The 115,343-nt window shown below is 57.7% G+C and carries 106 protein-coding genes, 3 tRNA genes and 1 riboswitch (1 of these 110 running past the window's edge); of the genes, 77 read left to right on the top strand and 32 right to left on the bottom strand.

Annotation, left to right across the window (positions count from 1 at the left end; genetic code table 11):
• A protein-coding gene (locus tag MHX53_RS04140) for an iron ABC transporter permease (RefSeq protein ID WP_239271367.1) crosses the window boundary here: on the top strand, nt 1-270 show its 3' end. It extends 1,413 nt beyond the left edge of the window; 270 of the gene's 1,683 nt are visible here — the last part of the coding sequence; its start codon lies beyond the left edge, outside the window; its stop codon occupies nt 268-270.
• Nucleotides 267-1,349 carry an ABC transporter ATP-binding protein gene (locus tag MHX53_RS04135; protein ID WP_102238542.1) on the top strand — a complete coding sequence of 361 codons (1,083 nt, stop codon included), beginning with the start codon at nt 267-269 and terminating at the stop codon, nt 1,347-1,349. Before MHX53_RS04140 ends, MHX53_RS04135 begins: the two co-directional genes overlap by 4 nt.
• A 17-nt stretch (nt 1,350-1,366) precedes the next feature.
• On the opposite strand, the gene MHX53_RS04130 is transcribed toward MHX53_RS04135, so the two are convergent.
• The gene (locus MHX53_RS04130; protein ID WP_239271366.1) at nt 1,367-4,426 is read right to left on the bottom strand and encodes a hypothetical protein; all 3,060 of its coding nucleotides are present in this window, start codon (nt 4,424-4,426) and stop codon (nt 1,367-1,369) included.
• Between the two features lie 15 nt (nt 4,427-4,441).
• Between MHX53_RS04130 and MHX53_RS04125 the strand changes: the two genes are divergently transcribed.
• The 3 genes from MHX53_RS04125 to MHX53_RS04115 all read left to right on the top strand — a co-directional run bounded on the left by MHX53_RS04125 (nt 4,442) and on the right by MHX53_RS04115 (nt 12,543).
• The gene (locus MHX53_RS04125) at nt 4,442-4,606 is read left to right on the top strand and encodes a hypothetical protein (protein WP_239271365.1); all 165 of its coding nucleotides are present in this window, start codon (nt 4,442-4,444) and stop codon (nt 4,604-4,606) included.
• Between the two features lie 536 nt (nt 4,607-5,142).
• Nucleotides 5,143-8,625: a DNA-directed RNA polymerase subunit beta gene (gene rpoB, locus MHX53_RS04120; RefSeq protein WP_102238548.1), complete on the top strand. Its 3,483-nt coding sequence runs from the start codon at nt 5,143-5,145 to the stop codon at nt 8,623-8,625.
• Between the two features lie 42 nt (nt 8,626-8,667).
• Nucleotides 8,668-12,543, top strand: a complete 3,876-nt coding sequence (locus MHX53_RS04115) for a DNA-directed RNA polymerase subunit beta' (protein WP_102238549.1) — start codon at nt 8,668-8,670, stop codon at nt 12,541-12,543.
• Nucleotides 12,544-12,674: 131 nt separating this feature from the next.
• Here MHX53_RS04115 and MHX53_RS04110 read toward each other — a convergent pair whose 3' ends face one another.
• Nucleotides 12,675-13,700, bottom strand: a complete 1,026-nt coding sequence (locus MHX53_RS04110; RefSeq protein WP_102238550.1) for a 6-phosphofructokinase — start codon at nt 13,698-13,700, stop codon at nt 12,675-12,677.
• Nucleotides 13,701-13,781: 81 nt separating this feature from the next.
• Nucleotides 13,782-14,546, bottom strand: a complete 765-nt coding sequence (locus tag MHX53_RS04105) for a DUF1707 domain-containing protein (RefSeq protein ID WP_102238551.1) — start codon at nt 14,544-14,546, stop codon at nt 13,782-13,784.
• Between the two features lie 403 nt (nt 14,547-14,949).
• On the opposite strand from MHX53_RS04105, the gene rpsL reads away from it, so the two are divergent.
• The 24 genes from rpsL to rplO all read left to right on the top strand — a co-directional run bounded on the left by rpsL (nt 14,950) and on the right by rplO (nt 29,094).
• The gene (gene rpsL, locus MHX53_RS04100; RefSeq protein WP_005881551.1) at nt 14,950-15,324 is read left to right on the top strand and encodes a 30S ribosomal protein S12; all 375 of its coding nucleotides are present in this window, start codon (nt 14,950-14,952) and stop codon (nt 15,322-15,324) included.
• The gene (rpsG, locus tag MHX53_RS04095) at nt 15,324-15,794 is read left to right on the top strand and encodes a 30S ribosomal protein S7 (RefSeq protein WP_005881550.1); all 471 of its coding nucleotides are present in this window, start codon (nt 15,324-15,326) and stop codon (nt 15,792-15,794) included. Before rpsL ends, rpsG begins: the two co-directional genes overlap by 1 nt.
• Before the next feature lie 73 nt (nt 15,795-15,867).
• Entirely contained in the window at nt 15,868-17,973 is a 2,106-nt protein-coding gene (gene fusA, locus MHX53_RS04090) for an elongation factor G (protein WP_102238552.1), read from the top strand.
• Nucleotides 17,974-18,070: 97 nt separating this feature from the next.
• A complete protein-coding gene (tuf, locus tag MHX53_RS04085) occupies nt 18,071-19,264 on the top strand; it encodes an elongation factor Tu (protein ID WP_102238553.1) in 1,194 nt (397 codons plus the stop codon).
• A 393-nt stretch (nt 19,265-19,657) separates the two neighbouring features.
• Nucleotides 19,658-19,966 carry a 30S ribosomal protein S10 gene (rpsJ, locus tag MHX53_RS04080; RefSeq protein WP_040347502.1) on the top strand — a complete coding sequence of 103 codons (309 nt, stop codon included), beginning with the start codon at nt 19,658-19,660 and terminating at the stop codon, nt 19,964-19,966.
• A 14-nt stretch (nt 19,967-19,980) separates the two neighbouring features.
• A complete protein-coding gene (gene rplC, locus MHX53_RS04075) occupies nt 19,981-20,655 on the top strand; it encodes a 50S ribosomal protein L3 (protein ID WP_005881539.1) in 675 nt (224 codons plus the stop codon).
• A gap of 6 nt (nt 20,656-20,661) precedes the next feature.
• On the top strand, nt 20,662-21,333 hold the full coding sequence (gene rplD / locus MHX53_RS04070; protein WP_102238554.1) for a 50S ribosomal protein L4: 672 nt from the start codon (nt 20,662-20,664) through the stop codon (nt 21,331-21,333).
• Nucleotides 21,330-21,629 carry a 50S ribosomal protein L23 gene (gene rplW, locus MHX53_RS04065; protein WP_102238555.1) on the top strand — a complete coding sequence of 100 codons (300 nt, stop codon included), beginning with the start codon at nt 21,330-21,332 and terminating at the stop codon, nt 21,627-21,629. Before rplD ends, rplW begins: the two co-directional genes overlap by 4 nt.
• 30 nt (nt 21,630-21,659) lie before the next feature.
• Nucleotides 21,660-22,496: a 50S ribosomal protein L2 gene (gene rplB, locus MHX53_RS04060; protein WP_102238556.1), complete on the top strand. Its 837-nt coding sequence runs from the start codon at nt 21,660-21,662 to the stop codon at nt 22,494-22,496.
• Between the two features lie 15 nt (nt 22,497-22,511).
• The gene (gene rpsS / locus MHX53_RS04055) at nt 22,512-22,793 is read left to right on the top strand and encodes a 30S ribosomal protein S19 (protein WP_005881532.1); all 282 of its coding nucleotides are present in this window, start codon (nt 22,512-22,514) and stop codon (nt 22,791-22,793) included.
• Between the two features lie 37 nt (nt 22,794-22,830).
• On the top strand, nt 22,831-23,205 hold the full coding sequence (gene rplV, locus MHX53_RS04050) for a 50S ribosomal protein L22 (RefSeq protein ID WP_005881530.1): 375 nt from the start codon (nt 22,831-22,833) through the stop codon (nt 23,203-23,205).
• A complete protein-coding gene (gene rpsC / locus MHX53_RS04045) occupies nt 23,205-24,011 on the top strand; it encodes a 30S ribosomal protein S3 (protein ID WP_102238557.1) in 807 nt (268 codons plus the stop codon). The genes rplV and rpsC overlap by 1 nt, the downstream gene beginning before the upstream one ends.
• 3 nt (nt 24,012-24,014) lie before the next feature.
• Entirely contained in the window at nt 24,015-24,431 is a 417-nt protein-coding gene (gene rplP / locus MHX53_RS04040) for a 50S ribosomal protein L16 (RefSeq protein WP_102238558.1), read from the top strand.
• A 2-nt stretch (nt 24,432-24,433) separates the two neighbouring features.
• Complete coding sequence (gene rpmC / locus MHX53_RS04035; RefSeq protein ID WP_005881525.1) at nt 24,434-24,685, top strand: 50S ribosomal protein L29; 252 nt, start codon at nt 24,434-24,436, stop codon at nt 24,683-24,685.
• Nucleotides 24,685-24,969 (top strand): 30S ribosomal protein S17, encoded by a 285-nt coding sequence (rpsQ, locus tag MHX53_RS04030; protein ID WP_102238559.1) that lies wholly within the window; start codon nt 24,685-24,687, stop codon nt 24,967-24,969. The genes rpmC and rpsQ overlap by 1 nt, the downstream gene beginning before the upstream one ends.
• Nucleotides 24,970-25,106: 137 nt before the next feature.
• Nucleotides 25,107-25,475 carry a 50S ribosomal protein L14 gene (rplN, locus tag MHX53_RS04025; protein WP_005881521.1) on the top strand — a complete coding sequence of 123 codons (369 nt, stop codon included), beginning with the start codon at nt 25,107-25,109 and terminating at the stop codon, nt 25,473-25,475.
• Nucleotides 25,476-25,477: 2 nt separating this feature from the next.
• On the top strand, nt 25,478-25,843 hold the full coding sequence (gene rplX / locus MHX53_RS04020) for a 50S ribosomal protein L24 (protein WP_102238560.1): 366 nt from the start codon (nt 25,478-25,480) through the stop codon (nt 25,841-25,843).
• On the top strand, nt 25,843-26,415 hold the full coding sequence (gene rplE, locus MHX53_RS04015) for a 50S ribosomal protein L5 (protein WP_102238561.1): 573 nt from the start codon (nt 25,843-25,845) through the stop codon (nt 26,413-26,415). The genes rplX and rplE overlap by 1 nt, the downstream gene beginning before the upstream one ends.
• 66 nt (nt 26,416-26,481) lie before the next feature.
• Nucleotides 26,482-26,880, top strand: coding sequence for a 30S ribosomal protein S8 (gene rpsH, locus MHX53_RS04010; protein ID WP_102238562.1), 399 nt, complete (start codon nt 26,482-26,484; stop codon nt 26,878-26,880).
• A 17-nt stretch (nt 26,881-26,897) separates the two neighbouring features.
• A complete protein-coding gene (rplF, locus tag MHX53_RS04005) occupies nt 26,898-27,434 on the top strand; it encodes a 50S ribosomal protein L6 (RefSeq protein WP_102238563.1) in 537 nt (178 codons plus the stop codon).
• Nucleotides 27,435-27,436: 2 nt separating this feature from the next.
• Entirely contained in the window at nt 27,437-27,817 is a 381-nt protein-coding gene (rplR, locus tag MHX53_RS04000; RefSeq protein WP_102238564.1) for a 50S ribosomal protein L18, read from the top strand.
• Nucleotides 27,814-28,458, top strand: a complete 645-nt coding sequence (gene rpsE / locus MHX53_RS03995) for a 30S ribosomal protein S5 (protein WP_102238565.1) — start codon at nt 27,814-27,816, stop codon at nt 28,456-28,458. Before rplR ends, rpsE begins: the two co-directional genes overlap by 4 nt.
• A complete protein-coding gene (gene rpmD, locus MHX53_RS03990; RefSeq protein WP_102238566.1) occupies nt 28,458-28,640 on the top strand; it encodes a 50S ribosomal protein L30 in 183 nt (60 codons plus the stop codon). The genes rpsE and rpmD overlap by 1 nt, the downstream gene beginning before the upstream one ends.
• A 1-nt stretch (nt 28,641) precedes the next feature.
• Nucleotides 28,642-29,094: a 50S ribosomal protein L15 gene (rplO, locus tag MHX53_RS03985; RefSeq protein ID WP_102238567.1), complete on the top strand. Its 453-nt coding sequence runs from the start codon at nt 28,642-28,644 to the stop codon at nt 29,092-29,094.
• A gap of 122 nt (nt 29,095-29,216) precedes the next feature.
• On the opposite strand, the gene MHX53_RS03980 is transcribed toward rplO, so the two are convergent.
• A complete protein-coding gene (locus tag MHX53_RS03980) occupies nt 29,217-29,441 on the bottom strand; it encodes a hypothetical protein (RefSeq protein ID WP_239271364.1) in 225 nt (74 codons plus the stop codon).
• A 182-nt stretch (nt 29,442-29,623) separates the two neighbouring features.
• Here MHX53_RS03980 and MHX53_RS03975 point away from each other — a divergent pair, with 182 nt between their 5' ends.
• The 7 genes from MHX53_RS03975 to MHX53_RS03945 all read left to right on the top strand — a co-directional run bounded on the left by MHX53_RS03975 (nt 29,624) and on the right by MHX53_RS03945 (nt 39,051).
• Nucleotides 29,624-30,376: a hypothetical protein gene (locus MHX53_RS03975; protein ID WP_239271363.1), complete on the top strand. Its 753-nt coding sequence runs from the start codon at nt 29,624-29,626 to the stop codon at nt 30,374-30,376.
• Between the two features lie 162 nt (nt 30,377-30,538).
• Entirely contained in the window at nt 30,539-31,840 is a 1,302-nt protein-coding gene (gene secY, locus MHX53_RS03970) for a preprotein translocase subunit SecY (RefSeq protein ID WP_102238570.1), read from the top strand.
• Nucleotides 31,841-31,860: 20 nt separating this feature from the next.
• Nucleotides 31,861-32,424 (top strand): adenylate kinase, encoded by a 564-nt coding sequence (locus tag MHX53_RS03965; RefSeq protein WP_180965321.1) that lies wholly within the window; start codon nt 31,861-31,863, stop codon nt 32,422-32,424.
• Entirely contained in the window at nt 32,424-33,248 is an 825-nt protein-coding gene (map, locus tag MHX53_RS03960) for a type I methionyl aminopeptidase (RefSeq protein ID WP_239271362.1), read from the top strand. The genes MHX53_RS03965 and map overlap by 1 nt, the downstream gene beginning before the upstream one ends.
• A 90-nt stretch (nt 33,249-33,338) precedes the next feature.
• Complete coding sequence (locus MHX53_RS03955; protein ID WP_239271361.1) at nt 33,339-36,176, top strand: alpha/beta hydrolase; 2,838 nt, start codon at nt 33,339-33,341, stop codon at nt 36,174-36,176.
• A 33-nt stretch (nt 36,177-36,209) separates the two neighbouring features.
• Nucleotides 36,210-36,668 carry an META domain-containing protein gene (locus MHX53_RS03950; RefSeq protein ID WP_204515551.1) on the top strand — a complete coding sequence of 153 codons (459 nt, stop codon included), beginning with the start codon at nt 36,210-36,212 and terminating at the stop codon, nt 36,666-36,668.
• A gap of 169 nt (nt 36,669-36,837) precedes the next feature.
• Nucleotides 36,838-39,051 (top strand): LPXTG cell wall anchor domain-containing protein, encoded by a 2,214-nt coding sequence (locus MHX53_RS03945; RefSeq protein ID WP_204515552.1) that lies wholly within the window; start codon nt 36,838-36,840, stop codon nt 39,049-39,051.
• 117 nt (nt 39,052-39,168) lie between these two features.
• Here the strand turns inward: MHX53_RS03945 and MHX53_RS03940 are convergent, their stop codons facing one another.
• The gene (locus tag MHX53_RS03940; RefSeq protein WP_239271360.1) at nt 39,169-40,143 is read right to left on the bottom strand and encodes a C2 family cysteine protease; all 975 of its coding nucleotides are present in this window, start codon (nt 40,141-40,143) and stop codon (nt 39,169-39,171) included.
• Nucleotides 40,144-40,330: 187 nt separating this feature from the next.
• Between MHX53_RS03940 and infA the strand changes: the two genes are divergently transcribed.
• The 6 genes from infA (at nt 40,331) to rplQ (ending at nt 43,403) form a co-directional block, all read left to right on the top strand.
• Nucleotides 40,331-40,552 carry a translation initiation factor IF-1 gene (infA, locus tag MHX53_RS03935; RefSeq protein ID WP_019159374.1) on the top strand — a complete coding sequence of 74 codons (222 nt, stop codon included), beginning with the start codon at nt 40,331-40,333 and terminating at the stop codon, nt 40,550-40,552.
• A gap of 65 nt (nt 40,553-40,617) precedes the next feature.
• Nucleotides 40,618-40,731 (top strand): 50S ribosomal protein L36, encoded by a 114-nt coding sequence (gene rpmJ, locus MHX53_RS03930; RefSeq protein WP_239271359.1) that lies wholly within the window; start codon nt 40,618-40,620, stop codon nt 40,729-40,731.
• Nucleotides 40,732-40,894: 163 nt separating this feature from the next.
• The gene (rpsM, locus tag MHX53_RS03925; RefSeq protein WP_102238576.1) at nt 40,895-41,263 is read left to right on the top strand and encodes a 30S ribosomal protein S13; all 369 of its coding nucleotides are present in this window, start codon (nt 40,895-40,897) and stop codon (nt 41,261-41,263) included.
• 27 nt (nt 41,264-41,290) lie between these two features.
• Nucleotides 41,291-41,692: a 30S ribosomal protein S11 gene (gene rpsK / locus MHX53_RS03920; protein WP_102238577.1), complete on the top strand. Its 402-nt coding sequence runs from the start codon at nt 41,291-41,293 to the stop codon at nt 41,690-41,692.
• Nucleotides 41,693-41,780: 88 nt separating this feature from the next.
• Nucleotides 41,781-42,779 (top strand): DNA-directed RNA polymerase subunit alpha, encoded by a 999-nt coding sequence (locus MHX53_RS03915; protein ID WP_204515554.1) that lies wholly within the window; start codon nt 41,781-41,783, stop codon nt 42,777-42,779.
• A gap of 21 nt (nt 42,780-42,800) precedes the next feature.
• Nucleotides 42,801-43,403 carry a 50S ribosomal protein L17 gene (gene rplQ / locus MHX53_RS03910; RefSeq protein ID WP_239271358.1) on the top strand — a complete coding sequence of 201 codons (603 nt, stop codon included), beginning with the start codon at nt 42,801-42,803 and terminating at the stop codon, nt 43,401-43,403.
• A gap of 69 nt (nt 43,404-43,472) precedes the next feature.
• Here rplQ and MHX53_RS03905 read toward each other — a convergent pair whose 3' ends face one another.
• Genes MHX53_RS03905 through MHX53_RS03890 form a run of 4 tightly spaced genes read right to left on the bottom strand, consistent with a single transcriptional unit; the run spans nt 43,473 to nt 47,874 of the window.
• The gene (locus MHX53_RS03905) at nt 43,473-44,558 is read right to left on the bottom strand and encodes a hypothetical protein (RefSeq protein WP_239271357.1); all 1,086 of its coding nucleotides are present in this window, start codon (nt 44,556-44,558) and stop codon (nt 43,473-43,475) included.
• Nucleotides 44,555-45,703 carry a hypothetical protein gene (locus MHX53_RS03900; RefSeq protein WP_239271356.1) on the bottom strand — a complete coding sequence of 383 codons (1,149 nt, stop codon included), beginning with the start codon at nt 45,701-45,703 and terminating at the stop codon, nt 44,555-44,557. The genes MHX53_RS03905 and MHX53_RS03900 overlap by 4 nt, the downstream gene beginning before the upstream one ends.
• Complete coding sequence (locus MHX53_RS03895; protein WP_239271355.1) at nt 45,700-46,218, bottom strand: hypothetical protein; 519 nt, start codon at nt 46,216-46,218, stop codon at nt 45,700-45,702. Before MHX53_RS03895 ends, MHX53_RS03900 begins: the two co-directional genes overlap by 4 nt.
• Before the next feature lie 51 nt (nt 46,219-46,269).
• Nucleotides 46,270-47,874: a phenylacetate--CoA ligase family protein gene (locus MHX53_RS03890; RefSeq protein ID WP_239271354.1), complete on the bottom strand. Its 1,605-nt coding sequence runs from the start codon at nt 47,872-47,874 to the stop codon at nt 46,270-46,272.
• Between the two features lie 98 nt (nt 47,875-47,972).
• Between MHX53_RS03890 and MHX53_RS03885 the strand changes: the two genes are divergently transcribed.
• The 3 genes from MHX53_RS03885 (at nt 47,973) to MHX53_RS03875 (ending at nt 51,757) form a co-directional block, all read left to right on the top strand.
• Entirely contained in the window at nt 47,973-49,124 is a 1,152-nt protein-coding gene (locus tag MHX53_RS03885; RefSeq protein ID WP_239271353.1) for an acyl-CoA dehydrogenase family protein, read from the top strand.
• 471 nt (nt 49,125-49,595) lie between these two features.
• The gene (gene glyA, locus MHX53_RS03880; protein WP_239271352.1) at nt 49,596-50,879 is read left to right on the top strand and encodes a serine hydroxymethyltransferase; all 1,284 of its coding nucleotides are present in this window, start codon (nt 49,596-49,598) and stop codon (nt 50,877-50,879) included.
• The gene (locus MHX53_RS03875) at nt 50,876-51,757 is read left to right on the top strand and encodes a bifunctional methylenetetrahydrofolate dehydrogenase/methenyltetrahydrofolate cyclohydrolase (protein ID WP_239271426.1); all 882 of its coding nucleotides are present in this window, start codon (nt 50,876-50,878) and stop codon (nt 51,755-51,757) included. The genes glyA and MHX53_RS03875 overlap by 4 nt, the downstream gene beginning before the upstream one ends.
• Before the next feature lie 142 nt (nt 51,758-51,899).
• Here MHX53_RS03875 and MHX53_RS03870 read toward each other — a convergent pair whose 3' ends face one another.
• On the bottom strand, nt 51,900-52,385 hold the full coding sequence (locus tag MHX53_RS03870; protein WP_239271351.1) for a GNAT family N-acetyltransferase: 486 nt from the start codon (nt 52,383-52,385) through the stop codon (nt 51,900-51,902).
• A gap of 105 nt (nt 52,386-52,490) precedes the next feature.
• On the opposite strand from MHX53_RS03870, the gene xth reads away from it, so the two are divergent.
• Nucleotides 52,491-53,309, top strand: a complete 819-nt coding sequence (gene xth / locus MHX53_RS03865) for an exodeoxyribonuclease III (protein ID WP_239271350.1) — start codon at nt 52,491-52,493, stop codon at nt 53,307-53,309.
• A 101-nt stretch (nt 53,310-53,410) separates the two neighbouring features.
• Here xth and MHX53_RS03860 read toward each other — a convergent pair whose 3' ends face one another.
• Together MHX53_RS03860 and MHX53_RS03855 are read right to left on the bottom strand one after the other, a co-directional pair.
• Complete coding sequence (locus MHX53_RS03860) at nt 53,411-53,614, bottom strand: YbdD/YjiX family protein (protein WP_204515563.1); 204 nt, start codon at nt 53,612-53,614, stop codon at nt 53,411-53,413.
• On the bottom strand, nt 53,607-55,844 hold the full coding sequence (locus MHX53_RS03855; protein ID WP_239271349.1) for a carbon starvation CstA family protein: 2,238 nt from the start codon (nt 55,842-55,844) through the stop codon (nt 53,607-53,609). Before MHX53_RS03855 ends, MHX53_RS03860 begins: the two co-directional genes overlap by 8 nt.
• Before the next feature lie 186 nt (nt 55,845-56,030).
• On the opposite strand from MHX53_RS03855, the gene trpS reads away from it, so the two are divergent.
• Nucleotides 56,031-57,044 (top strand): tryptophan--tRNA ligase, encoded by a 1,014-nt coding sequence (gene trpS, locus MHX53_RS03850; RefSeq protein WP_239271348.1) that lies wholly within the window; start codon nt 56,031-56,033, stop codon nt 57,042-57,044.
• A 36-nt stretch (nt 57,045-57,080) separates the two neighbouring features.
• Nucleotides 57,081-58,115 carry a phosphatase domain-containing protein gene (locus tag MHX53_RS03845; protein ID WP_239271347.1) on the top strand — a complete coding sequence of 345 codons (1,035 nt, stop codon included), beginning with the start codon at nt 57,081-57,083 and terminating at the stop codon, nt 58,113-58,115.
• A gap of 21 nt (nt 58,116-58,136) precedes the next feature.
• On the opposite strand, the gene MHX53_RS03840 is transcribed toward MHX53_RS03845, so the two are convergent.
• From MHX53_RS03840 to sdhC, 6 genes are read right to left on the bottom strand one after another with little or no spacing between them, the layout of a single operon-like run.
• On the bottom strand, nt 58,137-58,754 hold the full coding sequence (locus MHX53_RS03840; protein ID WP_239271346.1) for a molybdenum cofactor guanylyltransferase: 618 nt from the start codon (nt 58,752-58,754) through the stop codon (nt 58,137-58,139).
• Nucleotides 58,751-60,004, bottom strand: coding sequence for a serine hydrolase (locus MHX53_RS03835; RefSeq protein ID WP_239271345.1), 1,254 nt, complete (start codon nt 60,002-60,004; stop codon nt 58,751-58,753). The genes MHX53_RS03840 and MHX53_RS03835 overlap by 4 nt, the downstream gene beginning before the upstream one ends.
• A 1-nt stretch (nt 60,005) precedes the next feature.
• Nucleotides 60,006-60,800 (bottom strand): succinate dehydrogenase iron-sulfur subunit, encoded by a 795-nt coding sequence (locus MHX53_RS03830; protein ID WP_102238594.1) that lies wholly within the window; start codon nt 60,798-60,800, stop codon nt 60,006-60,008.
• Nucleotides 60,800-62,560 carry a succinate dehydrogenase flavoprotein subunit gene (sdhA, locus tag MHX53_RS03825; protein WP_239271344.1) on the bottom strand — a complete coding sequence of 587 codons (1,761 nt, stop codon included), beginning with the start codon at nt 62,558-62,560 and terminating at the stop codon, nt 60,800-60,802. Before sdhA ends, MHX53_RS03830 begins: the two co-directional genes overlap by 1 nt.
• 31 nt (nt 62,561-62,591) lie before the next feature.
• Entirely contained in the window at nt 62,592-63,041 is a 450-nt protein-coding gene (locus MHX53_RS03820; protein WP_239271343.1) for a succinate dehydrogenase hydrophobic membrane anchor subunit, read from the bottom strand.
• A gap of 5 nt (nt 63,042-63,046) precedes the next feature.
• Nucleotides 63,047-63,424: a succinate dehydrogenase, cytochrome b556 subunit gene (gene sdhC, locus MHX53_RS03815; protein ID WP_102238597.1), complete on the bottom strand. Its 378-nt coding sequence runs from the start codon at nt 63,422-63,424 to the stop codon at nt 63,047-63,049.
• 233 nt (nt 63,425-63,657) lie between these two features.
• Between sdhC and MHX53_RS03810 the strand changes: the two genes are divergently transcribed.
• From MHX53_RS03810 to MHX53_RS03795, 4 genes are all read left to right on the top strand, one after another.
• Nucleotides 63,658-64,764: a mannose-1-phosphate guanylyltransferase gene (locus tag MHX53_RS03810; RefSeq protein ID WP_239271342.1), complete on the top strand. Its 1,107-nt coding sequence runs from the start codon at nt 63,658-63,660 to the stop codon at nt 64,762-64,764.
• 116 nt (nt 64,765-64,880) lie between these two features.
• Nucleotides 64,881-66,047, top strand: coding sequence for an amidohydrolase (locus MHX53_RS03805; protein WP_239271341.1), 1,167 nt, complete (start codon nt 64,881-64,883; stop codon nt 66,045-66,047).
• A gap of 17 nt (nt 66,048-66,064) precedes the next feature.
• Complete coding sequence (locus tag MHX53_RS03800; RefSeq protein ID WP_239271340.1) at nt 66,065-67,171, top strand: adenosine deaminase; 1,107 nt, start codon at nt 66,065-66,067, stop codon at nt 67,169-67,171.
• Complete coding sequence (locus MHX53_RS03795; protein WP_239271339.1) at nt 67,168-67,629, top strand: hypothetical protein; 462 nt, start codon at nt 67,168-67,170, stop codon at nt 67,627-67,629. The genes MHX53_RS03800 and MHX53_RS03795 overlap by 4 nt, the downstream gene beginning before the upstream one ends.
• A 102-nt stretch (nt 67,630-67,731) precedes the next feature.
• Here MHX53_RS03795 and MHX53_RS03790 read toward each other — a convergent pair whose 3' ends face one another.
• From MHX53_RS03790 to MHX53_RS03780, 3 genes are all read right to left on the bottom strand, one after another.
• On the bottom strand, nt 67,732-69,243 hold the full coding sequence (locus tag MHX53_RS03790; RefSeq protein ID WP_239271338.1) for an AbgT family transporter: 1,512 nt from the start codon (nt 69,241-69,243) through the stop codon (nt 67,732-67,734).
• 502 nt (nt 69,244-69,745) lie between these two features.
• A complete protein-coding gene (locus MHX53_RS03785) occupies nt 69,746-70,462 on the bottom strand; it encodes a hypothetical protein (RefSeq protein ID WP_239271337.1) in 717 nt (238 codons plus the stop codon).
• An 82-nt stretch (nt 70,463-70,544) separates the two neighbouring features.
• Nucleotides 70,545-71,033, bottom strand: coding sequence for a MarR family transcriptional regulator (locus MHX53_RS03780; RefSeq protein ID WP_239271336.1), 489 nt, complete (start codon nt 71,031-71,033; stop codon nt 70,545-70,547).
• Nucleotides 71,034-71,371: 338 nt separating this feature from the next.
• Here MHX53_RS03780 and sucC point away from each other — a divergent pair, with 338 nt between their 5' ends.
• Together sucC and sucD are read left to right on the top strand one after the other, a co-directional pair.
• Complete coding sequence (sucC, locus tag MHX53_RS03775) at nt 71,372-72,538, top strand: ADP-forming succinate--CoA ligase subunit beta (protein WP_239271335.1); 1,167 nt, start codon at nt 71,372-71,374, stop codon at nt 72,536-72,538.
• A gap of 20 nt (nt 72,539-72,558) precedes the next feature.
• Nucleotides 72,559-73,458 carry a succinate--CoA ligase subunit alpha gene (gene sucD, locus MHX53_RS03770; protein ID WP_239271334.1) on the top strand — a complete coding sequence of 300 codons (900 nt, stop codon included), beginning with the start codon at nt 72,559-72,561 and terminating at the stop codon, nt 73,456-73,458.
• A 95-nt stretch (nt 73,459-73,553) separates the two neighbouring features.
• On the opposite strand, the gene MHX53_RS03765 is transcribed toward sucD, so the two are convergent.
• Nucleotides 73,554-73,955 (bottom strand): universal stress protein, encoded by a 402-nt coding sequence (locus MHX53_RS03765; RefSeq protein WP_239271333.1) that lies wholly within the window; start codon nt 73,953-73,955, stop codon nt 73,554-73,556.
• A 108-nt stretch (nt 73,956-74,063) separates the two neighbouring features.
• Here MHX53_RS03765 and MHX53_RS03760 point away from each other — a divergent pair, with 108 nt between their 5' ends.
• Nucleotides 74,064-74,504: an SDR family oxidoreductase gene (locus MHX53_RS03760; protein ID WP_239271332.1), complete on the top strand. Its 441-nt coding sequence runs from the start codon at nt 74,064-74,066 to the stop codon at nt 74,502-74,504.
• A gap of 75 nt (nt 74,505-74,579) precedes the next feature.
• On the opposite strand, the gene MHX53_RS03755 is transcribed toward MHX53_RS03760, so the two are convergent.
• The 3 genes from MHX53_RS03755 to MHX53_RS03745 form a co-directional block, all read right to left on the bottom strand.
• Nucleotides 74,580-74,652, bottom strand: a tRNA-Lys gene (locus MHX53_RS03755).
• A 154-nt stretch (nt 74,653-74,806) separates the two neighbouring features.
• The gene (locus MHX53_RS03750) at nt 74,807-75,151 is read right to left on the bottom strand and encodes a co-chaperone GroES (protein ID WP_239271331.1); all 345 of its coding nucleotides are present in this window, start codon (nt 75,149-75,151) and stop codon (nt 74,807-74,809) included.
• 4 nt (nt 75,152-75,155) lie between these two features.
• On the bottom strand, nt 75,156-75,434 hold the full coding sequence (locus tag MHX53_RS03745; protein ID WP_102238610.1) for a DUF3618 domain-containing protein: 279 nt from the start codon (nt 75,432-75,434) through the stop codon (nt 75,156-75,158).
• Between the two features lie 74 nt (nt 75,435-75,508).
• Here MHX53_RS03745 and bcp point away from each other — a divergent pair, with 74 nt between their 5' ends.
• The 6 genes from bcp (at nt 75,509) to MHX53_RS03715 (ending at nt 83,378) form a co-directional block, all read left to right on the top strand.
• Nucleotides 75,509-75,979 (top strand): thioredoxin-dependent thiol peroxidase, encoded by a 471-nt coding sequence (gene bcp, locus MHX53_RS03740; protein ID WP_239271330.1) that lies wholly within the window; start codon nt 75,509-75,511, stop codon nt 75,977-75,979.
• A 101-nt stretch (nt 75,980-76,080) separates the two neighbouring features.
• Nucleotides 76,081-76,162 (top strand) — tRNA-Leu (locus tag MHX53_RS03735).
• A 690-nt stretch (nt 76,163-76,852) separates the two neighbouring features.
• Nucleotides 76,853-78,331 carry a SpaH/EbpB family LPXTG-anchored major pilin gene (locus tag MHX53_RS03730; RefSeq protein ID WP_239271329.1) on the top strand — a complete coding sequence of 493 codons (1,479 nt, stop codon included), beginning with the start codon at nt 76,853-76,855 and terminating at the stop codon, nt 78,329-78,331.
• 115 nt (nt 78,332-78,446) lie between these two features.
• Nucleotides 78,447-79,451, top strand: a complete 1,005-nt coding sequence (locus MHX53_RS03725; protein WP_293849559.1) for a class C sortase — start codon at nt 78,447-78,449, stop codon at nt 79,449-79,451.
• 19 nt (nt 79,452-79,470) lie between these two features.
• Nucleotides 79,471-80,250, top strand: a complete 780-nt coding sequence (locus MHX53_RS03720; protein WP_239271328.1) for a hypothetical protein — start codon at nt 79,471-79,473, stop codon at nt 80,248-80,250.
• Complete coding sequence (locus MHX53_RS03715; protein ID WP_275433534.1) at nt 80,247-83,378, top strand: SpaA isopeptide-forming pilin-related protein; 3,132 nt, start codon at nt 80,247-80,249, stop codon at nt 83,376-83,378. The genes MHX53_RS03720 and MHX53_RS03715 overlap by 4 nt, the downstream gene beginning before the upstream one ends.
• Before the next feature lie 263 nt (nt 83,379-83,641).
• On the opposite strand, the gene MHX53_RS03710 is transcribed toward MHX53_RS03715, so the two are convergent.
• From MHX53_RS03710 to MHX53_RS03700, 3 genes are all read right to left on the bottom strand, one after another.
• Nucleotides 83,642-84,586 (bottom strand): class C sortase, encoded by a 945-nt coding sequence (locus tag MHX53_RS03710; RefSeq protein WP_275433533.1) that lies wholly within the window; start codon nt 84,584-84,586, stop codon nt 83,642-83,644.
• A 171-nt stretch (nt 84,587-84,757) separates the two neighbouring features.
• A complete protein-coding gene (locus MHX53_RS03705; RefSeq protein WP_239271327.1) occupies nt 84,758-86,461 on the bottom strand; it encodes a hypothetical protein in 1,704 nt (567 codons plus the stop codon).
• Nucleotides 86,462-86,532: 71 nt separating this feature from the next.
• Complete coding sequence (locus MHX53_RS03700) at nt 86,533-88,182, bottom strand: hypothetical protein (protein ID WP_239271326.1); 1,650 nt, start codon at nt 88,180-88,182, stop codon at nt 86,533-86,535.
• 187 nt (nt 88,183-88,369) lie between these two features.
• Between MHX53_RS03700 and MHX53_RS03695 the strand changes: the two genes are divergently transcribed.
• The 3 genes from MHX53_RS03695 (at nt 88,370) to MHX53_RS03685 (ending at nt 90,240) form a co-directional block, all read left to right on the top strand.
• A tRNA-His gene (locus tag MHX53_RS03695) sits at nt 88,370-88,445 on the top strand.
• 174 nt (nt 88,446-88,619) lie between these two features.
• A riboswitch (SAM riboswitch) is annotated at nt 88,620-88,732 on the top strand.
• A 43-nt stretch (nt 88,733-88,775) separates the two neighbouring features.
• Nucleotides 88,776-89,297: a hypothetical protein gene (locus MHX53_RS03690; protein WP_239271325.1), complete on the top strand. Its 522-nt coding sequence runs from the start codon at nt 88,776-88,778 to the stop codon at nt 89,295-89,297.
• 172 nt (nt 89,298-89,469) lie between these two features.
• Entirely contained in the window at nt 89,470-90,240 is a 771-nt protein-coding gene (locus MHX53_RS03685; protein WP_239271324.1) for a polysaccharide deacetylase family protein, read from the top strand.
• A gap of 33 nt (nt 90,241-90,273) precedes the next feature.
• On the opposite strand, the gene MHX53_RS03680 is transcribed toward MHX53_RS03685, so the two are convergent.
• Both MHX53_RS03680 and orn read right to left on the bottom strand, forming a co-directional pair.
• Nucleotides 90,274-92,028: a hypothetical protein gene (locus MHX53_RS03680; protein ID WP_239271323.1), complete on the bottom strand. Its 1,755-nt coding sequence runs from the start codon at nt 92,026-92,028 to the stop codon at nt 90,274-90,276.
• 128 nt (nt 92,029-92,156) lie between these two features.
• On the bottom strand, nt 92,157-92,786 hold the full coding sequence (gene orn / locus MHX53_RS03675) for an oligoribonuclease (RefSeq protein ID WP_293849544.1): 630 nt from the start codon (nt 92,784-92,786) through the stop codon (nt 92,157-92,159).
• Nucleotides 92,787-92,956: 170 nt separating this feature from the next.
• On the opposite strand from orn, the gene MHX53_RS03670 reads away from it, so the two are divergent.
• The 3 genes from MHX53_RS03670 to MHX53_RS03660 all read left to right on the top strand — a co-directional run bounded on the left by MHX53_RS03670 (nt 92,957) and on the right by MHX53_RS03660 (nt 97,423).
• Nucleotides 92,957-94,678 carry a hypothetical protein gene (locus MHX53_RS03670; protein WP_239271322.1) on the top strand — a complete coding sequence of 574 codons (1,722 nt, stop codon included), beginning with the start codon at nt 92,957-92,959 and terminating at the stop codon, nt 94,676-94,678.
• A 97-nt stretch (nt 94,679-94,775) separates the two neighbouring features.
• The gene (locus MHX53_RS03665; protein ID WP_239271321.1) at nt 94,776-95,750 is read left to right on the top strand and encodes a tetratricopeptide repeat protein; all 975 of its coding nucleotides are present in this window, start codon (nt 94,776-94,778) and stop codon (nt 95,748-95,750) included.
• A complete protein-coding gene (locus tag MHX53_RS03660) occupies nt 95,750-97,423 on the top strand; it encodes a hypothetical protein (protein WP_239271320.1) in 1,674 nt (557 codons plus the stop codon). The genes MHX53_RS03665 and MHX53_RS03660 overlap by 1 nt, the downstream gene beginning before the upstream one ends.
• Nucleotides 97,424-97,470: 47 nt before the next feature.
• On the opposite strand, the gene MHX53_RS03655 is transcribed toward MHX53_RS03660, so the two are convergent.
• Entirely contained in the window at nt 97,471-97,863 is a 393-nt protein-coding gene (locus MHX53_RS03655; RefSeq protein WP_239271423.1) for a hypothetical protein, read from the bottom strand.
• Between the two features lie 74 nt (nt 97,864-97,937).
• Nucleotides 97,938-98,288 (bottom strand): hypothetical protein, encoded by a 351-nt coding sequence (locus MHX53_RS03650; protein ID WP_239271319.1) that lies wholly within the window; start codon nt 98,286-98,288, stop codon nt 97,938-97,940.
• A 34-nt stretch (nt 98,289-98,322) separates the two neighbouring features.
• On the opposite strand from MHX53_RS03650, the gene MHX53_RS03645 reads away from it, so the two are divergent.
• From MHX53_RS03645 to MHX53_RS03600, 10 genes are all read left to right on the top strand, one after another.
• Complete coding sequence (locus MHX53_RS03645; RefSeq protein WP_239271318.1) at nt 98,323-99,555, top strand: cysteine desulfurase family protein; 1,233 nt, start codon at nt 98,323-98,325, stop codon at nt 99,553-99,555.
• Nucleotides 99,552-100,715 carry a tRNA 2-thiouridine(34) synthase MnmA gene (mnmA, locus tag MHX53_RS03640; RefSeq protein ID WP_239271317.1) on the top strand — a complete coding sequence of 388 codons (1,164 nt, stop codon included), beginning with the start codon at nt 99,552-99,554 and terminating at the stop codon, nt 100,713-100,715. The genes MHX53_RS03645 and mnmA overlap by 4 nt, the downstream gene beginning before the upstream one ends.
• A 4-nt stretch (nt 100,716-100,719) precedes the next feature.
• Entirely contained in the window at nt 100,720-101,778 is a 1,059-nt protein-coding gene (locus tag MHX53_RS03635; protein WP_239271316.1) for a hypothetical protein, read from the top strand.
• Entirely contained in the window at nt 101,775-103,994 is a 2,220-nt protein-coding gene (gene ligA / locus MHX53_RS03630) for an NAD-dependent DNA ligase LigA (protein WP_239271315.1), read from the top strand. The genes MHX53_RS03635 and ligA overlap by 4 nt, the downstream gene beginning before the upstream one ends.
• Nucleotides 103,995-104,085: 91 nt before the next feature.
• Nucleotides 104,086-104,865: a tRNA threonylcarbamoyladenosine dehydratase gene (locus MHX53_RS03625; protein ID WP_239271314.1), complete on the top strand. Its 780-nt coding sequence runs from the start codon at nt 104,086-104,088 to the stop codon at nt 104,863-104,865.
• Complete coding sequence (locus tag MHX53_RS03620) at nt 104,862-105,689, top strand: TatD family hydrolase (RefSeq protein ID WP_239271313.1); 828 nt, start codon at nt 104,862-104,864, stop codon at nt 105,687-105,689. The genes MHX53_RS03625 and MHX53_RS03620 overlap by 4 nt, the downstream gene beginning before the upstream one ends.
• 47 nt (nt 105,690-105,736) lie before the next feature.
• Nucleotides 105,737-106,042 carry an Asp-tRNA(Asn)/Glu-tRNA(Gln) amidotransferase subunit GatC gene (gene gatC, locus MHX53_RS03615; RefSeq protein WP_239271312.1) on the top strand — a complete coding sequence of 102 codons (306 nt, stop codon included), beginning with the start codon at nt 105,737-105,739 and terminating at the stop codon, nt 106,040-106,042.
• A 3-nt stretch (nt 106,043-106,045) separates the two neighbouring features.
• Nucleotides 106,046-107,548, top strand: coding sequence for an Asp-tRNA(Asn)/Glu-tRNA(Gln) amidotransferase subunit GatA (gene gatA / locus MHX53_RS03610; protein ID WP_239271311.1), 1,503 nt, complete (start codon nt 106,046-106,048; stop codon nt 107,546-107,548).
• Nucleotides 107,549-107,557: 9 nt separating this feature from the next.
• The gene (gene gatB, locus MHX53_RS03605) at nt 107,558-109,036 is read left to right on the top strand and encodes an Asp-tRNA(Asn)/Glu-tRNA(Gln) amidotransferase subunit GatB (RefSeq protein WP_239271310.1); all 1,479 of its coding nucleotides are present in this window, start codon (nt 107,558-107,560) and stop codon (nt 109,034-109,036) included.
• Nucleotides 109,037-109,309: 273 nt separating this feature from the next.
• Entirely contained in the window at nt 109,310-115,156 is a 5,847-nt protein-coding gene (locus MHX53_RS03600; protein WP_239271309.1) for a G5 domain-containing protein, read from the top strand.
• Nucleotides 115,157-115,343 lie beyond the last annotated feature (187 nt).

Genomic DNA, 115,343 nt, shown 5'->3' with positions numbered 1-115,343 from the left:
CCCACCCGAGCCCTTTTAACCACCTCGGGCCGATTCACCCTCCCCATTGCCGTCACCGGGGGAGTGGTAGTCGCCCTCACTGCCGTTCGCGAACTCACCATCTCGATCCTGCTGGTAGCCCCCGGCACCCGCACGTTGGGCGTGGTCATCTTTAACCTGCAACAGGCGGGCGACTACTCAGCGGCCAGTGCGCTCGCGGTCTTGGTGTGCCTGGCCGGCATCCTGGGGTTGGGCCTCGTCACCGCCCACAACCGAAAGGCCAAACCATGACAGCCCTTGAACTCAACGACATCAACGTGCGCTACCCCGGAGGTGGCGGCTTGTTCGACATCTCGCTCACGGCGCAGACCGGTGAGTTCATCTGTCTGGTGGGCCCATCTGGGTCGGGTAAGACTACGCTGTTGCGCACCATCGCGGGGTTCTTGCGTCCCGTGTCGGGTGGCATGCGGATCAATGGCGCCGAGGTCGTTTCCGACTCCGCGTTCGTGGGCCCCGAGAAGCGCGGGCTGGGTATGGTGTTCCAGGACCACGCGGTGTGGCCGCACATGTCGGTGGGGCAGAACGTCGCCTACCCGTTGCGGGTGAGTGGGCTTAAGGGCGCCGAGGTGCGCGACCGTGTCGCTCAGACTCTCACCCAGGTGGGGCTGGCCGGGATGGCGGACAGGAAGCCAGACTCGCTGTCTGGTGGGCAACGGCAGCGTGTGGCAATTGCCCGGGCAATCATTGCGAAACCGAACGTGGTGTTGTTCGACGAGGCGCTTTCGTCTCTGGACGAGCCGTTGCGTGCGGATCTGCGGGCACAGCTTAAGGCGCTTACCGAGGAGCTTTCGCTGACCGCCGTGTATGTAACGCACGACCGCTCTGAAGCCCTTGCACTGGCCGACAGGATCGCAGTGCTCAAGTCCGGGCGAATCATACAGTACAGCGACCCTCAACAGGTGTTGAACGCTCCTCAGGATCCGTTTGTTGCGCAGTTCATGTCCGATGCCGGCCTGTTTCCTGTCACGCTTGCAGGCGGAGACGGCGAGAGCGAGCGTGATGGCGATGGCGGTGGGTCCGTTGCTCTTGAAAACGGGTCACGGGTCACCGGTTTCACCCGCATGCATGCCGAGGTGGACCCCATCCTCGCTGTTGGCGACGGCGATGCGCGTGTGTGTTCTTCCGGGGAGGGGCATGTGGACGGAACGGTTGAGTCTGTTCTGTTCGACCGCGCGGGCTGGCTAGTGCAAGTGAGCGTGGGGGATCAGGCGCTGACCGTTTTGACTGCGGGTGATCGTCCGCGCGTGGGCGATACGGTTGGCGTTAGGTTCACGGGCGGGACGCTGTTTTCGCGCGAAAACCCGCGCTGATCTGGCCCTTCGAACCTTCACGAGTTTGGCGGACGGAACCTGTCGCTTGAGTTCCACTCCTGGGGAGCGGGCCGTCCGTTATCAGCCTGATGTTGCGGAGCCTGCGGTGGAGCGTTGAATGGCTCCCGCGCCTGTGGGTGCTGCGGCGGCTGTTGCTGTTGCCTCTGCACCTGCGGAGGTTGTGGCGCCTGCGGCGGCTGCGGAACCTCCCGCCGAGGTGGCCACGGCGGTTGTGGCACATCCCGCCGAAGTGCCTGCGGTGGTTGCGAATGTTGCCGATCCTCCGGGGCACCGAACGGCTGACCCTGTTGGTCCGTACGCGCATCATCCACGGGCTTCCGATTGCCACGCAGCAACATCCACACAACGACCCCAATGATGATGAGAGCAAGAACAACGAGTACCAGCCACACCACATCACGCAACAGCCACACTGCTGAAAGCGCCAAGGTTCCAACGGAACACCACACCAAAACTGGCCGGTTGGTCAGCGCCCCCATGATGAGGAACAGCACCAGCCATGACAAGAACACCGCCGTGTAGAAGCCACCCGCAATAAACGCCACCAACAGGCCAATGAACGTCATGATCCCGAACGTGAGATACAACCTCACCTGCGTACCAACGCGACGGGAGGCAAGCCAGGGGAAACCACCTCGGCCGCCGTAGACCCACGCCCAGACCAGCGCGGTGAGAGCCAGGATGTGCAACGGAACATAGAAATTCCAGCGCACCAGACCACTAAACGAAACCGCCAGCCCCAACGCACCCACATAACTGGCGATCTCAAAGAACACCGCACGGTGACGACTCACCCGCACAGCAGTCATGACTGTGGCGGCGATCGCCAACAAAATAAGTCCCACGACAACCCGGGCAAACGACGGAATCGGCACCGCGGAATTATTGATGAAGACTGCAGGTAACAACGCGCCCAGCAAGATCAGCGTCGCGGCAATCAAGCTTGCAAGAGCTTTCCGTTTAACCAGCACCTGCACCCAGTGAACCGCGTACAAGATGGCCCACGCAATAATGTTGGCCAGTACAAAGTGGTTGACTCCCTCCAGGAACGGGGACGTCACAGATCGTGCAAACGTGGGGACAGTGGCCATAGCGGCCAAAATGAACCACTGAACCCGCATCACGTGAGTCACGTACACAATCACTGCGGTCGCCAAGACGCTCGCTATTGTGAAGAAGTACCACTCTTCGAACTTAGGCACTACAGCCCCAACCGCGTGTACGCACACCGCGGCCGCATACAAAATGACAAACACTGGAGCCGGAGACGGCTTAAACTGTGCGACCGGACCATTCTGAGCACGTTTTGCGTGCTCAGAATTCGCAACCTCAACCCGCCGCTGATGCTCGGGCCGCGTCATGCGACGTGCCACATCAAATCCGACAAGCAACGCCACCAGATCAATCGCGGTCGCAGACACAAACAAGGTCGCATAAGGAAAATTTGGGGCAAGCGCGATCGTCGAAACATTGATCGCGCCCAAACCAGTCACAATCAGACTCGCAATTGCTGCATATTGCGCTCGCTGGTAACGTCCACGCGCATAACGACGCGCATAAACAATCATGAGGCCCGCCGCTAATAGCGCGAAAAAGGTAAGCGAAAGAGGACGCGAGAAGATCCATCGCCATGAGTCGCGACTACCCGCAATGACCGCGTCAACACCGAACGAAAAAGCAAACAGCAACGGAACTGTTGACAGTGTGAAGAGGCCCGAACGCACGAGGAAAGCCAGCCCCACTAAAACCAAAACCAGCACAAACAGGACGACCAAGTGCCACACCTGCATCCCATAGAACAGGGCAAGAAATGCCGGGGCGAACGCGCTCGCAGGGAAGATCGCCGTGTAAAACGGTGAGGAAATGCGCAAACGGCGGCGGTTGCGACCTCGGGGACTTACAATCCACCCGGTGAACAGCGCGTCAGCCACGACAAAAACGCCCACTGCAATGACGTAGCAAATGACGACGGTGGACTTATCGCCGCCAATGAAATGAGCAACAACGCACGCGAGTGACACGGCGAACATCACGGCTGAGCCGTATCCCAAAGCGCGCTGTAGGGGAGTGTCTGTCGTAACTCCAAACAGTATGTGCATCGCCGCGAGCAAAGCAAAGATGATCCCGGCAGGGATATAGAGTCTGCCGTCAGTGCCCTCGATCCGGAACCCCGTGACCGCTGTGCCCACCAGGAAACACGCGGTCGTCACGATGTGCGCTGTTAAGCGGAAAGCGGTGTTAGCTCGACGAATAAGCGCTTCCACCACATGCCACAGCCCCACGACAAGGAACGCAAGGCCGGTGGCGAATCTGATCGCATCGTCTGTATTGCTGATCAGTTTTGCGATGGCGTTTGCCGTCAGGGCAATCGTAAGCGCTCCAGTCACGCGGGCAACAATGGCTTGCCATCCCCAACGGTTCAGGCTGGCAGAAAGGACATAGAACACGGTCAAAAGACCAAACAGGATTGCCCACTGGTACGTGGCGGGGAACGGCTGCACGAACAAGCACGCGACAGCAGACGCCGGTGCCAGAATCTCACCTAAGAGCATGTGCGGGCGCACGAACCTCTTGGGTAGCCGGTTGCGTGCCAAAGCCCCGACAAGCGCGAAAACTGTGGCCGTCGCCATGAGCCCGTAGAAGAACGCCACAGGTGGCAGTGCCGCGAAATTCACGATGGACAACACCAATGAACCCACGAACAGCAGGCCGAACCACATGATGGTTTCGGACTTCAGCAAGATCGCTGCCAGCACATACGCGATCACGCCCACCAGCGACGCCGCGAACCACGCAACTGAACCTGGAATCGAGTCACTGGCTCCTAACAGCCCGGCCGCAATGGGAAGAAGCGCGATTCCAAGGGCCACCAACGCAAAACCAACAGGCTTGAGCCGGGCAGACAGGGCGTGAATAACAAGACCCGCTACGTAAGACAGAGCCGCGACAACCCCAATTGCCACCGCTCGCACGATCGGTGACCCCGTCACACTTGCGAACGTGATCGCCGCCGCGATGAGGAATAAACAAGCAACACCCAGAAGAATGTTAGGCATCCACGCGGTAGAGGATTGCTGTTTCTGAACCGACTGGTGGGGGAGATGTGGTTGCTGCTGGCCTGGCTGGCCGGGCTGACCGGGCTGGCCCGCCTGTGGAGGGCCGTCAGTGAAGCCTGGGTAGCCGGAATAACCGGACTTCTGTTGGTGTTGCGGGGCCCGTTGGTGTTGTGGGGCTGACGGTTGCGGCGCCTGCGGGTGCTGCGGCGCCTGTGCATGATGGGGGACAGGTTTCTGTCGCCGAGGTCGTGCCTGGCTACCCGTTCGTGTTCGGAGTGACGCGGTCATAGCGTTCAGGACGATGCCGGTCACAAGCACGGTAAATACGCTGATCCACGAAAAAAATAGAAGCCAACCTTGTGTCACGACAGTCACTCCCCTCTCAGCAAGAAACATAGCACCGGGGTTGTGCGGAAAATGAGTTATCCACAGGGGGAGTGAGGCTTCGTTGCAGATTTGTCTCAAAGTGTGCGACTTTCCACAATCGAGCGCCGCATCAACGGCCCCGCGCGGTTCACCAGCGTGAACACCGTGTGTGAAAAAGCGTGAACCTCGAGACGAAAGCAAAAAGAAAGAACTCTACCACAACGCTCTTGCGTGGTTTGGTATTCGTGGTTAAACTGGTGGTTTGCGTTGCGGTGACTTCATTTTGCCTTCATATAGCGGTGGGCGTGAACTGCAGCGCTCGGAGATACAACCACTGTGGAAGGATCCCATTGGCCGTCGCCAACGAAAACACAAGGACCGCTAACCCGCCCAAGCGCGTTTCCTTCGCGAAGATTCACGAACCACTCGAAGTGCCAAATCTGCTTGGTCTGCAGATCGACAGCTTCGACTGGCTGGTCGGAAACGAACGCTGGCAAGACCGTGTTGCTGAAGCGATTGAGAACGGAGACGACTCAGTTGCCACCACCTCGGGTCTTGAAGACATTTTTGAAGAAATCTCGCCGGTAGAAGACTTCTCCGGAGCGATGTCGCTGTCGTTTAGCGACCACCGCTTCGAGCCACCAAAATACTCAATCGACGAGTGTAAAGAACGCGACATGACGTACTCGGCGCCACTCTTCGTGATCGCCGAATTCATGAACAACAACACGGGTGAAATCAAGTCCCAGACCGTGTTCATGGGTGACTTCCCACTCATGACCGACAAGGGAACGTTCATCATCAACGGAACCGAACGTGTTGTCGTTTCCCAGCTGGTGCGCTCGCCAGGTGCGTACTTCGAGTCCGTGCCGGACAAGACCTCGGACCGCGACATCTACACCGCAAAGATCATCCCGTCTCGCGGTGCTTGGCTGGAGTTCGAAGTCGACAAGCGCGACCAGGTTGGTGTCCGTCTGGACCGTAAGCGTAAGCAGTCGGTCACGGTTCTTCTGAAGGCGCTGGGCTGGACCGATTCACAGATCCTTGAAGAGTTTGGCGAGTTCGACTCCATTAAAGACACTCTGGCCAAGGACACGGTCAGCACCCGCGAAGAAGCACTCCTGGACATCTACAAGAAACTGCGTCCAGCTGAACCTGCAACCGTCGACGCGGCTGAAACTCTTCTGCGCAACCTCTACTTCAACCCCAAGCGTTACGATCTGGCCAAGGTGGGTCGCTACAAGATCAACCGCAAGCTGGGCGTCGACGAGGCTCTGACCGAATCAGTTCTGACCGTTGACGACATCGTGGCAACCATCCGCTACATCGTCAGCCTGCACGCTGGCAAGGAAACCATGCCAGGTGTTCGCGGTGGCGAAAAGACCGACATCCGCGTAGCACTCGACGACATCGACCACTTTGGTAACCGCCGTATCCGCGCGGTTGGTGAACTGATCGAAAACCAGGTGCGCACCGGTCTGTCGCGTATGGAACGTGTGGTCCGCGAACGCATGACCACGCAGGACGTCGAAGCGATTACGCCTCAGACGCTGATCAACATCCGTCCTGTTGTTGCTGCGATCAAGGAGTTCTTCGGAACCAGCCAGCTGTCGCAGTTCATGGACCAGAACAACCCACTTGCAGGTCTGACTCACAAACGTCGTCTGTCTGCTCTGGGTCCTGGTGGTCTTTCACGTGACCGCGCAGGTATGGACGTGCGTGACGTTCACCCGTCGCACTACGGCCGTATGTGCCCCATTGAAACCCCGGAAGGCCCCAACATTGGTCTGATCGGTTCGCTTGCGTCCTACGCACGCATCAACCCGTTCGGTTTCATTGAGACCCCGTACCGCAAGGTGGAAAACGGTGTCGTCACCGACAAGACGCAGTACCTGACTGCCGACGACGAACTCGAATACAACATCGCGCAGGCTAACGCTCCGCTGACCGATGACCAGAAGTTTGAAGAAGAATTCGTCCTTGCCCGCCCAATGGGTGGTGGCGGTGAAGCGGACCTGATTCCCGCTGACGAAATCCACTTCATGGACGTTTCTGCACGTCAGATGGTGTCGGTTGCAACCGCGCTGATTCCGTTCCTGGAGCACGACGACGCTAACCGCGCGCTCATGGGTGCGAACATGCAGCGCCAGGCTGTTCCGCTGGTTCGCGCGCAGGCACCGTACGTTGGTACGGGTATGGAGTACCGTGCGGCAGTTGACGCTGGTGACGTCATCGTGGCTGAAAAGGCCGGTGTGGTGACCGAGGTGTCCGCCGATTTTGTGACCGTCATGAACGACGACGGAACCACCACCACGTACAAGGCTGAGAAGTTCCGCCGCTCCAACCACGGAACCTCCTACAACCAGCGCATCATTGTTGACCAGGGTGACCGTGTTGAGGTTGGCGCTGTTCTTGCTGACGGACCGTCCACCGAAAACGGTGAAATGGCTCTGGGTAAGAACCTCCTGGTGGCGTTCATGTCCTGGGAAGGTTACAACTTCGAGGACGCGATCATTCTGTCCCAGCGCATGGTGCAGGACGACGTTCTTTCGTCGATCCACATTGAAGAGCACGAAATCGACGCTCGTGACACCAAGCTGGGTGCCGAAGAGATCACTCGCGACATTCCGAACATTTCCCCTGACGCGCTGGCTGAGCTCGACGAACGAGGCATCATCCGTATCGGTGCTGAAGTCACCGACGGCGACATCTTGGTCGGTAAGGTCACGCCTAAGGGTGAAACCGAACTCACGCCAGAAGAACGCCTCTTGCGTGCGATCTTCGGTGAGAAGTCCCGTGAAGTCCGTGACACCTCGCTGAAGGTGCCACACGGTGAAACCGGTACCGTCATTGGCGTCAAGGTCTTTGACCGCGAAGACGACGACGAACTGTCGCCGGGTGTTAACCAGCTGGTTCGCGTGTACGTCGCTCAGCGCCGCAAGATCACCATTGGTGACAAGATGGCTGGACGTCACGGAAACAAGGGTGTTATCTCCCAGATCCTTCCGGTTGAAGACATGCCGTTCATGGAAGACGGAACCCCTGTCGACGTCATCCTGAACCCGCACGGTGTTCCTCGTCGTATGAACATCGGTCAGGTTTTCGAAATCCACTTGGGGTGGATCGCAAACCAGGGATGGCGCATCGAAGGTAACCCCGAATGGGCCAAGGAGCTGGCCGACGGTAAGTTCGAACTCGAGGCGGAACCGGGCACGAACGTGGCAACGCCAGTGTTCGACGGTGCGCACCAGCACGAACTTCGTGGTCTGCTCGACTCGACCCTGCCCAACCGTGACGGTGAACGACTGATCGACTCCACCGGTAAGGCACGACTGTTCGACGGCCGTTCCGGTGAACCGTTCCCGTTCCCGATCTCGGTCGGTTACATGTACATGCTTAAGCTGCACCACCTGGTCGACGACAAGATCCACGCGCGTTCGACCGGACCGTACTCCATGATTACCCAGCAGCCACTGGGTGGTAAGGCACAGTTCGGTGGTCAGCGCTTCGGTGAAATGGAAGTGTGGGCACTGGAAGCTTACGGTGCCGCTTACACACTCCAGGAACTGCTCACCATCAAGTCCGACGATATTCCTGGCCGTGTCAAGGTCTACGAAGCAATCGTTAAGGGCGACAACCTTCCTGACCCTGGAATTCCGGAGTCCTTCAAGGTTCTTATCAAGGAAATGCAGTCCCTGTGCCTCGACGTGGAAGTGCTGTCCTCAGACGGCCAGTCAGTTGAGATGCGAGACGACGACGAGGTGTACCGCGCAGCTGAAGAGCTGGGCATCAACCTCTCGCGTAACGAAGCAAACACCGTCGAAGAAGTCTGATCTACCTGAAATTTTGGCCTAACGGCAAGAAAGAGGATTCACGTGCCTGACGTCAATTTCTTTGATGAGCTGCGCATTGGCCTGGCGACCGCGGACGACATCCGTCGCTGGTCACACGGCGAAGTCAAAAAACCTGAAACTATCAACTACCGCACCCTGAAGCCGGAAAAGGACGGTCTTTTCTGCGAAAAGATCTTCGGTCCTACCCGTGACTGGGAGTGCTACTGCGGAAAGTACAAGCGCGTTCGCTTCAAAGGCATCATCTGTGAACGCTGTGGTGTTGAAGTAACCCGCGCCAAAGTACGCCGCGAACGCATGGGACACATCGAGCTCGCCGCTCCAGTGACCCACATCTGGTACTTCAAGGGTGTTCCATCACGCTTGGGCTACCTGCTCGACCTGGCCCCGAAAGACCTCGAAAAGGTCATCTACTTCGCGGCCTACATGATCACGTCTGTGGACGAAGACTCGCGTCACCGCGACCTTCCTACTCTGCAGAACCAGATCGACGTCGAAAAGAAGCAGATCAGCGACCGTTTGGCTGCTGACCTGGACCGTCGCGCCAAGAAGCTCGAAGAAGACCTCAAGGTCCTCGAGGACGAAGGCAAGACGGCTGCCACCAAGAAGAAGGTCGAAAACCAGGCCAACAAGGAAATGGCCAACCTGCGCAAGCACGCAGACCGCGAACTCGACCGGATCGAAAAGGTATGGGACCGCTTCAAGAACCTGAAGGTCTCAGACCTCGAAGGTGACGAGGCGCTCTACCGCGACATGGTTGCACGTTTCGGCATCTACTTCACCGGTGCAATGGGTGCTGAAGCTATTCAGCAGCGTCTGCGCGAGTTCGACCTCGAAGGTGAAGCAGAAGCACTGCGCGAACTGATTAAGACCGGTAAGGGACAGCGCAAGACCCGTGCCCTGAAGCGTCTGAAGGTTGTCAACGCGTTCATGACCACCGACAACTCTCCAGAAGGAATGGTGCTCGACGCCGTTCCTGTCATTCCGCCGGAACTGCGCCCCATGGTGCAGCTCGACGGTGGTCGCTTTGCCACCTCGGACCTCAACGACCTCTACCGCCGCGTGATCAACCGCAACAACCGTCTCAAGCGGTTGCTCGACCTCGGCGCGCCCGAAATCATTGTCAACAACGAAAAGCGCATGCTGCAGGAAGCAGTCGACTCGCTGTTCGACAACGGGCGTCGTGGACGCCCAGTCACCGGCCCCGGTAACCGTCCGCTGAAGTCGCTGTCCGACATGCTCAAGGGTAAGCAGGGACGTTTCCGTCAGAACCTGCTTGGTAAGCGTGTGGACTACTCGGGTCGTTCCGTGATCGTTGTAGGTCCTACGCTGAAGCTGCACGAGTGTGGTCTGCCAAAGGCCATGGCTCTTGAACTGTTCAAGCCGTTCGTGATGAAGCGGTTGGTCGACCTCAACCACGCGCAGAACATCAAGTCAGCAAAGCGCATGGTGGAACGCCAGCATCCTCAGGTGTGGGACGTTCTCGAAGAAGTCATTACCGAACACCCAGTTCTGCTGAACCGTGCACCTACTCTGCACCGCTTGGGTATCCAGGCGTTTGAACCTCTGCTGGTTGAAGGTAAAGCTATTCAGATTCACCCACTCGTATGTTCCGCGTTCAACGCTGACTTCGACGGTGACCAGATGGCCGTTCACCTTCCGCTTTCGGCTGAAGCTCAGGCAGAAGCTCGCATTCTGATGTTGTCAGCGAACAACATTCTGAAGCCTTCCGACGGTAAGCCTGTGACCATGCCTTCGCAGGACATGATCATTGGTATTTACCACCTGACCTCGCAGGTTGATGGTGCTGTTGGTGAAGGACGCGAGTTCTCGTCACTGTCTGAAGCCATCATGGCGTTCGACCGTGGAGAGCTGGACCTGCGTGCTAAAGCGCGTATCCGGGTCGACAACCTGGTGCCGGCCAAGGACATGGAACTGCCTGAAGACTGGACCGAAGGTCAGCCACTGACCATCGAAACTACGTTGGGACGCGCACTCTTCAACGACACGCTTCCGGACAACTACCGTTACGTCAACACCACGGTCAACAAGAAGCTCTTGTCGAAGATTGTTAACCGTCTGGCTGACTACTACCCCAAGGTGGAAGTTGCAGCGACCCTTGACAACTTCAAGGCAACCGGTTTCTACTGGGCAACTCGTTCTGGTCTGACCGTGGCGATGAGTGACATCGTGTCACCAGACGCTAAGGAAGGCCTGCTGGACGAAGCTGAAGAGCAGTCGAGCACGGTTGAAGACCAGTACGCTATTGGTGCGCTCACCGACGACGAACGTCGTTCTGAACTGGTGAAGATCTGGTCGGACACCACCGACCGAGTCGCTAAGATCATGCAGGACAACTTCGACTCCGACAACTCGGTGTACCGCCTTGTTGAGTCGGGTGCTTCCGGTAACTGGACCCAGGTGCGTCAGTTGGCCGGTATGCGTGGTCTGGTGACTAACCCTAAGGGTGAAATTATTCCTCGCCCCATTAAGTCGAACTACCGTGAAGGTCTGTCTGTACTTGAGTACTTCATCGCCTCGCACGGTGCTCGTAAGGGTCTGGCCGACACCGCTCTGCGTACCGCAGACTCCGGTTACCTGACACGTCGTCTGGTCGACGTTTCGCAGGACGTTATTGTCCGCACCGAAACCACCGACTCGAAGAAGGGCATTACGCTCCCGGTTTCGCAGGAAGCTGCTGACGGAACGCTCGAACCACACGAGTTCGTGGAAACTTCGGTTCTGGGCCGTCTCACGGTTGCCGACGTTGTTGACGCTGACGGTAACGTGGTCGTTCCAGCTAAGACCGACATTTCCACCGACGTGATCGACCTTCTCGTTGAAGCGGGAATCCGTGAGGTCAAGGTTCACTCGGTTCTCACCGCTGACTCCGACGTGCAGATCTCTGCTCAGCACTACGGCCGTTCGATGGCTACCGGCCAGCTGGTAGACATTGGTGAAGCCATTGGTACCGTTGCTGCTCAGTCGATTGGTGAACCAGGAACCCAGCTGACCATGCGTACCTTCCACACCGGTGGTGTTGCTGCCGGCGGTGGCGGTGACATTACGCAGGGTCTGCCACGTGTGACCGAGCTCTTTGAAGCACGTACACCTAAGGGATTCGCACCAATCGCCGAAGCAACCGGTCGCGTGAAGATCGACGACTCCCGTAAGACGCGCTACGTGATCGTGGTGCCTGACGACGGATCGGACGAAATCGAGCACGCTGTTGGTCGCCGTGCACAGCTCCTTGTTGAAGAAGGCCAGCACGTGAAGGCCGGCGAGAAGCTGCAGATGGGTGCGGTTGACCCCAAGCAGGTTCTGCGTATCCGTGGTCGTCGTGAAGCTGAACGCTTCTTGGTTGACGAAGTACAGAAGGTGTACCGCTCGCAGGGTGTGGGCATCCACGACAAGCACATCGAAGTTATTGTGCGTCAGATGTTGCGCCGCGTCACGGTAATCGAATCTGGTGACACCAACCTGTTGCCAGGTGAGCTGGTCGACCGCAGCCGTTACCAGGAAGAGAACAAGCGCGTCGTCGCTGAAGGCGGTCAGCCCGCATCAGCACGTGACGAACTCATGGGTATCACCAAGGCGTCGCTTGCAACCGAATCCTGGCTGTCAGCCGCATCCTTCCAGGAGACCACGCGTGTTCTCACGGAAGCTGCGCTTGAAGGCAAGTCCGACCCACTTCTGGGTCTGAAGGAGAACGTCATCCTCGGTAAGCTCATCCCAGCTGGTACCGGTATGCACAAGTTCCGCGACATGATCGTGGAGCCAACGGAAGAAGCCAAGCAGGAAATGTTTGCCAACTCCTATGGTGACTTCTACCCAGCTCTGGGAGGCGACACGTCAACGATTCCGCTTGAGGACTACGACTTCGACTCGTTCGGAGGCTAGTCCCGGCCGGCTCTAGCCACTGACGGCGGCTAGAGCCCGGCATAGAGCGCAAGAACTGAGCGCCCCTGACCATCACGGTCAGGGGCGCTCAGCGTTTGTCTGTTAACCGGACGAGTAAACCTGAGTGTGCCTTAACCCAAAAGCACCTGAAGCTCGTCCCAACGGGATTGTGGGACGGTCTTGAGGTTGTTAACGGCATGTGCCATTTGAACTGATGTGATGTCCACGCCCGCGAGGCTTGTCATGTACCCCCACTTTTCTTGGTGAACCAGTTCAACAGCGGCCATACCAAGACGGGTTGCAAGTACGCGGTCATACGCGGTGGGGGAGCCACCTCGTTGAAGGTGCCCCAAAATCGTCGCACGGGTTTCAACTCCGGTTGCTTCTTCAATCAGTGGAGCCAAGTGATTGGCGACGCCACCCAGACGCACACGGCCGTGCTTGTCGCGCCCGGCGTCCGAGACCTGCGTATCGAGGTCCTCGGGTACAAAACCTTCTGCCACAACGACAATCGGGGCACGACCTCGGTCCCGGGCAGAACGCACCCATGTATAGATCTGCTCATAGGGGACCGGGAACTCTGGGAGCAAAACGGCCTGCGCACCGCCGGCCATTCCCGCGTGCAGAGCGATCCAACCCACGTTGCGTCCCATCACTTCCACTACCATGCAGCGGTGGTGTGACTCGGCCGTGGTGCGCAATGCGTCTAGCGACTCAGTTGCAATTGAAGCGGCCGTGTCGAAACCGAACGTGTAGTCCGTGTTGTTGAGGTCGTTGTCAATGGTCTTGGGGACACCCACAACTGGCATGCCTTCGTCGTCGGCGAGGCGGGCAGCACCGGCCAGCGTGCCCTCGCCCCCAATCGCGATGATCGCGTCGATGCTGTGTTCCTCCATGACACGTTTCATCTGGTCCGGCCCACCCTGGGAATACGGGTGGGTGCGGGACGTACCCAAGATGGTTCCACCTCGGCCGGAAATTCCACGGACGTCATGAGTGGTGAGCGGGACGTAATCAGCTTCCAGCAAGCCACGCCACCCGTCTTTAAGGCCCACGAACGTGTCGCCAGTTTCGCGCACGCCCTTGCGCACCGCTCCACGAATTACGGCGTTGAGCCCGGGGCAGTCGCCGCCGGAGGTCAAGATTCCAATGTTCATACCGGTCTCCCTAGGTCTACTGCTGTTGCTACTGACTGACTGGTTGTTGGATGGTCTTGCTCATTGCGGCGCAACTGCTCGTTACTGACCTTCGCGGTATCCGCGTGCCAGTCTTACGTCGTCGCCACCTAGCAGATTGAAGCCCTTGATGATGAGCGTGCCGTTAGAGCCGTCGCCACGTGCGTTCTGCGCAATATCTACGCCGCCCAAGAATGAAAAACTCTTGTCGATGATGCGCACGCCTGGGGGCACGTAGATATCGTGGCCGGCCATGACGTTGATGGTTTCAATTGTGAACTCAACGCCTGGACCCATCACGTCGCACAGGTCGTAGTCATTGCCTCCCAACATTGCCACCGCGCTGACCTTGGGGGTGTTTGGGGCGACGACCTGGTTTGACCCGCTCAAAATACAAATTGCGGTGTCACTTTCGCCTGTCCCGGGTTTGGCAGGTTGGATGGGGCCGGGGCGTTGGTTGTTATAGGTGCCGAGGTGGGACCCGGGTTTGGTTGCCAAATCGGTGCTTTCGCGGCGCAACGTGTCGCGTGACCGGAGGTCCTTCTCGAGCTCGTCGGCTTCAGGGATGTCTTCGACGAGTGCGGGGAGCTGGTCGATGTACATGGCCTTAAGGGCTTGCGAATGGCGCTCGTCGAATTCGATTGCAGTGAGTTGGCCACGCGAGAGTGCGTCAGACAAAGCAGAGACGACTGAGTCGCGGTCGGTATCGCTTGCGCGGGTCCGGCGGAGCTTGGGCTGTGGTGCAGATTGTTCAATGGAGCTGTTGGTGTCTGGCTGGACCTTTTCGAGGTCCTTGCCTTCGCCTGAGTGTGCGCTGGAGTTGGACATATTCTGATCCTATCGATTTTGGTCTCAGTCTAGTCCGTTGGTGTAGCTTTCTGCTGGCTGTGCAGGGTGTTTGACAGCCGTCTAAAGTGAACAACCTCTAAACGATTGTGACTCAAATTGACGCTGACCGTTCGTGGCGTTTACGCTTAACTGTGGTTGTTTTCAAAACGACCGTGCTTGTGTGCGTGCATTCAAGCAATCTCATGCGCGGAAAAGCGTCTGTCAGATGGAAGCGGTTCTACGATCTATCTGGAATATGCCAGTTCGACACACCCGAGCGCGGGGGTTGAGGAGGCGCGTGAGAACTGTGATTGGGCAGGTAGCTTCACCCAGTTGCAGATGGACATGTCCACCACTCATAAGGGTGGTGGAATTAGGAATATTGAGAAGCAATGGAGAAGTAGTGCCAACTATTCAGCAGCTCGTCCGCAAGGGACGACACGACAAGGCCGCGAAGAACGCGACGCCTGCCCTTTTGGGTAGCCCGCAGCGTCGTGGCGTGTGCACCCGTGTGTACACAACAACGCCGAAGAAGCCTAACTCAGCCCTGCGTAAGGTGGCTCGTGTGAAGCTTTCTTCCCAGATTGAAGTAACCGCCTACATTCCGGGTGAAGGACACAACCTGCAGGAGCACTCGATCGTGCTTGTGCGCGGTGGACGTGTGAAGGACCTCCCTGGTGTTCGCTACAAGATCGTGCGTGGTTCGCTTGACACCCAGGGTGTCAAGGGACGCCAGCAGGCACGTAGCCGTTACGGAGCCAAGAGGGAGAAGAAGTAATGCCACGTAAAGGACCCGCACCTAAGCGCCCGGTAGTTATTGACCCAGTTCACAACTCACCGCTTGTTACCCAGCTCATCAACAAAGTTCTGCTTGACGGTAAGCGTTCGACTGCAGAGCGCATTGTTTACGGAGCACTTGAAGGTGCAAGCGCAAAGGCCAACATGGAGCCAGTTCAGTTGCTGAAGAAGGCGCTGGATAACATCCGCCCGGCCCTTGAAGTTCGTTCCCGCCGTGTTGGTGGTGCCACGTATCAGGTTCCAGTTGACGTGCGTCCTGCGCGTTCGACCACGCTTGCTCTGCGCTGGCTCGTAGGTTTCTCCCGTCAGCGTCGTGAAAAGACCATGACGGAACGCCTCATGAACGAAATCCTTGACGCAAGCAACGGCCTCGGTGCCGCTGTGAAGCGTCGTGAAGATACTCACAAGATGGCCGAATCCAACAAGGCCTTCGCTCACTACCGCTGGTAGTCGCTAATCTGGGGTAAGGGTAACTACCCTTACCCCAGATCCGAGCAAGTCAACGAGACGAGAGAGAGACACCGTGGCACTCGAAGTGCTTAGCGACCTTAAGAAAGTTCGCAACATCGGCATCATGGCGCACATTGACGCCGGAAAGACCACCACAACAGAACGCATCCTGTTCTACACGGGTGTGAACTACAAGCTCGGCGAAACCCACGACGGTGCGTCGACCATGGACTGGATGGAACAGGAGCAGGAGCGCGGTATTACCATTACCTCCGCTGCAACCACCTGCTACTGGGAAGAAAACCAGATCAACATCATTGACACCCCAGGCCACGTTGACTTCACCGTTGAGGTTGAGCGCTCGTTGCGCGTTCTCGACGGTGCCGTCGCTGTGTTCGACGGTAAGGAAGGTGTTGAACCACAGTCCGAAACCGTGTGGCGTCAGGCTGATAAGTACAACGTTCCACGTGTGTGCTTCGTCAATAAGATGGACAAGCTCGGTGCTGACTTCTACCACACCGTAGGCACCATTAAGGACCGCCTTGGCGCGAAGCCTCTGGTGATCCAGCTTCCTATCGGTGCTGAATCAGACTTTGAAGGTGTCGTCGACCTCATCACCATGAAGGCGTACGTCTGGCCAGACGAAGAAAAGAAGGGCCAGGACATGACGGAAATTGAGATCCCTGAAGATCTCAAGGACCGCGCTGAAGAATACCGCGCCACCCTTGTTGAAGACGTTGCTGAAGCGTCGGACGAACTCATGGAGAAGTACCTCGAGGAAGGCGAACTGCCAATCGAGGACATCAAGGCTGGTATTCGTAAGCTCACCATTAACTCGGAAGCATTCCCAGTGATGTGTGGCTCGGCCTTCAAGAACAAGGGTGTTCAGCCAATGCTGAACGCCGTTATCGACTACCTGCCGTCACCTCTGGATGTTCCTGCGGTTCAGGGACACCCTGTTAACGACGAAGAAACCGTTATTACACGTGAACCAAAGAAGGACGGCCCATTCGCCGCTCTTGCGTTTAAGGTTGCGACCCACCCGTTCTTCGGTTCGCTCACCTACGTGCGTGTGTACTCTGGTTCTGTGAAGCCTGGTGACCAGGTTCTTAACACCACCACCGGAAAGAAGGAACGCGTCGGTAAGCTGTTCCAGATGCACTCGAACAAGGAAAACCCTGTTGAGGACGCATTCGCTGGACACATCTACGCGTTCATCGGTCTGAAAGACACCACCACCGGTGACACACTCTGCGATGCATCGAACCCAATCGTTCTTGAATCGATGTCGTTCCCAGAGCCAGTGATCTTCGTGTCGATTGAACCTAAGACCAAGGGTGACCAGGAAAAGCTTTCGACTGCGATTCAGAAGCTCGTAAAGGAAGACCCAACGTTCACGGTTAACCTGAACGAAGAAACCGGTCAAACTGAAATCGGTGGTATGGGTGAACTTCACCTTGACGTTTTCGTCGACCGCATGAAGCGCGAATTCAAGGTTGAAGCAAACATCGGTAAGCCGCAGGTTGCCTACCGCGAAACGATCCGCCGCACGGTGGAAAAGCAGGACTACACCCACAAGAAGCAGACGGGTGGTTCTGGTCAGTTCGCAAAGGTACAGGTCACCATCGAACCTATGGAGGTCGAGGGCGACACGATTTACGAGTTCGAGGACGCTATCACTGGTGGTCGCGTTCCTCGCGAATACATTCCAAGCGTTGACGCTGGTATCCAGGACGCCATGCAGATGGGTGTTCTCGCTGGTTACCCGCTGGTGGGCATCAAGGCCACACTTGTGGACGGTGCTTACCACGACGTCGACTCTTCGGAAATGGCGTTCAAGATCGCTGGATCCATGGTCCTGAAAGAGGCTGCGAAGAAGGCGAACCCGGTTCTTCTCGAACCTCTTATGGACGTTGAAGTTCGTACTCCCGAGGAGTACATGGGTGACGTCATCGGCGATCTGAACTCGCGTCGCGGTCAGATCCAGTCGATGGAAGACGCCACCGGCATTAAGGTAGTCAAGGCACACGTGCCACTTTCCGAAATGTTCGGTTACATTGGCGATCTGCGCTCGAAGACTCAGGGACGCGCCGTTTACTCGATGCAGTTCCAGAGCTACTCTGAGGTCCCGAAGGCTGTTGCCGACGAGATCATCCAGAAGACCCGCGGCGGAGAGTAATCTCCGACGTTCGTCTGGCCGGTAAATTGCCGGCCGGACAGCAAATTAAAGGAAAGGCGCGGCCACAAGGGCCGCACCAACCACGAGGAGGAACCCAGTGGCAAAGGCTAGTTTCGACAGGACTAAGCCGCACGTCAACATCGGTACCATTGGTCACGTTGACCACGGTAAGACGACTCTGACCGCGGCAATTACCAAGGTTCTGGCTGACAAGTACCCCGACCTCAACGAGGCACGGGCATTCGACCAGGTTGACAACGCTCCAGAAGAAAAAGAGCGCGGTATTACCATCAACGTTTCACACGTTGAATACCAGACCGAAAAGCGTCACTACGCACACGTTGACGCCCCTGGTCACGCCGACTACATCAAGAACATGATTACCGGTGCGGCACAGATGGACGGTGCGATCCTTGTGGTTGCAGCTACCGACGGTCCTATGCCGCAGACCCGTGAGCACGTTCTTTTGGCTCGCCAGGTTGGTGTGCCTTACATCGTTGTCGCACTGAACAAGTCCGACATGGTTGACGATGAAGAACTGCTCGAACTGGTTGAAATGGAAGTTCGTGAACTTCTGTCCAGCCAGGAATTCGACGGCGACGACGCACCTGTTATCCGCGTTTCGGCTCTCAAGGCTCTTGAAGGCGACGCTGAATGGGTCAAGTCGGTTGAAGAACTCATGGAAGCTGTTGACGAGAACGTTCCTGAACCAGAGCGCGACGTTGACAAGCCATTCTTGATGCCAGTTGAAGACGTGTTCACGATTACCGGTCGTGGAACCGTTGTTACCGGTCGTGTTGAGCGCGGTGTGCTTCTGCCTAACGAAGAAATCGAAATCGTTGGTATCAAGCCACAGTCGTCCAAGACCACCGTTACCGCAATCGAAATGTTCCGTAAGACCCTTCCTGACGCACGTGCAGGTGAAAACGTGGGTCTGCTTCTCCGCGGTACCAAGCGTGACGAAGTTGAACGTGGACAGGTTATCGTTAAGCCGGGTTCAATCACCCCGCACACCAACTTCGAAGGTCAGGTCTACATCCTGTCCAAGGACGAAGGTGGACGTCACAACCCGTTCTACTCCAACTACCGTCCTCAGTTCTACTTCCGTACCACGGACGTGACCGGTGTCATCACCCTTCCAGAAGGAACCGAAATGGTTATGCCTGGAGACAACACCGACATGTCGGTTGAGCTGATCCAGCCAATCGCTATGGAAGAAGGACTCCGCTTCGCTATCCGTGAAGGTGGACGTACCGTTGGTGCTGGTCGAGTAACCAAGATCACCAAGTAGTTTCTTCGCTCAAACGCTCCGCAACCTCCGGGTTGCGGAGCGTTTGTGTTCTGTTGAAGCATGTTGCCAGGGCAAAAGCGGCCAGTGGTGCCCAGCAGCTAAACATCTGCTGAATTTGCATGCCTTTGGTCGCGTATGACAAGATAGACAAGTTGCAATTTTGGGCCATGACCCCTGCACTGCGCTGAAGCGCGAACGGCTCAAGACTCCGGGACGAATCTATAAGGTTCAATCAACCGGCAACAAAATGAATGGAAACGTGGAATTTTGTCCGCGAGGACAAGACGACACGCCCGACCTCGGGGGTCGGTCACGCTCAGCTGGCGCAGACCGCGCGATCCGCAAGGACCGTGGTTGATGGCCAGGAAAACCGACAGATGGAGAAACGACGCCATGGCGGGACAGAAGATCCGCATCCGGCTCAAGTCGTACGACCACGCAGTCATCGACAATGCAGCACGCAAGATTGTCGACACAGTGACTCGCGCTGGCGCTACGGTTGTGGGCCCCGTGCCGTTGCCGACCGAAAAGAACGTGTACTGCGTTATCCGGTCGCCACACAAGTACAAGGACAGTCGCGAACACTTTGAGATGCGCACCCACAAGCGTCTCATCGACATTGTTGACCCAACACCAAAAGCCATCGACTCGCTCATGCACATCGACTTGGCTGACGACGTCAACATCGAGATCAAGCTCTAAAGGAGGGACTAGAAATGGCTAACACCCGTTCTAAGGCCCTTCCGACAACACTCAACGTCAAGGGCTTGATGGGAACCAAACTCGGCATGACCCAGGTCTGGGATGAAAACAACAACCTGGTGCCAGTGACCGTGATTTCGGCTTCCTCAAACGTAGTAACACAGATTCGTAACGAAGAAGTTGACGGCTACAGCGCCGTTCAGATTGGTTACGGCGAGATCGACCCACGCAAGGTCAACAAGCCTGCAAAGGGTCACTTCGAGAAGGCCGGCGTTGCACCGCGCCGTCACCTCGTTGAACTTCGCACCGCAGACGCTGGCGAATACGAACTCGGACAGGAACTTTCCACCGAAGTTTTCGAAGCTGGCATCAAGGTAGACGTGACAGCAAACACCAAGGGTAAAGGTTTTGCCGGTGTTATGAAGCGTCACGGTTTTGCCGGTGTGGGAGCTTCGCACGGTCAGCACCGTAACCACCGCAAGCCCGGCTCGATTGGTGGAGCTGCCACCCCGGGTCGCGTTTTCAAGGGTATGCGCATGGCCGGACGCATGGGTAACGTGCGCCACACCACGCAGAACCTGACTATCCACTCAATTGACTCCGAAAACAACCTGCTCCTCATCAAGGGTGCAGTACCCGGACCAAAGGGTGCAGTTGTTCTCGTTCGCTCTGCTGCGAAGGGGGCCTGAGTTTAAATGTCTGAAAACCTAACCGTTGACATTCTTGACGCAAAGGGCAAGAAGGCTGGTTCAGCTGAACTGCCTGCGTCTATCTTTGACCAGAAGACCAACGTTCCGTTGATCCACCAGGTTGTTGTTGCACAGCTTGCTGCTTCACGTCAGGGAACCCACAAGGCAAAGACCCGCTCCGAAGTACGCGGTGGTGGACGTAAGCCATACCGCCAGAAGGGTACGGGTAACGCACGCCAGGGATCGATCCGTGCACCTCAGTACGCAGGTGGTGGAATCGTACACGGTCCAGTGCCACGCGACTACTCGCAGCGCACACCTAAGAAGATGAAGGCCGCTGCTCTGCGCGGTGCTCTTTCGGACCGTGCTCGCATGGGCCAGGTATTTGTCGTAAAGAACCTGATCGACTCGGACGTTCCTTCAACGAAGGCAGCGCGCCAGGCTCTCGAAGCTCTTTCGGACCGCGCGCACAAGCTGGTTGTGACGGAACGCGAAGACAGCGTCACCGCGCTGTCCGTGCGTAACCTGCCAACCGTACACGTGCTTACCTTCGATCAGCTCAACACCTACGACGTGCTCATGGCTGACGACATTGTGTTCACCGAAGCAGCTCTGAACAGCTTCCTTGAATTCGCACGTGGCGCTAAAGCTGGCGAAGCTCAGGAGGTTGCAAAGTGAGCGTAAAGATCAAAGACCCACGCGATGTCATCATCGCGCCGGTAGTTTCGGAAAAGACGTACGGTCTCATGGACGAAGGTAAGTACACCTTCCTCGTGAACCCACGTTCGAACAAGACTGAAATCAAGTACGCAATCGAATCCATCTTCGACGTGAAGGTAGCTTCCGTGAACACCCTGAACCGTCAGGGTAAGCGCACACGCACCCGCGCCGGATGGGGCAAGCGCAAAGACACCAAGCGTGCAATCGTTGCCCTGAAAGAAGGATCGATCGACATTTTCGGCGGATCGCTCTAAGCGATTCTCCTTGAAGAAGGAATAGGACTCATGGGAATCCGTAAGTACAAGCCGACGACCCCGGGCCGCCGTGGCTCCTCGGTCGCCGACTTTGTCGAAGTGACCCGGTCTACGCCGGAAAAGTCACTGCTCCGCCCTCTTCCAAAGAAGGGTGGTCGTAACAGCCAGGGCCGTATCACGACTCGTCACCACGGTGGTGGACACAAGCGCCAGTACCGCGTGATCGACTTCCGTCGTCACGACAAGGACGGTGTCGTCGCTAAGGTCGCACACATCGAATATGACCCTAACCGCACAGCTCGAATCGCACTTCTGCACTACGTAGATGGCGAAAAGCGCTACATCATTGCGCCTAACAAGCTGAAGCAGGGAGACCGTGTCGAAGCTGGTATTGACGCAGACATTAAGCCAGGTAACAACCTGCCACTGCGCAACATCCCAGTTGGTACCGTGATCCACGCTGTTGAACTCCGTCCTGGTGGTGGCGCCAAGATCGGTCGCTCAGCCGGAACTTCGGTTCAGCTTGTCGCACGTTTTGGTCGTTACGCTCAGTTGCGTATGCCTTCAGGCGAAATCCGTAACGTCGACGCTCGTTGCCGTGCAACCGTTGGCGAAGTTGGAAACGCCGAGCAGACCAACATCAGCTGGGGTAAGGCTGGACGTATGCGCTGGAAGGGCGTTCGTCCAACCGTCCGCGGTGTTGTTATGAACCCGATCGACCACCCACACGGTGGTGGTGAAGGTCGTACCTCAGGTGGTCGCCACCCGGTCAGCCCCTGGGGTCAGAAAGAAGGACGCACACGTCGTCCGAAGAAGGAAAGCGACAAGTACATTGTGCGTCGTCGTCGTACTGGCAAGAAGCGTTGATAGGGAGCCTCAGACATGCCTCGTAGCTTGAAGAAGGGCCCCTTCGTAGACGAGCACCTCTACAAGAAGGTTGCTGCTCAGAACGAAAAGGGCACCAAGAATGTAATCAAGACTTGGTCCCGTCGCTCGATGATCGTCCCAGACTTCCTGGGTCACACGATCGCCGTGCACGACGGACGCAAGCACGTACCGGTGTTCATCACCGAATCTATGGTCGGGCACAAGCTCGGCGAATTTGCCCCCACGCGGACGTTCCGCGGCCACGACAAGGATGACCGTAAGGGTCGTCGCCGCTAAGGCGACCGGCTCATAAGGTCTAAGAAAGAAGGAAACGATGGAAGCCAAGGCGAAAGCGCGCTACCTGCGTGTTACGCCCCAGAAGGCTCGGCGTGTCGTCGACCTCGTTCGTGGTCAGCAGGCAACCGAAGCCCTCGCGGTGCTGAAATTTGCTGAACAGTCAGCGTCAGAGCCGGTGTACAAACTGATCGCCTCCGGTGTTGCTAACGCACGCGTTCTTGCAGACAAGAACGGCGAAGCATTCAACGAAGACGACCTGTACATTTCGGAAATCTACGTTGACGAAGGTCCCACTATGAAGCGTTTTAGGCCACGTGCCCAGGGCCGTGCCTTCCGCATCAACAAGCGCACCAGCCACATCACTGTGGTGCTGTCTGACGAACAGGGCGCTTCACGAAAGGAGAACGCCTGATGGGTCAGAAAATTAACCCCAACGGGTTCCGTTTGGGAATCACCACCGACCACAAGTCAAAGTGGTTCACGGACTCCAACAAGCGCGGTCAGCGTTACGCAGACTTCGTAGGAGAAGACGTTCGTATCCGTGAAATGCTCCAGAACAACCTGGAACGTGCTGGTCTTTCCCGCGTAAACATCGAACGTACCCGTGACCGTGTGCGTGTGGACATCCACACCGCTCGTCCCGGTATCGTAATTGGTCGCCGAGGTGCGGAAGCCGACCGTCTGCGCGGTCAGCTTGAGAAGCTCACCGGCAAGCAGATCCAGCTGAACATTCTGGAAGTAAAGAACCCAGAGATCGATGCTCAGCTCGTTGCTCAGGGTGTTGCTGAGCAGCTCGCAAGCCGTGTGGCATTCCGCCGCGCGATGCGTAAAGCTATCCAGTCCGCACAGCGTGCAGGTGCCAAGGGTATCCGTGTGCAGTGCTCGGGCCGTTTGGGTGGCGCTGAAATGAGCCGTTCCGAGTTCTACCGTGAAGGCCGTGTGCCGCTGCACACCCTGCGTGCGAACATCGACTACGGCTTCTACGAAGCACACACCACTTTCGGTCGCATTGGTGTCAAGGTCTGGATCTACAAGGGCGACCTGACAGACAAGGAACTGGCTGCACAGGAAGCCGCACAGCCAAGTGGTCGTGGACCACGCGGCGGTGGACGTGGCCGAGGCCGTGGTGGCCGTGGACGCGGTGGCGACCGTGGTGGACGCCAGCAGCAGAATGACAACAAGACCGAAGCAAAGGCTTCGGCAGGATCGGAGGGCTGACCCGTGCTGATCCCACGTCGTGTTAAGTACCGCAAGCAGCACCACCCAAAGCGTCGCGGTCTGGCAAAAGGTGGAACCGAAATCGCATTCGGTGACTGGGGTATCCAGGCTCTCGAACCTGCGTACGTGACCAACCGTCAGATCGAAGCCGCACGTATTGCAATGACCCGTCACATCAAGCGTGGCGGTAAGGTCTGGATCAACATTTACCCAGACCGTCCACTGACCAAGAAGCCTGCTGAAACCCGTATGGGTTCCGGTAAGGGTTCACCTGAATGGTGGGTTGCAAACGTTAAGCCTGGTCGTGTTCTTTTCGAACTCGCCGGTGTGAGTGAAGAAGTGGCACGCGAAGCTCTTCGCCTCGCAACCCACAAGCTGCCACTCAAGGCTCGTATTATTTCTCGTGAAGGTGGTGAGTGACCATGGCAGTAGGTTCAAAGGACCTCTCAATGGACGTCCTCGACGGCTATGACAACGACCGCCTCGTCGAGGAACTCAAGAAGGCTAAGGCCGAACTTTTCAACCTGCGTTTCCAGTCCGCTACCGGCCAGCTGGAAAGCCACGGTCGCCTTAAGGCCGTACGCCGTGACATCGCGCGTATCTACACGGTCCTTCGCGAGCGCGAGCTGCAGATCCGCACCAACCCGGCCGACGCAAAGGAAGAGGGTAAGTGATGGCTGAGCAGAACGAAACGCCAGAAGTTGTCGAACGTAACAGTCGCCGGACTATGCGTGGCTACGTGGTTTCTGACAAAATGGACAAGACCATTGTCGTAGAAGTCGAAGACCGCAAGAAGCACCGCCTGTACGGCAAAGTGATGCGTACGACCTCGAAATACAAGGTTCACGACGAGATCAACACCGCTGGTGTGGGTGACCTCGTTCGTATCGTCGAAACCCGCCCGCTTTCGGCAACAAAGCGCTTTAGGTTGCTCGAGATCATCGAGCGCGCCAAGTAAGCACTTTTACAACACCTCGGTCCCTCCCGGTCCCAGCTTTTCCAGGCTGGCTACCGGGACCCGAGGTGCGGGCATTTTGTCAATAACCGTTCCGTCAGGCTCATTACGAGAACCGACGAGACGACAGGAGAGAATCAGTGATTCAGCAGGAGTCGCGACTCAAAGTCGCTGACAACACGGGTGCGAAGGAAATCCTCGCAATCCGCATCCTCGGAGGATCTGGACGTCGTTACGCGGGCATCGGTGACACCATCGTTGCAACCGTGAAGGACGCTATCCCCGGTGGAAACGTCAAGAAGGGCGATGTCGTCAAGGCAGTAGTCGTCCGCACACGTAAGGAACGCCGTCGTCCAGACGGTTCATACATCAGCTTCGACGAAAACGCAGCCGTCATTCTGAAGAACGACGGCGAGCCTCGTGGAACACGTATCTTCGGGCCAGTTGGCCGTGAACTTCGCGACAAGAAGTTCATGAAGATCGTTTCGCTTGCTCCGGAGGTGTTGTGAGTATGCCGAAGATGTACATCAAGAAGGGTGACCTGGTTCAGGTTATTTCCGGTGCACGCCAGTCCCGCGGTGGAGACCGTGGCAAGCAGGGCAAGGTTCTCAAGGTTTTCCCTGAGCAGAACCGCGTTCTGGTAGAAGGAGTCAACCGCGTCACCAAGCACAAGAAGCCAGCACAGACCGCAACCGGCGCTACCGCTGGTGGAATCGAAATCCAGGAAGCACCGATTCACGCGTCGAACGTCATGCTCGTTGACCCTAAGGACAACAAGCCGACTCGCGTGGGCTTCCGCGAAGAGAAGGTCGAACGCGACGGTCGCACCAAGACTGTTCGCATCCGCTACTCACGTCGTACTGGGGAGGACATCTGATGACAGAAGCAACTGTGTCAAGCCGTCCGTTGCCACGTCTGAAGCAGGTGTACCGCGACGAAATCGTCCAGAAACTTCAGGACGAATTCTCGTACGCAAACCCCATGCAGGTTCCAACGCTCACCAAGGTTGTTGTCAACATGGGTGTTGGAGACGCGGCACGCGACTCGAAGCTCATCGAAGGTGCAATCCGTGACCTCACCATGATCACGGGTCAGAAGCCTGTTGTGACTCGCGCTAAGAAGTCGATCGCGCAGTTCAAGCTGCGTGAAGGACAGCCCATCGGTGCTCACGTAACCATGCGTGGAGCTCGTATGTGGGAATTCCTGGACCGCGTAGTTTCGCTGGCCCTGCCACGTATTCGTGACTTCCGCGGTCTTTCGGACCGCCAGTTCGATGGAAATGGTAACTACACGTTCGGTCTGACCGAACAGTCGATGTTCCACGAAATCGATCAGGATTCAATCGACCGCGTTCGTGGTATGGACATCACCGTCGTAACCACAGCAAAGAACGACGACGAGGGCCGTGCGCTGCTTAAGCACCTCGGCTTCCCCTTCAAAGCAAACTGAACTACTACGTTGTAGGTCTGCGCGTTCACACGCGTAGAAACCCCAACGAGGAAGGGCACAAGCCCAATGACAATGACCGATCCGATCGCAGACATGTTGACACGTCTGCGTAACGCAAACTCGGCGTACCACGAGGACGTCAGCATGCCTTACAGCAAGCTGAAGTCAAACATCGCCGAAATTCTTAAGGCTGAAGGTTACATCGCTGACTACCGCGTCGAAGACGCTCAGGTTGGAAAGAGCCTCCAGCTCGACCTCAAGTTTGGTCCGAACCGTGAACGTTCGATTGCCGGTATCAAGCGTGTTTCGAAGCCAGGTCTTCGTGTGTACGCAAAGAGCACCGCACTTCCTAAGGTCCTTGGTGGACTGGGAATCGCAATCCTGTCAACGTCCTCGGGCCTCTTGACTGACAAGCAAGCCGCAAAGAAGGGCGTGGGCGGGGAAGTCCTCGCCTACGTTTGGTAGGAAAGGAGAGATAGCAGATGTCACGTATTGGCAAACGGCCCATCTCCGTTCCGTCCGGCGTCGAGGTGAAAGTTGACGGCCAGAACGTCTCGGTTAAGGGACCTAAGGGTGAACTCGCGCTCACTGTGGCTGAACCAATCAAGGTCAGCTTGGATGACGCTGAGATTACTGTGAGCCGTCCTGACGACGAGCGTGAAAACCGTTCGTTGCACGGTCTTACTCGTTCCCTGATCCAGAACAACATCGTTGGTGTCACCGAAGGTTACTCAAAGAACCTCGAAATCGTTGGTACCGGTTACCGTGTTCAGGCAAAGGGTAAGAACCTGGAGTTCAATCTGGGTTACAGCCACTCGATCACCGTTGAACCTCCTGCAGGTATCGAATTCAAGGTTGACGGTCAGAACAAGCTGAGCGTCAACGGAATCGACAAGCAGCTGGTTGGCGAGGTTGCGGCTAACATCCGTAAGTTGCGTAAGCCTGAACCGTACAAGGGTAAGGGAATCCGCTACGCCGGCGAAGTTGTTCGCCGCAAGGTTGGAAAGGCTGGTAAGTAACCATGGCCTTTGGAAAGAAGCAAAGCTATGGCAAGGGCAAGGCCGCTGCGCGTGCCCGTCGCCACAACCGTCTGCGCAAATCTGTGTCGGGTACTTCTGTTCGTCCACGTCTTTCCGTGACGCGTTCGGCTCGCCACATGTTTGTTCAGGTTATCGACGATGTCGAAGGCAAGACCCTCGCATCTGCTTCCACCATGGAAGCAGACGTGCGTGCAATGTCCGAGGACAAGACTGCTAAGGCGCGCAAGGTAGGCGAGCTCGTCGCTGAACGCTCCAAGGCCGCCGGCATCGAAGCTGTTGTGTTCGACCGTGGTGGTAACGCTTACCACGGACGTGTCGCAGCAGTTGCTGAAGGTGCACGTGAAGGAGGGCTGAACCTGTGAGCGAAGAAAACAAGAATCAGCAAGAACAGGCTGAGCAGAACAACAAGTCTGACGAACGCGGTCGCGGCCGAGGTCGTGGCGAGGGTGGCGGACGTCGCGGTAACCGTGGCGACCGTGACGACAAGAACCAGTTCATCGAGCACGTTGTCACCATTAACCGTGTGTCCAAGGTTGTGAAGGGTGGACGTCGTTTCTCCTTCACGGCTCTTGTGGTCGTCGGTGATGGCGATGGCATGGTTGGTGTTGGCTACGGCAAGGCGAAGGAAGTTCCTGCCGCTATTGCTAAGGGTGTTGAGGAAGCGAAGAAGAACTTCTTCCGCGTGCCTCGCATCCAGAAGACCATTCCTCACCCTGTTCAGGGTGAAGACGCTGCCGGTGTAGTTCTGTTGCGCCCTGCGGCTCCTGGTACCGGTGTTATCGCCGGTGGTCCTGTCCGCGCGGTCCTCGACTGTGTCGGTATCCACGACATTCTGTCGAAGTCGCTGGGTTCGGCTAACGCGATCAACATTGTTCACGCAACGATTGCGGCTCTGAAGCAGCTGGAACGTCCTGAGGAAGTTGCTGCTCGTCGTGGCCTGCCTGTTGACGAGGTTGCTCCTCACGCTCTGCTTGTTGCGGCGCAGAAGGGAGCTGCTTCCTAATGGCAAAGCTCAAGATTACCCAGGTGAAGTCAAAGATTGGTGGCAAGGAAAACCAGCGCCAGACGCTTCGTACGCTTGGTCTTCGTAAACTGCACGACACCGTCGTGAAGGAAGACCGTCCGGAGATCCGTGGCATGGTGAACACCGTTAGCCACCTTGTAACGGTCGAAGAGGTGGACTGATATGGCCGACAACAAGGCACTGAAGCTCCACGATCTGCGTCCGGCTCCCGGTGCGAAGACCGCTAAGACTCGTGTGGGTCGCGGTGAAGCATCGAAGGGTAAGACTGCGGGTCGCGGTACTAAAGGTACGAAGGCACGCTACCAGGTTCCGGAGCGCTTTGAAGGTGGCCAGACGCCACTGCACATGCGTCTTCCTAAACTGCGTGGTTTCAAGAACCCGAACAAGGTTGAATACCAGGTCGTGAACCTCGACAAGTTGTCGCAGCTGTTCCCTGAAGGTGGAACGGTGACTGTTGACGACTTGGTTGCTAAGGGTGCTGTACGCGCTAAGCAGCCGGTGAAGGTTTTGGGCACTGGTGAAATCACCGTGAAGCTCGACATCACGGCACACAAGTTCTCAAAGTCGGCAGCTGACAAGATCGCTGCGGCAGGTGGCTCGGCTACCAGCTTGTGATGAATGAATAGGAATGGGGAGGAACTTCGGTTCCTCCCCATTTTTCTTTGCCCGCCTCCAGGAGAACTGTCCTCAGCGGAAGTGGCCCTCAACGCCCGAGGTGGGTGACACCTCGGCGGGGGTCATGCCTTGGGTTTGCTGAGTGAGTATGTGATGTACGCGGCGATGAATGTGCACGAAAATGCGAGCAGTCCGAAAAAGGCCATCCATACCAGGATGTTTGGCACGGGGAGTGCCGCAATTCCGAAAGCGATGCATGTGATGATGACGGCGATGCTCATTGCGGCGAGTGCTGAAATGAATGCGCGGGCGCCGTTGGCAAGTTTGCGGACTGACTCTGCTTGCATGTTCAACTCCTGTGTTGGGTAGGTGAGAGAAGTAGGGGTGTTACTCCACACTGATGGTATTGTGACCAAGAACTCACAAGAAATTCCTCCCGTTTCACGGAGAAAATGTGGCAAATAGATACAGGATCACTAGACCCGGATTCGACGTTGTTTCGGTTTTCGGTAGCTTGTGGGCTTGCGCTTTGCCGATACCTGTAATCGTGGCGATGCTGGGGGAGCGGGGGTATTCCGAATCTTCGGTGCGAAATCAGATCGGGCGCATGGTGTCGCGTGGTGCGATGCAAGCGGAAAAGCGTGGCAAGTTTGCGGTGGTGTCGTTGGCACCCCACGTTGAGGCGAACTTTCTGCAGGTCTCGCCGGCCGCGGTTCCGCCAGTGTATGACGGAACGTTGTCGCTGTTGTTGTATCAGGTTCCCGAGGTGTCCCGCACCTGCCGCGACAAGTTGGTTTATATTGCTGAACACCACGGGTATGGGAAGTTGCGGTCTGGAGCATTGCTGGGTGTTGTGGACCGTTCGCATGAAGTGTTGCCGTTTGTGGAGTTGCCGCACGATGCTTGGGCTACGGCGACAACGCTCCATCCAGTTTCACAGTGCCAGGCACAAGAACTTGTCGAGCGTGCGTATGGCGTGAGTGAAAAGGTGCAAGTGATAGAAGGTGTGAGCACGCAGGTTTCAGAGCTTGAACGCTCATACCGGTCATCGAGCGGGGTTTCGTCGTCGAAGTATTACGACGTGTTCTTTACCGCCTCAATGTTGGGGTTCCGGTTACCGTCTCTACCCGACGAAGTGACGACGGGCCCCAACTTGGCAGTCGTGCAAGCAAAACTCATGAAGGCGCTCTCGGAATTGCATAGAGTCGCATTGCGTGACGCAGAAAAGGCTGTGGCACGTATGGTGCCTAGCGCTGAGCTGATCGAGTACCGCGACAGTTGAACAGGGGGCGCATGCACCGTATAGGTAAGGGTGCTTGCGCGTTCTCGGTAAAAGTTAACGTTCGCGTTACAGTCATTGCCCGACTTACTGATAAAGTGCTCTGGTACTGTAATCGGACTTCTGCGCCACGGTGCGAACCGTGGCCACTATTTTGGAGGACTCTTGCTCGGCGCAATTGGGCGGGCCTTTCGTACGCCTGACTTGAGAAACAAACTCCTCTTTACCCTTGGGGTAATCGTTTTGTTCCGGCTCGGAAGCTTCATTCCCGCGCCTGGTATTGACTATTCGCAGGTGCAAACCTGTGTTGCTTCGCCCGCTCTTGGTCAAGGCGCATTCGGGCTCATCAACCTGTTTAGTGGTGGTGCGCTCCTCAAGCTTTCGATCTTTGCCTTGGGAATCATGCCGTACATTACGGCCAGCATTATTACGCAGCTTCTGCGCGTAGTGATCCCTCGGTTCGAAGCGCTCCACAAAGAAGGCGCTTCTGGGCAGGCTAAGCTCACCCAGTACACCCGTTACATGACCATTGCCTTGGCGATTCTGAACGCCACCACCTTGGTGACCACTGTTCGCACCGGTGCCCTGTTCGGCAACGTGGACGCATGTATGAACCTGATTGCAAATGACTCGTGGTGGGGAATCTGCATTATTGTTCTGACGCTGACCGCCGGTACCGCACTCATCATGTGGATGGGTGAACAGATCACCGAACGCGGTGTGGGTAACGGTATGTCGATCCTGATTTTCACCTCGGTGGCTGCTGGATTCCCTGCCGCTCTGAACTCGATCCTGACCTCGAAGGGTATCGACATCTTTGCGATCGTTTTGGCTGTTGGTCTGCTGGTCATCCTGGCCGTTGTTTTCGTTGAGCAATCACAGCGTCGCATCCCCGTTCAGTACGCAAAGCGCATGGTTGGACGCCGCATGTTCGGTGGTACTTCCACCTACATTCCAATCAAAGTCAACCAGGCTGGTGTTATCCCGGTCATCTTCGCTTCCTCGGTTCTCTACTTGCCAACGTTGATTGCTCAGTTCGGCGACCCGGAAGCCGGGTGGGTGCAGTGGATTAACGCTCACCTCACGCGCGGTGACCACTGGATCTACATTGTGACGTACGCTGTGCTCACGATCTTCTTCGCTTACTTCTATGTTGCGATTACCTTCAACCCAGAAGAAGTCGCCGACAACATGAAGAAGTACGGTGGATTCATTCCGGGTATTCGTGCGGGACGGCCCACGGAGCAGTACTTGAGCTTCGTCCTGACGCGTATCACGTTCCCCGGTTCGCTGTATTTGACCGTGGTTGCATTGATCCCGCTCATCGCGTTGATCTTGATCGACGCAAACCAGGACTTCCCGTTCGGTGGAACGTCGATTCTGATTGTGGTGGGTGTTGGTCTTGAAACCGTTAAGCAGATCAACAGCCAGATGCAACAGCGTCACTACGAAGGTTTGCTCAGGTAGTTCAGAAAGGTAGCTAAAGCATGCGCATCATTTTGATTGGTCCCCCTGGGGCAGGAAAAGGAACTCAGGCTGCTCGTTTGAGTGAAAAGCTGGGCATTCCCGCTATTTCGACGGGTGACATCTTCCGTGCCAACGTCAAGAACGAAACTGAGTTGGGCAAGACAGCTAAGCGCTACATGGACGCTGGCGAGTACGTTCCCGACGAGGTGACGAACTCCATGGTGCAGGACCGTCTCAACCAGGACGACACGGCAAATGGGTTCATGCTCGACGGTTACCCACGTACCGAAGCGCAGGTTCACGAGCTGGACCGCATGCTCAAGGAGTCCTCGCAAGAACTGGACCACGTTGTTGAGCTGACTGCTGACACTGACGAAATCGTGGCGCGTCTGTTGGCTCGCGCTCAGATCGAGAAGCGCGCCGACGACACTGAAGAAGTGATTCGTCACCGTCTGGACGTCTACGTAGAACAGACTCAGCCGCTCACAGACATCTATGAAGAGCGTGGACTGTTGCGCAAGGTTGACGGTCTGGGTGAAATCGACGAGGTCACCGACCGCGTTCTCAAAGCATTAGGAGTGTAATGTTCGGTTCCAAAGTGGAACTGAAATCGGACAAAGAAATCGCGCTCATGCGGAAAGCTGGGCTCGTATCGCGGGCGGCTCTGGAAGCCGCCCGTTCGGTTTTGGTTCCGGGGGTTACCACCGCCGAGGTTGATGCGGCTTCCGCTCAAGCGATCGCTGACGCTGGGGCCACCTCCAACTTCTTGGGGTACTACGGTTACCCTGCGACTGTCTGTGTTTCAGTGAACGAAGAGATTGTTCACGGGATCCCCGGTGATCGGGTGATTCGCGAAGGCGACCTCGTTTCGATTGACGGTGGCGCGATTGTGAACGGTTGGCATGGTGACAACGCCTTCACCACGATCGTGGGCGATGGCGGGAATCCTGCTGACCAGCGTTTGTCTGATGTGACCGAGGAATCTATGTGGGCGGGTATCGCTGCGTTTGCTTCCGCTAAGCGGGTCGGCGACGTCGGTGCCGCAATTGAGGGCTACATCATGGATGTGGCCCCTGACCTGTCCGTTGTGGAAGATTTCACTGGCCATGGAATTGGCACGCAAATGCACATGGAGCCCGAGGTTCTTAACTACGGGGCGAAGAACCGTGGCCCCCGGGTTCGCCCTGGAATGGTCATCTGTATCGAGCCAATTGTGGTGCGCGGTGATCAGGCGAACACCACACTGGATGACGAATGGACGGTCATAACTAATGACGGTTCGCGTGCCGCGCACTGGGAGAACACGGTCGCAATGCACCAGAACGGTATCTGGGTTTTGACCGAACCCGACGGGGGAGAAGCACGACTGGCGCCCTATGGCGTTACCCCTGTGCCACTTTCTGAATGAAAGCGGGTATAAAACACCTCGGGCGAAAAATTTTAAAAAAGTAGTGACGAGGTTCACATAGATTGATCAGAGTGTCTTAAGATCAAACCCATGACACAACATCAATTGCAACGGCGGAGGCGCGGTGTCGGCGCCTTCGCCTTTATTTCGTCCTTGTCCCTCGCAGTAACCATGGGTGCGTTCCCCGCGCAGGCACAGCCCACCGAAGATGCACCGACGCAAGATTCGGCAACGGAAGCTGCACAGACCCCTGCCGCCTCGGAAGAAGCACAGGAAATCGCCGAACCCCGCGCCCCGGAGGAAACGGCGGCACCTGAAGCCACCTCGGACGCGGAACCAACCGAAACCCCCACCGACGCTGACGCAGAAGGCGCAGAAGAACAGCCAGCCCCCGTTGGCGAAGGTGAAGAACCAGCCGAAGACGCTCTGGACAAGTACTACCCAGAGCTCGCCAAGAAGATGTTTGACGCCGACGGTGACGGCAAGTACAAGATCACCGAACCAGTCGAAGGCGGCAAAGGTGCCGGAAACATCGCGCCTGGACTCGAGAAGTTCTACAACCAGAAGGTCGACTTCTCGCCCGAAAACTGTGAAGCACTGGGCTACAGGACTTACGAGGATGTCGTTGGGCGTAAGGCCGAATGTGGCTACATGATCGCGCCCATCGATGTGAAGGACGCCAGCAAGGGCAACATCGCTATTGCGGTCATGAAGGTCAAGTCGGGGAAGCTTGATAAAGACGGCAAATTCACGCCAACGAAGGCCAAGGGTTCGGTCATGTGGAACCCAGGTGGCCCAGGTGGCTCCGGTATGACCATGTCGGTCGCCGGCGCCAAGTTTGACCCAGAATTGGCTGAAGACTTCGACATGATCGGTTTCGACCCACGCGGAACTGGTTCCTCGATGCCGTTCTCACAGTGCTCGTCCGACAAGCAGGTCGACAAGGACCGTGAGTCCAACTCGTTCGGAATGGACCGCGACGCAGCGGAAGAAGACCTGAACAACCGTGCGAAGCGTTACACGGACGACTGCTTCAGCAACACAGGAAAGCTCTTCGACCTGGGTAAGGCTACTCAGGAAGACGTCATGAAGCACCTGGGAACCTGGGACGCTGTTGGTGACCTGGACCTGCTCCGCTCTATCACCGGTGACGACAAACTGAACTACGTGGGATTCTCCTACGGAACGCGCCTTGGTTACGTGTACGCGCAGAAGTACGGCGCGAACGTTGGGAAGTTGGTTCTCGACGGTGTTGTTGACCCGGGCAACGTAGACAAAGCTGCGATCGAGTCTCTGAAGCAAGTCAACCAGCGCTCTGACCGCTACCTCACCAAGAAGGTCACGGCCAAGGCTCCTGTTGACGACTCGGACTTCACCGACGACCAGAAAGACACGATTGCGCAGGGTGCCGGATTCCAGGGCACGTTCGAACAGTTCGCACTGGACTGCTCAGAAAAGGGTGCAGAAAAGAAGACCTACGGTGAGCTCTGGCCAGAGTTTGCGGGCTCAGATCTTGCTGACCAGCCGTTCGCATGTGCTCTTGGCGACGGAATTACCGACACCAAGAAGCTCACTGAAGCTAACGCTAAACTCCTGCAGACATTGGAAACTGCGAACGACGGTAAGGGTCTGCCAACCGGACAGCCAAACGACAACCGTATGGTGTCTTTTGCTGACGGACGTCAGGGTGTATTCCAGGCCCTGTACTCCGAATCCCTGTGGTCGCAGCTCAACGTCGCTCTGAACGAACTGAAGGCCGGAAAATCTGCCGGTGGTCTGATGATCCTGGCTGACCAGTACATGGACCGTGACGAAAACGGTCACTACGCACCAATGCTGCAGGCGTTCACCAACATTCGATGCACCGACTCGAACTCGAAGGGTGACGAACCGTCGAAGGACCTGCTTCGTCGTTTCGCCCAGGCGTATGACGACGCTGCTCCGTTCCAGGCTGCAACCGTAGCTCCTGGTGTGTACGACTACTGTGACTTCTGGAAGTTCAAGGGAACCCTGCCTGGCCCTGAAAAGCTGACCAAGGTTCCGAACACTCTGGTTATCTCGACATCCCACGACTCGGCTACCCCGTACGACTCGGGTGTGAAGCTTGCACGTCTGATCGACGGAACCCTGCTGAGCGTTTCGGGAGCTTCGCACACCTCGTTCATCTCTGGTGAAGAAGAGAAGATGTGTGTTGACGAAACTGTGAACGACTTCTTCAAGAAGGGCACTGTTCCAGAAGACGGTGACTTTGGTGCCAAGCTCAAGAAGCCGGACACCGCCAAGGACGACCTGGGCAACACCGTTACGTTTAACACCCGCTGCAAGGTTGAAACGTTCCGCGAATCGTCGTTCTCAACCTCGACGTCGAAGGCACACGCTGGTGAAAAGATCGGCTTCATGTTTGGCCACTACACTTCGGAAGCTGAGTACAGCGTCCGTGTGGGTGACGAAACGGTTGCGACCGCGAAGTCTGACAACGGTGGTAACGGTGCCGGCACCTTCACCCTTCCTGAAAGCCTGGAACCAGGAAACGTCAAGGTTTCACTGGTGGACGCCAAGGGCAAGGTTCTTGCCACACGCGACCTTGAAATCATGAAGAAGGAAAAGCCTAAGGAAGAAGAGCCTGAAACCGGTGGAAACGTCGACAACGGCAAGGATGGCTCGTCCGACAAGGGCGGTTCCTCTGATGAAGGCGACGGTAAGGACGGTTCCGACAAAGGCGGTTCTGAAAAGGGCGGCTCCGATAAGGGCGGTTCGTCCGACGGTGGCTCCGATAAGGGCGACGGCAAGGGATCTAAGGATTCCAACGCCAACGGCTCAATGCCACGCACTGGTACTGAACTTGGATTCCAAGCAGGAATTGCTCTGATCCTGGTTGCAACTGGTGCAGGTGCAGTCGTTGTTGCACGCAAGCGCAGGCAACAGTAAAAATAGTTAAAACAGTCAGTGGACCCAAGCGATATGCTTGGGTCCATTGATGCGTTAGGGGCGAAAATGCGTGGGGTATGGGCCGTACTGATTTCAAGCGTTTTACTTTTAGTGGGTTGCTCGCAGGGTAGCGGAAGCAATCAGTTTGGTGGAACCGGGGAGACGCAAGGAGCTGAAGGAACCCCAGACACCAACCAGACACGGATCTTAGGACGATGGGAAGCACGCGACAAGAGTGGAGCGTTTCTAGAATTCCATGACGATGGGCGAGTCGAAGGAACGACTGGTTGTAACGGGATAGTCACCCAATACACAATGAACAGTAACCCGGATCGCAACGCTGCACGACTCGAGGACTACGCCACCACGGCGCGCGGTTGCCCAGGTGTCGATGAGTGGTTGGCCCATGGGCGCGAAGTGGAATTCGACGACACTCAGATGACGGTGAAGGACCACAGCGGTAAGGAAGTTGGAAAGCTGTTCCGCTCGTAAAGTAACGCACTTGATCGCAAATGACCTTGGCATTGTGAAAGTCATTTCGTGAACAAAATGAACTCAAGTTTTCTCTCAGTGACTTACATGACACCATGAACTGGTCCAACAAAAGCATCGAGTGGTGCGCACATAAAATACTGATCGATATAGATGTGGAGAAAACCCTATGGGTGTAACGCCTTCTAAGCGACTGTTTTCGGTTGGTGCCGTTCTGGCTATTGGATTCGCCGGCGTCGCTACAACAGGAACAGCATCATTTGCTTCCGAGGCCGCAGTAGCGGGCGCACAGTTCGAAACGAACGGTGACAAGCTTGCGAAAGACTCCAAAGTAAAGGGTTATGCCCAGGGTGAAGACGGAAAGGTTCTCGTCTTCAAAGTCAAAGGCGACAAACTCAACAAAGACTCTGAAAAGTTCATTCGTAGCCACAAGAACGTCAAAGTTGTTGAGCTCGAAAAGCCTGCATCATTTGCTTCTGGTGGTCAGGTAGTCGGAGGACACCCCACCATCTTGTCGAATGACGCGCAAACGGAATCGGCTATCTGTTCGACCGGTTTTGCGTTGCTTTCAAAGAAGTTCTCACCGCAGATTTCAACTGCTGGTCACTGCACCGCAGCCAACATTGCTGTAGGTGACAACATGACACCTGGAACAGCCACAAAATTGCACTGGGCTGACCCCACGCAGTCGCTTGCAGCGGGTGGCGAATTCGAGACTCCGAACGACCAGGTGCAAGGTAAGCTCAAGAAGTTCCAGATGGGTGCCCCTGGACAGATTGATCCGGACAAAAACTTGCCGGGCAACACAACAGAATTCCCAAATGGGCAGAAGTACATTGACTTCGGCATCTACGACCTGACCAAGCACGACGGTGTCTATCCACGAGTCACCAAATGGACCAACCCATCTGACCTGGTTGCCGACAGTATTCCGGTTCAGAAGGTCAAGGATGCCAAGATCGGCGACACGGTTGCGCGATCGGGACGCACCACCGGCTACCACTCAGGAAAGGTCCTTGCAACCGGCTGGTTCAATGTTCAGGGCCGTATGGTTAAGGGCTTTGGCGGGTACTTGGAAGGTCAGCCTGGAGACTCAGGTGGACCGGTCATCACTCAAGACGGTGGCGCGGCCGGTGTCTTCTCCGCCTACGCAAATACAGCAGACGGAAACTACGCGTGGTTCTCTGACCTTCGCAACGACCTCGACCAAATTGGTGACGGGTCTCGCGTTCTCGTGGAAAAGGAGCCTGGATTCGAAGGAGCGAAGGCTGCCGCCAAGTCTGCTCCTAAGGGACTGCCAAAGGGCGGAAAAGCTGCAGCTGAACCAGTTTCCACGAAGGTTGAAGAAGGTGGAAGCCTGAGCGGCAAAGCCGACTCGATGTTCACAGAGGGTACCTTCGTGCTCGAAGATGGCACCGAGGTTCCAGTAACTGTGAAGGACGGCAAGTGGTCATTTAAGGCCCCAGGTAAAGCAGGCGACAAGGCTACCGGTAACCTCTTCCTGCACACCAAGTATGAAGTCTCCCTGCCTCTGGCACTTTCGTACACGGTGACCAAGGCTTCAGACAAGCCGACGCAGGAACCAACTCAGGAACCTTCGCAGAAGCCAACTGAGGAGCCTACGCAGAAACCGAGCCAGAAGCCTTCGCAGGAACCTACGCAGAAGCCTTCACAGAAGCCGACCCAGAAGCCCACGCAGGAACCTACACAGAAGCCTTCGGAGAAGCCTTCGCAGACGCCAACTCAGAAGCCTACGCAGAAACCAACCCAGGAACCTTCGGAGAAGCCAACCGAAGCTACTGAGCCTAAGCTGACGGTTGACCCTGAAAGCATCGACGTTGACAAGTTCGCCGGTGACGGTGAGAAGGACGAAAACGTTGGTGTTACATACACGGTCAAGGGTCTCAAGCCAGGAACTAAGGTCACGTTCCAGACCAAGTCGGGTGGCGAAGTTGTTCGTGAAACCACCGGTGATGCGGATGAAAACGGCGTAGCTGTCGCCCGCGTATGGGGTGAGTCCGGTCCTCGCGAAGGCTTCCTCGGTAAGTACTCGGTGATCGCAAAGTTCGACGAGTCTGAACTGACGGGCGGATTCGAAGTTGTTGACGAAAACGCTAAGCCTGGCGACAACGGTAACGACGATGCCAAGCCTGGCGACAAGAACGACAACAACAACGACAACAAGCCTGGCGACAAGAATGACAAGCCAAGCAACGACAAGTCCGGCAACAACGACACTAAGCCAAGCAACGACAACAACGGCAAGGGCAACAACGTACTACCTCGCACGGGTACGTCTGCTCTTATCACTGCAGGTGTAGCAGTGGGAATGGTTGCAGTTGGTGCTGGTTTGGTTGTGGCTTCGCGCCGTCGTAAGGCGTAATGCCACACACATAAGCCGCGCACATGCGCACATATAAGAGGTGGGAAGACAAGTTCTTCCCACCTCTTATATATTCACCAAACGCACGCGCGACCTCTCTCAGCGCGGGCGCGCAACTTACAGAACCGGCCCTACATTGACGCTCAAGAACGCGCGCCTGAACTGCGCGGCAGAAAGATAAAGGTCGGTGCGCCTGGGTTCCCCTTCCGCACCACCTAGTGGGTTGTGTACGTGAACCCGCCACGGCTCATCGGCACCAGTGTGGCCGTCCTCATCACACCGCAGGACTCCGCGAACAACGTACACGTGCCCCGCCATCACACCCACCCATCGGTCAGGGTCGTCTTCACGCGGAAGGCGACGGGCACCTCGGCGGTGGATGAGCGTTGACGCAACCACGGGACGCCCGCTGTCCAACCAGCCCCGCACAACGCCGAGGTCGCGGGGGACCGGCCGTGCCGGGCACCACGAACCGGTGAGAAGCCACAGTGCGGTTCCTGCGAAGTTGAACTGGATGCGCACATACGAGTGGACCAGGGTGGCGACCGCTTTTTCGACCAGGCTGGCGTTGTTGGCGCCGAGGTGGTTGTCGCCTGCTCGGTGGCGGCGCGGAACCCTGTGGGTTACGGCGACTTTGCGGAGTCTGGGGTAGTGGAGGCGCACGGTGCTGGTGTGGGTGTTATAGGCGTTGTGTTCGATGAGACCCGAGGTGAAACCGGGTTTGGCATTTTCGCACGCAGCTAGTGTGGCGACAAGCCAACAGTCGCCCAGCCTGCCTTGACGCACCTGGGTGATGCCGTCGTTCAGAGTTGCGCGCTCGCTGATGGCGGGGCCGCGGAATCGTGGCTCAACGGCGGGGAGGTATTCCAAAAGGTAGGCAAGTTCCGGTTTGCGGGTGTGGATGTGCCGGACCAGTCGTGCGCTCGCCGCCCGCTTGGAGGTGAGGAGGGTGTTGAGGTTCCCGAGGTCGGCCCTGACTGACGCGAGCCCGTGGAGGTTGGCGAGTGAGTGGATTTCTTCCAGCTCTGCTATCGCATGGCAAAGTGTACTGTGATTTGGCTTCCAAGTGGAGTATTTAAACTTGAACAGCATAGGGATTCCATGTAAAGTGTTCAATTGGTCTATGGCTGTCGTGCGCTCAAAAACAAGCTACTTCGCTAGATAATAGCGGAGTCTACGTTTATTTGGCTCATGGCACAGGCCGCGGTAAAAGAACTCATGCTTTGGGTTCTCATTCAATACGCGGATTATCCGCGGGAAAATGGGGTTAGCGAACGATATGGCCAAAAAAGAAGGGGTCATTGAGATCGAAGGGACCGTTGTTGAAGCGCTTCCGAACGCATCGTTTCGGGTTGAGCTGACGAACGGTCACAAGGTGCTCGCTCACATCTCTGGAAAGATGCGCCAGCACTACATCCGTATTCTTCCCGAAGACCGTGTCGTAGTGGAGCTGTCTCCATACGACCTGTCGCGTGGACGAATTGTTTACCGCTACAAGTAAAAAGATCTTTTCGACTACTCGGTAAGAGCGCATCACTGTGCTGTTGCCGATATGAAGGAATAGCGATGAAGGTTAAGCCCAGCGTCAAGAAGATCTGCGAAAACTGCAAAGTCATCCGCCGCAACAGCCGCGTGATGGTTATCTGCACCAACCCGCGCCACAAGCAGCGTCAGGGCTGATCAACGCAGATCACGGATTCGCACTGCTTAGCAGGCGAACCCACACCCAAGCAGGCCTCGCCCCCCGCGCAAGCGGGACGACACCCTCGGTTCAGGGGCCGGGGACCCGAAAGGGAACAGGTCTGAGTAAGTACCTCTGATCAACTACAGGAGAACCGCAAATATGGCACGTCTTGCCGGAGTCGACCTCCCACGCGAAAAGCGTGTGGAAGTCGCCTTGACATACATTTATGGTGTGGGCCGCACTCGTGCGAGCCAGACCCTGACGGAGACCGGGGTAAGCCCGGACACCCGTGTGAAGGACCTGACTGACGATGAACTCGTGCAGCTGCGCGACTACATCGAAGGTACTTTCAAAGTAGAAGGTGACCTCCGCCGTGAGGTTGCCGCCGACATTCGCCGCAAGGTGGAAATCGGTAGCTACGAAGGCCTCCGCCACCGCCGCGGACTTCCAGTGCGTGGTCAGCGCACCAAGACCAACGCGCGTACCCGCAAGGGACCAAAGCGCACCGTGGCCGGTAAGAAGAAGTAATCAGGTTTTCGTAAGGAGTTTTCACACATGCCACCCAAGTCACGCGCAGCCGCGCGTTCTACGCGTCGCAAGGTCAAGAAGAGCGTTGTCAATGGCCAGGCGCACATCAAGTCTACTTTTAACAACACCATCGTTTCGATCACTGACCCAACGGGCGCTGTGATCTCATGGGCTTCCTCAGGTGAGGTTGGCTTCAAGGGATCCCGTAAGTCCACCCCTTACGCAGCTCAGATGGCTGCTGAGTCTGCTGCTCGTCGCGCTCAAGAGCACGGCCTGAAGAAGGTAGACGTTTTTGTTAAGGGGCCGGGTTCTGGTCGTGAAACCGCGATTCGTTCGCTCCAGGCTGCTGGTCTGGAACTGGGAACCATCCAGGATGTCACCCCAGTTCCACACAACGGTTGCCGCCCTCCAAAGCGTCGTCGCGGCTAATTCCCTAACAGGTTGCGTCACGAGTAAATCCCTCCACTGAGTGCAATGCGAGCGTCAAATAGCGGTTGCTCGCTGAAAGGAAGCCAACGTGCTAATTGCACAACGCCCCACGCTTAACGAAGAGGTCGTATCCGACTACCGTTCACGATTCATCATTGAACCTCTTGAACCAGGTTTCGGTTACACCCTCGGTAACTCACTTCGTCGCACCCTGCTGTCCTCAATCCCTGGCGCTTCTGTCACAAGCATCCGGGTGGACGGTGTCCTGCACGAGTTCTCAACCGTGCCTGGAGTTAAGGAAGACGTCACCGAGTTCATCTTGAACCTCAAGTCACTGGTCGTCTCCTCGGAATTCGACGAGCCTGTCGTCGCCTACCTGCGCAAGCAGGGCCCTGGCGAAGTCACGGCCGCCGACATTTCTGCGCCTGGCGGTGTAGAGGTCCACAACCCGGACCTGCACATCGCCACGCTGAATGACGAAGGTCAGCTCGACATTGAACTGACGATCGAACGCGGACGCGGATACGTTTCTGCAGCGCAGAACAAGAACGCGGACGCGGAAATCGGTCGTATTCCTGTCGACTCGATCTACTCGCCCGTGCTGAAGGTCACCTACAAGGTTGAAGCTACGCGTGTTGAACAGCGCACTGACTTCGACCGCCTGATCATCGACGTGGAAACCAAACCATCGATTCTGCCACGTGACGCAGTTGCATCGGCCGGTAAGACTCTTGTCGAACTGTTCGGTCTCGCTCGCGAACTCAACGTGGAAGCAGAAGGTATCGACATTGGACCGTCGCCAGTTGACGCTGCTCTGGCAGCTGACTTGGCGCTTGCGATCGAAGACCTCGATCTGACGGTTCGTTCGTACAACTGCCTCAAGCGCGAAGGTATCCACACTGTTGGTGAACTGGTTGCTCGTAGCGAAGCTGACCTCATGGACATCCGTAACTTCGGTTCGAAGTCCATCGACGAAGTCAAGCAGAAACTTAATGAACTGAACCTGAGCCTCAAGGACAGCCCGAACGGATTCGGCGAAGCTAACCTCGACTCAGACGAATCGTTCGTTGAGGACGAACAGTTCTAAGAATTCCAAGGAGAAATATCCATGCCTACCCCTACTAAGGGACCCCGTCTGGGAGGTTCCCCGGCGCACGAGCGGGCGTTGCTGAACAACTTGGCAGCCCAGCTCTTTGAAAACAAGTCAGTGACCACCACGGTGACCAAGGCAAAGCGCCTGCGCCCCGTTGCTGAACGTCTCATCACGTTCGCAAAGCGTGGCGACCTCGCGTCGCGCCGTCGCGTTCTTGCTTCGATTTCCGACAAGGGAATCGTGCACGAACTGTTCACCTCGATCGCTCCTGCTGTTGCTGAGCGCCCAGGTGGATACACCCGCATCACCAAGATCGGTCCTCGCCGCGGTGACAACGCTCCAATGGCTGTCATTGAACTGGTTCTTGAGCCTTACTCACCTAAGGAAAAGACCGTCAAGGAAGCCGAAGCAGTTGCTGAAACCGCTGCTGCCGAAGAAGCTGACGTAGCTGAAGAGAAAGTCGACGAAGCTGCTGAGGCGAAGGCTGAAGCTCCTGCTGACGTTGACTCCGGTGCTCAGGAAGACGAAGCACAGGCTGAAGCTGACGAAGAAGCACAGGACAAGGCTGACGACGCTGCTGAAGAAGCAGACGAAAAGGCTGAGGAAGAAACCAAGTAAGGTTTCTGTGGCAAGAGCCCGTTCACCGTTTGGTGGACGGGCTTTTGCTTTGCAGGTCCGTTTAAAGTTTTACTCCACCAAGCGGTGCGACTTGGGAACCTCGCCCGCGGACTCACCCACAGAAAACACGGCAAACGGAACAAAGTTGCCGTGCGGGTCGGTGCGCCGTAAAACATCGCACAGCATGGCAGCGGACAAAGGCGTGTCCTTAAGCTGAGACTCAACGGCGACCCGGAGCCCGTTTCGCGCAAGAATCAGCCACAGTCGTAGTAGGTCGCGGCCGGCCTGCACCCACTCTTCTGCGCTCACCTGCGACGCGTGATCGCGGTGCAACGCCAACACCAGCCGGTCGGGTGCCTTGCGTGAAGCGAACGTGGGCAGCATGGTGCTCCACACGCCGGTGCGGGACACCGTGTTCAAAAGTGTGTCGCTTCCGGCCTTGATGAGTCGGGCCCCTGTGCGCGCCACTGCCCGCGGGATCCGTAACGTCTCCGCGGTGAGCCCGTCCTGGTAGTAGCGCGGGTCGGTGTCGTCGAGGCGTAGCCATTCCAGGGTTTCGTCCAATGCTTCCCGAGGTGACAGCGCCGCCGCCTGCGCGTACCGGGAGGCGTCGCTCCAGATGGACTCGGGGATCTGCGCGCTGGCAATAGGGCCCGAGGTGTACGCGAAGTTGGTCTGAGCGAACTGGGCGAGTGCCTCCTCCAGACGGTCGGTGCGTGGCACTAACTTGCCACGGTCCACCTGACGGTTTAACACCTCGGCGGGTTCAAAACCGGCCCCGCTGTCAGTTTCATGCGTACCCGCGCCCGCGCCCAGGGACGGGCCAGTCGCGCTGCCCGCGCCCACCTCGGCGACGTCCAACTCCAACCAGATACCGTGCCCCTCACCCAGAACGCGGACCTGCTCAATGCGCGCGCCTTCTGCACCCAGAGCGATGTTAGCCGCCTCAACCCAGCAGCCCAGGGAGAGGCCGAGGTCCATGGCGTGTGGGTCGGTCACGGGGAGCGTGCGCTCGGGGTCGACGCGCACGGTAAGGGAGGCGTGCGACTGTGCCAACGAACTCACTTGAGGCACCCACGGTTGCGTGTTGTGTGCGCTGGGCGCCCAGCCGGCGGTTGCGAAAACGCGGTCGAAAGTGGCCTCAGAGAAGCTCACGTGTACACCTTTCGGAGGAAGAATCGGATGTCGTTGAGCGGGTGGCCGCCGGCTTTGCGCGGGATTGCCTCGGAGCCGGGGTTGTCCTCGCCTATAAACGTAATTCTAAGTCGGCGGTAGTTCTTCTGGATCAGTGTCGAAAACAGCTGGCGCGCTAGGAGCGACACGACTCCGCGCCCCTGTACGGACGGGCGGGAGCCCTGGATGATGAGGACTGCGTCCTTCGCCGAGGTCGTTAGGCGTTGCGGTAACAAGCGTTGCCGTAGTAGCCGCGCGGCGAAGGTGGGGGAGAGGGCGCCGTTGGTTGCGCGAAGATGCTCGACGGGGTCGGGGACAGTGAGGATGAACCCGGCGACAGGGGTGGAGTTTTCTGCTTCCACTTCTTGGGCCGCCACGATCAGTCCGGGGTCCATGAGCAACTCCAGGCCACTGGTCTGTGAGGCGAACTGCTCTGTGGAAATGGGCGTGTAGTAGGGGAGCGAGTCGAACGCTTCGTTGAGCGTGGGCAACACGCGGTTTAAAACCTTCCTCACACCCAACCGGCCGGGACTCAGTAACTCGACTCCCACCTCGGCGAATTCTTGTGGCGCGGGCGCCGTAGCCCGCTTTGCCGGCACATTACCCAGGTCGACCTCCCATGTGCGGCCGCCGCTGAACGGGGTGAAGCCGCTGGTCTCGAACGCGTGGGACACCATGGGTGAGTTCCAGGCGGAGTCAAAGAACCCCGGGTGTTCATGGCCGGCGACAACAACGCCACCGGTCTCGTTGGGCAGTAGCGAAACGGGTCCCATGATGTGCGTCTTGCCGGTGCGGGCGGCGTGCTCGTCTACCTCGGCCATGAGCGCTTCGAACGCATCCCGGTGCGCGAACTCCAGGGCCCCAAACAGCAGGGTGGGGGAGCCGAGTTTCGCGTCCATATCGGGGTGCGCATGCACAGTACACCGGCCCACGACCGTGCCATGCGTGTCGCGGGCCAGCAACAACGTCACCGGGCTGGGAAACCATGACTTGCCCCGGTGCCACGCCACCATGTCGGAACGTAACAGCGGGACCCGGGAGGCGACTTCGGCGGGGGTCATCCACGCTGGAACCGCGCAGAACTCACGCAACTGAGCGCGCGTTTCCACCTGTTCGACTGTGATCATGGGAGTTGGGTGCTGGCGCTGGGCGAGGTGGCGACGGCGCGCGAGGCGGCGGCGCCGGCAGAGGCGCCGGGAAGTTCCGTGCTGGAGGTCGATTTTTCGCCGGGGAGCTGGGTAAAGCGGTCGATCATGCCGGTGCGGCCGTCCTCGGCGCGGAAGATGCCGTTGGAGTACCCCCATTCGTTGGCCTCGTAAACGCGGATAAACCCGCCTTTAGCTGGGGATTTGTCGCCTTTGCCCACCAGCCAGTGCATGATTTCGTGGTGCTCCTGCGTGCGGGCAAACCGCATGAGGTCATCGCGGGATTGAAACACCACAACCAGGCCGATCCGCTTGGGGAACTCGTAGTAACTGCGGTGCCACAGGTAGCCGGGGGCGTGCTTGAGGGCGCGGGCCAGTTTGGTCCAGCGGCGCACCTGATCGAACATGTCCAAGACCGTCCGGTACTCGTTGCACCCCAAGAACAGAGCGTTGCCCTGCCCCTGCGGTGGGGTTTGCGAAAAGTCGCGTGTACGCATGTGTGCTCCTGTTGCTGTTTTAGAGGGTTACGTGGGCTGCGGTGGGGCCCGCTAGGACTTCATGAGGTAAGTGTTCTTGATCTTCTTGGTGGCCTCCGCGAACGGGCCCGTGCCGTGGTCGTGAAGTTCAATGCGAATGTCGGCCGCCGACGGGTCCTCCTCCAGCGACTGCTTGAAGTCACGCGATACTGCGGACAAGTGCTCAAGAATGCCCGTGGTGAGCGCGGTGCGCATCTGTTCGCGCTGGTCAGCGTCCAGGTTTTCCGCCGCCGAGGTGTCCCGCAGCTGGATGTGCAAAGTGGGCCGCATCTCCAAGGCGCCCGTGTCACGAAGCTCAATTCGGAACGAATCAATCAATGGTGCGTAGCGCTCATCGCGGTACAAGCCATTCTCAACGTCCAGCGGGTAAATGTTGGCGCCCATGTACGAAATCGTGGAATCCGACCGACCAAACAGCAACACGAACGGTAGGCGCATTCCCTGACGCTTGAACGCCTCAGACAAGCGGTTCGCTAAATGCGGGAATGCGCGCGTGATGTTTACCATGTCGTCAAAGCTCATGAGCGTGGCCTCATCACCGATGTTGTAGCGAAGCCGGGGGCTCATCACCGCCGCTGAGTTAATCGTGACAATAAGCTCATTGTCCTCAGTTGTTTCCAAGAAGGTCTCAAGCGGGTTGTACTGGAAAATCATAGGAACGCGCGACTCGTTGTCGCCCAGCAGGGCCGTGCGGAAGTCGTTGTTGCGTGTCAGCTCTTTACGGATCTCAACAGCCACATCGGTTTCGCCTGCCATACCGATTGTCAGATCAGAGGCCCCGTAACCGGAGTACACGCGGTTGAACCGCTTCTCCACGTGCTCACGGAGGCCCTCTGTCATGGCCTCGCCGCCCACGAACCCGTTGAGCGTGAACTGGTCCCAGTACTCCGAACCACGCTCTGTGTCGTTGTCCATGTAGTCGACCAAGTGTTTGAGGAACGGAGGGTACGCACTGATCAGATACGTGTGCCCCGGTCCAAAGTGGGTCAACGTGTCAATGATCTTCTCTAGATCAGGGCCCGTGTTTTTCACCATGGCGACCTTGGCCATGGCCAGTCCCGTATTGGTTCCCGTGGCCCACGCGCCCATGGAAAAAGCGTTGATGCAGAACAGGTCACGCGCACCGAACAAGAACGTCACGTACCCAGCCACATTGCGGTGGACCGTGTCCAGTTCTTTCTTCGACCGCATCCAGTTGAACGGTTTACCTGATGATCCGGATGATTCGTCCACGACCGTGCCCACGGTCTCAATGGAGCCGTTCCAGCACCGGTCATCTTCGGAATACTGCGTGACGTAGTCGTTTTTATTGGTAGCAGGGTAGTTCTGCAGATCCCACCACGTGAACTCGTAGTCGTTTTCAACCAAATAGTCTTGGTACGCCGGAACGTCCAGGGATGCCTGCTGACAGATCATCCACGCGTTGAGCCGGGCAATGCGCTCAAGTCCCGGCTGGTAGTTTCGCGCCGTGAACCGCCAAATGGCCGGGTGTACACGGTACGCCTTGTACGCAGTGGTCAAGCCCATGTTGGTCAGACGCAACAGGGTCTGGCGGGCGATATTGATGGGTCCACGTTTGATGTCGGGCTTGCGCAGTGCTGGACGCTTTTCTCTCATATGACTAAACCTAGTGTGCAGGTGTGAGATTTGACTAGAAGTGGCTTGTCAAAACTGTCACACGGGTAACGTGGGACGTGAAACGAAAGGAATCCTTCATGAACGAAATTCTGTCTCCTCAGCTTCTTGACACGCTACGTGAACGCGCACCCCGCTATGACGCGAACAATGAGTTCTGTTTCGAGGACATGGAAGACCTGCGGGCAGCCGGGTACCTCACCATGTTGGTTCCTGAATCCTTTGGTGGCGCGGGCATGAGCGTCGCCCAGGTTTCCCGCGTTCAGCGCACGCTCGCCCAGGCCGCACCGGCAACCGCGCTCGCCTTCAACATGCACCAGATCATCGTGGGGCTGTGCGCGCGTTTGCACCGCGCGGGCGATTCGACCACCGACTGGGTCCTGCGTGACGCGATGGACGGACACATTTTCGCGTTCGGTATCAGCGAAGCCGGTAACGACTCTGTTCTGTTCGACTCCGCCACCGAGGCCGTCCCCACCGATGACGGCTACCAGCTCACGGGCACCAAGATCTTCACGTCCCTGTCGCCAGTGTGGACGCGTCTGGTTGTCCACGCCCGCGTGAAGGACTCCGACCAGCTGGTGTTCGGTTTCATCGACCGAGACTCAGAAGGTATTGACATCAAGGACGACTGGGACACTTTGGGTATGCGTGCCACCCAGTCGTGTACAACGGTCCTGAACAACGTGTTCCTGCCACATGACCGCGTTTCCACGCACACGCCTGTTGGGCCCAATGACGACCCGTTCGTGTTTGGGATCTTCGGGTGCTTCGAGCTGTTCTTGGGAAGTGTGTACAACGGCATTGGTGAACGAGCTGTCGCCCTTGCAAGCGAGATCGTTCAAAAGCGCATGTCCCGAGCCAAAGGCGCCCCGTACTCCAAGGACCCCGACATTCGCTGGCAGATCGCTTCAGCTGCAATCCTCATGGACGGTGCCAGCCTGCAGCTGGAAAAGCTCACGGAGGACTTTGACCTGGTGGGTACTGACCGGGATCCTCACTACGGCATGAAGTGGTTCCTCCACTTTTCGGCGGCGAAGAATAGGTCGGCCGAGGCGGCAAAGAGCGTCGTCGACACTGCCCTTCGCGTGTGTGGGGGTTCGCAGTACTACTCACGCAGTGAACTCCAGCGCTTGTACCGAGATGTGCTGGCGGGAATCTACCAGCCCAGTGATAACGAAAGCCTGCACACTGCTTATAGCAACGCACTCTTAGGCCCAATCGACGACTAAGCGCGCCCAACGGCGCAAAACGAGCGAAACTGCGCATTATATTGCGTAGTTTCGCTCGTTTTGCGTCTTCTGGACTTGGCTACTCCACCCGGTGTGTCCCAGCCGCGCAAAGCTGTGCGCACAGAGTCACTTCCTCACACCTCGGCGGGGGCAGGGCGGGGGTTTCTGACTCGTTTAGCTACACTCCAGCTCGACTTCGTCCGTCGAGTGTAGCTAAAAGTGCCCAAAATAGTGATGCAGATCACTAAATAGGGGTGATTTAGGGTCGTTTAGCTACACTCCAGAGATTCGAGTGTAGCTAAACGCACTCCCAGCCCGAGGTGGCTGCGGCCTTCACGGTCACTCCCGCCCAATCGACGACTAACAGCGGCCCGTGTCCGGGGTCACTGTTAAGGTGAACGTATGCCCGTAAAAACGGGTGGTCAGTGCCACAAAAGTGCGTGCTGATCTGAGTTCTGCAAGGAGAGTTAAATGTCGTCAGTGCCCTCCATTCTGAGTGAGTCGCTCGAACAGGTCGATCCGGAAATCGCGCAGGTTCTGGATGACGAACTGCAACGTCAGCGAGACACACTCGAGATGATTGCTTCGGAAAACTTCGTTCCCAAAGCCGTTTTGCAGGCGCAGGGGTCGGTCCTTACAAACAAGTACGCGGAAGGGTACCCGGGGCGCCGTTACTACGGAGGGTGCGAACACGTAGACGTCGCAGAAAACCTCGCGATTGACCGCGTGAAAGAGCTCTTCGGTGCGAACTTCGCTAACGTGCAGCCTCACTCGGGTGCGCAGGCAAACGCGGCAGTGATGCACGCTTTGGCTCGTCCAGGAGACACACTCATGGGAATGAGCCTGGCGCACGGTGGCCACTTGACCCACGGTATGAAGATCAACTTCTCTGGTCGCCTTTACGACATCGCCGCCTACGGTGTGGACGAAGCGACCAACCGTTTGGACATGGACAAGGTGCGCAAGACCGCACTGGAAAGCAAGCCCAAAGTGATTGTGGCCGGGTGGTCGGCCTACCCTCGCCACCTCGACTTCGAAGCCTTCCGTGAAATCGCCGACGAAGTTGGCGCAAAACTATGGGTCGACATGGCGCACTTCGCAGGTCTTGTCGCCGCAGGACTCCACCCCAGCCCAGTGCCATACGCTGACGTGGTGTCCTCAACCGTTCACAAGACCCTCAGCGGTCCGCGTTCGGGTCTGATCCTGAGCCGTGACGAAGACATCGCTAAGAAGATCAACTCAGCTGTGTTCCCCGGTCAGCAGGGTGGTCCACTCATGCACGTGGTGGCTGCCAAGGCGATCGCGTTCAAGATCGCTCAGTCCGCCGAGTTCAAAGAAAAGCAAGAGCGTACTCTCCGCGGTGCAAAGATCCTGGCTGAACGCCTCCTCCAGGACGATGTCACTGAAGCAGGCGTCAGCGTCCTCACAGAAGGAACCGACGTCCACCTCGTGCTCGTTGACCTGCGGAACTCCGCACTCAACGGTCAGGAAGCAGAAGACCTGCTCCACTCGGTCGGAATCACGGTCAACCGCAACGCGGTTCCTTTCGACCCACGGCCACCTATGGTCACCTCGGGCCTGCGCGTGGGAACCCCGGCGCTTGCTTCCCGTGGCTTTGGTGACGAAGAATTCACCGAGGTTGCCGACATCATGGCCCAGGTCCTCAAGCCCGGCTGCGACCTGGACGAACAGCGCCAGCGCGTTGCTCGCCTGACCCAAGCATTCCCGCTTTATGAAGGACTGAAACAGTACTGATGGCTCAGATTCTCGACGGAAAAGCGACCGCAAAAGCGCTCAAACAGGAATTCGCTGAGCGCGTTGCACGGCTAAAAGAACACGGAGTGACGCCTGGCTTGGGTACCTTGCTGGTAGGCGAGGACCCCGGCTCGCAGTGGTACGTGGCGGGTAAGCACCGCGACTGTGCTGAAGTCGGCATCGAGTCGATTCGTGAAGATCTCCCGGAAACCGCGACCCAGCAGGAAATCGAAGACGCAGTTCAGCGGCTTAACGACAACCCTGCATGCACCGGGTTCATCGTGCAGCTACCACTGCCCAAAGGAATCGACACCAACCGGGTTTTGGAACTGATCGACCCTGACAAGGACGCCGACGGCCTGCACCCCATGAACTTGGGCCGCCTGGTTTTGCGGGTGAGCGAAGACGTTGAGTCGTCCTTGCCGTGTACGCCGGTAGGAATCGTTGAGCTTCTGGAACGCCACGGTGTTGACCTCAACGGTAAACACGTCGTGGTGCTGGGACGCGGAGTGACCGTTGGGCGCCCCATCGGGTTGATCCTGACCCGTCGCGCCGTGAACGCCACGGTGACGCTCACGCACACCGGAACCAAGAACCTCAAGGAACTGCTCCAACAAGCCGATGTCGTTGTCGCCGCCGCCGGTGTCAAAGACATCGTGGATGGCGACTCGGTCAAGGACGGCGTGGTGCTCGTCGACGTAGGAGTTTCGCGCGAAACCGACCCCGAAACCGGTAAGTCCCGGGTCGTGGGTGACGTTTCCGAAGAGGCGCGCGCTAAGTCATCGTTCCACTCGCCCAACCCTGGCGGAGTAGGGCCCATGACGCGCGTTGAACTGTTGCGTAACGTCATTGAGAGCGCTGAACGGTCACTTGCGTAGTGGGCTGGCCAGGGTGTGCCCGAGGTGGTTCACCCCGAGCGGTCTAGCTGGCTAGGTTCGCGCGCACAAACACAAAGCGAGGGGATGTGAAATCCCCTCGCTTTTGCGTTTGCCGTCTGTGGCAGGTTCGCGTGTCTGCGGTTTACTGCAGGGCAAGCGTGAGCTTGAACAGAATGCGTGGTTTGTCTTTGCCTGCGTAGTTGTCCATGAGCACGCTTTCGAACCCGATCGACGAGTGGAAAGCTACGGCTGCTGAGTTCTCAGGCATGGTCGTTGCCTGAACCTCGGTCTTACCCTTGTCGCGCGCCAACTCGATGAACGAGTCATAGAGCTTGCGACCGATTCCCTGGTGGCGGAAATCGTCGCGGGCAGCAACGAGGTGGATATAAGCGGGACCGTCCAGGGGAATAACACCCAGAAGGTACCCAACGATTTCGTTCTTGAAGCGAGCAACCAGACCGGACGCAGCCAACTGGCGGAACCAGTACGGGTCGTGATCTTGGCTCAGGTCGCGTTCGCCCCAGAACTTCTGTTGTTCGTCGACCAAGAAGGTGCGGAGGTCGTCCGCGTCGACTTCGTCGAGTGGGCTTACGGCTAGACGTTCAATGTCGAATTCCGGTGTTGCCATGAGTCGTCTCCTTGTCATCTCAGGAATTCTAACTCTACCCAATTTTCATGACCGGGACGTTAGCCGAGTCACTCGTAAGACAGTTTTGCGTGAAAAGATGAACACATGATTACAGTCGCTAGCGTAAATGTGAATGGAATCCGCGCAGCTATGCGGAAAGGAATGGAGCCCTGGTTTAACCATCACACGCCACAGATTCTGACACTGCAAGAAGTCAGAGCAGCAAATGACATCGCGTACAGCGTCATGGAGCCATTCGGTGGGAACGCTTACAGCGCCGATGCGGAAGCAAAAGGACGGGCAGGCGTCGCGATTGTCTCTCAGACCCCAGCACGTGAAGTGCGCATCGGAATCGGTGATGAGTACTTTGAAGGTTCTGGTCGTTGGATCGAATGCGACTATGACCTAGCTGACGGTTCCACGTTGACCGTAGTGTCCGCCTACGTCCACTCAGGTGAAGCTGGAACACCTAAACAAGACGACAAGTACCGGTTCTTAGACCGCATGAAAGAACGCCTGCCACAGCTTGCCGCAAGTGCCGACTACGCGATCGTCACCGGTGACCTGAACGTGGGCCACACGGAACTCGACATTAAGAACTGGAAAGCCAACCAGAAGAAGGCCGGGTTCCTCCCTGAAGAACGCGCGTACTTTGACGAATTCTTTGGCGACCTGGGCTGGGTTGACGTCCACCGCACGTTATCCGGTGAAATCCCAGGACCATATACATGGTGGTCAATGCGCGGCAAGGCCTTCGACAACGACGCGGGATGGCGGATCGACTACCACATGGCCACGCCCAATCTTGCTAAATTGGCGTCGAACGCACGCGTTCACCGGGCCGCTTCATGGGGTGAGCGGTGGAGTGACCACGCGCCACTCGTCATTGATTACGACCTGCCGGAACTGGTGGGAAACGAATAGCCCGTAGAACGAATAACCAACAGCTGTAGCTCAGGGCAAAAACAAGCGGGGGAACACGTGTGAAAACGTGTGCCCCCGCTTGTTTTCTCGCAACAGTGCGCTTAACAGCAGCGTGCTTTCGGGTTTCGGTCCTGTTCGTCTGTGAGGTCCCGCCAGAACTGGCGTTCTCCCATTGCACCCTCGCAGGTGCCGTGACGCTGTTTGTAGGACTCGAGGTAGTGCTTGTAAGCGTTTTCGCCCATCACTTCCTTGATGTACCAGTGAACAGCTTTCAACGGTTTGAGGACTGCCGAAATCCTACTCATGCGCTTCAACCTTCTGAGTCTGTTCCTTTTGGAACGCGTCCCACTGAGCCTGAACTTCGCGTTCTGCCTTCGTAGGAATAAGTCCCTTCGGAGCGAAGATCTTCGTGGGCACTGCTGGTTCTTCCGATGTAGTCACCTTACCGGTCGTAACGGCCTTGAAGCACTGGTAGAGCGCCATGAGAACCACCATGAGCACCAGAACAGCGAAGACCACCGACAAGGTTCCCTGGATGAACGTGTTGCGAACAACCGCGCGCATCGCTTCTTCACCCTGAATGTTGCCCATCGAGGTTTCTCCAGCGGCCAGCTTGTCGCGAACCGCGAAGTGCTGTGCCCAGTAACCAAGCTTGGGGTTAGGCGAGAAGATCTTCTGGGCAGACGCGGTCATTGTCACCGCCAGGTCCCATGCGAGTGGGATACCTGGGATCCACGCATACTTCGCGTATCCAGACTTGACCACGATCGCGAGCACAACTGACAGGGCAACCGCTGCAAGAAGCTGGTTAGAGATTCCGAACAGCGGGAACAACGTGTTGATTCCACCCAGCGGGTCAGTCACACCGATGACCAGGATTGAACCCCAGCCGGCAACCATAATGAAAGTGGTGAGCCATGCACCGACATTCCATGACGGGTCACGGAACTTAGGCATGAAGTTACCCAGCAGGTCGGACAGCATGAAGCGAGCAACGCGAGTACCGGCATCAATCGTGGTCAGAATGAACAGTGCTTCGAACATCACCGCGAAGTGGTACCAAAAACTCATCCAGGCTGGCCCACCGAACACGGAGTGCAGAATGTGCGCCATACCCATAGCCAAAGTAGGAGCGCCACCGGTACGAGACACGATGGAGGACTCCCCGACGTCATGCGCGGCTTGTTCAAGCTTCTCCGGAGTCACGTCAATGCCGGGCATTCCCAGTTTGTTCGTAATGAAGTCTGCCGCTCCCTGAGGTGTTCCACCGGTGAGTGGTTCAGCCGCGTTCATGGCGAAGTAGATTCCCTTGTCCAAGCTGACAGCCGCGACAAGCGCCATGATGGCAACGAACGACTCCATGAGCATGCCACCGTAACCAATAAGGCGGGCCTGCGATTCCTTCTCAAGAAGCTTAGGAGTGGTTCCAGATGAAATCAGTGCGTGGAACCCAGACAGCGCACCACACGCAATCGTGATGAAAAGGAATGGGAACAGGGTACCTGCGAACGCGGGGCCCTGGTCGTTAGAAGCGAACGGCGTGATGGCAGGCATCTGAACTTCTGGGTTCACCAGAATGATTCCCACTGCCAGCAGCGCGATGGTACCGATCTTCATGAACGTCGACAGGTAGTCACGGGGTGCCAGGAGCATCCACACTGGAAGAACTGCAGCAATGAACCCGTAGATCATGAGGCCCCATGCCAGCTGCACCTTGCTGAGGTGGAAGACCTCTGACCATACGGGGTCGTTGTGAACCCATCCACCTACAACAATCGCAAGGATGAGCAAGGTAATGCCGATTACCGATGTCTCCACGATGGCACCTGGGCGCAGGTAACGCATGTAGAAGCCCATGAGGAACGCGATCGGGATGGTCATGGCAATTGAGAAGACACCCCATGGCGATTCAGCGAGTGCGTTAATGATGACGACACCCAGAACCGCAATCAGAATGGTCATGATGAGGATGATTCCGATGGAGGTGATAATGCCTCCGACGTTGCCGAGCTCGTCACGCGCCATCTGGCCCAGTGAGCGACCGTTACGGCGGGTCGAGAAGTAGAGGACCATGTAGTCCTGAACCGCTCCGGCAACAATCACACCCAGAACAATCCACAACGTTCCGGGAAGGTATCCCATCTGCGCGGCAAGAATGGGTCCAACAAGAGGTCCGGCACCGGAAATCGCCGCGAAGTGGTGCCCAAAGAGAACACGACGGTCGGTAGGAGTGAAGTCCCTACCGTTATCGTTGAGCTCAGCGGGTGTGGCGCGCTTAGGGTCAGGGCGGCACACTTTCCATTCGATGAACTTGGCGTAGAACCTAAAAGCAATAAGGTAGGAGCCCACTGCCGCGGCGACGAACCAGCTAGCACTGAGCTGTTCACCGCGAACGATCGCGATCATTGTCCATCCGAGACCAGCGATAAGGGCAATGGCTACCCATAAGACGATTTTGCCCGGCGTCCACCGGGGCTTCTCTTCCACTGCAACTGGTGGGAGGGCTTCATCGGTCTTAACGTACTCAACCGACATGTGAGCTCCTTTTCGGGCTGGTTCGTCGCAAGCGACGAAGGTCGTAAATTAACATCCACACGAAGTGTGTTTGAGGCCACTCCATCTTTGGAGGTAATTAGCATAATACTTTGATGTGACTCTGAACACGTAGGATCAACGCGTGTTTTGCTAACTGAGACGGTTCCGTTGTTCTGAAGTGGCAGAATGGTGAGCATGAGTCAATCAGCTGTCACCCGCCCTCGTTCACTCTCAGGTGTGCAAGCGACCTCGGGGTCCCTCCACCTCGGTAACTACATTGGTGCCCTCCAGCAGTTCGTTGCGCAACAGGACACCCACGACGCCTTCTTCTTCATCGCAAACATGCACGCGATCACGGTGGAGCAGAACCCAGATGAACTTCGCGAGCGCACACTGCGCACGGCAGCCCAGTTCATCGCTGCGGGACTCGACCCTGAAAAGTCCACGATCTTTGTGCAGTCGCACGTGGACGCGCACACAAAGCTCAGCTGGATTCTGGAATGCACCACGTCGCTGGGTGAAGCACAGCGCATGACCCAGTTCAAAGACAAATCAGCGAAGAACGAACACGTGTCACTGGGGCTACTCACGTATCCCGCCCTCATGGCCGCTGACATCCTCCTGTACCAGGCCGACATCGTTCCCGTGGGGGAGGACCAGCGCCAGCACCTGGAGCTGACTCGCAACTTGGCAGAGCGCTTCAACAACCGGTACGGCGAAACGTTCAAAGTGCCTGAACCTGGAATCCTCAAGCAAACGGCAAAAATCTACGACCTCCAGGACCCGTCGGCAAAAATGTCGAAGTCGGGGAAGAACCCAGCTGGTCGCATCGACATCCTTGATGAGCCCAAGGTTCTTCAGAAGAAATTTAAGTCAGCTGTCACAGACACCGACACCGTAATTGCCTACGACCCAGAGAACAAGCCGGGAGTATCTAACCTACTCACCATCTACTCGTCGCTGTCAGGCCAGAGCATTGACAGCATCGTCGCTGAGTTCGAAGGAAAGATGTACGGCCACCTCAAGGTCGCGCTCGCCGACCTCGCGGTTGAAGCTCTCACCCCCGTACGCACCCGCACCAACGAGCTCCTGGAGGACCGAGCGGAACTCCAGCGGATTCTTCTCAACGGTGCTAACAAGGCGACCCAGATCGCAGACGCCACCGTCAAGAATGCGTACGACCGCGTCGGTTTCCTCTAAACTCCCCACCCCACCACCACAAAGGAGCACCACCAGGTGGCCAAGAAGTACAAACCCAACAACATCGCCCCAGAAGTCATCCACACAGCCGCTCGTGTGGAAGACAAAGTCCAAGACTGGCTCCGCAAACAAGCGAACAACCGCGGATGGAAACGCACAGTTATCGCGTATGACTCCTACGGAACGGAAACCTTCATTAGGGTTTTGGCCCGCACGGTTTTGACCAAGACCGGCCAACCGGCAGCAGACGTCCACGCGAGTATTCGAGGGTTCAGATCGTTTGGGTCCATCCCGCTCAACGAGGCGACAGCGTGGGTGAGGGTGAACGGCCAGGAACACATGGTGTCCTCCGACCGAGGTGGCATTATCGACGCGGTCATTCCCGGCGACTTTGAGCCGGGGAAAGTGGAGTTGGAGATCTGGACCCAGGGTTCGCTTGTAGACACAGCAACCGCGCACGTGGTAGCAGACGAGGAGAAGTTCGGCATCATCTCCGACATCGACGACACGGTCATGGTGACCGCGTTGCCTCGCCCGTTCTTGGCCGCGTGGAACACGTTCGTGCTCGATGAACACGCGCGCTCGCCAGTGGCCGGGATGTCGGTTCTGTACGACCGCCTCACATACCTGCGTCCGCACGCCCCCATCATCTACTTGTCTACGGGTGCGTGGAATGTGGCTCTGACGCTCAAGCGTTTCTTGTCCAGGAACCTCTACCCGGACGGGCCGTTCTTGCTCACAGACTGGGGGCCCACGGCCACGCGCGCGTTCCGTTCGGGCCAGGAACACAAGCGCATCCAGTTGGAGCGGCTGGCCCGGGAGTTCCCCAACATCAAGTGGCTGTTGATCGGTGACGACGGCCGGCACGACGAGGAACTTTACGGCGAGTTCGTCGAAAACCACCCCAACAACGTGGTCGCAGTATGCATTCGTCAGCTCACGGTTGGTGAAGCGGTGTGGGCCGGTGGGCGTTCAAAGAACTCCGGGCGCGGCCAAGGTGTTCCGTGGATCTACGCCCCAGACGGAGCGGGCCTCATGGAGAAAATGAACGACCGCGGAATCATCGTCTAAACGCAGCAACCTTCACCCGGTTTAGCCCTCTACATCCACCCCAAAACGCTGGGCATCCGCGAACGTGTCGATGTCCGCGGTCGTCGCCTGCTCAAGGTGAACGGGAACCCACTCACAGCGGTCGTAAAGGGTACGAGCGGGCTGGTGGGCGACCTCGGCGGCGGATGTCACTTCAGCCAGCGCCCGGGTGCGCCACACGGCCGTCAGGTACTGCGCCCGCCCGGCGGGATCAACGGCCACCGCACAATCCGGCACAGCGCAATCCGACTCACCTACCGCGTCGACGAGCGCGCGAACGGTGGGCGCGTCGATGAGGGGGAGGTCGGCGGCAAGAACGGCCACAAACTCAGTGGTCACATGCTCCACCCCGGCGGCAATCGCCGCGGCAGGGCCAGAAAAGGGCGGGTCTTCGCGTAGGTGGGTGACATGCCCGAGCTCGTCCAACCCTTCCGTGTCACCCACCACGACTACGGCGCAGTGCGGGGAGACATCACGGACGGCGGTGAGAGCACGTTTAATGAGCGGTACACCACCCACGGTGAGTGCGGTCTTGGTGATACCGCCCAGGCGCGTGGCCTTGCCTCCGGACACCAGAAGCGCAGTGAGCGAAAGGTGATCAGTGCGTGAGCCTTGACTCACGTGCTGGAACCTTCCTGATCCTCGCGCTTCCATTCGCCTGTGCGGGAGCGGTTGCGGCGCGAACGGTACATGAGAACACCGCCCACAACAGCAAAGATGGCCACTGGTAGCCCAAGTGCGAGCCCTACGTTGTTAGGGATTGCGAATCCGGCGGCTTGGGACTCACCGGCCCCTTCGCCTGGCTCACCTTGCCTGCCAGCCTCTCCGGCCGAATCGCTCCCAGCCGCGCCACCTGCGCCCCCAACAGACGCAACAGGCGAAGGCGTGCTCAGATCCTCGAACGCCACGGTGCGCGTGACCTGCGGGTGCTCTTGGTTAAACGCCCAGTTGAGGAGGTCAGCGGTCGCCTGCCGGCTCTGCGTTTGCGCGCGCAGAACCACCGCAGCGTACGTGGTGTCGCCTCGAGTGGCAGCCCCCACGAACGAGCCACGGGCTTCTTGCGTGTACCCGTTCTTCAAGCCAATAGCACCGTCAACCAGCCCAATTAGGCGCGTGTGATTCTGGATCTGGTACCCCTTGACCTTCTCCTTCTTGTCGTGGTCATAACCACCGGGGAAGTCCAGGGTCTGGGTCTTGACGATTGTCATGAGGTACTTGTTCTTGGCAAACTCGTGGGCGAGCTTCAGTAGATCATCCACCGTGGTTCCCTGTCCGGGCGCATCCAGACCGCTTGTAGTGCCCACAGTGGTCGAGTCCATCCCCAACTGCGTGGCTTTGCGATGCATGAGTTCCAGAGCCTTGTCTTGCCCGCCCACGGCTTCGCCCAACGCGTGCGCGGCGTCGTTGCCGCTGGCCATAAGCATTGAGTGGAACAGCAGATCGATCGAATATTCGTTATCGCGCAATAACCCCACGCGGGTGCCGTCGACGTTTGTGGTCTCTTCCGTGATGCGCTGCTTTTTCTTAACGTCAGGGAGTTCGTCGACCAGGGCCAGCGCCGTGAGGAGTTTCTGCACTGACGCAGGCGAAGCGACCACGTCCTCGCCGTGGGACACCAGGACTTCGCCGGTGTCCAGATTGGCTACGAGCCACGCGTCGGCCACCGGGGTGGGTGGGGGAGTGCCGTCACCTATGTTTTCCGGGCTGGTATATGTGGCCGAGGTGGGTTCCGCCGGTTGCGCCACAACCGTGTGCGCGCTCGCCGACTGTGAGCCCGCAACGTCCGCAGCCCCCACACCCGAAAAGGTTGCGAGGGCAACAGTGGCCGCCGCTAAAAAGCGACGGCCACATGTCAGGGGGTATAAAGCCACGTTAGAACGCGCGGGTGAGCAACGCCTGCTTAACTTCGGAAATTGCCTTGGTGACTTCAATTCCACGCGGGCAAGCTTCCGTGCAGTTGAAGGTGGTGCGGCAACGCCACACACCTTCCTTGTCGTTGAGAACCTCGAGGCGCATGTCGCCACCTTCGTCACGTGAGTCGAAGATGAAGCGGTGTGCGTTCACAATTGCAGCCGGTCCAAAGTACTGGCCATCGGTCCAGAACACTGGGCAGGACGACGTACACGAAGCACACAGGATGCACTTGGTGGTGTCGTCGAAGATGGCGCGGTCTTCAGGCGACTGCAGGCGTTCGCGAGTAGGTTCGTGACCAGAAGTGATCAAGAACGGCATGATTTCGCGGTAGGACTGAAAGAACGGTTCCATGTCCACGATGAGGTCTTTTTCAAGAGGCAGGCCCTTGATCGCTTCCACCGTGATGGGCTTGTTGGTGTCCAGGTCCTTCAGCAGGGTCTTACATGCCAGGCGGTTACGCCCGTTAATTCGCATTGCGTCCGATCCACAGACACCGTGCGCACATGAACGGCGGAACGACAGGCTACCGTCGATCTCCCACTTGATCTTGTGCAGAGCGTCCAAGATACGGTCCGTGCCGTACATGGTGACTTTGTAGTCTTCCCAGTGTGGCTCGGAGTCAGCTTCGGGGTCGAAGCGTGCAATACGGATTGTGCAATCGAACGATGGGATTTCTCCGCCACCGCCACCCAGGTGATCTGGAAGATCAACCTTGGACGCTGGCTCAGCTGTCTTTACTTCTTTTTCACTCATCAGTACTTACGCTCCATAGGCTGGTACCGCGTTACGACAACGGGCTTCGTTTCCAAACGCATTCCTGCAACACCTTCAGCGGTTGCTGACTCGTCCAGGTAGGTCATGGTGTGGTGCATGAAGTTTTCGTCGTCACGCTTCGGGAAGTCTTCGCGGAAGTGTCCGCCACGCGATTCCTTACGGTGCAGAGCGGCAACCGTAACCACCTCGGCGATTTCAAGAAGGAAGCCCAACTCGACTGCTTCGAGGAGATCCAGGTTGTAACGCTTACCGCGGTCGTGGATGCCCACGTTCTTGTAGCGTTCACGCAAAGCGGCGATGTCCTTAAGCGCCGTGCGCAGAGTTTCTTCAGTACGGAACACCTGTACGTGGGTGTCCATGGTTTCCTGAAGGTCCTTACGGATCGCACCAATTAGTTCTGAACCATTGGAACGACGCATGGTTTCGATCATGTCGACCGTGCGGTCAGCAGCGCCGTCAGGCAGTTCAGGAAGCGTTGCGGTCTTGGAGTATTCCGCAGCCGCGATTCCCGCACGCTTACCGAACACGTTGATGTCCAGAAGCGAGTTGGTTCCCAGGCGGTTTGAACCGTGGACCGAAACACATGCACATTCACCGGCAGCGTAGAGGCCAGGAACGACCGTGTCGTTGTCGGAAAGAACCTGGGATTCAACGTTGGTGGGGATACCACCCATTGCGTAGTGAGCCGTTGGGAACACTGGAACAGGTTCCGTGTAAGGCTCAACGCCCAGGTAGGTGCGGGCGAATTCGGTAATGTCTGGAAGTTTCGCATCGATGTGTGCTGGTTCCAGGTGGGTGAGGTCCAGAAGAACGTAGTCCTTGTTTGGTCCACAACCGCGACCCTCGCGCACCTCGTTAGCCATGGAACGAGCCACGATGTCACGTGGAGCCAAGTCCTTAATGGTGGGTGCATAGCGCTCCATAAAGCGCTCACCCTCGGAGTTACGCAGAACTGCACCTTCACCTCGGGCAGCCTCAGACAGGAGGATTCCCAAGCCAGCCAAGCCGGTTGGGTGGAACTGGAAGAACTCCATGTCTTCAAGCGGAAGCCCGTTGCGGTAGGTCACAGCAACACCGTCACCGGTGAGCGTGTGCGCATTCGAGGTGGTCTTAAAGACCTTTCCGAAACCACCGGTTGCGAACACAACTGCCTTCGAGCGGAACACGTGGATTTCGCCGGTTGCCAGTTCGTACGCAACGACACCAGCCGGACGGCGCTGGCCATCCACCTCGGTCATTACCAGGTCAAGAACGTAGAACTCGTTGTAGAACTCAACACCGTGCTTGACACAGTTTTGGTAGAGGGTCTGAAGAATCATGTGACCGGTACGGTCAGCTGCGTAGCAAGCGCGACGCACAGGCGACTTACCGTGGTCGCGGGTGTGTCCACCGAAACGACGCTGGTCAATCTTGCCTTCAGGCGTACGGTTGAACGGCAGACCCATCTTTTCCAGGTCAAGAACCGCGTCGATGGCTTCCTTCGCCATGACTTCGGCTGCGTCCTGGTCTACCAGGTAGTCGCCACCCTTAATGGTGTCGAACGTGTGCCATTCCCAGTTGTCTTCTTCAACGTTGGCAAGTGCTGCACACATACCACCCTGAGCTGCACCGGTGTGCGAACGGGTTGGGTACAGCTTGGTGAGAACAGCTGTGCGTGCGCGCTGTCCGGATTCGATCGCTGCGCGCATGCCGGCGCCACCTGCGCCGACGATGACAACGTCGTACTCATGTACCTGCATAGATACTCAATTCTCCTTTAAACGACTGTCACTAAGCGGTGCAGAATTTGGGCAGAAGTTCGGCAGCAGTGTCCACTGGGCATGGGTCGAAGGTGAAGATCACCATGGTTCCCAAGACCACAACGATGGCTGAAGCGATGTACAGAACCAGCTGCAGGACAACGTTGGTTGCTGGCTTTTCTGCGTAGTCGTTGATGATGGTGCGCAGACCGTTGGTTCCGTGGAGCATGGCCAGCCACAGCATAGCCAGGTCCCAGATCTGCCAGAAGGGGTTAGCCCACTTACCGGCGACGAAACCGAAGTCGAGTCCCTGCACACCTTCGCCCTGCCATAAGTTGACGAACAGGTGACCAAAAATCAGGAACACAAGAAGCAGACCCGAAATGCGCATGAACAGCCACGCGGCAAGTTCGAACTTAGAACGGGTGTTCTTGTGGCGCTTGTATTCGCTACGAGGAGCGGGAATTGAAGTTGCCGTCACTATTCTCAACCTCCGAACGTGTGCATGAGGTGGCGGGGCAAGAACGCGATCATAACGATGAGCCACAGGATCATGACGGCCCAGAACATCTTGCGCTGGTTCTTGGGTCCACCCTTCCAGAAGTCAACAAGAATCACGCGCACACCGTTGAATGCGTGGAAAACGATCGCTGCAACCAAGCCGATTTCGGCCATTGCCATGATGGGGGTCTTATACGTTCCGATGACAGCGTCGTAGGCTGCGGGCGATACGCGTACAAGGGCTGTGTCAAGCACGTGGACCAGCAGGAAGAAGAAAATACCGACACCTGTGACGCGGTGAGCGACCCAGGACCACATTCCTTCGTGTCCGCGGTACAGCGTGCCCGTTGAGGCTTTAGCCACGGGGCATCCTCCAGTTGAGACAGTTTTAATAACATGTAAAAGCTACGCCGGGGGCGTCGCTTTAGCCAATCGAGCGAACCAGTGTCCAATAAATCCCGCGAGCTAACGCGTTCTTTATGAGATTCGCAGACATTACACATAATAACGCCACATTTGCGTTGGGTATCTCTCGGGTTTCATTTCGTGCGCGTGTCTTGTGGAAGTGTGCCCGTGGTGCCCGCGACAATGAAGCAATGATTCCCAACTTTCATGCGGTGATCCCGGCCGGAGGTGCGGGGACCAGGTTGTGGCCCCTGTCCCGTCGCGACCGCCCAAAATTCTTGCACGACATCCTCGGAGTGGGCTCAACCCTGTTGCAGTCCACGTGGTCACGAACGGTCCCCTTGGTGGACCCGGACCACATGTGGGTGGTTACGGGACAGGCTCACGCTGAAGAGGTCTCGCACCAGCTCCCAGACTTACGGGACGATCGGTTAGTCAGGGAACCTTCACCTCGGGATTCTGCGGCAGCCATTGGGCTGGCCGCCGCGCTCATTCACCGCACTGACCCGGACGCGGTCATTGGCTCTTTTTCTGCAGACCACTCAATTACGAATGCGGAAGATTTCCGAACGGTCATCACGCAGGCTGTGGTGGCGGCGTCTGGTGGGGACATTGTCACGGTGGGGATTACGCCTACGTATGCGTCGACGGCGTACGGGTATATAGAGACCGGCGCGAACCTGGGGTTGCGGGCCGCACCCACGGCGAGGCGTGCGCTTAACTTTGTGGAGAAACCGGACGCGACCACGGCGCGGAAGTACACGTTTTCGGGGCGTTATCGGTGGAACGCGGGCATGTTCATTGCGCGCACTGACGCGATGTTGGAGTTGTTCGCACAGCACGCCCCTGATCTGTATGCGGGGTTGATGAAGATCGCCGAGGTGTGGGGCACCGACCGTCAAGATGCTGTCTTGGGTGAGGTGTGGCCGCAGCTGGAGAAGGTGGCGATCGACTATGTGATCGCGGAACCGGCTGCGCGTGCTGGGCGCGTTGTCGTTGTCCCTGGGGACTTCGGTTGGGATGACGTGGGCGACTTCGATGCGGTGGCCAAGCTTCGGCAGCCGGCGCCGGGGGAGCGGTGCGCGGTGAAGGTCATTGGTGATTCGCCGGTGATTTCGGAGGACTCGTCTGGAGTAGTGATCTCGACCGGCGACCGGCCCGTGGCACTTGTAGGGCTTGACGACGTAGTGGTCGTGGACACGGATGACGCGCTTCTTGTCACCAGCCGTAGCAGTGCGCAGAAGGTCAAGAACGTAGTTGCGCGGCTGGGCGACCGGGGGCTTACGCAGATTCTGTAGGTGTCTCGCGGGCACGTAGCCCGCGCCCACTTTCGTGTCATGCCGTGTCATGAACTGGCTCGGGTGGCGGTGAGCGACTACATTGTTGCCACACACGAATTGGGAATGAGGGCGCGTTGATTCAGACAGTTGTAAATGAGCTAGTGGATGAGCTCATTGAGTTTCGTCGTGATATCCACGCTCACCCCGAACTGTCGAACGCTGAACACCGCACAACTGAGAAGATCGCGCAACGCCTTAAAGACGCGGGCCTTGAGCCGGTGTTGTTCGAAGGCACAGGCTTGTACGTGGACGTGGGCGATGGTCCTATTGTGGGTGGTCTGCGCGCCGACACTGACGCACTTCCGCTGGACGATCTGACCCGGACTGAGTTCGCTTCAACCGTGCCGGGCGTGAGCCACTCGTGCGGTCACGACGTTCACCTCACAGCGGCGATGGGGGCAGCGCTCGCTCTGTCACGGATCCACGAAACCAAAGGTGGTTTAGGTGGAACGATCCGCTGTATTTTCCAGCCTGCTGAAGAAGTAACACCCGGTGGCGCTTTGCAAATCATTCAGCAGGGCGCGCTGACGGGCGTCCCGATGTGCTACGCCTTGCACTGTGATCCAAACGTAGACGTGGGCAAGGTGGGTTCACGAATCGGCCCCATCACGGCAGCCGGAGACACAGTGATTCTGCGACTGCGCGGTCACGGCGGTCACACGTCACGCCCACACCTGACAGAAGACTTGGTGTATGCGCTTGGTCGTTTGGCGGTGGATTTGCCGTCGACGCTTTCGCGCCTCATCGATCCACGTCACGCGTTTTCCTTGGTGTGGGGCGCGATCGAAGCTGGCCACGCCCCAAACGTAGTCCCCAACGAAGGTTTGCTCATGGGGACACTGCGGTGCCTGGACGTTGGCGGATGGAACAAGGTCGCGCAGGTGCTACCTGACTTGGTTGACCGGATTGCCGGCCCGTACGGCGTGGAAGTGGATTTGGAACACCGCCGAGGTGTCCCACCCGTGGTCAACACCGAAGAAGAAGTGACGTTGGCTGAGCACGCGATCAGGCAGGAGCTGGGGCCGGATTCCGTGGAGCTGACCCCACAGTCGATGGGTGGGGAAGACTTCGCGTGGTACCTCACCCGGGTACCCGGTGCGCTCATTCGTTTGGGTACGCGCACTCCTGGCGGGCACACGTATGACATTCACCAGGGCGACTTCCTGGTTGATGAACGCGCTGTGGGTATTGCGACGCGTGTGAACTGCGCGGTGGCGCTGGAGGCTTTGAACCGCGCGTGATCCGTTAGGCTGGAAGGGTGGATACTAACCTTTTTCCTACACCTGTTGGCGTTGATGACCGCGACCCTATCCTGGAGCTTCCAAAGGTTTCGTTGCACGACCACCTCGACGGTGGACTGCGTGCTTCAACCCTGATTGAACTGGCTGATGAGGCTGGTTTTGAGCTCCCTTCAGGTGATCCCAGTGATATTCGTGCGCGCATTCTGGGTGCGTCAAACTCTGGGAGCCTGGAGCGTTATCTGGAGTCGTTTGCGTGGACGGTTTCAGTGATGCAGACGGCTGACGCATTGACTCGTGTTGCACGCGAATGGGTGCTTGACCAGGCTGCTGACGGCGTGTTCTACGCAGAGGCCCGGTGGGCTCCGGAACAGCACGTGCAGGGTGACCTGGACATGGATGCGGCTGTCGAAGCTGTGCAAGCAGGGCTGAATGAAGGAACCGCACTTGTTGCTGAGGCCGGCAAGTTCATTCGCGTGGGGCAGATCCTCACGGCTATGCGACACGCGAAGAACTCGGTCGCAGTGGCTGAGCTGGCGTTGCGTCACCGTGACAACGGAGTTGTGGGCTTTGACCTCGCCGGGGCGGAAGCCGGCAACCCGCCAAGTGCGCACCTGACTGCGTGCGAAGCTCTGCACGCGGCGTGCTTCCCCATGACGATCCACGCGGGTGAAGGCGCAGGTGTCGACTCAATTTTTGAAGCAGTCCAGGTGTGCCACACCCAGCGGATCGGTCACGGTGTGCGCATCGTGGAAGATATGGACATCATTGACGGGCAAGGATCCTTGGGAGACCTGTCCTCGTGGATCCTGGACCGGCAGATTCCGCTGGAACTGTCACCCACCTCGAACATCCACACGGGTGCAGCGGACTCGATCGAAACCCACCCCATCACGGGACTGAAAGACCTGGGCTTTGCCGTGACGGTGAACCCGGATAACCGGCTCATGTCGGGTACGTCCGTGTCTAAGGAAATGCGTTTGCTCGTAGACCGCGCGGGCTGGGACCAGGCCGACCTCGAATGGGTCACGGTCAACGCCCTGAACGTGGCGTTCCTGCCACTGGACGTACGCGAACGTCTGCTCGACGAACTTGTGATCCCAGGGTTCGCCAGGATCGAGCTGTGACACAAACCAACTCGGTACCACCTCGGCCAACAACCTTGTGGATTGCCATAGGGGCACTGTGCATGGAGGCGCTTGCCCTGGTGGGCGCCGGCGTGTGGTCGATTGTGCTGGCGGTTTCTGCCAAGGAAGAGGCCACGTCGCTGGTGGCGCTGGGGGCAATGTTCGTGGTGTTCGGCGCGTTGATGGTGGGCGTGATGTTCGGGGTTTCCCGAGGTGTCCGCTGGGCTCGTCCTGCAAGTGTGGCGTGGCAGGTTCTGCAGTTGATCTCGGGGTTCGCGATTGTGGGGCAGGACCCGCGGATCGGCGGGCCAGCGATTGTTTTAGCGGCCGCGACGCTGGTGGGACTGTTCGCGCCACCCACTTTGACCTGGTATGAAGCTCGGTTGCTTGAACACGAAGCGCGCGAGGAAGAACGACTGAAGGGCGTTCAGCAAAAGGCGCTAAAGAAGAAACGGTGAGAGCGACCTCGGCCCGATTCCGCTAAGCGTGCGGTCCCACGGCCGAGGTGACTCGCGGGTGCCAACGATGCACGACCTCGGCACCCGCGAGACTGCGGAGCGTTACGCGACGCCTCCTGTCCATCCGAGGGTGGTGAGCCCTAACATGAGTGCGGCGCTCAGAGCTAGGAAGATCCCAACCTTGGGTGCGACCCAGCGGACCCACGTGAGGTACGGAACTCCTGCGGTTACGCAGGACCCCACGAGCCACGCGAGAACCGGTGACAGAAGGTTGGTGAATCCGTCGCCCAGCTGGAACGCCTGGAGTGCGATTTGGTGGTGCATGCCCAGTGCGGTTGCGATTGGGGCCACCAGCGGGATCAAGATCGCTGCTTTGGCCGCCGTGGACGGGATGATGAAATTGATGACCGCGAATAGGAGCACCATGAGCACGGCCGACCAGCCCAGCCCCACACCGTGAAGCGGACGCGTGATGGTGTACACGATTGTGTCGAGCACGTGGGCTTCTTGCAGGATGATCGAAATTGCGCCAGCCATCCCAATGATGACGGATACGAAAGCCATGCTTTGGAGACCGCGGACGATCGATTCGGCAAGTTGGTTCCACTTGAAACCGGCGACTTTTCCGATCACGATCGCCGACACGAGGTTGACCGCGAACATCGCATCGATGGTTCGTTTGGAGTCGATAAAGAGCGAATACGCGACGATCACGCCGAACTGAAAAAGGAACAGTGCGATGACCATGACTGATCGTGCGCGGAGTTTTTCAGCGGCGACGGTGCTGTCGTCGGTGTGATCGTAAGGGCGCCAACCGTGCTTCCACATGGGGGAGCGGGTGGGGTCTTGCTGGATCTTGCGAACGTAGAGGAGAACGAAGGCCAGCCCAACTAGCATGAAACCGTTCATGATAAGCAGGCGCACACCAAAGCCGGAGTAGGGTGGCAGGCCGATCATCATCTGCGTAATGGCCATGTGCTTTGGCCCGGTGCCAAACCCGATGAGCGCTGCGAACGTTGTGACGCTGACCGCGACGATGCCGTCGAGCCCCAGCTTCCGGGCAAACAAGACGCCGATGGGTACGATTGCGATCAACGCGTCGCTACCGGAGAATCCGCCCAGATAGACCATGAGGCAGAACAGTCCTGAAATCAGCAGGGGTGTGCTCTTGTCTTGGAGCCGGTAAACCGTTGCATTGAGCAGATTTTCGAACGCCTTGGACTCCAGGACCACGTGGACGTTGGCTCCCACCATGAGTACGGCGAAGGCGATGGGGGCCATTTTTACGGCACCACTCAGCAGGAGCATGAGCGCGTCGATTGGGTTGACCGGTGTTTGGTCGCTGAGGAAGGAGAACGAGTTGGGGTCGATGGTTCCGTCGGGACCCTTTTCGAACTGCCCGGCTGGGATGAGGTAACCGGCCACAACGACCACGCCCAAGATGATGAGCATGAGCCACAAGAGGTGGGGCATCTGGAACCGTTTAGCTGGTGTGTTTGCCGGGTCTGAGTGGTTGTCCCGGGTTTCCGTTGCGGGAGTGCGTAGGTTTTTAGGCGGGTCGATTGTTGCGGTTGAGCTGATGTCAGATTCGTTCAGCTGAGTGCTTTTGGGCATAGTGAAGCTCCTGTATGCGGGTTGGATAGGGATGAATCACCGCGGTGCATCGCTTCTCGTTGCGGCTGTACTCAGCCTGAATCTGAATGTGTCTGAGGTGGCAGGCTAGGCGTGCGGGTTATGAAGGCACGGCCCGTTTGGGCAGGGAAACCCCTTGGGGTGCTGGCCCAGTGCTCACCTGGTGTGAAGGGTTACTTAACTATTGGCGAGCTGGGGCCCTGTGTGCCTGCCGAAGCCGACGGAATTCGACAGCACCGCGCACATACACGGGCCGGCCCTGTCCAGTGGCTTGCGGGCAGCCACCACGTCGAGTTGAGGGAACTGGGGATCGTGTGTCTCTGCCACGAAGGTTCGCGGGAAAGCGAGGGCGTGTACGGTCACAAGTCCTCACTCCTTCCGATCCCTGCGTTTCGTGCTCAAAAGTTCCAGTAGTGTGCACTCTACCGCCCAAGGCGGGCGAACATGCAAACTACGTCAAACTATGACAGTGGTTCGTAGGTGGTTACGACTGAACCGACTCACAGGCTTGGAAGAAGAAGTCACCTTCGGTCTCGCCATCGGTTTCGCGCATGAGCACGGCACTCTGCTGAATCGCCCACCACAGTTCAGGTGCCGAAATCCACGTCTTGCGCAGGTCCTCGCGCGTATCCGGGTCGTTCGCCAGCTTCTCAGCCGCCGCGCCAATCCGGTTTGCGCCTTCCGGGTCCGAACACTCCTTTTTCAATTCCTTATTCTTCGGAATCAGGCCAGGAATCTCGTCCGTATTCGTGGTCTTCACATCAAACGCGCTGTCACCCAGCTGTTCAGCTTCGAACGTGCCACGAATCCGGTAGAACCCAGGCGAGTTTTCGGAAATAGCTTTTTTATCGACCGTGACACTTACGGAGTCAGGGGTGTCGGGAGTGAGCGTCACACGGTCACTGTCACCCACCTCGGCGCCGGTGTGTACAACCACATCCACGTACACTGGCTTTTTGTCGCCAGCCGCCTTGGCGAGCGTGTCCCACAGGGGGTCGTTATCCCGCGACCCGCCGGGGGAGGCGTCAACCACGGTGAGTTCGGGGGTGTCGGCAGGTGCGGAGATGGAAGGCACGGGGTCGGGGCTACCAGTTTCGTAGCTGTTGCCCGGGCGTTCGGTCTGGTTGACGGCGCACGCTGACAGGGTAGTGAGCGCGGTGGCTACCAACGCCGAGGTCGCAAGAGTTTTAGCTGGAATCACGGCTACTCCTTTAGAGAGTGGGAAGGGGCCGGACAGGGCCGGTTGAGCTGATTCGGTTATGTGAGGTTGCGCGGGAACGGGCCTATGTGGGGCTGAACCCTGTTGATAACGAGCGTAGCAATTCTGCCAGTTTTCGTTTTTGAGCCTGGCTTAAGTTGGACAGCAGGGCGTGTTCGTGTTCGAGGAGTTCGGCGAGTGCGGTGTCGACTTTGGTTCGGCCCGAGGTGGTGAGCCGGACGTGGACCCCGCGGCGGTCTTGCGGGTCGGGGTGGCGGCTGACGAGCCCTCGGGAAACGAGGCGGTCAATCCGGTTGGTCATGGTGCCCGAGGTGACCATCATTTCGTTGACCAGAGTCGACGGGCTGAGTTCATAGGGTTCTCCGGCGCGACGCAGGGCAGAGAGGACGTCGAAAGCCCACACTTCAAGTCCGTGGGCTGCGAATGTTTCTTTGCGTGCTAGGTCCAGTTGCCGAGCCAGGCGCGAGACACGAGACAGAACAGCCATGGGTGTGACGTCTAGGTCTGGCCGTTCGCGTTCCCACGCGCTGACAATGAGATCAACCTCATCCATAGTGCAAGTCTAAGACATTTTAGGTTGGCATTAAGAATCTTTGTCATCAAGATATTTTGTGTGTGGTTTGGGTTTGGTTCGTTCGCGGTCAGTGCGTGAACGTGGTCTGGCCCGTGCGCCGCATCACATTTGCCCGCAAATTTTCGTCCAGCACCTGACATGAGCGCTAAAACGACTAGAGTGAGGAATTGGGCGTAGAACCAGCTTCTTTCTCGCTGGGTGGACGCGGTTCGCACAGTCGTGTGGGCAGGGCCCGCGGCGAGGACTAGGCTGGGATATGCGTAGGAGAACAACTTCCGCAAGGAAGTGGCCCAAATCTACAACTTAAGGAAATAGACGTGGATCTTTTCGAGTATCAGGCCCGCGACCTTTTCGAAAAGCACGGAGTGCCCGTGCTCAAGGCCAAGGTCGCATCAACCCCGGAAGAAGCACAGAAGGCAGCTGAAGAATTAGGCGGCGGTACGGTCGTCGTAAAGGCTCAGGTGAAGATCGGTGGTCGCGGTAAGGCCGGCGGTGTGAAGCTTGCTCACAACCCTGCTGAAGCCAAAGAGCGCGCAGAAGAAATCCTGGGGCTCGACATCAAAGGCCACATCACTCACAAGGTTATGATCGCCGAAGGTGCCGACATCGCTGAAGAATACTACTTCTCCGTGCTGTTGGACCGCGCGAACCGTACCTTCCTCGCAATGTGCTCGAAGGAAGGCGGAATGGACATTGAGACCCTCGCGGCTGAACGTCCTGAAGCCCTGGCTAAGGTTCCAGTAGACGCGATCGAAGGTATCGACGAAGCTAAAGCTAAGCAGATCGCTGAAGAAGCAGGCTTCGACGCAGAAACCGCTGGTCTGGTTGCACCTGTGCTGCAGCAGCTGTGGACCGTGTTCAAGGAAGAAGACGCAACGCTGGTCGAGGTTAACCCACTGGTTAAGACCGGGGACAACACGATCCTGGCGCTGGACGGAAAGGTGTCGCTGGACGACAACGCGTCATTCCGTCACGAAGAGCACGAAGAACTTCGCGACATCCAGGCTGAGGACCCACTGGAACTCAAGGCGAAGAAGCTCGACCTTAACTACGTCAAGCTCGACGGTGAGGTCGGTGTCATTGGTAACGGTGCTGGACTGGTGATGTCCACGCTGGACGTTGTTGCTTACGCCGGTGAAAAGCACGGTGGCGTGAAGCCAGCGAACTTCCTGGACATCGGTGGTGGAGCTTCCGCCGAGGTTATGGCCAACGGTCTGGACGTCATCCTCGGTGACGACCAGGTCAAGAGTGTGTTCGTGAACGTGTTCGGTGGAATTACCGCATGTGACCAGGTTGCTAACGGTGTCGTCAAGGCCCTGGAAATCCTGGGCGACAACGCCACCAAGCCACTGGTTGTGCGCCTGGACGGAAACGCTGTTGAAGAAGGCCGCGAAATCCTGGCAAACGCCAACCACCCACTCGTCACCACTGTCGACTCCATGGACGGTGGAGCCGACAAGGCCGCTGAACTGGCTGCTAAGTAACCCGGAAAGGACTTACACTCATGTCGATTTTCCTCAACAGTGAATCAAAGGTCATTGTCCAGGGTATTACCGGTGGTGAAGGAACCAAGCACACCGCACGTATGCTGGCAGCCGGCACCCAGATTCTGGGTGGTGTGAACGCTCGCAAGGCTGGCACCACGGTGTCCCACAAGGACAAAGACGGTAACGATGTAGAACTCCCAGTGTTCGCTTCCGTTGAAGAAGCAATGAAGGAAACTGGTGCAGACGTTTCGGTTGCGTTCGTGCCACCAGCGTTCTCCAAGGACGCAGCATTTGAAGCGATCGACGCTGGAATTGGCCTGCTGGTGATCATCACGGAAGGTATCCCAGTTCAGGACGCCGCTGAAATCTGGGCGCACGCAAGCGCAAAGGGCAACAAGACCCGCATCATTGGTCCTAACTGCCCAGGAATCATCTCACCTGAACAGTCACTGGCTGGAATTATCCCCGCGAACATCACCAAGCGCGGAAAGATCGGTCTTGTGTCCAAGTCGGGTACGCTGACCTACCAGCTCATGTACGAACTGCGTGACATCGGATTCTCGACCTGTATTGGTATCGGTGGTGACCCAGTTATTGGTACCACCCACATCGACGCAATCGCTGCGTTCCAGGAAGACCCTGAAACTGAAGCAATCGTGATGATTGGTGAAATCGGTGGTGACGCTGAAGAGCGTGCAGCCGACTACATCAAGGAGAACGTGACCAAGCCAGTCGTTGGTTACGTCGCAGGTTTCACCGCTCCAGAAGGTAAGACCATGGGTCACGCTGGTGCGATCGTCTCCGGTTCCTCAGGAACTGCTGAAGCAAAGAAGAAGGCTCTTGAAGCTGCAGGCGTGAAGGTGGGTAAGACCCCATCCGAAACCGCTGCACTCATGCGCGAACTTCTGGGCGCTTAAGTTGTTCTGACCGGCCTGTATGTGGGCCGTGAAAAGCGCGCCACCCCGTTGCGGGTGGCGCGCTTTTATTGTGCTTGTGTGGAGAGGGCGCGGTTCTATTTTCGAGGTGCTTTGACGCACAAAACTGGGGTAGTGGCCCGCGAAATGATGTTTTGTGCAATTGAGCCAAGGAGCAGTTTGCCCACGCGTGATCGCCGAGGTGTCCCAATGACGATCATGCGCACGTCGGGGAGGTCTTCTTCGAGTGCAAGTATCTCTTCTACTGCGTCGTTGCCACGGAGGTACTGGCGAACTTCGTGGGGTACACCTGTGGTGTCTAGGTGTTCGCGAAGGTTTTCGAGCTGTTGGGGAGTAGCGACCAAGGGGTCATCGACAGCCTCACCGACGCCGGCGTTGACGACGAAGAGGCTGTCGCCGGTGTCCTTCGCAATGCGTACCGCCGTGTCGACGGCAGACTTGCCTTGTGGCTTGGGTACGTAGCCCACAATGATCGTCACGGCGTTTCTCCTTTCGGCTCTATTAGCTTAGCGTGTTCGCTCATCGTCGCTGGGGGTCGAACGCTGCCGTGCTAGCCTCAACGTAACTGGCGTAGAGTTGGGCGGGAGATGAGCGAGTCTCACGACCACGTTGATGCGATTGTCGCAAACGCTGGAACGCAGTCAAACAGCTCGCTTGACCTCAAAGTGAACTACTTTGGCGCAATCGACACGATCAAGGCACTCCAACCTCTCCTCACCCAGTCGGAGGATCCACGGGTGGCCATTACCGCCTCGGCGGCATCACTGCAGCCCACCGACTACTCACTGGTGGAACTCCTCCTTGCCGGCGACCGCGAAAAGGCGGTAGCACCCGGCGTGGTTGAGACTCCGATGACGAAAGAGCTGTTGGCGTCGGAAGAAGGCCGGAAACTAGCGCTGGGCACCATGCCAGCGCCACTGAACGGGCCGGTGAAGCCAGATGGGGTTGCGCATGTGCTGGCGTTTGTGGTTTCGGCCGAGAACCGTTCCATGACCGGGCAGGTCTTGTACGTGGACGGTGGCTTTTAGATAGTGGAAAAGCAAAAGCCTCGCTAGCTGAGCTTGTCCAGTTTAGCGAGGCTTTTGAGGAATAATCCTGATCCGTACACCCCCCGGGACTCGAACCCGGAACCCACTGATTAAGAGTCAGTTGCTCTACCAATTGAGCTAGAGGTGCGCAACGAAAAACTACTTTACATGGTCGAACCCCAGATGGGAAATCGGAGAAAGCGGATTTTCGTCATTTGTGTGAGAAGTCACATTCGAGGGGTTTGGTTAGCGTGATGGCCGTGCAGGTTGCGGGTGTAAACACGCCTTGCCGGTGATTGGCCCTACAGGTAAAGCCCTGTCGAGCTGTCGTCTGGTTGATCGGCAATGCCGTGGACGTCCCTCTCACGAAGGAGAGTGAACGTACGCGCATCCAATTCCACCTCGGCCTGTTCTTCAGGGTCAAACAAAACAGAGTCACCCAGCGAGACCTGCCGCACCAACGGGCCGGTAGCAACTACCGTGCCCCACGCCAGCCGGCGCCCAACCCGGGCGGTAGCCGGAATGACAATCCCAGCCGATGACTTGCGTTCGCCTGATTCTTTATCTGGTTCAACGAGGAGACGGTCGTGCAACATGCGCACGGGGACTGACTCCAGGTTCGAACTGCGTGCCTGAGTGTCAGCCACGGCGTTACTTTTTGCGGGTAGCCAGGAAGGTGATCAGAGCGGCCGTGCCCAGGACGATGCCGCCAGCCAGTGCAAGGCGGTCGACTTTGGGGGAGCCGTCGCGGTTGATGACAATTCCTTTAGCTGAGTCAGTTGCGCGTGCGGCCAGGGCCTTGGGGTGAACCCGGCCAACAAGCTCGTCGATGTTGGCCGCGAGTCGCTGTTCACGCAGGCGGATCGATTCAATCAGTTGGTCTTTGTTTGCGTTATCTACAGTGACGTTAGACGTGTAAACGTTGCTCATGGTTTGAAGTTTACCTGGTGCGACCGACTATCGTGGAATGTGTTCTTCACAATATCTAAAAGGGGAGATGTACCATGCCACGTTTGGAAATCGGCGACGTTGCGCCTGAGTTCGAACTGCTCAATGCGCAGGGGGAGACGGTGAAGCTTTCGGACTTCGCTGGGTCGAAAGTGATCGTGTACTTCTACCCCAAAGCCATGACACCCGGCTGCACCACGCAGGCGTGCGACTTCCGCGACAACCTTGAAGCTCTTAAAGGCGCCGGGTACCAGGTGGTGGGGATTTCTCCTGACAAGCCCGAGTCGTTGCAGAAGTTCACTGACAAGGAAGGGCTGAACTTCACGTTGCTCAGCGACCCCGACAAGAAGGTGCTTGAAGAGTGGGGCGCGTTTGGCGAGAAGAAGAACTACGGCAAGGTTGTGCAGGGTGTTATCAGGTCCACGGTTGTGGTTGATGAGGCCGGCAAGGTCGAGCTGGCCAAGTACAACGTGAAGGCCACCGGGCACGTGGCGCGGATCCTGAAGGATGTTGGCCTGGCGTCGTAGGACGTAGATCGTAAGCCGTAACGGGCGCTGGCTGCGGCTTGGTGTTGCTGGGCGCGGGTGATTTTTGCTCGCGCTGGGTTTGCACTATGCTGGATAGGCGCGCGCGAGTGGCGGAATTGGTAGACGCGCTGGATTTAGGTTCCAGTGTCTTTTGACGTGAGGGTTCAAGTCCCTCCTCGCGTACTTTTGTGAAGTCTCGGGACATCGTTCACTCGATGTCCCGAGACTTTTTGTGTTTTGGGGTGTTGGTGTGTCGGGTCATCGTTCCCTTTTGTGCTGCAACCCAGTTACCCACCACAGGCGAGCTGCGTTTCGATTGTTGTGGTGGGTAACTGGCTGATTTTGGGCCGAAAACGTGAACAAAACGAACAAAATAGGCGTTTCCTCACCACCCTTGTTCGAGCGTTGTTGGGTAATCGGTTTCTAGAGTGGGCTCTCGACCGCTTTGTCTGAACAGCTCGTCGAAGTACGTAGAAATTAACGTCTAGAGACAGGGCTATGCGGTCAGGATCAATGCCAAGTGATGAGGTTGCGGGCCACCACAGCATCAAATTCAATGTTTAATTGACTATTCGAGTATTCCACTCAAAGGCCTCGTTACTAATTTAACTTTTGATTGGTTTAGTTGGGTGATCGTGTTAGTTAATTGAGAGTTTAATAAGGGAGTTATTGAACATTTGACGAGAGTGTGGGTTGTTCAGCAGTTTTTTGAAATTCATCGAAAAAAGTCATTAAAAGCTGAAAGTTGGGTGTATGCTTGTGGCGTGCGATTCACTAAGCGATAAATTTCTGCGCAGTGGACGCTGGGAGTGGATCGCCAGAAAAGGCTGAGGTTGAGGCCTCATTTACAACTCATGTAAAGGATCTATCTTCATGACTACGTTTTCGCGAACCGCACGGGCGGTTACAGTTGCGGCCGTTGTGGGCCTATCGATGGGTGTGTCTGCTCCGGCTGTCCTCGCCCAGCCTGTTGCACCTGCCCCAACCCAGGTTGCAAAAGCAAACATTGACTTCAGCAAGAAGGGATCGCTGACTCTCTTCAAGAAGAAGGGCGATGAATCCAACACTGAAGCAACCGGTAAGGAAATGCAGAATGTGCCGGGTGAGGCACTTCCAGGCGTTACATACAAAATCACTAAGCTGAACTTCAATCTCCAGACCGGTGACTGGACTAAGTTCCCGAAGACCGCAGCTGACGTCAAGGACACCGATAAGACCACCACGACCTATGAAAAGACAACATCAGGTCAGGGTGAAGCCAAGTTCTCGGACCTGCCACTGGGCATTTACCTGGTGGAAGAAACAAAGACCCCTGATGGGATTGTTTCCGGTGCTCCTTTCATCGTCTCTATCCCTATGGTGAACGAAGCTTCGGACGCGTGGAACTACGACGTCATCGCGTACCCCAAGAACTCGGAAACCAAGACCGAGAAGACCGTTAAGGATGCTGACAAGAACATCCAGGACGCCTACACCTACACCATCACCGCAGACGCTCCTAAGTGGGGCGAAGGAAAAAAGCTGACCGCCTTCCGCTTCGAGGACCAGCTGGACAAGCGCCTCGACTTCCAGAAGGTGACCGAGGTCAAGACCGGTAACACTGTTCTTCAGGCCGGTGACTACGAGGTCAACAAGCCTGCTGAAAACGGCAACAAGCTTGTGGTCAAGCTGACCGATGCCGGTCTAGCGAAGGTCAAGTCTGGCGACAAGCTCTCGCTGACCTTCGAAACGAAGCGCAAGGAAGTCGGCGACACCACGGAACTGAAGAACCAGGCTGACGTCATCTTCAACAACCCGAACACCGGCAACGAAGTCAAAAACAAGACCAATGAAGTTGTCACCTACCACGGCAAGCTCAAGGTCGTGAAGAAGGACGGCAAGGAAGCTAACAAGGTCCTTGAAGGCGCTGAATTCGAGCTCTACCAGTGCACCTCGGCCTCTGACCTCGGCGCAAAGGTGACCGTAAAGAACGTTTCCAAGTGGACCACCGGTGCTGACGGAACCTTCAGCATTGACGGTCTGCACGTCACGGACTTCGAAGATAACAAGGAAGCACCGGCGACCAAGAAGTTCTGCCTGAAGGAAACCAAAGCTCCAGCAGGTTACGAACTTCCGAAGGAAAACGTCACGGTGATCGACTTCACCCGTGAAAACATCGCAAAGACTGGTGAATACGAAGGGGACGACAAAGTCACCCTCGTATCCCAGATCGACAACATCAAGCGAGACACCCCGAACCTGCCAATGACCGGTGGAGCCGGTGTCGGAATCTTGGGTGCAATCGGTGCCCTGATCGCCGGTGCCGGTGTGTGGTTCGCACGCCGCAACGCAAAGAAAGCGCAGGCCGAGTAACACCTCGGGCACATCAGGGGCCAACACGGCACTCTGACGCACGGGATAGTACGTGCGGTAATGCACGTACTATCCCGTCCACTCCACTTTTCATGACATCTTTAGGGACCTTTCCGTGGGCAAGCACTCAGCGTCAACTCTGAAGCGAGTTGCACCAAAACGGCAGACTGCCAAAGCAAAGAAGAACCTTTTGCTCATGCCTGCCATCGTGGTGATTCTGGGGCTACTGGTGATGATGTACCCAGTAGTATCCACGGCATGGAACAACTACGGAACTTCGAAAGCTGCGCAAGAATACGCAAAGCTCGAAAAGTCCGTGCCTCAAGAAGTCAAAGACAAAAAGTGGGAAGACGCGCACAACTACAATGAGCGCCGCACCACTGGACCAATTCTGGACCCATGGCTCAACCGCATTCACCCCGACAACCCCGAGTACGGCTATTACTTGGACCAGTTGAACAAAAACGAGGCAATGGCGCGGTTCATCTTTCCGGCCATCGACGCAGATTTGCCCGTGTACCACGGGACCGCAGACGATACGTTGCAGCGCGGTCTGGGACACCTTTATGGATCGGACCTGCCGGTTGGGGGAAGCGGAACTCATTCAGTCATTACCGGACACACTGGATTGTCGAACGCCACCATGTTCGACAACCTCGTCAAAGCGCAGAAAGGTGATGTCTTTTATGTGCAAGTGTCCGGTCACAAATTGAAGTACGAAGTCGACCAGATCAAGGTGGTTCGTCCAGACGAAACGGATGATCTACGTGCTGTCGAAGGACAGGACTACATCACGTTGATCACCTGCACGCCGTACGGGATCAACTCGCACCGACTGTTGGTCCGAGGCCACCAAGTGCCCATGGACGAATCTGAAGACACTGTCTTCGATCAGAACCATGCGTCGAACTGGCAATGGTGGATGTACGCACTGGTAGCGGTTGCCATTACGATCGCGATCGCTTTTTCATGGTGGCTGTGGCGTCAGCGGAATGCCACGCGCCGCAACGACAACAAAACGGGAACAGCTTCGACGGCCGAAGCAGGCACCACTGCTGACGAGGAACCAAGCAGTGAGCCGAACGAAGGCGAAACACCGTCTTCACAAACGGGTAGATAGTTTTAGTAGGTAAGCAACGATGAAGAAAAATGCAGTGTCATTGCGGAAACTGACCGCGCTGCTTCTTGTCGCGTGCTCTATGGTTTTTGCCTTCAGCACGGCAGGTGCCAGTGCTGCTTTTGGTGCAAAAGTCGTGGGAAGTCCAGAAACTGCAAACGGCGACGGAACCAACATCATAAAAATCACGCTCAGTCCTGGAAACCCAAACGATGATCACACGCCACCGCGTGGTTCAGTAGCTGGTGTGACCATTCACCTGGACCGCCTCCGAGGTGTGTCAGCGTCTGATGAAAACGACCGCAGCCGTATTGAAGGTGCCTCTATTGGCGAGATTTCGTCGTGGCCCAAAGACCGGTCCTTCAGCAAAACCACTGATCAAAACGGGACAGTGAAGTTCGCCGGGTTGCCCAAGGGTATCTACCTGGTCACGTCATCTGTTCCCAATGACTCCTACCGGGCTATTAACTCATTCCTCGTTTCCGTACCTTTCTACGGAAGTTCAAAGGGAACCAGCCCGGTTGAAGGTGTCATCGTCGCCAAAACACACACACCCGCGGAAACTCCGCCACCGCCTCGGGAAAATGAGACCCCACCACCGGGGCCAACCCCGCAGTCACCGGAAACGGACACACCGGAACCTCCAGGAAAGCCGGGGGATGAGCCCCGGGGGAGCGACCAACCACTGCCCGTCACAGGTGCCCAGGTGGCAGTGCTTGTGCTGGTAGCCGCGGGTCTCATTGGTTCCGGATTCATCATCATCCTTGTGAGTAAAAGAAAGTCTGAAGGTGGGAAGAAATGATGCACGCACTTCCATTCCGCCTGTCGAAGAAACAGCACGTGGTTATACGCCTGCTGGCTGTGTTCGCCGTGCTGGCAGCACTCATCGCCAACGCGCTCGCAGTAATTCCAGGTGCCACTCCGGCGCAGGCGCAGACTCAGGCGATTCCTGTTAGCCCAGCGAAACAGGACTTTTCGAACACTGCTACACAGAACACCTACAAATTCACCGTCGACGCTGACGCAACAATGAACAGCCTCGACTTCAACGTCACCGGCAACTACTACTTGCTTGAGTACGACCTCATGGTGAACGGAAAGAGCCTGAAGAACGAGACTTTTGCTTCGTCTCAAAAGCTGCCGTATTCCAAGACGGTCAGCGGCCTGAACACCACCCTGAAAAAGGGTGACAAGATCGACCTGTACTTGAGTTTCAACTATCCCAAGGAAAAGGGCACGGTCTCAATAACCCCGAAGGGCACCGTGGGCGGCACCACTCCGACTCCGACTCAACCAACACCCACGCCGACGCCGACTCCAACCCCTACTCCGGATCCGTCGGACAAAACCGTGACGCCGGCAGCGCCCACAGCGGTAGATCCTGCCACTGCTCCTCAATGTGTCGAAAAGGGCTACATCAACATTCCTGGCACACAGGGTGTTGACTACTACATTGGGGGTCAGAAGGAATCTGCCGGGCAGCATTTCTTCGAGGGGACAAAGCCCGCCACCGTCAAGGTCACGGCCAAGGCACAGTCTGGCTACCAGATTGCTTCTGGAGCTACGACTGAGTGGTCGTTCAACATGAGTGGCCAGGTGAAAAGTTGCTCGGGTGATCCCACCCCACCGCCAGACGGTCGCACATTCAAAGCCACTGGACATGGATTCTCACTGCAGGGTGACCCGGTTGCCCCAAACAGGCCCGACACGTTTACAGCAAGAGTCGGTGAGGACGCGAAGCTGAACTACATCACGGTGCGCATTAAAACCGACGCTACGTTCCTCGACCCGCAGCATTATCAGCTGACGGTCGACAAGATCGAAGACGGCGTGACGCTGCAGAAGCGCAACGTCAATATCGGCGACGGCTACATCACGATGGATGTCGTGCCAGTGAAGGACGGTAAGCAGGTCGACTCGGCATTTCTGCCCAAAGACGCAGTGTTCACGTTCACCAACAACCTCGCTCAGAACAAGAAGCTGGAAGTTGAGCTCGACGCTTACGGGACGGAGTCTTCAGATCCCACTGACCCAGGTATCATTTCACCGCCTGACGGAGCGAAATGGGTTCACGGGCGCGTTGCAAACCCTCAAATTCCTATGAGCTGTGGCCTGCGCATCGCGGTTGTCGCTGACCTGTCGACGTCGTTGAGCTACGCGGACAATGCGAACGGTTTCGATGAGTCGAAGAAAGCTACAAACGCCTTTATCGACGCGCTCGCTGGCACTTCCGCTGAACTCGGTCTTTACAACTTTGCGAGCTCCGCACCGGCGAATGCCCCTGGCTCCACGCACGGCAATAACCCGCCGTACATTTCCATGCTGACGCAAGACGGGGTCACACAAGCTAAACGCGTGGTGTCGAACTGGAACTATAACGCGAACAATAGTGCGACGAACTGGCAAGCTGGTTTGCAGCAGGTCAAAGCTGGAAACTATGACGTGGTTTATTTCATTACGGATGGTATGCCTACCATGTCGTCCACGATCAAGAGCAAAGGAATCGGTGGAGAGTTCGTTCAGGCAAGTGCACTTAACGATGCAATTGATGCAGCGAACGAGCTCAAAGCTTCTGGTACGCGCGTTGTTCCGCTCATGGTCGACCTGACACTTGGTGGTCGAACCAGCCAACGCCCTGTTGTGACGAATGATCTGGTGCTCAAAGACGCCAAGCGCATTGCCTGGACAGCAGATCCGGGTCAAGCTCCAGGTTTGTATTACAAAATTCGAAGTGATATCCCGAAGGCTATACACGCCAACTACATCGGCACCGACACTTTGGCGAATCTGAAAATGGCGTACGACGCGGCCGGCAGCCAGACCCTTCAGGTGTTTGAGCGCCTGCCTAATGGGAGGCAGGAGACGGTCACTCTCGATCAATCGAGGTGGACGTACGGTACACGTGACGTGAAGCTGATGGGCGAAGACATCTCCGGCGAAGGAGATACTGTTCGAGTCAAGAACTACAGCGGACTGGCCGCTCAGATGAAGTCGATCGCTCAGGACCTAACCAAGAAGTGCGGTGGCGAAGTGATCGTCAAGAAGCGCATCGTCGATGAGAACGGCAAGGTTTTGTCCGATGGTGAGCCAGGCTGGGAGTTCACCCTGTCGGCTAACGGCCAAAAGGCCATTGATCCTGGAAATGGTGAACTCGTCACCCAGTGGCGCAAAGCCACCTCATGGAGGGAAGGGGACAAGGGAACCGCACGCTGGGGAATCCAGAGTGAAACGGCGCAGGATCTTACGCTAACCGAAACACAGCAGGCAGGCTATACGCTGTTTAAACGTGATAGCAAGAATGCCGTCTGTCAGGAAACCCGCGATGGCAAAACCACGCCACTTGATGTTCAAAATGATGGCGAGTTCGGCTTTAAAGTGCGAATGAACGAGAAAGACAAGGTGCTGTCGCGCGTGTCCTGTGTGGTTGATAATTACAAAACACCTGAAACACCGCCTGGAAAACTGACCTTTAAGAAAGCTGAGTACCAGAACGGGAACATTGTCGAACTGTCGGGACTCGGTGGCGCGAGCTTTGAGATCTATCCGTCGAAGGACGGCAAGCCAGACTTCAGCGCAGGAAAACCGCTCTACACCATTAAGCCAGGTCAAGAATCAATTGAAGTGAAAACGACAGGTACGTTCTTCTTGGTCGAAACCAAAGCGCCTAATGGTCTGAATCTTTTGCCAAAGCCAGTTCCCTTTGAGATTGCGTTTGATAAGGACGCCAACGCATACAAAATCTCTACAGTGGGTAATAGCAACACGCAAATTAGAACATCAGGATCTGGCGATTCCATGTTGATGCTTGTCGCAGACACTGCGTCGGGAAAGCTTCCCAAGACGGGCGGTCACGGGGTGTTGGCCTGGGGTTTGGGCGGCCTGGTGTTGGTCTGCGGTGGTGCGCTTTGGATGCGCCGTTGCAGGTTGTGACCATGTTGTGACCATGCGTCCGGTTCGTAGCTGACCCGGTTACACGCTGTGGCCCGTTTCCCTAAACGGGGGCGGGTCTTTGCGTTTCCGGAAAGTTGCCGAGTGAGAGGTTTGGGCGGTTTGTCTCGTTTCTTTACAAAGCTCAGCTCACTTTCGTGTGGGGTGTAGAGTAACGGGCCGTTTTTGGGCCGAAAACGTGAACAAAACGAACAAAATAGGTGTTTACTCTACACTCTGCATCGAGGGTTGTAGAGTAAACCGGTCTATTCGTCAGAGCTGCCAGCTACACCAGCCTCGGCGTAAGTGTCATCCGCACCCTTGTTAGCGCTACGCAGGTACTTGCGCCACCAATAAATTACCAGCAACACGATGAGTGCCGCCGCAGCCAGAATCGCCCACATCCACCATTGCCATTGCATACCAGACCCGTCAAACACCGAATCGTCACTGGGCTCCATAGGTACTTGATGCCCTGTAACTAGCAAGCGGTGCGTGTTAATGCCGTATGGGGTACACGTGATCAACGTGACCAGGTCTTTGCCTTTTTCGCGCTTAATTGAACTAGTATCTGAAGGCTCCGTTACCGTGACGTCATCGACCAAGTACTTGAGTTTCTTTCCACCAACAGCAATGTAAAAGGCGTCCCCTTTCTGGACCTTGTCGAGGTTGTCCCACATGGTCGCGTCCTGCAACCCTGTGTGAGCTGACAAGGCAGCGTGTCGTCCTTCACCATTGCCCGTGCCACCGACAGGCAAGTCGGTGCCGTAAAGGTGGCCCACACCTCGCGTGAGAGCTTCCTCTGACGTGCCGTGATAGATGGGCAAGTCTGAGTCGATCGACGGAATCACAATACGCCCCATCGCGTCAGTTTGGTCCAGAACAGACAGGTACTGTTCGTAACGCTTATATTCAGGGGAGTCCTGATCGTCAGACGTGGTCCACGCATCACTGACGCTGATCTGACCCAGCTTCTTGTTATACGTTTGCGCTTCATCCCACGCCTCATTCAGGGCCTCTGGCGGTGCATCCTTCTCTAACTTGGAGTACTCAGCCGCCGCCCGGCTCTGCTGAAAATTGTTCCACTGCGTTGCCACAACCGGGTACAACAAAACACCCAGACCAACGACCACAAGCACAAGCGCAATGTAGCCATTAATATTCACACGCTTGCGCTTCGCGCCACCACGTTTACTGGAGTGTCGCCCCATCGTCCCTCATCTATGCAACGCGCCCTGACAACGCAGGGAATAACCACCTCGGCCGCAAAATCCACAGCGAAAGCCAACCCGGTCAATTCCTAAACTTTCAGCCTTACCAGTGTAGTGCACGAACGCCGGGCCTACAGTGCACGGTTGCCCCGCGCACGAAACCTAGGGCGCTCAGTCCTGGGACGACTTTCTACGCGCAAAGATGAACACTGCCAGCAGAAGTCCAATGACACCGGCTCCCAGCAACACCGCTAGCGACCACGGGAACGACCCGTCCTCGTCGCTGGCAGAGTCAGCCTTCTTGGCCTCTCCACTCTTAGAAGGCTCAGCGGACGCGCTTGTGTGGTTTTCATGCGACGGCTCGGGGCCCGCGATGACGTCCTGGCTCTCCTCGCCCGCGTCGTTGGGGTTGCGTGGCACCGGGTCAGAATAGTCCGGCGCTCGAGTCTGCTCATCACCCGAGCTACCTGGCGCCCAGTCCGCTCCCGCCTGACCAGGGACCGTACCATTACCTGTGTCCGGGTCTTGCGTACGGTCGTTGGCATCCGGGTCGCCGTCTTTATCCTCGCCGTCCTTGTTCTTGTCATCCGGCTTGTGCTGGCCGTCCTGGCCGTCCTGGTCGGCACTCTGGTCGCCACCCTGACCGTCCTGACCATCTGGACGCTCGCCTGGCTGACGCTCGTCTTCACCCGGCGGAATCTGCCCGGGCGGTTCATTGGCGGGTGGTTCTGTTACCGGTGGCTCGTCAATAGGCGGATTCGGCCGAGGTGGCTCCTGGTCATCGCTGTCGTCTCCAGGTGGCGTTCGGCCATCGTCTGGGGGAGTCGTGGGGCTCGGTGTTGGTGTGGGGGACGCTGGAGGCTCAGGTGTGGGTTCATTGATGAACTCCACCGACCCGTTTTCGACCTTCAGCTTCACAACCCGCGGGTCGACCTGTTCACCTCTATTCTGAGGCTTGCTGGTATCGACGTGGAAGACTCTGCCATCCTCGCCGATGATGAAGTCGTGCGTCTTCACCGACCCGTCCTTTGCGCGCTCGACCGCGCTGAACGTGCTTCCTTCAGTTGCGGGTTTGCCGTCCACATACACCTGGTACCACTCGCCGCGGTTCTTCATCGACGAAGGTTTGACGGGCTTTCTCGGCTCCTCAGTAGGCTCGTCTGAGGGTTCTTCTGCAGGTTTGTCTGAGGGCTTTTCCGAAGGCTCGTCTGAGGGTTCCTCGGAGGGTTCGTCCGCTGGGTCGGGGGTGGGCTCAACGATAGGTACCGGCCCAGTTTCTGTCTCCGTTGTGGAGTCAGGTTTCTTTGTTGGTTCCGAGGTGGGTGTTGGTTCCGGCTCGGAAGTTGGCGCGTCTGTAGGTTCCGGGCTGGCCTCGGCGGTCGGCTCCGCAGTAGGCGTCGGCTCTGAGGTCGGCGTCGGCACCGCGGTAGGGGTGGGCTCAACGATAGGTACGGGCCCAGTTTCTGCCTCTGTAGTGGAGTCAGGTTTCTTCGTTGGTTCCGAGGTGGGTGTTGGTTCCGGCTCGGAAGTTGGCGCGTCTGTAGGTTCCGGGCTGGCCTCGGCGGTCGGCTCCGCAGTAGGCGTCGGCTCTGAGGTCGGCGTGTCCGTCGGTTCTGGCGTGGGCTCGGCATTCGTGACCGGCTCCGGCTCTGGAGCAGGGCTGGCCTCAGAACTAGAATCCGGGCTGGCCTCCGGCTCAGGCGTAGGGCTAGCCTCCGGCTCAGGAGCAGGGCTGGCTTCAGGGCTAGGCCCCGGGCTCGGTTCCGCATGCGTTTCCGAGGTGGTGTCAACGGGAGGTGGTGTTGCTGCAAGTGCGGGCGCACCACCGAGCATCACAGCGACGCACGCTGTGGCACATAGTGTTGTAATCCGCATGTTAAACATTTCCTGCCCGTGTGGTTCTTCCGGTCATTTATGCTACCTAATTCGACGTGGTCCGCGCCGTTTTATTTGGTGTATCCGCTGATTGTGTCTGGATTGCTACGCACAATGGCGAAGCTTTCGTCTTTGCCGACTGCTAATAGTTTCGCACTTGATTTGTACGCCACGTTGTTCGCGATGAGTGCTTGTGTGCCGTTCACTGTGGCGGGGGTGATGTTGCCACGCGGTTCGTTAAAGGCAACATCGTCTACAGTACCGTCTTGCACAAGTAGCCCGTCATCCATGGAGAACATGTATGGGCCGAACGTGGCCAGCTGGTATCCCTGTCCGCGCACCCAGTTCGCCTCGCCAACAGCATCGGTGCTTGTTGCCACTGTTGAGGCGATCTTCCCGGTATCCAACTGGTGAACGACCACTTGAATTCTGTGCCCACTGGAAACAGACGAACCGGCCTCACCCCACAACGTGACTACTTTTCCGTGCCCCGCGCTCACCCAGCGAATGACGTGGAGGTTCTCATCTGGTTTTTCGAGCTCAACCTTCTTCACCTCGCCATTTTCCACGTTCGTCACCGAAAGCGGTCCGGCAAATCTCGCGGATATAAGCGAATCACCGTCGAGCGCCATTGGGGTGGATCCCGGGTCAGGCGTGGGAAGTTGTTTCAGTCCGTCCATGCCGAAAGTCGACAACTGGTTACCTGACTTAATCAGCACGTGCGTCCCGGCCGATGACATTCGCGCACCCTCCGGCAACTTGTATTCGCGTGTGTCCTTCTCACCATCGACCAGGGCGTGCGCGGTATCGCCAATACGCCAGACAAGCGCAGCCTTGGACTCAATGTGGGTGTCCACTGCGAACTCCAGCTGCCCGTCAGCGGTGGATTCGTACTTCGTCTCTCCGTTACTGGGGTCCAGAACTGTGAGCTTTTTCCCGTCGATGATCAGCACACCTCGGTCTGATGCGGTCACGGACGCCCCGGCCGGCACTTTGTGCTCCCAGGCTGCTTGCTGGCCAAAACCGGGCACGGGCTCTCGCTGGTCTTCCACCGAACGCAGTCCGGTGGGGTTTTGACCTCCCGCCGACTCGATGCTTTGTGGCGAACCATTGTCCGGCGACCCGATGAAATGTGGCGCAAAGTACGCCGCAACCACACCCACGAGCAGAACCGCCAACACGATCCCTGGGATTGTCAGCCCACGCTTTGATTTGCGTGGCGCTTTTGTGGGCCGTGGCACTGGTGCTGAGTTTGCCCCATTTGTTGCCCGAGGTGCCCCCTGGGTCTTACCTCCACCCGCGCCTGCCGTTGCGGCCGGTGCAGCCTGTGGCGCGGGCCCGGAGAATCTGTCCGGTCGGCCGGCAGGCGTACTGTCAGTCCAGTTGCCGCGCGGGGGAGGGGTGATTGGTTGGGTTGGTTCTGTTGGTTCCGCCGCCACAGTTGGTTGCGCTGGCGGTTGTTGTGGTTTGGGTGGGTGGGTTGGCTTATTGGACGCCCGAGGTGGTTCCCCGCTGGGTGCCAGTCGCCCTTCCGGTGTGAAGGTGAGGTCGCGTGAGGTGTCGCCGTCTTGTACTGAGATGTTGACCGGCTGTTGCTTGTGCCGCGCGTATCGTGCGAGTTCGCTCATCGCCGCGCCGAGGTCGGGGAAGCTCTGCTCGGTCCCATCGAGCGTGAGATGCGCCGTGCGGTCGGCGTCGACAGTCACCTCAACACGTGGCATAGAAATGGGACCTCGATTTCTTCAAGTGGGAAAGCGTTCTTAAAGCCTAGCTATCTTTTTGTTGTAAGCGTGTTGCTTTCGCCAAACTGTTACCGGGTTTAATTGAATCGTGACTCCGTGAACGTATTTGCAAATGGTGCGCGAGCGGGTCTAAGATTATCTCTGCTGTCTGTGCACGACGGTAATGGTGGCTATAGCTCAGCTGGTAGAGCACCGCGTTGTGGTCGCGGGGGTCGCGGGTTCAAGTCCCGTTAGCCACCCCACTCTCAGACCCTCAGGAACCGCTAGAAATCAAGGTTCCTGAGGGTCTTTTCACGTTCGTGGGCTGCTGTGCCCACACTTTGCCCACAAAAACTCGGGTTAATGCTCAAAAGCCTGTGACAGATTGTGACTGGCCCTGCCCGAACGCCCTCTGATCCGGGGTGCATTCTTTGCAGGTTCAAGAGTTGTAGCTTTCAGTACCTGGCTGGCTGCACGGCAACCCTCTCCACCGAGCGGGGTGCCCCAGGGGAAGAACCGGCACGAACAACCGTTCATGCAAGTCGATGGATACCCACGTGCGCGCACGCTGGGATCTGGTAAGGAACATTCTCATGTCTAAAAACCGAAATGGCGTAGGTGCTAGCACATCTAACCACCGCAAACCCTCGGACGGATGGGGTGCCGTCCCTGAAGATGATCGCCCACTGTGGTCTCGCTACATGCTCGACTACTGCCCCTGGTTCCCTGGAGCCACCGTTATGACGCTGATCGCAGACGGAATCGTCAACGGCGGAACCCGTGCCCCTCAAGTGTGGAAGGAGACGGCCCAAGAACTGCACGGAGCCGGCTTCACCCCGCTCCGCTACTTCTTGCTCGCTGAACTGTTGTCAGGTGCGCGAAAGAAGGGCGAACTAGATGAAGAAGCGCATGGTCATCTGTTTAAACAGTGGTACCAGGAACCATGTCCAGCTTTTCGGCTCGAGGCCCAAGCCTGGAAGCCCTGGCTCGAACGACTCAAACAGGCACAGTCGCCCATCCGGGCGCTCAGCCACATGCTCCACGGGGCGAAACAGGCCCCGCTAGGCATGGTGATCAGTCTTTCTGGAGCGCCCACACGCATCGTTTCTGACTGACCACACGTGGAGTGTCTCGCCACGCCAAGCGGGTCGACGGCGATCTCTGCCGTCTGTGCAAGACAGCGCAAAGTGAGCGAAACTACGCAATATAATGCGCAGTTTCGCTCACTTTGCGCCGTCAGTAACCCCTTCGCCTTTACACCGCACCTCATGCCGTTAGGCTAATTGTGTGAGCCGATTGTTTCGCCTGATCTACCACCCGCACTTTGGGGTGCGTTCGCGTGCTTGGGCTAAGCGCGTCATGGCCATTGCTGCCTTACTGTCGCTCCTGGCAGTTTCTATTCCGATTGCAATGGAGAAAATCTCCACATCGCGCAACTACCAGCTTTTTGGCGGACTCATTAACCACGTAGACACTGAAAAGAAGCTCATCGCGCTCACCTTCGACGACGGTCCGGATGAACACACCGACCAAATCGTTTCGATGCTCGACGAACTCGATGTTCACGCCACCTTCTTTGTCATTGGCTCAGCTATGGAAAAGTACCCGGAATACGGGCGCAAACTGGCACACCACGGCCATGAGCTAGGAAACCACACGTTCAACCACCGCCCCATGCTAGGTGTTTCATACACCACGGTGGCCAAGGAACTCTCGGCCTCAGACGCCCTGATCCGTAAAGCGGGCTATTACGGCCCCGTTCATTTCAGGCCCCCTTATGGTAAGAAGGGTGCGGTCCTTCCCATGTATTTGCGTGCCCATGAACGCACCACAGTGATGTGGAGCAACCACCCTGAAGACTTCACTCGGCGCAAGCCCCAGTCCACCACCGAAATCGTCAACTACGCCGTCAAACACGCGAAACCTGGCGACATCATGATCCTGCATCCCTGGTACGGACGCGAAAATATTCGCAGCGCAATTCCCTACATCGTGAAAGAACTACGCTCGCAAGGCTACGAGTTCGTCACGCTGTCTGAGTTGCGCGCCCGCGCGTAAGTTCATACAGCGCAAAGTGAGCATGACGGCGCATTATTTTGCGCTGTTTTGCTCACTTTGCGCAGAACCCCGCGCAGAATCACGCCCAGAGTCGTGTTCGTTTCGTGCAAGCAACGAGGCACGTCGGTGCGCGCCGGCCGAAGTCATCTGCGCGGTCGCCAGGTCAGAGTCCGCATCGGCAACGATCGACTTCTCGGTCACATCGAACTTCTCGCGGTACTTGCCCAGCAACAACCGACCCTGCGAGTAAAGGGCAGTCGAAGCGTTGAACGTCATGATGGTGAACGGGTACAGGAACCACTGCCCAATCATCATGAACGACCGCATGCGACCGTAACGCACCGGCCGAGGTGTCAAGATCGACAAGAACACCAGCATGGACACCAACAGCGAAATCATCGCCACCTGCTGGATCACACCCACAACAAACGGCATGTTGGCAACAAACGACGTCTTCGACCCACCGCTTTGCAGGAGCGCAATCACAGGCACCCAACCACCGAACGCAATGATGATGGACACACACGCCAGCGTCACGTGCCCTTCAAGCAACATGAAGAACCGCACGGCTGCCGGCCAAAACGGCGCCTTTTTATCAGCAATTCCCTGTGCTGCATACGGCACATCAGACGCTCCATACGACCAGCGCGCAAGCTGCTTGAACTGCGCCACAATGGACTGCTTAAGCGTTCCAGCCAGAACGGCGTCTTGGAAAATGGGCACGTGAATCGCGGTGACCTTGTAGTCCCCGCCAAAGTGGAAGTAGGAACGCCAGTACTGGTGACCATCCTCAACAATCGTGCGCTTGGACCAAAAGTCCATCTCCACCAACGCGTCCAGCGACTGCGAGTGCGACGCGAAGTTACGCAACGCGAACGGGCGTACCGTTGTCGTTAAGTTAAAGAAGCAGTTAGCTGAGGCAATAACGCGCGTAATCGCTGGAGCATCCCAAATGTTGCTCAAGTACAACGCGATGGGCTGGTAGGACCGGCGCTTACGCTCAGGATCAGCAATGTATTCATACGACACGTAGTCGAAGTAGCTTTCGTACGGCTTGTTGTCACAGTCCAGGGTTGTAACAATGACGTTTGAGTAGTCGATTCCCTGCTCGTCCGCCCACTCCTGCACCCGGTAGCCGGCGTACGTGATGTTCGCACCCTTACCGGCGATCTCATCGGGGAGGTCACGCGGGTGCTTGATCAGTTCGAACTCACGGAACTTGTGCCCGTACTCATCCTTCAACCGGTTGACGGTCCGCTCGATCTCTTCACCACCTCGTTCTTCATATGCGAAGAAGATCGCCAGCTGTTCTCCCGGCGTTGTGGTGTACTGCAAACCACGCACCGTGGGTGCAATGACCTCATACGACTCGTTGTAGGCCGCGATGATGACTGCGTGAACAATGTCGTTGGGGTGGATGTAGTCTTCCGGGTTGCTCTTCATGAGGTCGAGCAGTTCCCGGTGACGGTGTACGTTAAACGACCCAGGCGGGCTAGGTGGCACGCGCTTTCCGTCGAGCGTTAAGCCAATGTCAGTGAGGCGCGACCCCCAGTCGACGCGCGCCGAACGCTTGTACCTGTTGTATCCGCGAACCAGGTCGAATGCACCGCGCACACCGCGGATGAACATAAACCCGACGACCAGCAACACGTAAACAGAACCCACAATTGGCGAAATCGCAGAAAGCACAACGAGCAACACCAACGCGCCGTAGCTCATCAGCGCCGGAAGCAATTCGAAGAAGCGGTAAAGCGCTCTACGCTTTCCCAATGGGATTTCGTTGTCCACGTAATCACCTTACTTAAGTACAACAGGGCAACTTCTCATTATAAGAAGCACTTTGAGCGTTTGTGGCGGATGAGCTGTAAATAAGGTGGGGGAGCTGTGTGAAACGCCCCACGTTGGGCTGGCTACGACTACGCCTGGGAGTCTGGCGAGGGAGCCTCGCCGTCTTGAACGCCAGTGACAGCGCGGGAGGCTTTGATCGCCGCGTCGGTGGTGACGTCCTCGACGAACGCCACGTTGCGGTAGTACTTGAGTTCCTGAATCGAATCGAGGATGTCCCCAAGTGCCCGGTGCCCGCCGGTTTTTTCCGGTGCGTTGAAGTAAGCCTTTGGCAACCACCTCTTGGCGAGTTCTTTAATGGTGGACACGTCGATAATGCGGTAGTGCAGGTAGTCCACGATTTCCGGCATTTGTTTCTGCAGGAACGCTTTGTCTGTGCCCACCGAGTTGCCTCCCAGCGGAGCCTTTCCCGCCTCGGGCACGTGCTTCTTGATGTAGTCCAGCACAGTGGTGGCCGCGTCTTGGACGGTGGTTCCGGCGTCAAGTTCGTTAATAAGGCCCGAGGTGGTGTGCATGTTGGTGACGAATTCGTTCATGTTTTCGCGGGCCCGCTGCGATGGCTTAATGATGACGTCAACGCCTTCGTCGACGGGGTTGAGATCAAAGTCAGTCACTATCGCAGCGACTTCAACCAGTTCGTCGAGCCCCAGTTCAAGGCCGGTCATTTCGCAGTCGATCCATACAATTTTGTCTATAGCCACGATTAGATTGTACGTGCGGGCGCATCTTTGGCCACCAGACGTTGATCCTCGTCCACACCTGGGCAATACCTGACAGCCAGCGAGCGAATCCTTAACTAGCGCTCAGAGTTGCGGTTTCAATGTTTCTATAGAATAGTTGTCGATCTTTGTTGCCTTCGTTAGGGGAAAGTGTGCGTTATGCCTTGGCAGGCGTCCTGATCGTCGTGGGTCTGATTACTGGTTTGATTGGTGTTGCCCAAAAGACTATCTGGGCTCCCGATGACCAAATCGTTGCCCAAGCTGATCTGGGAGACCCAGGCTCTGTTGTCGTTGTTGAGCCTGGCGTATTGAACCTATACGACGGTGCCGCTGATCTGAAGGTAGAACACGACGGACCCATCTCGATCGCACGCGCCAGCAAAGAAAACGTCGACGCCTGGGTCGACTCCGCAGCACACACTAAGGTCACCGGCGTGAAAAGCGAAACGGAGCTTCGCACTGAAAAGGTTGACGGTGACGAAGAAACCCCTGCCGTGAACGACGCTGACCTCTTCACCTCGGTGGAATCCGGCGACTCCGAACTCAGCATGCACTGGGAAGAAGACCCGGGACGCACCGCATTCGTGGTGAGCTCAGACGGTAGAACACAGGTCGACGGCAAGCTGTCGATTTCGTGGCCAAACCCCGCTTCAACCCCATGGGCGATCCCACTTATGGTGATCGGTGCGATCCTCATCATCCTGGGTATCGTGCTGGCATTCCTGGCCAACCGCACCGCTCGCCGTGAAAAGGAACGCCGCAAGAAGCGCGCAGAACGTCGTCGCAAGCTCGCCCAGATGGGAACCGCGTTCGTGATTGTCCCTGGTCTGGCGCTCGCCGGGTGTTCAGGGCCTGAACTTCCTGAACCCGAACCCGAAGAAGCCCCAGAAAGCCCTGGCGGTGTCATCTCGGATGACCAGTTGAACTCAATCCTGGAACGCATCTCATCGACCGTGTCCGGTGCAGACGAAAAGAACGACACCAAGGCCCTCGAAGAACGTGCCACCGGGCCGTTCCTCGAACAGCGCAAAGCCGCCTACGACATCAAGAAGAAAGACAAAGATTTCAAACTTCCTTCCGCCCTGGCGACACAAAGTGTGAAGGTGAACTTCACCTCGGCGACGGACACGTGGCCCCGCGTCACTTCTGCGGTGACCTTCGACGAGAAAACCAACCAAACCCAGGTGTTGGTGCTTAGCCAGGAATCACCTCGGGACAATTACAAGGTGTGGGCCCAAGCCGTCATGCTGGGCGGAAGCGAGTTCCCGTCCGTGAACGACTCACGCCAGGGATCGGAACTGTTGCCACCGGATGCGGACGGTCTGGCCATGACGCCTACCGACGCGGTGAACACGTACATCGACATTCTGAAGAACGGCGGCAAAGCGAAGAACGTCAAGTCCTTTGAGGACGACCCATTCCGCAAGCAGACCGCTGACGGCCAGCGCAAAGCAGCTGAGGCGCTCAAAGACGGAAACGCTGAAGTGAAGTTTGAGTACAGCCGAGGTGACGAACTGGTCGCGCAGAGGGCGGCAGATGGTTCGGCGATGGTTGTGGGATCGGCTGTGCAGAAAGTGACGTACTCGCCTGAAAAGGTTGACGACCGCAAGGGTCAGCTGTCGATCGACAAGCCACAGAGCGAAATCGTGGGGAAGAGGGAAACCGACCAGAACCTCACCACTGAATACCGCCAGGTCTACGCGTTTATCGTTCCTAAGGGCGAAGGAAAAGCACGCCTGATTGGGCTGACTTCCGTGCTTTCGGGTGCAAAGATCGAAGAAGGCAACGACAGTAACGACGAAGGCAACAACGACGGTGGCGACAATGGCGGCGACGGCAACGACGAAGGCAACGACAGCGACAACGAAGAGTGACGCTGACGGCGCCTCGCCGGCCACCGCGCACACGAGTGTCGGCGTAGTCGCCCGCACGCAACCGATAAGCTAGACGTTCACAGGGAAAGGTCACAAGGTGAGCAACGAAGGCGTATTCGACCCACGGCAACAAGAAGCACAATCACAGGGGCTCGATCTGTCAGCAGTTCGCACCCCCGCGCGGAACGCTGGCGCAGGAGCGCAGGCAGGAGCGCCAGCAGGTGCTCAGCACCAAGCCCAGCCTGCTCAGGACCCCAACACGGTGAACGTGCCGGCGCTGGTGCTCGACGTTGACGAACAGTCATTTGAAGCTGTTGTCCAGCTGTCGACTCAGGTTCCGGTTGTCATTGACCTGTGGGCTGAATGGTGTGGGCCGTGCAAGCAGTTGTCGCCGGTAATCGAAAAGGTGACCAGGGACTACGACGGTCGGATAGTTCTTGCCAAGATCGACGTCGACAAGAACCCACGCATTCAGCAGGCGTTTGGTGTTCAGTCCATTCCCACCGTTGTAGCGCTTGTCAAGGGCCAGCCCGTTCCACTGTTCCAAGGTGCGACCCCCGAACCACAGGTCAAGCAGCTGTTTGACCAGCTACTCGCGGCGGCTGCTCAGGCCGGTGTCAACAAGCGAGCAGTCACGGGTGAAGCTACCCAGCAACCCGCTGGCCCCAAGCACCCAGAAGCCATCGAGGCACTTGAGGCAGGTGACCTGGACCGCGCAGCGCAGGTGTACCAGGACGCACTAAACGAAACACCTGGCGACGAAGAAGCCAAGAGCGGTCTAGCGCGCGTTGAACTGTTGCGTCGTACACGTGGAAAAGACCTCGCCGAGGTCCGCGCCCGCGCCGCTGCCGACCCCAGTGACGTCGACGCCGCCCTTGAGTGCGCGGATCTCGACATCAGCGGAGGTCACGTGGACGACGCATTCGCACGCCTGATCGCTACCTTGACCAAGGTCGCAGGAGACGACAAGGAGCGTGTCCGCAAACGCATTCTTGAACTATTCGAAGCTGTTGGCCCATCTGATCCGCGCGTGACTCAAGCGCGTGGCAAACTCATGCGCGCGTTGTTCTAATGGTTCGTCTGGTTCTATCTGGTCTGAGCGCTCTGGTTGGAGTGCTCAGTCTCATCTTGGTTATTTCGGCCCTGTCCGTTGTGGGGTTTGACGATGTGTCAGAGACCAAACCCCACAAGGTCTCTGACGGCACGTACGCGGTTGTGTTTGACCAGCAGAACATTCCGTTCACCAAAACTAAGGCCACAATCAGCGCCACGTCTGATGAGCCCATCATGCTGGGTGTGGCTAATGGAGTGGACTCGTCCAGCTACCTCACGGGTGTCAAGCACGAAGAAATCACCGAAGTGAAATTCCCCCGCGACATCACCACGCGTTCTGTAGCAGGGGAGGGCCAACCGGCCAAGAATGCTCAGAGCCGTGACTGGTGGATCGACTCCACAGAAGGCACCCACGTTTCGCGAACCTTTGACGTGGACGGCGAACCTCAAACGATCGTCATTGCTCCTTCCGGAGATAACCCCAACCTCGACGGCACCACCGTAAACATCTCGGTAGAAATGAAGGGTGTTTTGGCGTTCTGCTTGCTGGGAATCGCGCTGGCCATCATCGCGTTTGCCGTGGCTTTCGCGCTCTACATGTGGTGGAGGAACGAGCAACCTCGCGTGAAGAAAAAGACGAACGTAGCTCGTGATGCGAAGAGCCCCGAGGCGTCCGCAGGTTCCCGGATTGCGCAAAAAGTTCGCGCGGCCTCCAAAAACCGCACTGCCCGAGGTGTAGGTTCCCTTGCCGTTGTGACGGCAGTGTCGCTCAGTGGTTGTGGGTTGCCGGTCGCTCAGCCTCAGCAACCTGAGATTGAGAAGTACACGCGTCCCGGTATCCGCCAGGGTGAAGCGTCTAAGTTCCTCAAAGGCTATTCGGATCAGCTCGACGAGGCGCTCAAAGGTGACCACAAGAAACTCGATCAGATCCAGACCGGGCCACTCTTGCAACGGACGCGTGCCGAAGTCGCGATTGCCGACAAAACCGACAACAAACTGTCGTCTCCGCGGTTCTCATCAGTTCTGGCAGCTAGCCCCAATTTCGACAAGTACCCCATGTGGTTCATCGCTTTTGGAGCTGTGGATAAAAAGGACGCCGGTTCGCAAGCACTTCTTGTGACCAGGGAGTCAGCGACAGAAGAATGGACTGTCACACAAGCGCTTTTCGTTCCCGATGACCAGGTCCCCGGTTTCGAAGTTGACGAAGGCGGATCCGCTCAACTCGCCCCAGGCGGGTTCACTAAGAAACTTTCTGACACCTCGGACGCGGTTGCCAAATACTTAAGCGACGGCAAGAAGGAACACCTGGACGGCGCCAAGATCACAACCGAAGGTGATGCGTTTTCAGACTTCCGCAAGTACGTGGACAGCTACTCAAAGGGTGAGAACAAGTTCGACAAGGTGAAAACCGAATGCAAGCCCTACGAGGACGTCAACCTCGCCAAGCACGCGCTCAAGACCACCGACGGGGCCGTAGGTTTTGGCGAGATCCGGTGTTCGCTCACCCTTGAGGTGCCGGCCGAATACGCGGTCACACTCCCCAAAGCGGTTGAAGCGGTCAAGACCACGGAAGAAAAGGGTAACAAGATCACGATTGAGACCTCGGTGCCCATCATGGTGCGCGACGGCAAGGACACAAAAGCGGTGAGTACCGGCTGGTTCCTGCTGGAATCACGCACTGAAAAGAACTAGGAGCTCGCTAGCGCGGGGTTATGCCTGCGCAGCACGGGCTCGGCGGCCTACGCAGCGCGGGCTCGGCGTCCCACGCGGAGCAACCAGAAAAGCCCCACGAACGGCAAGACCAACGGCACGAACCCGTAGCCAATCCCAAACGTGGACCACACCGTGGCCTCTGGGAACAGTTCAGGGTGCAGCACCGAAAGTAGGCCGACCGCCAAAACACCCACGAGCTCAACGGACACCGCGGCTACGGCAATGTGGTGCGTCACCTTGTTGCCAATGACCAGGCACACTATGGCCACTACGTACACGACAGCGGCAAACAGGCTGAGCGAGTATGCAAGAGGTGCGTGTTGAAAGTCTCGGTAGAACTGGTAGCCGGCTCGTGCGGTGGCAGACAGGGCGAAGACACCGTAGACCGCGGTGAGCACTCGACCCGGGCCAGAGTGCATGGCCGAATACGGGCTCTGCGCCACCTTGGCTTTGCGGTCAGCAGCGTCGGCGCCCCCACCCATGCGGTTCTTTCTTATTGCCAAATCTGATCCATCCTAAAAACCATGATGAAAGCGGTAAACGACGAAACGACCAAGACCATGGGCCCCCATCTGGACAGTTCGGCAAACGCCCAGTAACCGGAGGCAAGAACAACGGCAATCGCGGTGAGGGCGTACCCAAAGAACAGGATCGGGTCGGTGCCAGTCTGAGTGGACCACATGGCGATCCCAATGATGAACTGCACAATCAGCAACAGCAACAGCCCCGCGGTGGTCAACACCAGCGGGGGAGAGGCATGACGGTTACGCAGCGCGGTCACGACCGACCACACGAAGATCACCGCGCATACGGCATACTGGAGAACTGTATAGATGAAGAGCACCGAACTATTTTAGAGCACCTACACTGGAAGTCTCATGCGCATCTATTTGGACTACGCGGCCACCTGCCCTATTCAACCGCAGGTTTTGGACGCATACGTTGAAGAACTTCGTCAGGTCGGCAACCCATCGGCCCTCCACGCATCCGGTCAGTCGGCCCGGATGCGCCTTGAAGCTGCCCGCGAACAACTCGCGCAGTGCGTGGGTGCGCAGTCAGCGGAAGTGGTGTTCACCTCGGGCGGTACAGAAGCCGACAACCTGGCACTCAAGGGACTCTTCTGGCAGGCCAACAAGGCACACCTCACCACCGGCGCCCCACACGAACGGCCAGTGGTTATGGTGTCGGCGATTGAACATTCGGCCATTTTGGAAACCGCGGAATGGCTCGAAACACAAGGCGCCACCATCATCACCCTGCCGGTCGACGAGCAGGGCGTGGTGCGGGTAGACGCAGCCCGTGAACTGCTCGAAACCCACGGCCCGCGCACCGCGGTGGTGTCGGTGATGTGGGCCAACAATGAAATCGGCGTGCTCCAGCCGGTCCCAGAAATCGCCCAGCTGGCCCACGCCCACGGTGCGCTCATGCACACCGACGCCGTGCAAGCGCTGGGCAACGTTGACCTGAACTTCAGCGAAGCCGGCGTGGACGCGATGACCGTGACCGCGCACAAACTGGGCGGTCCGGTGGGCATTGGCGCACTGATCCTCAAACGTGGCGTCAACGCGGTCCCCGTGCTGCACGGGGGCGGGCAGGAACGGTCCGTGCGCTCCGGGACTCTGGACGTTCCCGGTGCTGTTGCGTTCGCCACGGCCGCCCGCCTCGCGACGGAAGACCGCGACGAAAAGGTGCGTATCGCCCGCTTGCGTGACCGTCTGATCGCAGGCATTGAGGAACGGATTCCGGACGCTCAACTGACCGGCCCCCGAGGTGACGGCCGCCTCCCCGGCAACGCCCACTTTGTGTTCCCCGGCTGCGAGGGCGACACGTTGTTGTTCGGCTTGGACATGGCGGGATTCGACACGGCTACAGGTTCGGCGTGTTCAGCGGGAGTAAATCGGCCCAGTCACGTGTTGTTAGCTTTGGGGCGTAGCGAGGACAACGCGCGTTCGTCCCAGCGGTTCACCCTGGGGCCAGGCACCACTGAGGAACATATTGACGCGCTGTTGGACGTATTGCCCGAGGTCGTTGAAAACGCCCGCAAGGCGGGCATGGTGTCTGCGACACCGGCGTGGATGAGTACACATACAGAAGGGACTGAAACTTCGTGAAGATTTTGGCTGCCATGTCAGGTGGGGTTGACTCCGCCGTGGCTGCTGCCCGTGCGGTCGACGCCGGCCACGAGGTGGTGGGCGTACACCTGGCGCTGTCCAGAATGCCTGGCACCATGCGCACAGGTTCCCGAGGTTGTTGCACGATTGAGGACTCCCGTGACGCTCACCGTGTCGCGGGGATGTTGGGCATCCCGTTTTATGTGTGGGATTTCTCGGAACGGTTCAAAGAAGACATTGTCGATGACTTCATTGCGGAGTACTCGCAGGGACGAACCCCTAACCCGTGCATGCGTTGCAATGAACGCATTAAGTTCGCGGCTTTGCTCGACCGCGCGTTGGCCTTGGGCTTCGACGCCGTTGCAACGGGTCACTATGCGGAAATCGTGTACGACCAGGACGGTCACCCGGAGTTGCATCGTGGCGTGGACATGAACAAGGACCAGAGCTACGTGTTGGGTGTGCTTACGGAAGATCAGCTGCGCCACTGCTATTTCCCTATTGGCGCATCTGCATCTAAAGCGGATGTGCGCGCGGAAGCTTCTGAGCGCGGGTTCCCCGTGGCCAACAAGCCAGACTCGTATGACATTTGTTTCATCCCAGACGGGGACACCAAAGCGTGGTTGGCTGACAAGATCCCTATGCGCCCAGGCCTTATCAAAGATCAAGAAGGCAACGCGCTGGGTGAGCATGACGGGGCTATGACGTTCACGATTGGCCAGCGCAAAGGACTTGCGCTCGAACGTCCAGCGGCTGATGGCAAGCCCCGCTATGTGGTGGACATTGACGCTAAGAACAACACCGTCACGGTGGGTGGACGCGAAGCCTTGTCGGTTGATCGGCTCGAAGGTATCCGCGCCACGTGGTGTGGCCAGCCAGCGCAGAACATGGGCGACTCAGAAGACACCGCACTGGACTGCGAAGTGCAGATTCGCGCCCACGCCGAACCCGTTCCCGCCCGCGTATGGCTGGGAGACGTGGTTACGCAGGCGCCGGAGTCCGAATACAACGTGCCCACACCTCGGCCGGCGGGGCAGACCCTCCACGTTGCGGTGAAGGAACCGCTTTCTGGCGTGGCACCCGGGCAGACCATGGTGATCTATGAAGGCACCCGCGTTCTGGGACAGGCCACGATCGACCGGGCAAACCGGGTGGCATAATCGCGTGCCTCATGACACTGAACTTTTAGCGACCGGTTGGGGCGCGTGGCCGGGCGAAGACCCGCGAAAGGGCGCCTCGGTAGCGTTCAGCGAACTCGCTGCCGGCTACCCGCCAGTTCCGTACCCAAGCACCCTAGAGGTGGGTGGGACACGGTGGGCGTGTGACCTGCTGGGTTTCGCAGTGACCCTGTGCGATGGCCTGCCGGTAGACCTCACTTCGTACGGGTGGCGGCTGGCTAAGGGCACGGGCCGGGATGAGTCCCGCGCTCGCTCCCGCCGGGCCCGCGCCATAGAAGCGGCCGAAGAATACGGTGCCGGTTTTGACGGCCGCATGATGCTCACGGTGCCTGGCCCGTGGACGTTAGTGCGGAACCTGTCCACACCGGACGGGAACCGGGTGCTGGGCGATTCGGGTGCTCGCCGCGATGTCATCCAGTCCTATGCTTTTGGCCTGGCTGACTACATGAGCGCACTGGCACGTGCGCTTGGCCAGGCTCCGCGCATCATGGTTGTTGAACGCGCACTGGATCCGATCCTCACCGGCACCGTACCAACGGTTTCCGGGTACCGATCATTACCCGCATTGCCTGACCAGTTCGTCACCGCCGCGCTGGGTTCGTTCCTCAAGCGCGCAGGCGACGACCCGCTCCTTGCGCTCCCGGCGCTGGGCAGCGTGGCGATCGCCGGGAAGAGGATCCCGCACCTCCAGTTGGCGCGTGAAGCGGGGGCAAGCGGTGTTGTGGTTCCGCTGCCGGGCGCGGACCCACGCCGGTGGGAAAATCTCGCCGAGGCGGTAGATACCGGCGCCGAGGTGTGGCTCAGTCTGCCCGGTTCGGCTGGGGAGCAGCCTGACCGGGTGAAGCGGTGGGTGGACACGATTCGTGAACCGTGGCTTCGAACCGGAATGAGTAGCGTGTCCTTGGCTAAGCTTGGGATTGTGGCCGGTTACGGGTTCCCCACAGACATTCCGCCGCTCCTCCCGCAGGAGGCGACGGATACGAACGGGCGAGGTGGATATGCGCTCGCTGCCCGGTTGAGTGAGGCACTCAAGGAGATCGAATGACACAGACAGACATTTCGCGTGTGTTTTCCGCAGACCCAGCTGAGCTTGAACCGGCTGAACGCCAAAAGCTAGCCGTGGAACTTGCCGCTCAGATTGAAGAGCACCGCGAAGCTTATTACGTTCACGACGCCCCCAAGATCTCCGATAAAGAGTTCGACGAGCTGGTTCACGCACTCGAGGACCTAGAGAGCGCATATCCTGAGCTCGCCAGGGACGATTCACCCACCCAAAAAGTGGGTGGCTATGCGGACACAGAAGCATTTGCGCCCGTGCAACACGTGGCACGCATGTACTCCCTGGAAGACGTCTTCAGCGTTGAAGAACTCGACCAGTGGTTTGAACGCGTCGCAAAGTCAGTTCCGGCCGGTACACCGTTCCTAAGCGAAGTGAAGATCGACGGCCTGGCGTGCAATCTGCTCTACGAAAACGGCCAGTTGGTGCGTGCCGCAACCCGAGGCGACGGGTACACCGGTGAAGACATCACCGCAAACGTGCGCACCATTGAGGACATTCCAACCACGCTCAACGCCACGAACCCACCAGCGCGGGTTGAGATCCGCGGTGAAGTGTTCTTCCCCAGCGACAAGTTCGCCGACCTCAACGCAAGCCTTGTCGAACAGGGAAAACCACCGTTCGCCAACCCGCGCAACGCTGCAGCTGGATCCCTGCGCCAAAAGGACCCCAACATCACCGCCCAACGACCACTGCACATGCTGGTCCACGGGATCGCCGCGTGGCAGTCGGGTGATGCGGGTGCGCAGGAACCCACACAGCAGTCCCAGGTGTATGACCTGCTGCGTGACTGGGGCATGCCCATTAGCCCGTACTACCGGGTCTGCACCACCCAAGATGATGTCCACGCCTACATCACCGAGTTCGGCGAACGTCGCCACGAACTCTTGCACGAAATTGACGGGATCGTGGTCAAGGTCGACAACATCGCCCTGCAGGAAGAGCTTGGTTACACATCACGGGCACCGCGCTGGGCGTGCGCGTACAAGTACCCACCGGAAGAGGTCACCACCAAACTGCTCGACATTCGGGTTCAAGTGGGCCGCACCGGCCGCGTCACGCCTTTTGCCGTCATGGAACCCGTTCTGGTTGCTGGCTCCACGGTTTCCCGCGCCACGTTGCACAACGCCCATGAAGTGAAACGCAAAGGTGTGTTGATCGGTGACGACGTGGTGATTCGGAAAGCCGGTGACGTCATTCCCGAGGTGTTGGGCCCGGTGACTGCCAACCGCGACGGATCTGAACGCGCCTTTGTCATGCCCACGCACTGCCCGGACTGTGGGGCGGAACTGTATGAGCAGAAGGAAGGTGACAAGGACCTTCGGTGCCCAAACTCGGAAACCTGCCCCGCACAGGTTGCTAACCGCTTGGCGTATCTCGCTTCACGTGCAGCCCTGGACATTGAGTTGCTGGGTGAAGAAGCCTCCCTCGCGCTGACCCAGCCGCTTGGGGAACCCCCGTTGAAGTCGGAAGCCGGGCTTTTCGACCTCACTGTGGACGACCTCGGCGAGGTTGAAATTGAGCGCGAAGTGAACAAGAACGGTGTGCCCACCGGCGAAATTGAGCGCGTTAAGTACTTCTTCACCAAGGAAGAGCTGTACGCGTCCGGTGAGAAAAAGGGCCAGGTGAAGAAGCCGTCACAGCCGCGGGCCAACACGCTGGCGATGCTTGACGAGATTGAGAAGGCCAAAGGCCAGCCGTTGTGGAGGGTGCTGGTTGCGCTGTCCATTAGGCACGTGGGGCCCACAGCGGCACGAGACATCGCGGCGCACTTCCGTTCCATGGACGCGGTACGCAACGCTACCGTTGAGGACCTTCTGGAAGTCGAAGGTGTGGGTGAGACGATCGCGCAGAGTGTGGTCGACTGGTTTGCCCAAGAGTGGCACGCGCGCATTGTCGACTCGTGGGCCAAAGCCGGGGTGCGCATGGCCGACGAACCAGCGGAAGAATCCACACAACCGCAAACGCTTGAAGGGCTCACGATCGTTGCGACCGGTTCGCTCGAGAACTTCACGCGTGACGGGATTAAGGAAGCGATCGTGGGTGCGGGCGGAAAAGCATCGAGCTCCGTGTCCAAGAAAACCGACTACGTTGTTGCAGGTGAAAACGCCGGGTCCAAGCTCACCAAGGCACAAGACCTGGGAGTTCCCGTGCTCAACGAAGAACAGTTCCAGCAGTTGTTGGCCACCGGCGAGGCGCCATAAGCTGGCGCCGGTGACCGCCGCCTTGGGCCAGCCCGCCACATTGGGCCAGCCCAGCGCGACCAAACCACACACATAAGAGAAGACACGAACCATGACCCACCAACGCTTTGCGCGACTCAAACTCATCCTGGGCGATGAAGGCCTAGAAAAACTCGCAGGTGCCACCGTGATGGTGACGGGACTCGGGGGAGTGGGGTCCAGCTGCGCGGAGGCCCTAGCGCGAGGCGGCGTGGGGACCCTCATTCTTATTGACCGTGATGTCATTGAGGAAAGCAACATCAACCGGCAAGCCCTGGCGTTCGTGTCCACGGTCGGGAAAGTCAAAGCCCAGGTCATGGAAGCGATGGTCGCCGACATCAACCCGGACTGCACCACCTACGCCCGCAACGTGTCCCTCAACCGGGAAAACCTGAGTGAGGTTTTTGCGAAGCTGCCTCGCCCGGATTACGTCATCGACTGTATCGACGATGTCACCGGGAAGATCGAAATCGCGCAGTGGTGCGCAGAAAACCGTATCCACCTGGTGTCCTCAATGGGTGGCGGAAACAAACTGGACCCGTCGTACCTGAAGTTCGCAAAAGTTAACAAAACCCAGTACTGCCCGCTGGCAAAAGTGATCCGCCAGGTGTGTATTCGCCGCCGGATCCGCGGGCTGGAAGTTCTGTACTCGTCAGAAGTGCCCGTCCACATTGAGGACAAAGGCAGCGGCACCAAGGCTGAAACCGTGGGCACCATGAGTTACTTCCCGCCCATCATGGGGCAAATGTTGGCAGGGAAAGTGATCCGCCGGCTGGTTGGCCTCGAAGAAACCCCGCTCGCCCCGCGCATCGGCGGACCGGCAGATGCCAGCCAACCGCCAACGGAGTCATGACCACCCTGCTCGACACCCACTACCACTACGACTTCCTCCCGCCCCAAGCACGGACCGTGTTCCTGAATGAAATTGCCGAGGCGGGCGTGGAGGTCGTGGCGCAGACGCTCACCCCGTCTGGCTTTCTCGCGCTTGAGTCGGAAGAGAAACGCAGGGTCGAAGCCAGTAGTTCCGGTAGCCCCAGTAGCCCGCGGTTGTCCGTGGGTTTTCACCCGTGGAATATCGGGCGGGACTACCAACGCGAACTGGACATTTTTGCCCATGCGCTCACGCGGACCCGGTTTGTGGGGGAAGTGGGGTTGGATTATTTTCCGCGTCGCCTTCAGCAGGTGCGCGCTGAAACCCAGGCCGAGGTGTTCCGCAGTATTCTGGACATCCTCAGCTCCCAACGGACGGACGGCCCGTACGTCTTATCGATCCACGCTGTCCGCAGCGCGAGCCAGGTGTGTGACGCGCTGGAGGCGACGGACACCTCGGGCATGGTGCCCATCTTCCACCGCTTTGGCGGCTCCAGCGACGAACTCACCCGCCTCATTAAGCAAGGCTGCTACATTTCCGTCAATCCGGCGATGCTCGCCACTAAACGCGGACGCACCTACGTCACGCAAGTTCCCGCAGACAGACTGTTGTTAGAAACCGACCTGCCTGAGCGCACAGAAGCCGGGGACGACCTCGGGAAGAATCACGCACGGGAACTCATCGAAACGCTGAACGCCACGGTGAACACGCTGGCCACCTTGCGACACCAGGACCCGGACGAACTCGCATCCCACATCAAGCGCACTGCTCAACAGCTGTACGGAGCGCGACCCGCACACAGTTAGTACTACACTGATCAACGAAGTTGACGCACATATCAGAAGGGGTGACGATGACGGAGAAATCCGCAATCACACTCGAACAGGTGGAACACCTGGCGAACCTGGCGCGCATCTCCATGAGCCAGGAAGAACTCGAACAAGTTTCCAGTGATTTGGGACAGATCCTTTCAAGCGTGGCAAAGGTGTCGGAAGTGGCAACAGACGACATTCCCGCCACCAGTCACCCCATTCCTCTCACCAACGTCATGCGCCCTGACACCGTGGCCGACCAGCTCACAGCAGAGCAGGCTCTGTCCGGTGCGCCGGCGGACGAAGACAACAAGTTCCTGGTTCCGCAGATCTTGGGGGAGGACTAAACAATGACTGACCTGACCCGCAAGACCGCGACGGAACTGGCACAGGGCCTGCGCGCAGGCGACTTCACCTCCACCGAGGTCACACGCGCGCACCTGGACCGCATCGAATCGGTTGAACCCACCATCAACGCGTTCATCACCACAACGGCTGATGCGGCGTTGGCGACGGCCGCTGACGTGGACCGTAAGCGCGCGGCAGGGGAGACCCTGCACCCGTTCGCCGGTGTGCCTGTTGCGCTCAAAGACCTGGTGGTGACCCAAGGGATCCGCACCACAGCCGCTTCCAAGATGCTGGAAAACTGGGTACCACCCTATGACGCCACCGTGTACCAGAAGGTGCAGGAAGCTGGGCTTCCGTTGCTGGGTAAGACCAACCTCGACGAATTCGCCATGGGTGCCACAACGGAACACTCGGCGTTTGGCAACACCACGAACCCGTGGGACACCACACGCACACCGGGCGGGTCCTCGGGAGGTGCGGCCGCCTCGGTCGCGGCATTTGAAGCCCCGCTGTCGGTAGGAACCGATACGGGTGGGTCCATCCGTCAGCCGGCAGCGTTCAACGGCCTGGTGGGAGTCAAGCCCACGTACGGTTCGGTTTCCCGGTACGGGATCATCGCGATGGCCAGCTCGCTTGACCAGGTGGGGCCGTTGGCTCGCACGGTCGAAGACGCTGCTGCCTTGCACCAGATCCTGGCTGGGCACGACCGCCACGACTCCACATCGCTCACCGACGAAGTCCCCGACTTCACCGCAGCCGCTCACGCGGGCGCGCAAGAGGGGCTCAAGGGCAAGAAGCTGGGCGTTATCCGCCAGCTTCAGGGCGAAGGTTGGGACGCCGGTGTGATCGCGCGGTTCAACGAAGCGCTCGAACTGGCGCAGAAGGCCGGGGCGGAAATCGTTGAGGTGGACATTCCGTCCATCGGGTACGCGGTTGAGGCGTACTACCTCATCATGCCGTCCGAGGTGTCATCGAACTTGGCGCGTTATGACGGTATGCGTTATGGGTTGCGGGTTGAACCGTCGGAAGGTCCGGTCACCGCTGAAACCGTGATGGCAGCCACGCGTGCAGCCGGGTTCGGTAAAGAAGTGAAGCGTCGTATTCTCTTGGGAACCTACGCGCTGTCCGCCGGGTACTACGACGCGTACTATGGTTCGGCGCAGAAGGTGCGCACGCTGGTGCAGCGCGACTTCACGGCCGCGTTCGACAAGGTCGACGTGCTCGTTTCGCCCACCGCGCCCACCACGGCCCTGCCGTTTGGAACCGAAAACGACGCCGACCCCATGGCCCTCTACATGGGTGACATTTCCACAATCCCAGCAAACCTCGCCGGAATCCCGGGAATGAGCCTGCCTTCGGGTCTGTCTGACGGCCTACCTACCGGATTGCAACTGCTGGCACCTGCCCGTGAAGACGCCCGCCTGTACACAGTCGGAGGGGCGTTCGAAGCGGAACTCAACGGACACCTCGGCGGCCCTATCCTGGACCAGATTCCTCAGCTCTAAGGACACGAATTGAAGTACGAAGACGCAATTAAGAAGTACGACCCAGTTCTTGGAATCGAAGTCCACGTGGAACTGGGAACCGTGACAAAAATGTTTGACGCCGCCCCCAATACCTTTGGTGGCGGGCCCAACGAGAACACCACGCCGGTGTCGCTCGGTTTGCCGGGTGCGTTGCCGGTGGTGAACGAGACGGGTGTGGAATACGCAATTAAGATCGGGCTGGCGCTGGGGTGCCAGATCGCTGAAACGTGCCGGTTTGCGCGCAAGAACTACTTCTACCCTGACCTGGCGAAGAACTTCCAGACTTCGCAGTATGACGAGCCGATCGCATTTGACGGCGCGTTGGAAGTCGAGCTGGAAGACGGTCAGCTGGTGACGGTTGACATTGAGCGCGCGCACATGGAAGAAGATGCGGGGAAGAACACGCACGTGGGTGGGTCTTCAGGCCGCATCCAGGGTGCGGACTATTCGCTCGTGGACTACAACCGTGCTGGGGTTCCCCTGGTTGAGATTGTCACCCGGCCTATTACGGGTACGGGGGAGCGGGCTCCCGAGGTTGCAGCCGCGTATGTGCGCACGTTGCGGGATATTTTTAAGGCCTTGGGTGTTTCGGAAGCACGCATGGAGCAAGGAAATGTGCGTGCGGACATCAACGTGTCGTTGCGTGAAAGTCCGGACGCTCCGTTGGGCACCAGGACTGAGACGAAGAATGTGAACTCGTTCAGGTCGATTGAGCGGGCCGTGAAGTTTGAGATCGCACGCCAGGCCACCATTTTGGAGGCGGGGGAGAAGGTGCTGCAGGAGACTCGGCACTTCCACGAAGACACGGGTGAAACGTCGTCTGGTCGTGTGAAGTCCGACGCTGACGACTACCGCTACTTCCCTGAACCTGATCTGGTGCCTGTCTCACCTGCCCGTGAGTGGGTGGAGCAGCTGCGTGAAGAGCTGCCGGAGCTGCCGGCCGCCAAGCGTCGCCGCCTCATTGGTGAGTGGGGATTCAGTGACTTGGAGATGCGTGACGTTGTCAACGCTGGTCTGCTCGAAGCGATTGAAGACACGGTGGCTGCAGGTGCTAAGCCCGGGGACGCCCGTAAGTGGTGGATGGGTGAGATTGCGCGCCAGGCGAAAGCTTCCGAGTCCGATGCTACGGAACTGGTGACGCCGGAACAGGTGGCAGAGCTTGCCGATCTGGTGAAGCAGGGCAAACTCAATGACAAGCTGGCGCGCAAAGTGCTGGAAGGCGTGATTGCCGGTGAAGGTAACCCAGCTGCTGTGATGGAAGCGCGCGGACTGGAGATCGTGGAAGACGATGGAGCGTTGGAAGCTGCCGTTGATCAGGCGATCGCTGACAACCCTGATGTGGTTGAGAAGATCAAGGGTGGCAAGATGCAGGCGATTGGTGCGCTCATGGGGCCCATTATGAAAGCCACACGTGGCCAAGCCGATGCAGGTAAAGCACGCGAGATGATCATGTCTAAGATTCAGTGACGAACGTTATGCCCCGCCCCAGTGGCGGGGCTTTTTTCGTTGAGTGAACGGTGAGTGCGGCGAGTGAAAACCGTCACCAAATAGGTTCGCGGGGCCTGTGTTTGCGGTGTTCTTTGTGCAGTGTGTTACCGGGGGGAGGTATAGAGGCCTAGCCGATTGTGTGAAACAATTGTGGCGCTTAATGAAGTGTGTGCATTGCATGAATGTCACCTCAACGGGCAATGATCGAACGGCCCATTGGTGTTGTTCAAACTTTCTAGGAAGGACTGAGGGATGGACTCCTCGAACAACAGATCAACGTGGAAGCGGTTAACGCGCTCGCGTATTGCCGGCTTGACGGCTATAGCACTTGCTGTTGGAACGTTTGGGGTTGTCCCCGGCCTGATGACCGATGACCATGCTTCCGTTGCCGCGGAGTACAAAGGTGGTCTCCGCGGAGCAGATGGCACGGGCGCTATTGAGAAGGACGCTCAGAAGGCGTCTGACCTCCCGGCAGGCACGTGTCTTGTTTCGAGTGGTGATTCTAGTGGATCCCAGGCGGGTTTTAGTTGGCAAAACCTGGAACCGAGCGCCACCAGCCCATCCAAAACTACGTGGGGCGTGAGCCTCGCATTTGATAACTCGCAGGACCGCACATTCGCGGACTGGAGCTTTAGTAACTCGGCAAACCTTGGCACCGTCTTGAACACTGGCACCGTTCCCTCGATGGGTGTCGGCACGGCTTTCCCTGTCAACCCGCCTCTTTCGGTTACTCACAAAGCCGACGAAAGCATCAAAATTGATGGGTCTCGTAGTCAGAGGAATTTGAATCTCTTCGCCAACATGACCGACGCTGAGGTCAAGCAGTATGCAGAAGCCGATAAGAATAACCCGGTGCGCTACGCCTGGAAGGGTGAATACTCCAAGGACGTTACAACCCAGAGCCTTCGGGCTACTGAGGGAGGCAGTACTCAGTTTCAGGCCTACGTGAACCCGTGGCCAAACGAAAACATCCAGTGCGCTCCCATCACGGTGTCGTGGGAGGACTTCGAAAAGCATGTGATCGTCGAAGGTGAAGAAACCAAGGTCGGCCACATCAATATCCCGGGCCTTTGGAACGGTGAGGCAGGCGATTCGCTCGATCGCATGGTCGTTGAGGCCTACGACGGTGAGCACAAGTTTATTGGTACCTCGAACACGCGGGCCTCTGGTGGGGAACAGCGACTTCGTGTCGATGAAAACGGTGACATTTACTTCAAATGGCCAAACTACCGTGGTACGGACCTGGCGACTGATAAGAACGTAAGTTTCTCGGTGCTCGCACTGCCACGTACTGTGGATCAACTCAAAGCTGCAGTCGAGCACGAAAACGGTGGTTTCGGCTTTGTGTCTGAAAGCTCCAATGCGCTTGACCGTTACAACAAGCCAAACGTCATCGACTCGAAGTCGTTCTCCCTGGACGACACGGACTACCACTCCCCGAAGTACGACAAGACCGAAGCCAAGATCATCTCTGGTGTGGAGAGCAAAACGGGTCCGCTTGCGACCGAACCACAGAAGGTGACCTTCAAGCAGGTCCCGGACCTGATCAAGGACCTGGCCAAGAAAAAGGGTGAGGGCGGCTTCGAGGCGAAGGTCGAGCTCGACGAGACTTATGTCTACGAGGGCTGGACTGTCGAGATGAACGATGACCACACTGTGACTGTCACGGCGCCAGAGAACCCGCGCCCAGGCACTTTTGCCCGCCCGAAAATCACAGTGGAGTACTCGAACGGATCAACTGACGTACTCGACCTACTCGTCGTCGTTGATCCGAACAACACGCAGGTCACTGACCTGGTGCGCCCAGGCCTTTCGAAGGGAAAGCTCAACGAAAACATCACCGCCCAGGTTGGCCTTAAGCCCATCATGAAGGGCCACAAGGCGGTCAACCCGGCAAAGTACGAAATTGATCCCGCCACTGTGCCCGACGGCTGGACCGTGACAGTCGATAACACCGGCAAGGTCACCGCGAAGGCTGACGACACGGTCGCACCGGGTACTGTCATCACCCCGTCGGTGAAGGCCACCTACCCGGACCAGACGACCGATGAGATCGAGGTCGAGTTCCAAGCCATCGTGGACATCAAGATCCCGACCTACGACACGGTGACCAACAAACCCAACGCACGCGTGAGCCTCAGGCCCACGATCCCTGAGCGTGGCTTGAGCGGCAACACAACCGACGAAGCCCCCAAGCGCTACACCTTCGAAGACGGCAAGACCGAGATGACGGTCACCGACGACAGTGGTACGTGGAACGTCAAAATCGACGAGAGCACCGGTGAGATCACCACGACTATCCCCAAGACTGCACCTGAGGGTTACATCCTGAATGTGCCGGTGCTCGCCCACTACGACAACGCTGACAAGCCGCAGCCGGTGAAGGGCACCGTCGTCGTACTGAAGGGCGATGTTGCACCGAAGTACGATATTCAGGTCACCGGTCCGAACCAAGCCGTGAACCACAACGTTACCGACGCTCCGAAGGGCTCGAAGTTTTCGTTCGGCAAGAACGAACACGGCTCTCCCATCACTGAGCAGGACGTAGACGGATGGAAGTACAAGATCGATCCGAACACCGGTGTCGTTACCTCCACCCCACCGGCAGACGCCAAGCCTGGTGACAAGAAGACCGTTACTGTGACGGTAGAAACGCCAAATGGTGAGCGTCCCGAGGTGCCCGTCACCACCGTGGTGAAGCTGTCGAACAACTGGGAAGCAGATCCGACATACCCTGAAGAGACGGTCTACCCGGGCGACACCGCAACATTGCCGGTGACGATCGATAAGCCGGACAACGTCAACGTAGCAAAGGACAACCCCTACAAGCTGGGCAAGATTCCTGCTGGCTGGAACGTCACTATTGACGACAATGGCCAGGTCACCGCAACCGCCCCAGTGGATGCGAAGCCAGGCGACCAGGTTAAGATTCCGGTGACTGTGACGTACGAGGACGGCTCTACGGATACCGCTTACGCCGTGGTGAACGTCGTCGACGTACCGAAGCGCGAAGTTCCGTTCGAGGTTGAGTACAAGTACGACGACACCATCCCTGCCGGCAAGTACGTGGTTGAGACCAAGGGCAAGCCTGGCTCAGAGAAGCAGAACAAGGATGGCACTTGGGAGCGCACCAAGGAGCCGGTCAACGAGGTCGTGCTCGTCGGCACCAAGCCTGCCGAGAGCGCCAAGGACGTGACGTGGACGGTTCCGATCCCGTACCCGACTGAGGTGCGTGAGAACTCGGACCTGAAGCCTGGTGAAACCAGGGTTGTTCAGGAAGGTGAGAACGGCGAGAAGAAGTTCACCGCCAAGTTCACCGCGAAGGGCGACAAAGCCGAGGTAGTCGAAGAAGAAACCACCAAGGAGCCTGTCAAGCGGATCGTCGAGTACGGCCCGGGCCTTGCCCCGAGCGAGCTTGTGACTAAGACAGAGAAGCCGATTCCGTTCGACACCGAGGTTGTCTTTGATGACACCCTGCCGGCCGGCGAAAAGGTCGTCGACCAGAAGGGTGAGCTGGGAACCGAGGTTGTGACCTCGACTCAGAAAATCAAGGACGGCAAGCCGGATGGCGAGCCGACCGTGACCACTGAGCGCACCAAGGAACCGACAACGGAGAAGATCCGCGTTGGTACCAAGACCACCGGTGAGATCAAGAACTCGGTCGAAGCTGAGGTTCCGTTCGGAGTGAAGGTCGAGTTCGACCCGAACCTGCCGGCTGGCACTTCGGAGACTGTGACCGAGGGTAAGCCTGGAAAGAAGACGATTACCGTTACTCAGAAGGTCACCAACTCCCAGCCGGACGGTAAAGCCACCGTCGAGGAAGAGGTCACTGAACAGCCGGTTGACCAGGTGATCAAGGTTGGTACCAAGCCGTCTGAGGCTTCCGAGAAGGTGACCTGGACTGCCCAGGTTCCGTTCGAGGTTGAGACCCGCCCGAACCCGGAGTTGAAGCCGGGTGAGATCAAGGTCGTCCAGAAGGGTGTACCTGGCGAGAAGACCTTCACGGCTGACTTCACTGCTAAGGGTGACCAGGCAACGGTTAAGCCTGAGGAGAAGCAGACGAAGGATCCGGTCAAGGAGATCATCGAATACGGTCCAGCTGCTGAGGACACCACTGTGGTGACCAAGGTTGACAAGCCGATTCCGTTCGAAACTGAGATCGTCTTCGACAACACCCTCAAGGAGGGCGAGCAGAAGGTTGATCAGCAGGGTCAGACTGGTACCGAGGTTGTAACCTCGACTCAGAAGATCAAGGACGGCAAGCCAGATGGCGAGCCAACCGTGACCACTGAGCGCACCAAGGAACCGACCAAGCAGATCATCCGTGTAGGTACCAAAACTGAAGGCACTCACACGACTGAGTACGAAAAGGACGTGCCGTTCGAGACCGAGATCATCTTCGACGAGAACCTGGAAGCCGGAAAGCAGGAAACTGTCCAGGAAGGCAAGCTGGGTAAGGACAAGGTGACCACGACTCAGACCATCGTGAACTCGGAGGTCACGGACACGAAGACCGAGACCAAGCGTGTGACCGATCCGGTCAAGAAGATCGTCAAGGTCGGTACTAAGGGCAAGCCTGCCTCTACGACTGTTGAGTGGACCGAGAACACGCCGTTTGAGGTCGAGGTGCGCGTCAATCCTGAGCTGAAGCCTGGTGAAACAAAGGTTGTCCAAGAGGGCAAGCAGGGTGAAGTGAAGCACACCGTCAAAGTGAATGCCGAAAACGGTGAGATCTCCAAGGACGAATCAACTGAAGAGATCAGCAAGCCAACTAAGCAGATCATCGAGGTTGGTCCTGCTACGGAGCACCAGACTGAGCTGACGGACAAGCACACGGAGAACACTGCGTACGACACGATCATCGAGTACGACCCGAACCTCGAGGTCGGAAAGGTCGTTGAGGACCAGGCCGGTGTCTACGGTGAAAAGGAAATCACCAAGACCTGGAAGCTCAAGAACGGCGAGCCAGTAGGTGATCCGGAAGTATCCGAGAAGGTTCTTAAGGATCCGCAGCCACGCAAGATCCGCGTGGGTGCCAAGTGCAACTGCGACAAGCCAACTGAGGAGCCTACGCCGGAACCAACTCAGGATCCGACGGATGAGCCAACCCAGGAGCCTTCGGAGACTCCGAGCGAGGAGCCAACCGAAGAGCCAACGGACGAACCGTCCGACAAGCCATCGGAAGAGCCTTCTGAGGAACCGTCAGAAACTCCAAGTGAGGAGCCGACGCCGGAACCAACTCAGGATCCGACGGATGAGCCATCCGAGCAGCCTTCGGAGACTCCGAGCGAGGAACCGACTGAAGAGCCAACGGATGAGCCTTCCGAAGAACCTGGTCCTGAGCCAACTGAAGAACCGTCTGACAAGCCGTCAGAGGAGCCTTCTGAGGAACCGTCAGAAACTCCAAGTGAGGAGCCGACGCCGGAACCAACTCAGGATCCGACGGATGAGCCATCCGAGCGGCCTTCGGAGACTCCGAGCGAGGAACCGACTGATAAGCCGTCAGACGAACCTTCGGAAGAGCCAACTGAGCAACCTTCAGACAAGCCGTCAGAAGAGCCTTCTGAGGAACCGTCAGAAACTCCAAGTGAGGAGCCGACGCCGGAACCAACTCAGGATCCGACGGACGAGCCTTCAGACAAGCCATCTGAAGCGCCAACGGACGAGCCTTCGGAAGAACCGTCAGACAAGCCTTCCGAACAGCCTTCGGAAGAACCAACTGAGCAGCCCTCGGACAAGCCCTCCGATGAGCCAACCCAGGAGCCTTCGGACAAGCCATCTGAAGCGCCGACGGATGAGCCTTCGGACAAGCCTTCCGAACAGCCTTCGGACGAACCGTCAGGCGAACCTGGTGAAACTGGTAAGCCTGGAGACTCGCCGTCAGACAAGCCAAACGATCCGGGCAAGCCTGGACAGCCTGGCGACGACTCCGACGGTCCCGGAACGCCTGGGGACTCCAGCAAGCCTGGTGACTCCGGCAAGACTGGTCCGCTCCCTCGAACCGGTGTCGAGGTGGCTATGGCAGTGGCCATGGGTCTGGGCATGATCGGTGCAGGTATTGCACTGACAGTGGCCAGCCGAAGGAACCGTCGTAGCTAACGGCTCTGACTGAGCGGGGTCGCGGCCTCGCACAGGCCCACAAAGTGAGTGGTGCGGCGCCAAATTTGGCCGGGCCCCACACGTTTTGGGGCGGGGGGGGGGCCCCGCCCCCCCCCCCCAGAGCCGGTAGGTAAGACGGGTGCGTAGGGGGGGCCCCGTCCGTGCTAAAACAGCACCCAAAATTCCC

Source organism: Brevibacterium sp. ACRRH (assembly GCF_022346365.1).
Lineage (GTDB): Bacteria > Actinomycetota > Actinomycetes > Actinomycetales > Brevibacteriaceae > Brevibacterium > Brevibacterium paucivorans.
This window is presented reverse-complemented; position numbering and strand designations above follow the sequence as displayed.

Coding starts and splice junctions, on each gene's coding strand:
- MHX53_RS03720 (WP_239271328.1), top strand. CDS start 79,471: ATGAAGAAAAATGCAGTGTCATTGCGGAAACTGACCGCGCTGCTTCTT.
- MHX53_RS04110 (WP_102238550.1), bottom strand. CDS start 13,700: ATGAACATTGGAATCTTGACCTCCGGCGGCGACTGCCCCGGGCTCAAC.
- glyA (WP_239271352.1), top strand. CDS start 49,596: ATGTCGTCAGTGCCCTCCATTCTGAGTGAGTCGCTCGAACAGGTCGAT.
- rplR (WP_102238564.1), top strand. CDS start 27,437: ATGGCCTTTGGAAAGAAGCAAAGCTATGGCAAGGGCAAGGCCGCTGCG.
- MHX53_RS03790 (WP_239271338.1), bottom strand. CDS start 69,243: ATGCCCAAAAGCACTCAGCTGAACGAATCTGACATCAGCTCAACCGCA.
- MHX53_RS03660 (WP_239271320.1), top strand. CDS start 95,750: ATGGTTCGTCTGGTTCTATCTGGTCTGAGCGCTCTGGTTGGAGTGCTC.
- rpsJ (WP_040347502.1), top strand. CDS start 19,658: ATGGCGGGACAGAAGATCCGCATCCGGCTCAAGTCGTACGACCACGCA.
- rplF (WP_102238563.1), top strand. CDS start 26,898: ATGTCACGTATTGGCAAACGGCCCATCTCCGTTCCGTCCGGCGTCGAG.
- gatC (WP_239271312.1), top strand. CDS start 105,737: ATGACGGAGAAATCCGCAATCACACTCGAACAGGTGGAACACCTGGCG.
- MHX53_RS03690 (WP_239271325.1), top strand. CDS start 88,776: ATGTCTAAAAACCGAAATGGCGTAGGTGCTAGCACATCTAACCACCGC.
- MHX53_RS03620 (WP_239271313.1), top strand. CDS start 104,862: ATGACCACCCTGCTCGACACCCACTACCACTACGACTTCCTCCCGCCC.
- MHX53_RS03870 (WP_239271351.1), bottom strand. CDS start 52,385: ATGGCAACACCGGAATTCGACATTGAACGTCTAGCCGTAAGCCCACTC.
- rplC (WP_005881539.1), top strand. CDS start 19,981: ATGGCTAACACCCGTTCTAAGGCCCTTCCGACAACACTCAACGTCAAG.
- rplQ (WP_239271358.1), top strand. CDS start 42,801: ATGCCTACCCCTACTAAGGGACCCCGTCTGGGAGGTTCCCCGGCGCAC.
- MHX53_RS04105 (WP_102238551.1), bottom strand. CDS start 14,546: ATGTCCAACTCCAGCGCACACTCAGGCGAAGGCAAGGACCTCGAAAAG.
- MHX53_RS03895 (WP_239271355.1), bottom strand. CDS start 46,218: ATGCGTACACGCGACTTTTCGCAAACCCCACCGCAGGGGCAGGGCAAC.
- MHX53_RS03900 (WP_239271356.1), bottom strand. CDS start 45,703: ATGATCACAGTCGAACAGGTGGAAACGCGCGCTCAGTTGCGTGAGTTC.
- MHX53_RS03860 (WP_204515563.1), bottom strand. CDS start 53,614: ATGAGTAGGATTTCGGCAGTCCTCAAACCGTTGAAAGCTGTTCACTGG.
- MHX53_RS04135 (WP_102238542.1), top strand. CDS start 267: ATGACAGCCCTTGAACTCAACGACATCAACGTGCGCTACCCCGGAGGT.
- rplV (WP_005881530.1), top strand. CDS start 22,831: ATGGAAGCCAAGGCGAAAGCGCGCTACCTGCGTGTTACGCCCCAGAAG.
- gatA (WP_239271311.1), top strand. CDS start 106,046: ATGACTGACCTGACCCGCAAGACCGCGACGGAACTGGCACAGGGCCTG.
- map (WP_239271362.1), top strand. CDS start 32,424: ATGTTCGGTTCCAAAGTGGAACTGAAATCGGACAAAGAAATCGCGCTC.
- rpsH (WP_102238562.1), top strand. CDS start 26,482: ATGACAATGACCGATCCGATCGCAGACATGTTGACACGTCTGCGTAAC.
- MHX53_RS03645 (WP_239271318.1), top strand. CDS start 98,323: ATGCGCATCTATTTGGACTACGCGGCCACCTGCCCTATTCAACCGCAG.
- MHX53_RS03890 (WP_239271354.1), bottom strand. CDS start 47,874: ATGAGAGAAAAGCGTCCAGCACTGCGCAAGCCCGACATCAAACGTGGA.
- MHX53_RS03730 (WP_239271329.1), top strand. CDS start 76,853: ATGACTACGTTTTCGCGAACCGCACGGGCGGTTACAGTTGCGGCCGTT.
- MHX53_RS03760 (WP_239271332.1), top strand. CDS start 74,064: ATGAGCGAGTCTCACGACCACGTTGATGCGATTGTCGCAAACGCTGGA.
- MHX53_RS03885 (WP_239271353.1), top strand. CDS start 47,973: ATGAACGAAATTCTGTCTCCTCAGCTTCTTGACACGCTACGTGAACGC.
- MHX53_RS03965 (WP_180965321.1), top strand. CDS start 31,861: ATGCGCATCATTTTGATTGGTCCCCCTGGGGCAGGAAAAGGAACTCAG.
- rpsM (WP_102238576.1), top strand. CDS start 40,895: ATGGCACGTCTTGCCGGAGTCGACCTCCCACGCGAAAAGCGTGTGGAA.
- MHX53_RS03855 (WP_239271349.1), bottom strand. CDS start 55,844: ATGTCGGTTGAGTACGTTAAGACCGATGAAGCCCTCCCACCAGTTGCA.
- infA (WP_019159374.1), top strand. CDS start 40,331: ATGGCCAAAAAAGAAGGGGTCATTGAGATCGAAGGGACCGTTGTTGAA.
- MHX53_RS03655 (WP_239271423.1), bottom strand. CDS start 97,863: ATGCACTCTGGCCCGGGTCGAGTGCTCACCGCGGTCTACGGTGTCTTC.
- MHX53_RS03600 (WP_239271309.1), top strand. CDS start 109,310: ATGGACTCCTCGAACAACAGATCAACGTGGAAGCGGTTAACGCGCTCG.
- ligA (WP_239271315.1), top strand. CDS start 101,775: ATGACACAGACAGACATTTCGCGTGTGTTTTCCGCAGACCCAGCTGAG.
- MHX53_RS03950 (WP_204515551.1), top strand. CDS start 36,210: ATGCTTGGGTCCATTGATGCGTTAGGGGCGAAAATGCGTGGGGTATGG.
- rpmD (WP_102238566.1), top strand. CDS start 28,458: ATGGCAAAGCTCAAGATTACCCAGGTGAAGTCAAAGATTGGTGGCAAG.
- trpS (WP_239271348.1), top strand. CDS start 56,031: ATGGTGAGCATGAGTCAATCAGCTGTCACCCGCCCTCGTTCACTCTCA.
- rpmJ (WP_239271359.1), top strand. CDS start 40,618: ATGAAGGTTAAGCCCAGCGTCAAGAAGATCTGCGAAAACTGCAAAGTC.
- rplE (WP_102238561.1), top strand. CDS start 25,843: ATGACAGAAGCAACTGTGTCAAGCCGTCCGTTGCCACGTCTGAAGCAG.
- xth (WP_239271350.1), top strand. CDS start 52,491: ATGATTACAGTCGCTAGCGTAAATGTGAATGGAATCCGCGCAGCTATG.
- MHX53_RS03810 (WP_239271342.1), top strand. CDS start 63,658: ATGATTCCCAACTTTCATGCGGTGATCCCGGCCGGAGGTGCGGGGACC.
- MHX53_RS03945 (WP_204515552.1), top strand. CDS start 36,838: ATGGGTGTAACGCCTTCTAAGCGACTGTTTTCGGTTGGTGCCGTTCTG.
- bcp (WP_239271330.1), top strand. CDS start 75,509: ATGCCACGTTTGGAAATCGGCGACGTTGCGCCTGAGTTCGAACTGCTC.
- MHX53_RS03710 (WP_275433533.1), bottom strand. CDS start 84,586: ATGGGGCGACACTCCAGTAAACGTGGTGGCGCGAAGCGCAAGCGTGTG.
- rplB (WP_102238556.1), top strand. CDS start 21,660: ATGGGAATCCGTAAGTACAAGCCGACGACCCCGGGCCGCCGTGGCTCC.
- sdhA (WP_239271344.1), bottom strand. CDS start 62,560: ATGCAGGTACATGAGTACGACGTTGTCATCGTCGGCGCAGGTGGCGCC.
- MHX53_RS03700 (WP_239271326.1), bottom strand. CDS start 88,182: ATGCCACGTGTTGAGGTGACTGTCGACGCCGACCGCACGGCGCATCTC.
- rpsK (WP_102238577.1), top strand. CDS start 41,291: ATGCCACCCAAGTCACGCGCAGCCGCGCGTTCTACGCGTCGCAAGGTC.
- MHX53_RS03745 (WP_102238610.1), bottom strand. CDS start 75,434: ATGAGCAACGTTTACACGTCTAACGTCACTGTAGATAACGCAAACAAA.
- rplX (WP_102238560.1), top strand. CDS start 25,478: ATGCCGAAGATGTACATCAAGAAGGGTGACCTGGTTCAGGTTATTTCC.
- MHX53_RS03830 (WP_102238594.1), bottom strand. CDS start 60,800: ATGAGTGAAAAAGAAGTAAAGACAGCTGAGCCAGCGTCCAAGGTTGAT.
- MHX53_RS03955 (WP_239271361.1), top strand. CDS start 33,339: ATGACACAACATCAATTGCAACGGCGGAGGCGCGGTGTCGGCGCCTTC.
- MHX53_RS04130 (WP_239271366.1), bottom strand. CDS start 4,426: ATGCCTAACATTCTTCTGGGTGTTGCTTGTTTATTCCTCATCGCGGCG.
- rplD (WP_102238554.1), top strand. CDS start 20,662: ATGTCTGAAAACCTAACCGTTGACATTCTTGACGCAAAGGGCAAGAAG.
- rpsQ (WP_102238559.1), top strand. CDS start 24,685: ATGGCTGAGCAGAACGAAACGCCAGAAGTTGTCGAACGTAACAGTCGC.
- MHX53_RS03940 (WP_239271360.1), bottom strand. CDS start 40,143: ATGCTGTTCAAGTTTAAATACTCCACTTGGAAGCCAAATCACAGTACA.
- sucD (WP_239271334.1), top strand. CDS start 72,559: ATGTCGATTTTCCTCAACAGTGAATCAAAGGTCATTGTCCAGGGTATT.
- MHX53_RS03715 (WP_275433534.1), top strand. CDS start 80,247: ATGATGCACGCACTTCCATTCCGCCTGTCGAAGAAACAGCACGTGGTT.
- rpsG (WP_005881550.1), top strand. CDS start 15,324: ATGCCACGTAAAGGACCCGCACCTAAGCGCCCGGTAGTTATTGACCCA.
- rplO (WP_102238567.1), top strand. CDS start 28,642: ATGGCCGACAACAAGGCACTGAAGCTCCACGATCTGCGTCCGGCTCCC.
- rpsC (WP_102238557.1), top strand. CDS start 23,205: ATGGGTCAGAAAATTAACCCCAACGGGTTCCGTTTGGGAATCACCACC.
- rpmC (WP_005881525.1), top strand. CDS start 24,434: ATGGCAGTAGGTTCAAAGGACCTCTCAATGGACGTCCTCGACGGCTAT.
- rpsS (WP_005881532.1), top strand. CDS start 22,512: ATGCCTCGTAGCTTGAAGAAGGGCCCCTTCGTAGACGAGCACCTCTAC.
- MHX53_RS03780 (WP_239271336.1), bottom strand. CDS start 71,033: ATGGATGAGGTTGATCTCATTGTCAGCGCGTGGGAACGCGAACGGCCA.
- MHX53_RS03980 (WP_239271364.1), bottom strand. CDS start 29,441: ATGCAAGCAGAGTCAGTCCGCAAACTTGCCAACGGCGCCCGCGCATTC.
- MHX53_RS03625 (WP_239271314.1), top strand. CDS start 104,086: ATGACCCACCAACGCTTTGCGCGACTCAAACTCATCCTGGGCGATGAA.
- MHX53_RS03705 (WP_239271327.1), bottom strand. CDS start 86,461: ATGCGGATTACAACACTATGTGCCACAGCGTGCGTCGCTGTGATGCTC.